The organism is Sphaerisporangium cinnabarinum (genome assembly GCF_055567015.1).
Genome location: NZ_JBVHRG010000005.1, coordinates 1 through 115,343, shown reverse-complemented (window position 1 = coordinate 115,343; position 115,343 = coordinate 1). Strand labels below are relative to the sequence as shown.

86 protein-coding genes (1 of these 86 running past the window's edge) are annotated in these 115,343 nt (G+C 73.4%); 66 read left to right on the top strand and 20 right to left on the bottom strand.

Going from position 1 to position 115,343, the window contains the following annotated elements; translation table 11 throughout:
* The 27 genes from ACZ4MO_RS09245 to nrdF all read left to right on the top strand — a co-directional run.
* Nucleotides 1–1,235: the 3' portion of an MraY family glycosyltransferase gene (locus tag ACZ4MO_RS09245; RefSeq protein ID WP_175009171.1), read on the top strand. 22 nt of this gene lie to the left of the window's left edge; 1,235 of the gene's 1,257 nt are visible here — the last part of the coding sequence; the start codon falls outside the window, past its left edge; the stop codon is at nucleotides 1,233–1,235.
* Complete coding sequence (locus tag ACZ4MO_RS09240; RefSeq protein ID WP_255437269.1) at nucleotides 1,232–1,759, top strand: Cg1360 family ATP-synthase-associated protein; 528 nt, start codon at nucleotides 1,232–1,234, stop codon at nucleotides 1,757–1,759. Before ACZ4MO_RS09245 ends, ACZ4MO_RS09240 begins: the two co-directional genes overlap by 4 nt.
* A gap of 238 nt (nucleotides 1,760–1,997) precedes the next feature.
* The gene (atpB, locus tag ACZ4MO_RS09235) at nucleotides 1,998–2,792 is read left to right on the top strand and encodes a F0F1 ATP synthase subunit A (protein ID WP_021482770.1); all 795 of its coding nucleotides are present in this window, start codon (nucleotides 1,998–2,000) and stop codon (nucleotides 2,790–2,792) included.
* A gap of 104 nt (nucleotides 2,793–2,896) precedes the next feature.
* A complete protein-coding gene (locus tag ACZ4MO_RS09230) occupies nucleotides 2,897–3,127 on the top strand; it encodes an ATP synthase F0 subunit C (RefSeq protein ID WP_021482769.1) in 231 nt (76 codons plus the stop codon).
* Entirely contained in the window at nucleotides 3,127–3,735 is a 609-nt protein-coding gene (locus ACZ4MO_RS09225; protein ID WP_175009172.1) for a F0F1 ATP synthase subunit B, read from the top strand. The genes ACZ4MO_RS09230 and ACZ4MO_RS09225 overlap by 1 nt, the downstream gene beginning before the upstream one ends.
* A complete protein-coding gene (locus ACZ4MO_RS09220) occupies nucleotides 3,735–4,550 on the top strand; it encodes a F0F1 ATP synthase subunit delta (RefSeq protein WP_074807531.1) in 816 nt (271 codons plus the stop codon). The genes ACZ4MO_RS09225 and ACZ4MO_RS09220 overlap by 1 nt, the downstream gene beginning before the upstream one ends.
* A 110-nt stretch (nucleotides 4,551–4,660) precedes the next feature.
* Entirely contained in the window at nucleotides 4,661–6,292 is a 1,632-nt protein-coding gene (atpA, locus tag ACZ4MO_RS09215) for a F0F1 ATP synthase subunit alpha (RefSeq protein WP_034653508.1), read from the top strand.
* A gap of 2 nt (nucleotides 6,293–6,294) precedes the next feature.
* On the top strand, nucleotides 6,295–7,191 hold the full coding sequence (locus ACZ4MO_RS09210) for a F0F1 ATP synthase subunit gamma (RefSeq protein ID WP_074807528.1): 897 nt from the start codon (nucleotides 6,295–6,297) through the stop codon (nucleotides 7,189–7,191).
* Nucleotides 7,192–7,282: 91 nt separating this feature from the next.
* Nucleotides 7,283–8,764 (top strand): F0F1 ATP synthase subunit beta, encoded by a 1,482-nt coding sequence (atpD, locus tag ACZ4MO_RS09205; protein ID WP_175009173.1) that lies wholly within the window; start codon nucleotides 7,283–7,285, stop codon nucleotides 8,762–8,764.
* Nucleotides 8,765–8,896: 132 nt separating this feature from the next.
* Nucleotides 8,897–9,163 (top strand): F0F1 ATP synthase subunit epsilon, encoded by a 267-nt coding sequence (locus ACZ4MO_RS09200; RefSeq protein ID WP_021480887.1) that lies wholly within the window; start codon nucleotides 8,897–8,899, stop codon nucleotides 9,161–9,163.
* Between the two features lie 13 nt (nucleotides 9,164–9,176).
* On the top strand, nucleotides 9,177–9,593 hold the full coding sequence (locus tag ACZ4MO_RS09195; RefSeq protein WP_175009174.1) for a DUF2550 domain-containing protein: 417 nt from the start codon (nucleotides 9,177–9,179) through the stop codon (nucleotides 9,591–9,593).
* 64 nt (nucleotides 9,594–9,657) lie between these two features.
* Entirely contained in the window at nucleotides 9,658–10,353 is a 696-nt protein-coding gene (gene nucS, locus ACZ4MO_RS09190) for an endonuclease NucS (RefSeq protein ID WP_175009175.1), read from the top strand.
* Between the two features lie 218 nt (nucleotides 10,354–10,571).
* Nucleotides 10,572–11,261 carry a TetR family transcriptional regulator gene (locus ACZ4MO_RS09185; RefSeq protein ID WP_175009176.1) on the top strand — a complete coding sequence of 230 codons (690 nt, stop codon included), beginning with the start codon at nucleotides 10,572–10,574 and terminating at the stop codon, nucleotides 11,259–11,261.
* Nucleotides 11,258–12,253, top strand: a complete 996-nt coding sequence (locus ACZ4MO_RS09180) for a YndJ family transporter (RefSeq protein ID WP_186810445.1) — start codon at nucleotides 11,258–11,260, stop codon at nucleotides 12,251–12,253. Before ACZ4MO_RS09185 ends, ACZ4MO_RS09180 begins: the two co-directional genes overlap by 4 nt.
* The gene (locus tag ACZ4MO_RS09175; protein ID WP_175009177.1) at nucleotides 12,250–12,771 is read left to right on the top strand and encodes a DUF1990 family protein; all 522 of its coding nucleotides are present in this window, start codon (nucleotides 12,250–12,252) and stop codon (nucleotides 12,769–12,771) included. The genes ACZ4MO_RS09180 and ACZ4MO_RS09175 overlap by 4 nt, the downstream gene beginning before the upstream one ends.
* A gap of 48 nt (nucleotides 12,772–12,819) precedes the next feature.
* Nucleotides 12,820–14,100 carry an amidohydrolase family protein gene (locus tag ACZ4MO_RS09170; protein WP_175009178.1) on the top strand — a complete coding sequence of 427 codons (1,281 nt, stop codon included), beginning with the start codon at nucleotides 12,820–12,822 and terminating at the stop codon, nucleotides 14,098–14,100.
* Between the two features lie 261 nt (nucleotides 14,101–14,361).
* Complete coding sequence (locus ACZ4MO_RS09165; protein ID WP_499278760.1) at nucleotides 14,362–15,405, top strand: LacI family DNA-binding transcriptional regulator; 1,044 nt, start codon at nucleotides 14,362–14,364, stop codon at nucleotides 15,403–15,405.
* Nucleotides 15,406–15,475: 70 nt separating this feature from the next.
* Nucleotides 15,476–16,777, top strand: coding sequence for an ABC transporter substrate-binding protein (locus tag ACZ4MO_RS09160; protein ID WP_086150758.1), 1,302 nt, complete (start codon nucleotides 15,476–15,478; stop codon nucleotides 16,775–16,777).
* 102 nt (nucleotides 16,778–16,879) lie between these two features.
* The gene (locus ACZ4MO_RS09155) at nucleotides 16,880–17,869 is read left to right on the top strand and encodes a carbohydrate ABC transporter permease (protein ID WP_081599874.1); all 990 of its coding nucleotides are present in this window, start codon (nucleotides 16,880–16,882) and stop codon (nucleotides 17,867–17,869) included.
* Entirely contained in the window at nucleotides 17,869–18,792 is a 924-nt protein-coding gene (locus ACZ4MO_RS09150) for an ABC transporter permease subunit (protein ID WP_175009180.1), read from the top strand. The genes ACZ4MO_RS09155 and ACZ4MO_RS09150 overlap by 1 nt, the downstream gene beginning before the upstream one ends.
* A 57-nt stretch (nucleotides 18,793–18,849) precedes the next feature.
* Nucleotides 18,850–21,147, top strand: a complete 2,298-nt coding sequence (gene yicI / locus ACZ4MO_RS09145; protein WP_175009181.1) for an alpha-xylosidase — start codon at nucleotides 18,850–18,852, stop codon at nucleotides 21,145–21,147.
* Between the two features lie 132 nt (nucleotides 21,148–21,279).
* Nucleotides 21,280–22,770: a GH1 family beta-glucosidase gene (locus tag ACZ4MO_RS09140; RefSeq protein ID WP_255437270.1), complete on the top strand. Its 1,491-nt coding sequence runs from the start codon at nucleotides 21,280–21,282 to the stop codon at nucleotides 22,768–22,770.
* Nucleotides 22,771–23,492: 722 nt separating this feature from the next.
* The gene (nrdH, locus tag ACZ4MO_RS09135) at nucleotides 23,493–23,738 is read left to right on the top strand and encodes a glutaredoxin-like protein NrdH (protein ID WP_074807501.1); all 246 of its coding nucleotides are present in this window, start codon (nucleotides 23,493–23,495) and stop codon (nucleotides 23,736–23,738) included.
* A gap of 80 nt (nucleotides 23,739–23,818) precedes the next feature.
* Nucleotides 23,819–24,250, top strand: coding sequence for a class Ib ribonucleoside-diphosphate reductase assembly flavoprotein NrdI (gene nrdI, locus ACZ4MO_RS09130; RefSeq protein WP_021480850.1), 432 nt, complete (start codon nucleotides 23,819–23,821; stop codon nucleotides 24,248–24,250).
* A complete protein-coding gene (gene nrdE / locus ACZ4MO_RS09125; RefSeq protein ID WP_175009183.1) occupies nucleotides 24,247–26,406 on the top strand; it encodes a class 1b ribonucleoside-diphosphate reductase subunit alpha in 2,160 nt (719 codons plus the stop codon). The genes nrdI and nrdE overlap by 4 nt, the downstream gene beginning before the upstream one ends.
* A gap of 10 nt (nucleotides 26,407–26,416) precedes the next feature.
* On the top strand, nucleotides 26,417–27,226 hold the full coding sequence (locus ACZ4MO_RS09120) for an NUMOD3 domain-containing DNA-binding protein (protein ID WP_499278757.1): 810 nt from the start codon (nucleotides 26,417–26,419) through the stop codon (nucleotides 27,224–27,226).
* On the top strand, nucleotides 27,223–28,203 hold the full coding sequence (gene nrdF, locus ACZ4MO_RS09115; protein WP_021480852.1) for a class 1b ribonucleoside-diphosphate reductase subunit beta: 981 nt from the start codon (nucleotides 27,223–27,225) through the stop codon (nucleotides 28,201–28,203). The genes ACZ4MO_RS09120 and nrdF overlap by 4 nt, the downstream gene beginning before the upstream one ends.
* Nucleotides 28,204–28,330: 127 nt before the next feature.
* Here nrdF and ACZ4MO_RS09110 read toward each other — a convergent pair whose 3' ends face one another.
* Nucleotides 28,331–28,891 carry a phosphoribosyltransferase family protein gene (locus ACZ4MO_RS09110; protein WP_175009185.1) on the bottom strand — a complete coding sequence of 187 codons (561 nt, stop codon included), beginning with the start codon at nucleotides 28,889–28,891 and terminating at the stop codon, nucleotides 28,331–28,333.
* A gap of 103 nt (nucleotides 28,892–28,994) precedes the next feature.
* On the bottom strand, nucleotides 28,995–29,972 hold the full coding sequence (locus ACZ4MO_RS09105) for an FKBP-type peptidyl-prolyl cis-trans isomerase (RefSeq protein ID WP_175009186.1): 978 nt from the start codon (nucleotides 29,970–29,972) through the stop codon (nucleotides 28,995–28,997).
* Between the two features lie 197 nt (nucleotides 29,973–30,169).
* On the opposite strand from ACZ4MO_RS09105, the gene ACZ4MO_RS09100 reads away from it, so the two are divergent.
* The 3 genes from ACZ4MO_RS09100 to ACZ4MO_RS09090 are packed head-to-tail and all read left to right on the top strand — an operon-like array spanning nucleotide 30,170 to nucleotide 32,190.
* A complete protein-coding gene (locus tag ACZ4MO_RS09100; protein WP_074807491.1) occupies nucleotides 30,170–30,475 on the top strand; it encodes an Rv1322 family protein in 306 nt (101 codons plus the stop codon).
* A gap of 19 nt (nucleotides 30,476–30,494) precedes the next feature.
* The gene (locus ACZ4MO_RS09095) at nucleotides 30,495–31,346 is read left to right on the top strand and encodes an alpha/beta hydrolase (RefSeq protein WP_255437271.1); all 852 of its coding nucleotides are present in this window, start codon (nucleotides 30,495–30,497) and stop codon (nucleotides 31,344–31,346) included.
* 55 nt (nucleotides 31,347–31,401) lie between these two features.
* Nucleotides 31,402–32,190: an alpha/beta fold hydrolase gene (locus tag ACZ4MO_RS09090; RefSeq protein ID WP_175009187.1), complete on the top strand. Its 789-nt coding sequence runs from the start codon at nucleotides 31,402–31,404 to the stop codon at nucleotides 32,188–32,190.
* Nucleotides 32,191–32,205: 15 nt separating this feature from the next.
* Here the strand turns inward: ACZ4MO_RS09090 and ACZ4MO_RS09085 are convergent, their stop codons facing one another.
* Nucleotides 32,206–32,655 carry a hypothetical protein gene (locus tag ACZ4MO_RS09085; protein WP_175009188.1) on the bottom strand — a complete coding sequence of 150 codons (450 nt, stop codon included), beginning with the start codon at nucleotides 32,653–32,655 and terminating at the stop codon, nucleotides 32,206–32,208.
* 4 nt (nucleotides 32,656–32,659) lie between these two features.
* Nucleotides 32,660–34,135 carry a coiled-coil domain-containing protein gene (locus ACZ4MO_RS09080; RefSeq protein WP_175009189.1) on the bottom strand — a complete coding sequence of 492 codons (1,476 nt, stop codon included), beginning with the start codon at nucleotides 34,133–34,135 and terminating at the stop codon, nucleotides 32,660–32,662.
* A 364-nt stretch (nucleotides 34,136–34,499) separates the two neighbouring features.
* On the opposite strand from ACZ4MO_RS09080, the gene ACZ4MO_RS09075 reads away from it, so the two are divergent.
* The 3 genes from ACZ4MO_RS09075 to ACZ4MO_RS09065 are packed head-to-tail and all read left to right on the top strand — an operon-like array spanning nucleotide 34,500 to nucleotide 37,704.
* Nucleotides 34,500–35,699 carry a hypothetical protein gene (locus ACZ4MO_RS09075; protein WP_175009190.1) on the top strand — a complete coding sequence of 400 codons (1,200 nt, stop codon included), beginning with the start codon at nucleotides 34,500–34,502 and terminating at the stop codon, nucleotides 35,697–35,699.
* Nucleotides 35,696–36,733 (top strand): DUF8094 domain-containing protein, encoded by a 1,038-nt coding sequence (locus ACZ4MO_RS09070; RefSeq protein ID WP_175009191.1) that lies wholly within the window; start codon nucleotides 35,696–35,698, stop codon nucleotides 36,731–36,733. The genes ACZ4MO_RS09075 and ACZ4MO_RS09070 overlap by 4 nt, the downstream gene beginning before the upstream one ends.
* Nucleotides 36,734–36,753: 20 nt before the next feature.
* On the top strand, nucleotides 36,754–37,704 hold the full coding sequence (locus ACZ4MO_RS09065) for a tetratricopeptide repeat protein (protein ID WP_175009192.1): 951 nt from the start codon (nucleotides 36,754–36,756) through the stop codon (nucleotides 37,702–37,704).
* 287 nt (nucleotides 37,705–37,991) lie between these two features.
* Here ACZ4MO_RS09065 and glgB read toward each other — a convergent pair whose 3' ends face one another.
* The 4 genes from glgB to ACZ4MO_RS09045 form a co-directional block, all read right to left on the bottom strand.
* Nucleotides 37,992–40,223 carry a 1,4-alpha-glucan branching protein GlgB gene (glgB, locus tag ACZ4MO_RS09060; RefSeq protein WP_175009975.1) on the bottom strand — a complete coding sequence of 744 codons (2,232 nt, stop codon included), beginning with the start codon at nucleotides 40,221–40,223 and terminating at the stop codon, nucleotides 37,992–37,994.
* 84 nt (nucleotides 40,224–40,307) lie between these two features.
* Nucleotides 40,308–41,801 carry a maltokinase N-terminal cap-like domain-containing protein gene (locus ACZ4MO_RS09055; protein ID WP_175009974.1) on the bottom strand — a complete coding sequence of 498 codons (1,494 nt, stop codon included), beginning with the start codon at nucleotides 41,799–41,801 and terminating at the stop codon, nucleotides 40,308–40,310.
* 81 nt (nucleotides 41,802–41,882) lie between these two features.
* Nucleotides 41,883–43,604, bottom strand: a complete 1,722-nt coding sequence (treS, locus tag ACZ4MO_RS09050) for a maltose alpha-D-glucosyltransferase (protein WP_255437382.1) — start codon at nucleotides 43,602–43,604, stop codon at nucleotides 41,883–41,885.
* Nucleotides 43,605–43,684: 80 nt separating this feature from the next.
* On the bottom strand, nucleotides 43,685–45,814 hold the full coding sequence (locus ACZ4MO_RS09045; protein WP_186810505.1) for an alpha-1,4-glucan--maltose-1-phosphate maltosyltransferase: 2,130 nt from the start codon (nucleotides 45,812–45,814) through the stop codon (nucleotides 43,685–43,687).
* 162 nt (nucleotides 45,815–45,976) lie between these two features.
* Between ACZ4MO_RS09045 and glgP the strand changes: the two genes are divergently transcribed.
* Both glgP and ACZ4MO_RS09035 read left to right on the top strand, forming a co-directional pair.
* Nucleotides 45,977–48,583 (top strand): alpha-glucan family phosphorylase, encoded by a 2,607-nt coding sequence (gene glgP, locus ACZ4MO_RS09040; protein WP_175009971.1) that lies wholly within the window; start codon nucleotides 45,977–45,979, stop codon nucleotides 48,581–48,583.
* A 434-nt stretch (nucleotides 48,584–49,017) separates the two neighbouring features.
* Entirely contained in the window at nucleotides 49,018–49,971 is a 954-nt protein-coding gene (locus tag ACZ4MO_RS09035; protein WP_186810504.1) for a type IV toxin-antitoxin system AbiEi family antitoxin, read from the top strand.
* A 65-nt stretch (nucleotides 49,972–50,036) separates the two neighbouring features.
* Here ACZ4MO_RS09035 and ACZ4MO_RS09030 read toward each other — a convergent pair whose 3' ends face one another.
* The 3 genes from ACZ4MO_RS09030 to glgX all read right to left on the bottom strand — a co-directional run bounded on the left by ACZ4MO_RS09030 (nucleotide 50,037) and on the right by glgX (nucleotide 55,556).
* On the bottom strand, nucleotides 50,037–51,212 hold the full coding sequence (locus tag ACZ4MO_RS09030; RefSeq protein ID WP_108051087.1) for a hypothetical protein: 1,176 nt from the start codon (nucleotides 51,210–51,212) through the stop codon (nucleotides 50,037–50,039).
* A 20-nt stretch (nucleotides 51,213–51,232) separates the two neighbouring features.
* Complete coding sequence (locus ACZ4MO_RS09025) at nucleotides 51,233–52,987, bottom strand: FAD-binding dehydrogenase (RefSeq protein WP_175009969.1); 1,755 nt, start codon at nucleotides 52,985–52,987, stop codon at nucleotides 51,233–51,235.
* A 157-nt stretch (nucleotides 52,988–53,144) separates the two neighbouring features.
* Nucleotides 53,145–55,556: a glycogen debranching protein GlgX gene (glgX, locus tag ACZ4MO_RS09020; protein WP_255437381.1), complete on the bottom strand. Its 2,412-nt coding sequence runs from the start codon at nucleotides 55,554–55,556 to the stop codon at nucleotides 53,145–53,147.
* A 112-nt stretch (nucleotides 55,557–55,668) separates the two neighbouring features.
* Between glgX and ACZ4MO_RS09015 the strand changes: the two genes are divergently transcribed.
* The 3 genes from ACZ4MO_RS09015 to ACZ4MO_RS09005 all read left to right on the top strand — a co-directional run bounded on the left by ACZ4MO_RS09015 (nucleotide 55,669) and on the right by ACZ4MO_RS09005 (nucleotide 59,764).
* Nucleotides 55,669–56,484, top strand: coding sequence for an electron transfer flavoprotein subunit beta/FixA family protein (locus tag ACZ4MO_RS09015; RefSeq protein WP_175009967.1), 816 nt, complete (start codon nucleotides 55,669–55,671; stop codon nucleotides 56,482–56,484).
* A 13-nt stretch (nucleotides 56,485–56,497) separates the two neighbouring features.
* Entirely contained in the window at nucleotides 56,498–57,505 is a 1,008-nt protein-coding gene (locus ACZ4MO_RS09010; protein WP_175009966.1) for an FAD-binding protein, read from the top strand.
* A gap of 126 nt (nucleotides 57,506–57,631) precedes the next feature.
* Nucleotides 57,632–59,764, top strand: a complete 2,133-nt coding sequence (locus tag ACZ4MO_RS09005) for an alkaline phosphatase PhoX (RefSeq protein ID WP_175009965.1) — start codon at nucleotides 57,632–57,634, stop codon at nucleotides 59,762–59,764.
* 42 nt (nucleotides 59,765–59,806) lie between these two features.
* Here the strand turns inward: ACZ4MO_RS09005 and ACZ4MO_RS09000 are convergent, their stop codons facing one another.
* Entirely contained in the window at nucleotides 59,807–60,853 is a 1,047-nt protein-coding gene (locus ACZ4MO_RS09000; RefSeq protein ID WP_175009964.1) for a phosphotransferase, read from the bottom strand.
* A 289-nt stretch (nucleotides 60,854–61,142) separates the two neighbouring features.
* Between ACZ4MO_RS09000 and ACZ4MO_RS08995 the strand changes: the two genes are divergently transcribed.
* Both ACZ4MO_RS08995 and mnmA read left to right on the top strand, forming a co-directional pair.
* Complete coding sequence (locus ACZ4MO_RS08995; protein ID WP_175009981.1) at nucleotides 61,143–62,375, top strand: aminotransferase class V-fold PLP-dependent enzyme; 1,233 nt, start codon at nucleotides 61,143–61,145, stop codon at nucleotides 62,373–62,375.
* On the top strand, nucleotides 62,372–63,568 hold the full coding sequence (gene mnmA / locus ACZ4MO_RS08990) for a tRNA 2-thiouridine(34) synthase MnmA (protein ID WP_175009963.1): 1,197 nt from the start codon (nucleotides 62,372–62,374) through the stop codon (nucleotides 63,566–63,568). Before ACZ4MO_RS08995 ends, mnmA begins: the two co-directional genes overlap by 4 nt.
* Here the strand turns inward: mnmA and ACZ4MO_RS08985 are convergent.
* Nucleotides 63,541–63,969, bottom strand: a complete 429-nt coding sequence (locus tag ACZ4MO_RS08985) for an ester cyclase (RefSeq protein WP_175009962.1) — start codon at nucleotides 63,967–63,969, stop codon at nucleotides 63,541–63,543. The genes mnmA and ACZ4MO_RS08985 overlap by 28 nt on opposite strands.
* Nucleotides 63,970–64,127: 158 nt before the next feature.
* Here ACZ4MO_RS08985 and ACZ4MO_RS08980 point away from each other — a divergent pair, with 158 nt between their 5' ends.
* The 3 genes from ACZ4MO_RS08980 to ACZ4MO_RS08970 all read left to right on the top strand — a co-directional run bounded on the left by ACZ4MO_RS08980 (nucleotide 64,128) and on the right by ACZ4MO_RS08970 (nucleotide 68,605).
* On the top strand, nucleotides 64,128–65,174 hold the full coding sequence (locus tag ACZ4MO_RS08980; protein ID WP_175009961.1) for a uroporphyrinogen decarboxylase/cobalamine-independent methonine synthase family protein: 1,047 nt from the start codon (nucleotides 64,128–64,130) through the stop codon (nucleotides 65,172–65,174).
* 168 nt (nucleotides 65,175–65,342) lie between these two features.
* Nucleotides 65,343–66,131 carry a beta-phosphoglucomutase family hydrolase gene (locus tag ACZ4MO_RS08975; RefSeq protein WP_114553121.1) on the top strand — a complete coding sequence of 263 codons (789 nt, stop codon included), beginning with the start codon at nucleotides 65,343–65,345 and terminating at the stop codon, nucleotides 66,129–66,131.
* Nucleotides 66,128–68,605, top strand: coding sequence for a glycosyl hydrolase family 65 domain-containing protein (locus ACZ4MO_RS08970; RefSeq protein ID WP_114553122.1), 2,478 nt, complete (start codon nucleotides 66,128–66,130; stop codon nucleotides 68,603–68,605). Before ACZ4MO_RS08975 ends, ACZ4MO_RS08970 begins: the two co-directional genes overlap by 4 nt.
* Nucleotides 68,606–68,698: 93 nt before the next feature.
* On the opposite strand, the gene ACZ4MO_RS08965 is transcribed toward ACZ4MO_RS08970, so the two are convergent.
* Entirely contained in the window at nucleotides 68,699–70,924 is a 2,226-nt protein-coding gene (locus ACZ4MO_RS08965) for a prolyl oligopeptidase family serine peptidase (RefSeq protein ID WP_175009960.1), read from the bottom strand.
* A gap of 206 nt (nucleotides 70,925–71,130) precedes the next feature.
* Between ACZ4MO_RS08965 and adhE the strand changes: the two genes are divergently transcribed.
* The 3 genes from adhE (at nucleotide 71,131) to ACZ4MO_RS08950 (ending at nucleotide 74,786) form a co-directional block, all read left to right on the top strand.
* A complete protein-coding gene (gene adhE, locus ACZ4MO_RS08960) occupies nucleotides 71,131–73,875 on the top strand; it encodes a bifunctional acetaldehyde-CoA/alcohol dehydrogenase (RefSeq protein ID WP_175009959.1) in 2,745 nt (914 codons plus the stop codon).
* A 235-nt stretch (nucleotides 73,876–74,110) separates the two neighbouring features.
* A complete protein-coding gene (locus ACZ4MO_RS08955; protein ID WP_024839235.1) occupies nucleotides 74,111–74,332 on the top strand; it encodes a helix-turn-helix domain-containing protein in 222 nt (73 codons plus the stop codon).
* 64 nt (nucleotides 74,333–74,396) lie between these two features.
* The gene (locus tag ACZ4MO_RS08950) at nucleotides 74,397–74,786 is read left to right on the top strand and encodes a DUF6907 domain-containing protein (protein ID WP_143031151.1); all 390 of its coding nucleotides are present in this window, start codon (nucleotides 74,397–74,399) and stop codon (nucleotides 74,784–74,786) included.
* Nucleotides 74,787–74,793: 7 nt separating this feature from the next.
* Here ACZ4MO_RS08950 and ACZ4MO_RS08945 read toward each other — a convergent pair whose 3' ends face one another.
* Nucleotides 74,794–75,528: a response regulator transcription factor gene (locus tag ACZ4MO_RS08945; RefSeq protein WP_255437380.1), complete on the bottom strand. Its 735-nt coding sequence runs from the start codon at nucleotides 75,526–75,528 to the stop codon at nucleotides 74,794–74,796.
* Entirely contained in the window at nucleotides 75,525–76,748 is a 1,224-nt protein-coding gene (locus ACZ4MO_RS08940) for a histidine kinase (RefSeq protein ID WP_175009958.1), read from the bottom strand. The genes ACZ4MO_RS08945 and ACZ4MO_RS08940 overlap by 4 nt, the downstream gene beginning before the upstream one ends.
* A gap of 195 nt (nucleotides 76,749–76,943) precedes the next feature.
* Between ACZ4MO_RS08940 and ACZ4MO_RS08935 the strand changes: the two genes are divergently transcribed.
* The 3 genes from ACZ4MO_RS08935 to ACZ4MO_RS08925 all read left to right on the top strand — a co-directional run bounded on the left by ACZ4MO_RS08935 (nucleotide 76,944) and on the right by ACZ4MO_RS08925 (nucleotide 81,175).
* The gene (locus ACZ4MO_RS08935; RefSeq protein ID WP_175009957.1) at nucleotides 76,944–77,525 is read left to right on the top strand and encodes a D-alanyl-D-alanine carboxypeptidase family protein; all 582 of its coding nucleotides are present in this window, start codon (nucleotides 76,944–76,946) and stop codon (nucleotides 77,523–77,525) included.
* A gap of 121 nt (nucleotides 77,526–77,646) precedes the next feature.
* On the top strand, nucleotides 77,647–80,034 hold the full coding sequence (gene ligA / locus ACZ4MO_RS08930; protein ID WP_175009979.1) for an NAD-dependent DNA ligase LigA: 2,388 nt from the start codon (nucleotides 77,647–77,649) through the stop codon (nucleotides 80,032–80,034).
* Nucleotides 80,035–80,068: 34 nt separating this feature from the next.
* Nucleotides 80,069–81,175, top strand: coding sequence for a hypothetical protein (locus ACZ4MO_RS08925; protein ID WP_175009956.1), 1,107 nt, complete (start codon nucleotides 80,069–80,071; stop codon nucleotides 81,173–81,175).
* A 4-nt stretch (nucleotides 81,176–81,179) separates the two neighbouring features.
* Here the strand turns inward: ACZ4MO_RS08925 and ACZ4MO_RS08920 are convergent, their stop codons facing one another.
* The 3 genes from ACZ4MO_RS08920 to ACZ4MO_RS08910 form a co-directional block, all read right to left on the bottom strand.
* Nucleotides 81,180–82,079 (bottom strand): dihydrodipicolinate synthase family protein, encoded by a 900-nt coding sequence (locus ACZ4MO_RS08920; protein WP_175009955.1) that lies wholly within the window; start codon nucleotides 82,077–82,079, stop codon nucleotides 81,180–81,182.
* Between the two features lie 10 nt (nucleotides 82,080–82,089).
* Nucleotides 82,090–82,755 (bottom strand): ThuA domain-containing protein, encoded by a 666-nt coding sequence (locus ACZ4MO_RS08915; protein ID WP_175009954.1) that lies wholly within the window; start codon nucleotides 82,753–82,755, stop codon nucleotides 82,090–82,092.
* A 69-nt stretch (nucleotides 82,756–82,824) separates the two neighbouring features.
* The gene (locus ACZ4MO_RS08910; protein ID WP_074807423.1) at nucleotides 82,825–84,006 is read right to left on the bottom strand and encodes an ROK family transcriptional regulator; all 1,182 of its coding nucleotides are present in this window, start codon (nucleotides 84,004–84,006) and stop codon (nucleotides 82,825–82,827) included.
* A gap of 409 nt (nucleotides 84,007–84,415) precedes the next feature.
* On the opposite strand from ACZ4MO_RS08910, the gene ACZ4MO_RS08905 reads away from it, so the two are divergent.
* The 15 genes from ACZ4MO_RS08905 (at nucleotide 84,416) to ACZ4MO_RS08835 (ending at nucleotide 111,255) form a co-directional block, all read left to right on the top strand.
* On the top strand, nucleotides 84,416–85,936 hold the full coding sequence (locus ACZ4MO_RS08905; protein WP_186810503.1) for an ATP-binding cassette domain-containing protein: 1,521 nt from the start codon (nucleotides 84,416–84,418) through the stop codon (nucleotides 85,934–85,936).
* A complete protein-coding gene (locus ACZ4MO_RS08900; RefSeq protein WP_175009953.1) occupies nucleotides 85,933–86,976 on the top strand; it encodes an ABC transporter permease subunit in 1,044 nt (347 codons plus the stop codon). The genes ACZ4MO_RS08905 and ACZ4MO_RS08900 overlap by 4 nt, the downstream gene beginning before the upstream one ends.
* A gap of 105 nt (nucleotides 86,977–87,081) precedes the next feature.
* Nucleotides 87,082–88,149 (top strand): substrate-binding domain-containing protein, encoded by a 1,068-nt coding sequence (locus ACZ4MO_RS08895; RefSeq protein WP_175009952.1) that lies wholly within the window; start codon nucleotides 87,082–87,084, stop codon nucleotides 88,147–88,149.
* Nucleotides 88,150–88,268: 119 nt separating this feature from the next.
* Nucleotides 88,269–89,441 carry a Gfo/Idh/MocA family protein gene (locus tag ACZ4MO_RS08890; RefSeq protein ID WP_499278749.1) on the top strand — a complete coding sequence of 391 codons (1,173 nt, stop codon included), beginning with the start codon at nucleotides 88,269–88,271 and terminating at the stop codon, nucleotides 89,439–89,441.
* Nucleotides 89,442–89,718: 277 nt separating this feature from the next.
* The gene (locus tag ACZ4MO_RS08885; protein WP_175009950.1) at nucleotides 89,719–94,704 is read left to right on the top strand and encodes a ThuA domain-containing protein; all 4,986 of its coding nucleotides are present in this window, start codon (nucleotides 89,719–89,721) and stop codon (nucleotides 94,702–94,704) included.
* 255 nt (nucleotides 94,705–94,959) lie between these two features.
* Nucleotides 94,960–95,757 carry a hypothetical protein gene (locus tag ACZ4MO_RS08880; protein WP_175009949.1) on the top strand — a complete coding sequence of 266 codons (798 nt, stop codon included), beginning with the start codon at nucleotides 94,960–94,962 and terminating at the stop codon, nucleotides 95,755–95,757.
* A 40-nt stretch (nucleotides 95,758–95,797) separates the two neighbouring features.
* Nucleotides 95,798–96,799 (top strand): TIM barrel protein, encoded by a 1,002-nt coding sequence (locus tag ACZ4MO_RS08875; protein ID WP_175009948.1) that lies wholly within the window; start codon nucleotides 95,798–95,800, stop codon nucleotides 96,797–96,799.
* Nucleotides 96,800–97,022: 223 nt separating this feature from the next.
* Nucleotides 97,023–98,270 (top strand): Gfo/Idh/MocA family oxidoreductase, encoded by a 1,248-nt coding sequence (locus ACZ4MO_RS08870; protein ID WP_175009947.1) that lies wholly within the window; start codon nucleotides 97,023–97,025, stop codon nucleotides 98,268–98,270.
* Nucleotides 98,267–99,925, top strand: coding sequence for a sugar ABC transporter ATP-binding protein (locus ACZ4MO_RS08865; RefSeq protein WP_083385120.1), 1,659 nt, complete (start codon nucleotides 98,267–98,269; stop codon nucleotides 99,923–99,925). The genes ACZ4MO_RS08870 and ACZ4MO_RS08865 overlap by 4 nt, the downstream gene beginning before the upstream one ends.
* Nucleotides 99,922–100,968, top strand: a complete 1,047-nt coding sequence (locus ACZ4MO_RS08860; protein ID WP_175009946.1) for an ABC transporter permease subunit — start codon at nucleotides 99,922–99,924, stop codon at nucleotides 100,966–100,968. Before ACZ4MO_RS08865 ends, ACZ4MO_RS08860 begins: the two co-directional genes overlap by 4 nt.
* Nucleotides 100,965–102,047 carry an ABC transporter permease subunit gene (locus ACZ4MO_RS08855; protein WP_175009945.1) on the top strand — a complete coding sequence of 361 codons (1,083 nt, stop codon included), beginning with the start codon at nucleotides 100,965–100,967 and terminating at the stop codon, nucleotides 102,045–102,047. Before ACZ4MO_RS08860 ends, ACZ4MO_RS08855 begins: the two co-directional genes overlap by 4 nt.
* Before the next feature lie 148 nt (nucleotides 102,048–102,195).
* Nucleotides 102,196–103,419 (top strand): substrate-binding domain-containing protein, encoded by a 1,224-nt coding sequence (locus tag ACZ4MO_RS08850; RefSeq protein ID WP_175009944.1) that lies wholly within the window; start codon nucleotides 102,196–102,198, stop codon nucleotides 103,417–103,419.
* 256 nt (nucleotides 103,420–103,675) lie between these two features.
* On the top strand, nucleotides 103,676–104,548 hold the full coding sequence (locus ACZ4MO_RS08845; RefSeq protein ID WP_175009977.1) for a sugar phosphate isomerase/epimerase family protein: 873 nt from the start codon (nucleotides 103,676–103,678) through the stop codon (nucleotides 104,546–104,548).
* A gap of 105 nt (nucleotides 104,549–104,653) precedes the next feature.
* Nucleotides 104,654–110,239: a ThuA domain-containing protein gene (locus tag ACZ4MO_RS08840; protein WP_499278747.1), complete on the top strand. Its 5,586-nt coding sequence runs from the start codon at nucleotides 104,654–104,656 to the stop codon at nucleotides 110,237–110,239.
* A 113-nt stretch (nucleotides 110,240–110,352) separates the two neighbouring features.
* Nucleotides 110,353–111,255 (top strand): hypothetical protein, encoded by a 903-nt coding sequence (locus ACZ4MO_RS08835; protein WP_186810502.1) that lies wholly within the window; start codon nucleotides 110,353–110,355, stop codon nucleotides 111,253–111,255.
* A gap of 162 nt (nucleotides 111,256–111,417) precedes the next feature.
* Here ACZ4MO_RS08835 and ACZ4MO_RS08830 read toward each other — a convergent pair whose 3' ends face one another.
* Nucleotides 111,418–112,056: a GNAT family N-acetyltransferase gene (locus tag ACZ4MO_RS08830; protein WP_175009942.1), complete on the bottom strand. Its 639-nt coding sequence runs from the start codon at nucleotides 112,054–112,056 to the stop codon at nucleotides 111,418–111,420.
* 185 nt (nucleotides 112,057–112,241) lie between these two features.
* On the opposite strand from ACZ4MO_RS08830, the gene ACZ4MO_RS08825 reads away from it, so the two are divergent.
* Both ACZ4MO_RS08825 and ACZ4MO_RS08820 read left to right on the top strand, forming a co-directional pair.
* The gene (locus ACZ4MO_RS08825; protein ID WP_175009941.1) at nucleotides 112,242–113,042 is read left to right on the top strand and encodes a 5-oxoprolinase subunit PxpA; all 801 of its coding nucleotides are present in this window, start codon (nucleotides 112,242–112,244) and stop codon (nucleotides 113,040–113,042) included.
* The gene (locus ACZ4MO_RS08820; protein WP_255437379.1) at nucleotides 113,039–114,832 is read left to right on the top strand and encodes a 5-oxoprolinase subunit B/C family protein; all 1,794 of its coding nucleotides are present in this window, start codon (nucleotides 113,039–113,041) and stop codon (nucleotides 114,830–114,832) included. The genes ACZ4MO_RS08825 and ACZ4MO_RS08820 overlap by 4 nt, the downstream gene beginning before the upstream one ends.
* The last annotated feature ends 511 nt before the right edge of the window (nucleotides 114,833–115,343 follow it).

The window sequence follows — 115,343 nt, the reverse complement described above, 5'->3', positions numbered from 1 at the left end:
TGCTCGTCGCCGCGGCGGTGACGTTCCTCGCGACACCCTTCGCGCGCTGGGTCGCGCTGCGCACGGGCGCCATCACGGCGGTGCGCGACCGCGACGTCCACACGATCCCGACCCCCCGGCTCGGCGGCCTCGCGATGCTGCTGGGGCTGGTCGTGGCGGTCGTCTTCGCGTCGCAGATGCCCTTCCTCGAGAGCGTGTTCGTCGGCGAGGTCGCGGGGCAGATGGTCGCCGACGCGCGGATCTGGGGGATCGTCGGGGCGGCGGCGATCGTCTGCCTCCTCGGCATCGCCGACGACATCTGGGACCTCGACTGGATGACCAAGCTCGCGGGCCAGGTGCTCGCGGCAGGGCTCATGGCGAGCCAGGGCGTCGTGCTGTTCACGCTGCCCATCCCCATCGGGGAGCAGCAGCTCATCTGGTCCTCGCGCCTCCAGCTCGTCGCGACGATCCTCGTGGTCGTGGTGGCGATGAACGCCGTGAACTTCGTGGACGGCCTCGACGGCCTCGCGGCCGGCCTGGTCGCGATCGGGGGCGCCGCGTTCTTCCTCTACTCGTACGTGCTCACGCAGAAGGCGAGCGCCGACGACTACTCGAGCCTCGCGACCCTCGTCATCGCGGCCCTCGTCGGCATCTGCGTCGGGTTCCTGCCGCACAACTTCCACCCCGCCCGGATCTTCATGGGGGACTCGGGCTCGATGGTCCTCGGCCTCGTGTTCTCCGCCGCGGCGATCGTCGTGACGGGCCGGGTCGACACGACCACGCTCTCCGGCGCCCAGCAGATCCCGGCGTTCATCCCGCTCCTCCTGCCGCTCGCGGTGATCCTCCTGCCGCTGCTCGACATGGTCATGGCGGTCGTGCGCCGCGTCGCGCGCGGCAAGTCCCCGTTCCACCCGGACCGCATGCACCTGCACCACCGGATGCTCGCGATCGGGCACTCGCACCGGCGCGCGGTGCTCATCCTCTACGTCTGGACGGCCGTGTTCGCGTTCGCCGCTGTCGCGCTGGTCCAGTGGCACTGGCACGGTGTCGCCGCAGGCCTCGCGGCGGCCGTCGTGGCCGCTGCGCTCCTCACGCTCGGACCCCTGCGCACGCGCGGGCGGTTCCTCGACGACGACGCCGCCGCGTCGGTCGACGTCCCGCCGGTCCTCGCGCCCCCCACCCCCTCCGCGCCCGGGTCGACCGACCCGGCCGCGTCGTCCGCCGTCCCCACCCCGCCGAAGGAAGCCCTGAGATGACGACGAGCCAGCCCGAGCCCGCCCGCCCGGACGACCGACCGGACGCCAGGTCGGAGGGCGCGTCGGACGGTACGGCGACCGGCGGCCCCGTCGAGCAGACGATCGGTGCGCACGGACGCGCGGTGCGCGCGGTGTTCCGGAGCGCGCTGCGCGACGTGCTGGTGCTGCTGGGGGCGCTGACGGTGCTCGGCGTCGCCGTCGGCGCGCTCGTCGCCGGGCTGCCGGGGGTCTGGGGCGCGCTCCTGGGCGTGGGCGTCGCGCTGATCTTCTCCGCGACCACGGTCTGGACGATGCTGCGCACCGTCGACTCGAGCCCGACGACGACGGCGGCGATCGTCATGGCGAGCTGGCTCGGCAAGATGGTGGTGCTCGTCGCGGTCCTCGTCGTCCTGCGTGGCATGGACTTCTACGACCGCTGGGTGTTCGCCGGGGTCCTGCTCGTCGGGGTGATGGGCTCCGCGGCGCTCGACTACCGGGCGGTGAGCAGGGGACGGATCCCCTACGTCGACCCCACGGCGCGCTGACGTACCACCGACGCGCGGTCGACGTACCACGAGGTCGCCGGGCCGGGGGAGAGACCCTCGTCCCGCAGCATGAGCAAAATGTCACAAGCGGCCGGGAACGGCGAGAGCACGCGGATCCATACGTTAGGCTACTGGCGAATCCATGACGGCCAGGTCCGACGGCGTGCCCACCCACGGGTGACGGCTGCCCGGACCACACGACCATTGGGAGTCCACCCTGTCCACGCTTGCGACCCCCGTGCTCCTCGCTGCATCCGAGAGCGAAGGTGGCTTCCACGCGCCGTCCATCGCCGACTTCTTCCCGCCGGCGATCCTCTTCGAGGGCACCATCTTCCAGATCGACCGGATCTGGATCGTCCGGATCGTGGCCACGATCGTCCTCCTCGCGATCTTCGTCGTCGCCGCGCGTCGGGCGCGCCTTGTCCCCGGGCGCTTCCAGAACGCGATCGAGATGATGCTGGACTTCGTCCGGGTCCAGATCGTCGAGGAGATCATGGGCAAGGAGCACGCCAAGCGCTTCGTCCCGATGATCACGACGATCTTCTTCGCGGTCCTCGCCTTCAACCTCACGGGCATCATCCCCGGCCTCAACATGGCGGGGACCGCCCGCATGGGCCTGCCCTTCCTGCTCGCGCTGTGGGTGCTCGTCACCTACTGGGCCGTGGGCATCAAGGCGCACGGCCTCGGCGGCTACCTCAAGAACAGCCTCTTCCCCCCGGGGATCCCGGCGCCGATCTACCTGATCGTCACCCCGATCGAGCTGCTCCAGATCCTCATCATCCGGCCGGCCTCGCTCGCCATCCGTCTCGTCGCCAACATGGTCGCCGGCCACATCATGCTGGTGCTGTGCTTCGCCGCGACGCAGTACTTCGTGTTCGAGGCGGTCCCCGCGATGAAGGCCTTCGGCGTGCTGACGCTCGCCGGCGGGCTGATCTTCACGCTCTTCGAGCTCCTCGTCGCGGCCCTGCAGGCCTACATCTTCGCGCTCCTCGCGTCGGTGTACCTCAACATCGCGCTCGAAGAGGAGCACTGACCCGAGGCCGCACCGCGCGCCCCGACCGACCCTCTCCCACCACGCACCACTCAATGTGACGCCCGGCCGACCGGTCGGGCGCCCAACGGAAGGAACGAGCACACGTGGACGTCACCACCCTCGCCGAGGTCTCCGGCAGCATCAACACGATCGGCTACGGCATCGCCGCGATCGGCCCGGGCATCGGCCTCGGCATCCTCATCGGCAAGACCGTCGAGGGCATGGCCCGCCAGCCTGAGGTCGCCGGCCAGCTGCGCGCCACCATGTTCCTCGGTGTCGCGTTCGTCGAGCTGCTCGCGCTGCTCGGGCTCGTCGCCGGCTTCCTCTTCCAGTGATGACGGCGCTGGCTGACGCCGCGCTGACCCTCGCGGCGGAGACCGGCGAGGAGCCGGCAGGCATCGACCTGTTCCTCCCCGCCGACTACGACATCCTGTGGTCGGCCGTCGTCCTCGTCATCATCGCGGTCGTCTTCTACAAGGCGGTCCTGCCGAAGTTCCAGGCGGTCCTGGACGAGCGCACCGCGAAGATCGAGGGCGGTCTGGCCAAGGCGGAGTCCGCCCAGGCCGAGGCCGCGGCGGCGCTGGCGGAGTACCACCAGCAGCTCCAGGAGGCACGCACCGAGGCGGCGAAGATCCGTGAGGAGGCGCGCGCCGAGGGTTCGGCCATCGTCTCCGACCTGCGGGCCAAGGCGTCCGACGACGCCGCGCGCATCGTCGAGACGGCGCACCGCCAGATCGAGGCCGAGCGCCAGCAGGCCGCGGTCTCGCTGCGCAACGACGTCGGTCTGCTCGCGACGGAGCTCGCCTCCAAGATCGTGGGCGAGTCGCTCGCCGACTCGGCACGCCAGAGCCGCGTCGTCGACCGCTTCCTCGACGAGCTCGAGGCCGCGGGTCCCGCGGCGGCGAGCGCGGCGGGCACCGGTCCCGGCACCGAGGAGCGCTGATGCGCGGAACGAGCGGCGAGTCCCTGACGCAGGCGCGGGACCGGTTCGAGCCGGTCCTGCGCTCGGCGGGCGAGAGCGCGCTCGCGCTCGGCGAGCAGCTCTTCGCGGTCACGGCGGCGCTCGACGAGTCGGCGCCGCTGCGGCGCTCGCTCGCGGACCCGTCGCGCTCCGGTGCGGACAAGGCCGGGCTCGTTACGGCCGTCCTCGCGTCGGGCTTCGACGAGCGCGTCGTCGACCTCATGGCCGGGCTCGTCCGGTCGCGGTGGTCGCGCGAGAGCGACCTCGCGGACGCGACCGAGCGTCTCGGCCTGGAGGCGGTCCTCGCGTCCGCCCAGGCGCGCGGTGCGCTCGAGCAGGTCGAGGACGAGCTCTTCCGGACGTCGCGCGCGCTCGTCGGGCAGCGCGAGGCACGGCAGATCCTCTCCGACGACACGATCGCCCCCGAGCGTCGCGCCGCCTTCGTGCACGCGCTGCTCGGCGGGAAGGCCGACCGTGCGACCGAGGTCCTCGCGGTCCACGCGACGCGCGCGCTGCGCGGGCGCCGGTTCGTCCCGACGCTGGGCTGGATCGGTGAGGTCGCGGCCGAGCGTCGGCAGCGCCTCGTCGCCTCCGTGACGTCGGCGACGGTGCTCACGCAGGCACAGCTCGACCGGCTCTCGACGCTGCTCGAGCGGGCCTACGGGCGCGCCGTGCAGCTCAACGTCACGGTCGACCCCGCCGTGCTCGGCGGGATGCGCGTCCAGGTCGGTGCCGACGTCGTGGACTCCACGGTGCTGTCCCGGCTGGCCGACGCACGCCGACGTCTCGTGAGCTGACGAAGCCCACCCTTCCGACCGACGACCGTCCTGCCGGCCACCGGCCGCACAACCGACAAACGTTCGACCGCACCCGAACCACGAGGTGCGGCCACGACAGGAGAAGAGCAATGGCTGAGCTGACGATCCGGCCGGAGGAGATCCGGGCCGCTCTGGACAGCTTCGTGAAGTCCTACGAGCCCGAGGGCGCCGTGTCCGAGGAGGTGGGCCGGGTCACCCTGGCCGCCGACGGCATCGCCCAGGTCGAGGGTCTCCCGGGCGCGATGGCCAACGAGCTGCTGCGCTTCGAGGACGGGACCCTCGGTCTCGCCCTCAACCTCGACGTCCGCGAGATCGGTGTCGTCGTGCTCGGCGAGTTCACCGGCATCGAGGAGGGGCAGGAGGTCCGTCGCACGGGCGAGGTCCTCTCCGTCCCGGTCGGTGACGGCTACCTCGGTCGCGTCGTCGACCCGCTGGGCAACCCGATCGACGGCCTCGGCGAGGTCGCGACGGAGGGCCGCCGCGCCCTCGAGCTCCAGGCGCCCGGCGTCATGGCGCGCAAGTCGGTCCACGAGCCCCTCCAGACGGGCCTCAAGGCGATCGACTCGATGATCCCGATCGGCCGCGGTCAGCGTCAGCTGATCATCGGTGACCGCCAGACGGGCAAGACGGCGATCGCGATCGACACGATCATCAACCAGAAGGCGAACTGGGAGTCGGGCGACCCGACGAAGCAGGTCCGCTGCATCTACGTCGCCATCGGCCAGAAGGGCTCGACGATCGCGTCGGTCCGCGGCGCCCTCGAGGAGGCCGGCGCGCTCGAGTACACGACGATCGTCGCGGCCCCGGCGTCCGACCCGGCGGGCTTCAAGTACCTCGCCCCGTACACCGGCTCGGCCATCGGCCAGCACTGGATGTACGGCGGCAAGCACGTCCTCATCGTGTTCGACGACCTGTCGAAGCAGGCCGAGGCGTACCGCGCCGTGTCGCTGCTGCTGCGCCGCCCGCCGGGCCGCGAGGCGTACCCCGGTGACGTCTTCTACCTGCACTCCCGCCTCCTCGAGCGTTGCGCGAAGCTCTCGGACGAGCTCGGCGCGGGCTCGATGACGGGTCTGCCGGTCATCGAGACGAAGGCGAACGACGTCTCGGCGTACATCCCGACGAACGTCATCTCCATCACGGACGGGCAGATCTTCCTCCAGTCCGACCTCTTCAACGCGGACCAGCGTCCGGCCGTCGACGTCGGCATCTCGGTGTCCCGCGTCGGTGGTGACGCCCAGGTGAAGGCGATGAAGAAGGTCTCGGGCACGCTGAAGCTCGAGCTCGCGCAGTACCGCTCGCTCGAGGCGTTCGCGATGTTCGCGTCCGACCTCGACGCGGCGTCGCGCGGCCAGCTCCAGCGTGGTGCGGTCCTCATGGAGCTGCTCAAGCAGGGCCAGTACTCGCCGTTCCCGGTCGAGGAGCAGGTCGCGTCGATCTGGGCCGGCACCAAGGGCAAGCTCGACGACGTCCCCGTGGAGGACGTGCGTCGCTTCGAGTCCGAGATGCTCGACCACCTGCGTCGTAACACGGACGTCTTCTCGACGATCGTCGAGACGGGCAAGCTCGAGGACGCGACCGAGGCGCAGCTCTCGGAGGCGGTCGACGCCTTCCGTGCCGGCTTCCTCAAGGGTGACGGCACGCCGCTCGTCGGCGGCGACACCGAGGACGAGACCGAGACGGAGATCGAGCAGGAGCAGATCGTCCGGCAGAAGAGGGCCTGAGCATGGCCGGATCCCAGCGCGTCTACAAGCAGCGGATCAAGTCGACGCAGTCGCTCAAGAAGATGTTCCGCGCGCAGGAGCTCATCGCCGCGTCGCGCATCGGCAAGGCCCGCGACCGCACCGCGGCCGCGGCGCCGTACGCCCGGGCGATCACCCGGGCGGTGTCGGCCGTCGCGACGCACACGACGACGCAGCACCCGCTGACGAGCGAGCGCACGGACACGAACCGTGTCGCGGTGCTCGTCGTCGCGTCCGACCGCGGCATGGCCGGCGCCTACTCGGCGTCGATCATCCGCGAGACGGAGCGCCTCGTGGAGCGGCTCACCACCGAGGGCAAGGAGGTCGCGCTCTACGCGGCCGGCCGTCGGGCGATCCAGTACTACACGTTCCGCGGGCGCGAGCTCGCGGGCACGTGGTCGTACGGCTCGGACGCCCCGAACGCGGAGGTCGCCGGCGAGATCGCCGAGACCCTGCTCGGAGCGTTCCTCGCCCCGGCCGCCGAGGGCGGCGTGAGCGAGCTGCACATCGTCTACACGCAGTTCGTCAACATGGTCACGCAGCGCCCCCGCGTCGTGCGGATGCTCCCGCTCGAGGTCGTCGAGGGCGTCGCCCCCGCCGGCAAGCACGACGTGCTCCCGCTGTACGACTTCGAGCCCTCGCCGGAGGCGGTGCTCGACGCGCTGCTCCCGCGCTACGTGCGCAGCCGGATCTTCAGCTGCCTCCTCGAGGCGGCGGCGTCCGAGCTCGCGGCGCGTCAGCGGGCGATGCACACCGCGACGGACAACGCGGAGGACCTCATCCGCAACTACACGCGGCTCGCGAACCAGGCGCGCCAGGCGGACATCACCCAGGAGATCAGCGAGATCGTCTCGGGTGCCGACGCCCTGGCGGCGTCATGACGGGCCGCGAGGCCCGCGCGGCCAGCACCATCACCGACATCCTGACCGAACCCGCCGGGGACCACTCCGGCACTGCGAAGCGAGGCCAGCAATGACCGCCACCACCGTGGAAGCACAGGTCGAGCACTCCAGCGGTCCCGGCGTGGGCCGAGTCGCTCGTGTGATCGGCCCCGTCGTGGACATCGAGTTCCCGGCGGACGCCATCCCCGACATCTACAACGCGCTGACCGTCGAGATCGACCTGTCGTCGCAGGGCGAGGGCGAGAAGTCCTTCACGCTCACGCTCGAGGTCGCCCAGCACCTGGGCGACTCGCTCATCCGCGCGATCGCCCTCAAGCCGACGGACGGCCTCGTCCGCGGCGCGCAGGTCACCGACACGGGCGCCCCGATCAGCGTCCCCGTCGGCGACGTCACCAAGGGCAAGGTCTTCAACGTCACGGGCGACGTCCTCAACGCCGAGCCCGGCGAGACGATCGAGATCACCGAGCGCTGGCCGATCCACCGCAAGCCCCCGGCGTTCGACCAGCTCGAGTCGAAGACCACGATGTTCGAGACGGGCATCAAGGTCATCGACCTCCTCACCCCGTACGTCCAGGGTGGGAAGATCGGTCTCTTCGGTGGTGCGGGCGTCGGCAAGACGGTCCTCATCCAGGAGATGATCCAGCGCGTCGCGCAGGACCACGGCGGTGTCTCGGTGTTCGCCGGCGTCGGCGAGCGCACGCGTGAGGGCAACGACCTCATCCACGAGATGGAGGACGCGGGCGTCTTCGACAAGACGGCCCTCGTCTTCGGCCAGATGGACGAGCCCCCGGGCACGCGTCTTCGCGTCGCGCTCTCCGCGCTGACCATGGCGGAGTACTTCCGTGACGTGAAGAAGCAGGACGTCCTCCTGTTCATCGACAACATCTTCCGCTTCACGCAGGCGGGTTCCGAGGTGTCGACGCTGCTCGGGCGCATGCCGTCCGCGGTCGGCTACCAGCCGAACCTCGCCGACGAGATGGGTCTGCTCCAGGAGCGCATCACCTCGACGCGTGGTCACTCGATCACGTCGCTCCAGGCGATCTACGTCCCGGCGGACGACTACACCGACCCGGCGCCGGCGACGACGTTCGCGCACCTCGACGCGACGACCGAGCTCTCCCGTGAGATCGCCTCGCGCGGTCTCTACCCCGCGGTGGACCCGCTCGCCTCGACGAGCCGCATCCTCGACCCGCGCTACGTGGGCCAGGAGCACTACGACGTCGCGACGCGCGTGAAGTCGATCCTGCAGCGCAACAAGGAGCTCCAGGACATCATCGCGATCCTCGGTGTGGACGAGCTCTCGGAGGAGGACAAGACGGTCGTCGCGCGTGCGCGCCGCATCCAGCAGTTCCTCTCCCAGAACACCTACATGGCCGAGAAGTTCACCGGCGTCGTGGGCTCGACCGTCCCGCTGAGCGAGACCATCGAGGCGTTCAAGAAGATCGCCGACGGCGAGTTCGACCACATCTCCGAGCAGGCCTTCTACAACATCGGTGGCCTCGAGGACCTCGAGCGCAACTGGGCCCGCATCCAGAAGGAGTACGGCGCCTGACCCGACGCTCGCACGGGGCCGGGCCGCACGGTCCGGCCCCGTGGGCGTCGCTCCCGACCCGGTCCGCCGCACGCGGACCGGGCGTCGTCCCGGACAGCACACCGGGCATGAACCGCCCATGAAGGAGTTCCCGTGGCACAGCTGAACGTCGACCTCGTGGCGGCGGACCGCAAGATCTGGTCGGGCCGCGCGCAGCGGGTCACGGCCCCCGCGGCGGACGGCGAGATCGGCATCCTCGCGGACCACTCGCCGCTGCTCTCCGTGCTGCAGGAGGGCTCGGTACGCATCGCGGGCGAGGGGGAGTCCCTCGAGGTCCGCGTCTCCGGCGGGTTCCTCTCCGTCGACTCGAACCAGGTCACGATCGTCGCGGACTCGGTCGAGTCCGTACCGGCCCGCTGACCTTCGCCCGACCATGACGCCCCTGGCCTGGATCGCGCTCGGACTGCTCGTCCTCGTCCTTGTCGCGATCGGGCTGGGGGCGTGGCGTCTGCGGGCCCTGTCGCACCGCGTCGGCTCGTTCGAGTGCGGCGCGCGACGCGCGGCCGCCCCCGGGGCCCCGTGGGTCGCGGGCATCGCGCACTACGGCGTCGGCCGCATCGACTGGTGGCGCCTGTGGTCGGTCTCGCTCCGGCCGGCCCGCACGTGGTCCCGCTACGACCTCGTCATCGCGGGTCGCGAACCGCTCGCGGGCGGGAGCGCCGACACCTACCTCGTCCGGTGCCGCTACCGCGGCGAGGACTTCGAGCTCACGATGTCGCGGGCCGCCTACGAGGGCCTCGCCTCCTGGCTGGAGGCCGCGCCCCCGGGCCGGCGCGACGTCGTCGTCTGAGGCGTCGCCCGGAGGGCAGACGCCGTGACCGGACCGCCCACCACCGACCCGGAGGACCTGCCTCATGCGTCTCGTCGTCGCCCGCTGCTCCGCCCGCTACACCGGCCGCCTGTCCGCGCACCTGCCGCTCGCGACGCGCGTGCTCATCGTCAAGGCCGACGGGAGCGTGCTGCTGCACTCGGACGGCGGGTCGTACAAGCCGCTGAACTGGATGAGCCCGCCCTGCACGCTCGCGGTGCGCGCGCCCTCCGACGAGGCGCGTGAGCGTGGCGTGACGGAGGTCTGGGCCGTGCAGCACGCGAAGAGCGACGACCGGCTGGAGATCGAGCTGCACGAGGTGCAGCACGACAGCTCGCACGAGCTCGGCATCGACCCGGGGCTCGTCAAGGACGGCGTCGAGGCCCACCTCCAGGAGATGCTGGCCGCGCAGATCGAGCTGCTCGGCTCGGGCCACACCCTCGTGCGCCGCGAGTACCCGACGGCGATCGGCCCCGTCGACATCCTCGCCAAGGACCCGCTCGGCGCGACGGTCGCGGTCGAGATCAAGCGCCGGGGCGACATCGACGGCGTCGAGCAGCTCACGCGCTACCTCGAGCTGCTCAACCGCGACCCGCTGCTCGCGCCCGTGCGCGGCGTGTTCGCCGCGCAGGAGATCAAGCCGCAGGCGCGCGTGCTCGCGACGGACCGCGGCATCGGCTGCCTCGTGCTCGACTACGACGCGATGCGCGGCGTCGACGACGTCGACTCGCGCCTCTTCTGACGCCCGACCCCGACCCGCCGAGCATGCGGTCGTGGTCCGTCCCGGCCCCGGGACGGACCATGACCGCATGCTCGTCTCTCCGGGACCGGCTGCTCGGCGGCTGACGGCGGCCACGTACCACGGGATACGCCGGCGATCCGGACTCTGCGCCGTCCCTGCTCCGCACATGCTGGTGTCGCGTCGTGGTATTTTTTGAACATGTTCAAAAAGAACCCGGCATGAGCGCCACGCCGAAGTCCGAGCGGACCCGCGCGCACCTGCGCGAGGTCGCGATCCGGATGCTGCGCGACGTCGGCTACGAGCGCACGACGATGCGTGCCGTCGCCGCGGAGGCGGGCGTGAGCACGGGGAACGCGTACTACCACTTCCCGTCGAAGGACGCGCTCGTCCAGGAGCTCTACCTCGACGTGCAGCGCGAGCACGCCGTGCTCGCCGCGCCGGTCCTCGCGGCGGGCGGGTCGCTCTCCGACCGGCTGCGCGGCGTGTGGGGCGCGGCGATCGACGCGTTCGCCCCGTTCCACGCGTTCGGCGCGGAGTTCGTCTCGGTCGCGATCCGTCCGGGCTCCGACGCGAGCCCGTTCTCGGCAGCGTCGACCGACGCGCGCGACCTCTCGCGGGACCTCGTCGAGGAGGTCGTGGCGGGGACGTCGTCGCGCGTGCCGGCGTACCTCCGCCCGCGCCTTCCCGAGCTGCTGTGGCTCGCGCAGCTCGGCATCACGCTCTTCTGGGTCTACGACTCGTCGCCCGGGTTCGCGCGCACGCGCCGCCTCGTCGACGGCGGCGCCGCGCTCGTCGGCAGCCTCGTCCGGCTCGCGCGCCTGCCGGTCGCCCGCGGCGTGGTCGACGACGCCCTGCGCCTCGTCCGGGACGTCTCGGCGCCGACCCCGGGCCGCGAGGTGTCGTCGTGAGCCCCGCGGGGGAGGCGGTGGTCGGGCTGCTCGTGGCGCTCGGCGCGGTGGTCGTGCTCCCGCTGGGCCTCCGGCTCCTCGGGCCGCAGGTCGTCCCGGCGCCGCGCAGCGCCGCCTGGCCGCTCGCCGGTGCCGCCGCCGTCGCGAGCCTTCTGCTGCCGCACAGCCGGCTGGCCGTCGTGCTGACGTTGCCCTTCGTGCTCGCGTCCGCCGTCCTGCTCGGGGCGGGCGTCCGTCTGGCGGTGCGGACGCTGCGCCCCGGGACGGGACGATCTCTCCGGCCGCGAGCACGCGCCGTCGCGCCCGGCGGCCGGGGTGAGATCCCGGGCGAGGTACCGCCGCGCGTCGACCTCGCCGCACGGGTGGCGACCGTGACCGCGCTCGTGCTGCCCGCGGTGGGGGCGAGCGCCCTCGTCGCCGAGCGGGCGGAGTGGGGGCTGCTCGGGTTCTCGGGCACCTACCTCGCGCTCACGGTGCCGCACATGCTCTACGCGGGCTTCGGGGCGGCGCTCGTCGCCGGGGCGGTCGCCCGGCTCGCCCCGGACGACCGGCTCGCGACGGCGGGCGCCTGGGGCGTCCCGGCCGGGACGGCGCTCGTGCTCGCCGGGTACCTCGTGGGCGACGTCGCCGAGCTCGTCGGGGCGGTCGTCCTCACCCTCGCGCTGTGGGCGACGGCGGCCGCCGTCGCGCGGTCGCTCGCACGACCGGGCGGACGACCGGCCGCGGCCCGGGTGCTGCTCGGGACGGCGGCCGGCGTCGTGAGCGCGTCGATGGTGCTCGCGCTGTGGTGGGCGGGTGGCGAGGCCCTCGGGTTCGCGCACCCGAGCCTCGACGTCATGGCCGCGACGCACGGGGTCGGGAACGCGCTCGGCTTCGTGCTGTGCGCGGTGCTCGGCGTCCGGCTGCTCGCGCGCGACGGCACGACCCCGGCCCCGGCAGGGGACTCGGACCCGACGAGCCCCCGCCCGGGGGCCGAGAGGAGCACGGCATGACGTTCACCTACCCCGAGGTCGGGGCGACGCGCACGGACCGCTGGCCCACCGGGTACCGGCACCTGCACGTGCGACGCCGCCTCACCGACCGCGCCCGGCCGCCCGAGGACCTCGCGCGGCTCGGCGAGCAGCTCCTCACGTGGCAGGTGCACGCCGCGGCACGCGTACGCCTCGAGACGGACGCCGCGGTCGCCGCCCCGGGCGTGCGGGTCACGACCCTGCTGGGTGTCGGGCGCCTGCGCCTGCACGAGCCGTGCGAGGTCGTGTGGGTCGAGCGCACCGAGGACCGCGTGGGCTTCGCCTACGGGACGCTCCCGGGGCACGCGTTCGTGGGGGAGGAGCGCTTCGCCGTCGAGCGCGACGACGCCGGCGACCTGTGGTGGCGCATCGACGTCTTCAGCCGGCCCGTGCTGTGGTGGGTGCGCCCGTTCTCGTTCGCTGTGCCGACGTTCCAGCGGCTGTTCGCGCTGCACCTCGGGCGCGGTGCGCGGCGGCTCCTCGAGGCGTCCGACGGCTGACCCGAGAGGTTTGCACGCCGGGTGTACGAAGTGCGCCAGAATGGTCTCATGACCGACGCCGACCGCAGCCCCCGTCCCGACCAGCAGCCCGGCACCGCGCGCGTCCTCGCGGGCCGCGTCGTCACTCCGGACGGGGTGCTCGACGACGGCGTCGTGGCCGTCCGCGACGGGCGGGTCGCGTGGGTCGGGCCGCGCGCGGGGGCGGCGGCCGCCGGGTTCCACGACGTCCCCGCGGGGGACGGGGCGACCCTGCTCCCGGGCCTCGTGGACGTGCACGACCACGGCGGCGGCGGATCGAGCTTCCCCGACGCCACGAGCGCGGCCGACGCGCTCGGCGGGGCCCGCGAGCACCTGCGGCACGGCACCACGAGCCTCGTCGCGTCTCTCGTGACCGCGCCCCGTGATGTCCTGCTCGCCCGCGCGGCGACGCTCGCCGACCTCGCGGAGGCGGGCGAGATCGTCGGCATCCACCTCGAGGGCCCGTTCCTCTCCGAGGTGCGGTGCGGCGCGCAGAACCCGCACGACATGCTCGACGGCGACCCGGGCCTCGTCCGGGAGATCGCCGCCGCGGCCCGCGGGTACCTGCGCACCATGACGGTCGCGCCGGAGGTGCCTGGCGTCGTCGGGCCCGGGGGTGTGATCGAGACGCTCGTCGAGGTCGGCGCCGTGCCCTCGATCGGGCACACGGACGCGACCACGGAGCAGACCGAGGCGGCGATCGCGGCGGGCCTCGCGGCCTTCGCTGCCGCGGGCCGGCCGGGCGCGCGGCTGACCGCGACGCACCTGTTCAACGGGATGCGGCCGCTGCACCACCGCGAGCCCGGGCCCGTCGCCGCGTGCCTCGCGGCGGCCGCGCGCGGGGAGATGGTCGTCGAGCTCGTCGCCGACGGCACCCACCTCGCGCACGGCACGATCCGCAGCGTCGTCGAGCTCGTCGGCCCGCACGTCGGGGCGGACGGCGCGGTCGCCGGGCCCGACGCCGTCGCGCTCGTCACGGACGCGATGGCGGCGGCGGGCATGGCGGACGGCTCGTACGAGCTCGGCCCGATGCGCGTCACGGTCGCGCACGGTGTCGCGCGCCTCACCGAGGGCGGCGCGATCGCGGGCGGCACGTACCACCTGCTCGACGTCGTGCGCGAGACGGTCGCGGCGGGCGTGCCGCTCGGGGACGCGGTCCGCGCGGCGTCGTGGACCCCGGCCGGGGTGCTCGGCCTGGACGACCGCGGCGGCCTGGTCGCCGGGCTGCGGGCCGACGTCGTCGTGACGGACCCCGACCTGCGGGTGCGCGAGGTGCTGCGCGCCGGGGAGAGCGTCGACCTCTCGGTCTGACCCATCCGGCGCCCGAGGGGCGCGGGTCGAGCCGCCGGGCAGCAGTGCTGCCGCCCGGCGGCTCGTGCGCGTCCGGACGTCGCCGCAGGTCGGCGCGCCCGCGGAAACGAGAGAGCGTGCTCTCGCACGACGGACTTGACTCCACCCATTTGTTCAACCAATACTCGTAACATCGAAGCGCTTCGACGACGCGTTTCGACGAAGCGCTTCGACGGCCGAGGTGCGGGACCGGACCACAGGGGAGTGGTGAGGATGGCGACGATGCAGGACGTGGCGCGACGCGCGCAGGTCTCGCTGAGCACGGTCTCGTACGCCCTGTCCGGCACGCGTCCGGTCTCCGACGCCACGCGTCGGCGCATCGAGGACGCCATGGCCGAGCTCGGCTACCAGCCCAACGCGATGGCCCGCGGCCTCGCGTCCCGCCGCAGCCACGTGCTGGCCCTCATCTACCCCGCGATGGAGAAGGGCCTCGGCGGCACGGTCGCGGAGTTCGTCTCGTCAGCGGCGGAGACCGCGCGCGAGAACGGCTACCACCTGGTCCTGTGGCCCTTCCGCACGACCCAGGCGCCGGAGGTCCGCGACCTCGTGCGCCAGGGGATGGCGGACGGCGTCCTGCTCATGGAGGTCGCGCTCGACGACGCGCGGGTCGACGTGCTGGACGAGGCCGGCGTCCCGTACACGATGATCGGCCGGACGCGCGACGTCTCCGACCGGCCGTCGGTCGACATCGACTTCGAGCGCACGACGGACGACGCGGTCCAGCACCTCGTCGACCTGGGGCATCGGCACGTGGCGCTCGTCAACCACTCGCAGGCGACGGCGGACGACGGCTACGCGCCGACGTTCCGTGCCGAGGAGGGCTTCGAGGCGGCGATGCGCCGTCGCGGGCTCGAGCCGGTCGCGCTGCGCGTCGACGAGTCGCCGAGCGCCGGCCGCGACGCCGTCGCGACGCTGCTCGCGCGCGAGCCGCGCCTCACAGCGTTCGTCACCATGAACGAGATCGCGACGTTCGGCGTCGTGGCCGAGCTCCAGCAGCGCGGCGTCGCGATCCCCGGCGACATGTCGATCCTGTCGATCGTCACGTCGCCCGGCGTCGGGGAGATGAGCAACCCGCCGCTCACCACCATGCACGCCCCCGGGGCCGAGCTCGGCCGCCTGGGCGTGCAGAAGCTGCTGTCCCTCGTGGACGGCTCCCGTCCGAGCACACCGAACGTGCTCATCCCGTGCGTCCTCGAGCCCGGCAGCAGCGTCGCCCCCGCGGCCGGCCGGGCACCGGACGACGACCCCGAGCCCGCGGCTCGCTGAACACCGACCGGCCGGGCGACGCCCGGCCGCCCTCCGGCCCCCGCCGGAACTCGATGAGGAGGACACGCACATGCTGCGATCCCGGAAGATCTCGCTCGTCGCTGCCGTGGCAGCGCTCCCACTCGCCCTCGGGGCGTGCGGGAGCTCCGGCGGCAGCGGCGGGTCCGACGACCAGACCCTGACGATCTGGCACTACGAGAACGAGGACTCGGCCATGGGCCAGGCCTGGGCCAAGGCGATCGAGATCTTCGAGGAGGAGAACCCGGACGTCGACGTCGTCGTCGAGAAGCAGACGTTCGAGCAGATCCAGAAGAACGCCAAGATCGTCCTCACCGGCGACGACGTGCCGGACGTCATGGAGTACAACAAGGGCAACGCGACCGCCGGCCAGCTCGCCGCGCAGGGCCTGCTGACCCCGCTCACCGACGCGGCGACCGAGCGCGGCTGGGACGAGAAGCTCAGCGGCTCGCTCCAGACGACCGCGACCTACGACGACCAGGGCCTCATGGGCTCGGGCGAGTGGTACGGCGTCCCGAACTACGGCGAGTTCGTGCAGGTCTACTACAACAAGGACATGTTCGCCCAGTACGGGCTCGAGGTGCCGACGACGCTCGAGGAGCTCGAGACCGTCATGCAGGCCTTCAAGGCCCAGGGCGTCACGCCGCTCGCCGAGGCCGGTGCCGAGTACCCGATGGGCCAGCTCTGGTACGAGCTCGTGCTCGCGAACTCGGACCGCGACTTCATCGACCAGTACCAGCTCTTCGACGGCGACCCCGACTTCCACGGTCCCGAGATGACGCAGGCGACCGAGACGCTCGACTCCTGGATCAAGGACGGCTACGTGGCGTCCGACTCCGCGGCGCTCACCGCCGAGGACATGGGTGTCTCGTTCATCAACGGCACCTACCCGATGATGGTCTCCGGCTCGTGGTGGTTCGGCCGCATCGTCGAGGAGATGGACGCCGACTGGGGCCAGTTCAACTTCCCCGGCAACACGCTCCAGGTCGGCTCGTCCGGCAACCTGTGGGTCGTCCCCGCGAACGCGGACTCGCCCGACCTCGCCGAGGAGTTCATCGACGTCACGCTGCGCCCCGAGGTGCAGAACATCCTCGCGGAGAAGGGCGGCCTGCCCGTCGCCGGTGACGCGTCCGTCATCACGGACGAGCGCACGCAGCAGCTCACCGAGAACTTCCAGGCGATCCTCGACGACGACGGCCTCGCGTTCTACCCCGACTGGCCCGTGCCCGGCTACTACGACGTGATCGTCAGCGAGCTCCAGTCGCTCATCAACCAGTCGAAGTCGCCGACCGAGGTGCTCGACGGCCTCGAGTCCGCCTACGTGGACGGCAAGGCGGACCTGCTCGACAGCTGAGCGGAACCGCCCGTCCCGGGCGGCCGGCCGGCACCTGCGTCGGCCGGCCGCCCCGGGCACCACCCGAGCACCGCCCGAGGACCTCCCGCGAAAGAGACCGTCATGACCACCCGCACCGACACCGTGCCCGAGGCCGGGCCCGGACCCGCGCGCGAGGCGTCGCGCGCGACCGCGGCACGCCGCCGTCGTCGCCGGCCCGCCTGGCTCCCGTACCTGCCCTACCTCCTGCCCGGCGCGGTGGCGTTCGTCGTCGTGATCGGCTACCCGTTCGCGATGAACGTCTACTACAGCCTGTTCAAGTGGCGTGGCGGCATGGCGCCGATGCGCTGGTACGGGCTGGGGAACTACGCCGACCTGATGCACGACTCGGCGTTCTGGACCTCGTTCCAGAACTCCATCGCGATGATCCTCGCGATGGTGGTCGTGCCGACCCTCGTCGGCCTCGTGCTCGCCGCCGTGCTGTTCGACTACCTCGGCCGCCGGTTCGGGCCGCGCGTCGCGGCGTTCCTGCGCGCGACGTACTACCTGCCCCAGATCCTCCCGGTCGCCGTGGCCGGCGTGCTGTGGAACTGGATCCTCAACGCCCAGACCGGCGCGCTCAACGTCATGCTGCGCGGGATCGGGGTCGAGAACCCGCCGAACTGGCTGGGCGACACCTCGACCGCGCTGCCGAGCGTCATGCTCGTGCTCATCTGGGTGCAGATCGGCTACCCGGTGGTCATCTTCATGTCCGCGCTCCAGCGCGTGGACCCCGAGCTCTACGAGGCCGCCGAGCTCGACGGCGCCGGCTGGTGGCGGCGCTTCGGGGCCATCACGATCCCGCAGATCCGTCCCGAGACGTTCGTCGTCACGCTCACCTGCACCGTCGCGGCGCTCAAGGTCTTCGGACCGATCTACGTGCTCACGCGCGGCGGCCCCGAGAGCTCCACGCTCGTCCCGAGCTACTACTCGTACCTGAACTTCTTCGACAAGTCGAAGGTCGGCTACGGCGCCGCGGTGGCGACCGTGCTCACCCTCGTCATCATCGTCGTCGCCGTCGTGATCCTCGCGCTGCAGAGCCGCGCCGAGCGTCGTGAGCAGGAGGGCCGCTGATGTCCACCGTCACCACCACCCCCGCGGACGCGGTGGCGCCGGGCGCCGACGCGTCCCGCCCCCGCCGCGCCCTGCGTGCGACGCGGCAGGACGAGCGCTACCGCCGCGGGATCGGCCGCTGGTTCGTGCTCGCCGCGGCGGTCCTGGTCGCGCTCCTCATGCTGTCGCCGTTCGTCATCATGGTGCTCAACGCGTTCAAGTCCCCGGCCGAGTACTCCCAGGACGGGCCGCTGAGCATCCCGAGCGAGCTCTACCTCGACGGCGTCCAGAACTTCTGGACGCGCACGAACTTCCCGCAGAAGCTCTGGAACTCCGTCTTCATCTCGGCACTCGTCGCCGTGTTCGGGACGCTCCTGTCGCTCCTCAGCGCGTACGCGATCGGCGTCGGCCGCATCAAGGGCCGGCTGTGGATCGTCACGCTGTTCCTCGTGGCGAACATGCTGCCGCAGGAGGCGCTCATCTACCCGCTGTTCGACATGGCGCAGAAGGTCGGCCTGTCGAACTCGCAGTGGTCGATCATCATCATCTTCACGGTCATCCAGGCGGCGTTCGGCACCTACCTGCTCTCGTCCGTGCTCGGGACGTTCCCGCCCGCGCTCCTCGAGGCGGCGCAGCTCGACGGCGCCGGCCGCTGGCGCATCCTGTGGCAGGTCGTGTACCCGATCGTCCGGCCGACGCTCGGCGTCCTCATGATCTTCTTCTTCATCTGGACCTGGAACGAGTTCTTCATCCCGCTGGTCATGCTCACGACCAACGACACCCAGACGATCCCCATCGCGCTCGCGTCGCTCCAGGGCGACCGGATGATGGACGCCCCGACGACCAACGCGGGCGCGCTCGTCTCGCTGATCCCCGCGCTGATCTTCTTCCTCATCTTCCAGCGCACCCTCACCCGCGGCGTGACGGCCGGCGCCGTCAAGTGAGGCCCCCGGCCTGACGCCCCGAGACACCGATACGCACCGACGAAGGAAGCACCACCCATGAAGTTCACCGACGGGTACTGGCAGGTCCGACCGGGCATGCACCCGCTCTACGCGGTCGAGGTCGACGACGTCCGCGCGGACGAGGCGGCCGGCACGCTCACCGTGTACGCGCCGACGGCGAAGATCCGCGGCCGGGGCGACACGCTCAACCGCCCGATGCTCACGACGACGTACTCCTCGCCCGCGCCCGGCGTGATCCGCGTGCGCGTCGAGCACCACCAGGGCGCGGTACGCCGCGGCCCGGCGTTCCAGGTGACCGGCGAGCCCGGGTTCCGGCCCGAGGTCGAGGTGCACGACGACGTCGCGGTCCTGCGGTCCAAGGACCTCGCGGTGCGCGTGCACCGGGGCGACCGCTGGCGCGTGGACTTCGAGGCGGACGGCGAGGTCCTCACGTCCTCGCTGCCGAAGTCGGTCGGGCACGTCACGTCGGACGACGGCGGCGCGTGGACGCACGAGCAGCTCGCGCTCGAGCCGGGCGAGCTCGTCTACGGCCTGGGGGAGCGGTTCGGCCCGTTCGTCAAGAACGGCCAGGTGGTGGACATCTGGAACGAGGACGGCGGGACGTCGAGCGAGCAGGCGTACAAGTCCGTGCCGCTCTACCTCACGACCAAGGGCTACGGGGTGTTCGTCGAGCACCCGGAGAAGGTCTCGTTCGAGGTCGCCTCCGAGGTGAACACGCGCGTCCAGTTCTCCGTCGAGGGGCAGTCGCTGGAGTACCTGGTCATCCAGGGCCCCACCCCCAAGGACGTGCTGCGCCGGTACACCGCGCTGACGGGCCGCCCCGCGCGCGTGCCGGCGTGGTCGTTCGGGCTGTGGCTCACGACGTCGTTCACGACGAGCTACGACGAGCAGACCGTGAACGGCTTCATCGACGGCATGGCCGAGCGCGACCTGCCGCTGTCGGTGTTCCACTTCGACTGCTTCTGGATGCGCGAGTACCAGTGGGTCGACTTCGAGTGGGACCCGCGCACGTTCCCCGACCCCGAAGGCATGCTCCGGCGTCTGCACGACCGCGGGCTCAAGGTGTGCGTGTGGATCAACCCGTACGTCGCGCAGCGCTCGCCGCTCTTCGCGGAGGCCGCGGAGCAGGGCTTCCTCGTGAAGCGCGAGGACGGGTCCGTGTGGCAGTGGGACCTGTGGCAGGCCGGCATGGGGCTGGTGGACTTCACCAACCCGGACGCGACGGCGTGGTACGTGGGGAAGCTCGAGGGCCTGCTCGACCAGGGCGTCGACTGCTTCAAGACCGACTTCGGCGAGCGGATCCCCGTCGACGGGATCGCGTGGCACGACGGCTCCGACCCGCGCAAGATGCACAACTACTACGCCCAGCTCTACAACGAGGCCGTCTTCCGGCTGCTCGAGCGCAAGCGCGGCGAGGGCGACGCGGTGCTGTTCGCGCGGTCCGCGACCGCGGGCGGGCAGCAGTTCCCGGTGCACTGGGGCGGCGACTGCGACTCGACGTACGCGTCGATGGCCGAGTCGCTGCGCGGCGGCCTGTCGATGTCGATGTCCGGGTTCGGCTACTGGAGCCACGACATGGGCGGCTTCGAGGGCACGCCCGACCCGGGCGTGTTCAAGCGCTGGACGGCGTTCGGCCTGCTGTCGTCGCACTCGCGCCTGCACGGCTCGGGCTCGGTCCGGGTCCCGTGGGCGTTCGACGACGAGGCCGTCGACGTGACGCGGAAGTTCACGCACCTCAAGCTCTCGCTCATGCCGTACCTCGGGCGGGTGGCCGAGGAGGCGCACACCGACGGCGTGCCGATGATGCGCCCGCTCGTGCTCGAGCTCCCGCACGACCGCGCCGGGTACTCCGCGGACACGCAGTACCTGCTGGGCGACGCGCTCCTCGTCGCGCCGGTGTTCCGCGCGGACGGCCGCGTCGAGTACTACGTGCCGGAGGGCACGTGGACGCGTCTCGTCCAGCCCGACGACGGCGCCGCCCTGAGCGAGACCGTGACCGGCCCGCGCTGGGTCACCGAGACGCACGGGTTCGACTCGCTCCCGGTGCTCGTGCGCCCGGGGACCGTCCTCCCGGTCGGCGCCCGCACCGACCGGCCGGACTACGACTGGGCCGACGGCGTCACGCTGCACGCGTTCGAGCTGCCCGACGGCTACGACGAGCTCGTGGTCGTCCCGCCGTCGGACGGCGCGGCCGGGGCCACGTTCCGCGTGCGCCGGTCGGGTACGACCCTCACCGTCTCGTCCGACGACGCCCCCGCGGCCTGGTCCGTGCGGGCCGGCGCGGCGTCGGCCGAGGCGCACGGCGCGACGAGCGTGACGATCGACCTCGGCTGAGGACGTATCCTGGGCGGACGCACCATGGAAGCGCTCCCATGGTGCGTCCGCCCGGCGTCGGCCCGCGCCGAACCACCGACCCGACCACCGTCTCGGACCGCGTCGTCCGACGACCGACCAGCGAGGACCCTCGTGACCACCGACACCACCGCCCCCGTCGACGTCGACGCCCAGGCCGCGCCTGCGTCGTCGGGCCGCCGCACGTTCCCCACCGACTTCCTCTGGGGCTCCGCCACCGCCGCCTACCAGATCGAGGGCGCCGCCGCCGAGGGCGGACGCACGCCGTCCATCTGGGACACGTACTCCCACACCCCGGGCCGCACGCTCAACGGCGACACCGGCGACGTCGCGGACGACCACTACCACCGGTGGCAGGAGGACGTGCAGCACATCGCCGACCTCGGTCTCGGCGCGTACCGGTTCTCCATCTCGTGGTCGCGCGTGCAGCCGGGCGGCACCGGGCCGCTCAACCCCGAGGGCGTCGCGTTCTACTCGCGCCTCGTCGACGCGCTCCTCGAGAAGGGCGTCAAGCCCGTCGTCACGCTCTACCACTGGGACCTCCCGCAGGAGCTCGAGGACGCCGGCGGCTGGGCCAACCGCGACACGGCGTACGCGTTCGCCGAGTACGCCCGCCACATGGCGCGCGAGCTCGGCGACCGGATCGACACCTGGACGACGCTCAACGAGCCGTGGTGCTCCGCCTACCTCGGCTACGGCTCCGGCGTGCACGCGCCCGGCCGCACCGAGCCGGCCGCGGCGCTCGCGGCCGTGCACCACCTCAACCTCGCGCACGGCCTCGCCGTCCAGGCGATCCGCGACGAGCTCGGCGAGGACGCGAAGACGTCCGTCACGCTCAACCTCCACGTCATCCGGCCCGACGACCCGTCGTCGGCCGCGGACCTCGACGCGGTGCGCAAGATCGACGCGCTCGCCAACCGCGCGTTCCTCGCCCCCATGCTCGACGGCGAGTACCCCGCCGACCTGCTCGCCGACACCGCGCACGTGAGCGACTGGTCGTTCGTGCAGGAGGGCGACCTCGAGACGGTGCGCCAGCCGCTGTCGATCCTCGGCGTCAACTACTACTCGACGGTGCGCGTGCGCCACTTCTCCGGCGAGGGCGAGCGGTCCGAGAACGACGGCCACGGCGCGTCGAGCCACAGCCCGTGGATCGGCGTCGACGACGTGGAGTTCGTCCAGCAGCCCGGCCCGTACACCGCCATGGGCTGGAACATCGAGCCCGCCGGCATGACCGAGCTGCTCGTCTCCGTGGCGAAGACGTACCCGCACCAGCCGATGATGGTCACCGAGAACGGCGCCGCGTTCGCCGACGAGGTCACGGTCGACGCCGACGGGACCGCCCGCGTGCACGACGACCGCCGCGTCGCCTACCTGCACGACCACGTCGACGCCGTGGGCGCCGCGATCGACGCCGGCGCCGACGTGCGCGGGTACTTCGCGTGGTCCCTGCTCGACAACTTCGAGTGGGGCTACGGGTACGAGCGCCGCTTCGGCATCATCCGCGTGGACTACGACACGCTCGAGCGCACGTGGAAGGACTCCGCGCACTGGTACCGCCGGCTCGCGGCGTCGAACGCGCTCCCGACGGTCGACGAGACCGCCTGACGGCGCTGAACGGCGCTGAACGGCGCTGCCCTGCCCGTCGGTGAGGCGGGCGGCGGTTCTGCGAGGGCCCGCCCGGTCGCACCGGGCGGGCCCTCGCGCGTCCAGGAGCCGCCGAGGTAGAGGCCTGGTAGACCGAGGGAGAACCCGGGTGCGCCGAGGGGGCACCGTGGTTGCAGGGCAGCCAGACCGAGGTGACCTTTCTCGCACGCCGCGCGTCGTCGCGCGACACGCCGAGGGAACGCGACACGCCGACGAGTTCCGCGCGCGTAAGGTCCGGATTGCGATGTTTCGGACGACGCCCCGGGAGGGTCGCACGACCGCGGACGCGTGCTCTCGGGGCGGCCTCGCCGGGTCGCACAGGGTGTGGACCGACACCGTCCCCACCCTGTGGACGGCGCGTCGCGGAGCGCAGGAACGAGCCGTTCGGACGCCTTCGGACGGTGGACGACGGGCTGTGGACGACGCCCTCACGAGGCGTGTCAGAGGGTCCTGGGACTATGGATCCATGGCGCTTAGCACACCCGCCAGGGTGAAGTTCCACCACGACATCTAGTGCGGTGGCACGGTCTCGACCACTAGGTATAGTGGTTGCACACCCAGGGGGCCGGAGGCCTTCTGGCGAATCACACAGACGTAGTTCCACCGGTGTCCTTCGAGGTCAGAGAAGTTTCTCCCTCCCCGAGGACCGTCCCGGACGAGAGCGCGAGACGAGGAGCCACCCCATGAGCGTCACGGTCTACAGCAAGCCGGCCTGCGTCCAGTGCGACGCGACGTACCGCGCTCTCGACAAGAAGGGCATCGAGTACTCCGTCGTGGACATCACCCAGGACGCCGAGGCGCTCGAGCTCGTGCGCGGTCTCGGCTACCTGCAGGCGCCCGTGGTCGTGGCCGGGGACGAGCACTGGTCCGGGTTCCGCCCCGACCAGATCACCGCCCTCGCGCAGAAGGTCGCGCCGGTCGTCGCCTGACCGGTCTCCCCGCGGCGCCGCGAGGCGCCCGGACCACGTACGGAAGCAGGCGGAGCAGGGCAGGACGGAGGTGCGTCCCCGTGGGGTCGCTCGTGTACTTCTCCAGCGTCAGCGAGAACACGCACCGGTTCGTCCAGCGGCTCGACCTGCCGGCCCTCGGCATGGACGTCCAGCGCATCCCGCTGCGTCCGACCGAGGGCTTCCTGCGCGTCGAGGAGCCGTACGTGCTCATGGTCCCGACCTACGGGGGCGGCAACGAGGGCGGTGCCGTCCCGCGCCAGGTCGTGAAGTTCCTCAACGACGTGCACAACCGGTCGTTGATCCGCGGCGTCATCGCCGCCGGCAACACCAACTTCGGCGAGGCCTACTGCATCGCCGGCGACATCATCTCCGCGAAGTGCCAGGTGCCCTACCTGTACGCCTTCGAACTCCTGGGAACAGCCGAGGACGCCGCGCGCGTCCGCGACGGATTGGGACGATTTTGGCAACGACAGTCACGGATTCCGGCGTGAGCGTGGCAGGCGGTGGCACGGTCACCGAGGTGCCGCTGGCGAGCACCCAGCTCGACTTCCACGCGCTCAACGCGATGCTCAACCTCTACGGCCCGAACGGCGAGATCCAGTTCGACAAGGACCGTGAGGCCGCGCGGCAGTACTTCCTGCAGCACGTCAACCAGAACACCGTCTTCTTCCACGACCTCGCGGAGAAGCTGGACTACCTCGTCGAGAACAAGTACTACGACCCGGCCGTCCTCGCGAAGTACGACCACGAGTTCGTGAAGTCGCTGTTCGAGTTCGCCTACGCCAAGAAGTTCCGCTTCGAGACGTTCCTCGGCGCCTTCAAGTACTACACGTCGTACACGCTCAAGACGTTCGACGGGAAGCGCTACCTCGAGCGCTTCGAGGACCGCGTCTGCATGGTCGCGCTCGGCCTCGCCGACGGCAACGAGCAGGCCGCGCTGGACATCGTCGAGGAGGTCATCTCGGGCCGCTTCCAGCCCGCGACCCCCACGTTCCTCAACGTCGGCAAGGCGCAGCGCGGCGAGCCCGTGTCCTGCTTCCTGCTGCGCATCGAGGACAACATGGAGTCCATCGCGCGCGGCATCAACTCCGCGCTGCAGCTCTCCAAGCGCGGCGGCGGCGTCGCCCTGCTCCTGTCGAACATCCGCGAGCACGGCGCGCCCATCAAGCACATCGAGAACCAGTCGTCCGGCGTCATCCCCGTGATGAAGCTGCTCGAGGACTCGTTCTCCTACGCGAACCAGCTCGGCGCGCGCCAGGGCGCCGGCGCCGTGTACCTGCACGCGCACCACCCCGACATCATGCGGTTCCTCGACACCAAGCGCGAGAACGCGGACGAGAAGATCCGCATCAAGACGCTGTCGCTCGGCGTCGTGATCCCGGACATCACGTTCGAGCTCGCGAAGAAGAACGAGGACATGTACCTCTTCTCGCCGTACGACGTCGAGCGCGTCTACGGCAAGCCGTTCGCCGACATCTCCGTCACCGAGAAGTACGACGAGATGGTCGACGACTCGCGCATCCGCAAGACGAAGATCAAGGCGCGCGACTTCTTCCAGACGATCGCCGAGCTCCAGTTCGAGTCCGGCTACCCGTACATCATGTTCGAGGACACGGTGAACAAGGCGAACCCGATCAAGGGCCGCATCACCCACTCGAACCTGTGCTCGGAGATCCTCCAGGTCTCGACGCCGTCGACGTTCAACGAGGACCTCTCGTACGACCACGTCGGCCGCGACATCTCCTGCAACCTCGGCTCGCTGAACATCGCCAAGACGATGGACTCGCCCGACTTCGCGAAGACGATCGACACCGCGATCCGCACGCTCACCGCGGTCTCCGACCAGACGAGCATCGAGTCGGTGCCGTCGATCAAGCGTGCCAACGAGTCCGGGCACGCGATCGGCCTCGGCCAGATGAACCTCCACGGCTACCTCGCGCGCGAGCGGATCCACTACGGGTCCGAGGAGGGCATCGACTTCACGAACATCTACTTCTACACGGTCGCCTACCACGCGATCGCGGCGTCGAACCGCCTCGCGATCGAGCGTGGGCGTGCGTTCGGCGGCTTCGAGGACTCGAAGTACGCGACGGGCGAGTACTTCGACAAGTACACCGACCGCGTGTGGGAGCCCGCGACCGAGCGCGTGCGCCGGCTCTTCGCCGACGCCGGCGTGCACATCCCGACCCAGGGCGACTGGGCAGCCCTCAAGGCCTCGGTCATGGAGCACGGGATCTACAACCAGAACCTCCAGGCCGTCCCGCCGACGGGCTCGATCTCCTACATCAACAACTCGACGTCCTCGATCCACCCGGTGCCGTCGAAGATCGAGATCCGCAAGGAGGGCAAGATCGGGCGCGTCTACTACCCGGCGCCCTACCTGACGAACGACAACCTCGAGTACTACGAGGACGCGTACGAGATCGGCTACGAGAAGATCATCGACACGTACGCCGCCGCGACGCAGCACGTCGACCAGGGCCTGAGCCTCACGCTGTTCTTCAAGGACACGGTCACGACGCGCGACGTCAACCGCGCGCAGATCTACGCGTGGCGCAAGGGCATCAAGACGCTCTACTACATCCGCCTCCGCCAGATGGCCCTCGAAGGGACCGAAGTGGAGAACTGCGTCTCCTGCATGCTGTGAGCGACGAACCGTGATCGACGAGATCCTCGCGGTCAGAGTCCCCGCCGGACTCGTGTATGGCATCCGCCTGCGCGAGTCCGACGAGTACCGCTACGTCGGGCTCACGACGAAGGCTGCGTCGCGTCGGCTTCGCCAGCACTTGCGGAACGCGCGCGATGGTCAGCGGACGCCGTTCTGCGACTGGCTTCGCAAGCATGGCGAGCATGACGTCGTGGTCGACGTCCTGGAGACGGCTCTCGGAGACCTGGAGTCGCTCGGTGAGTCTGAGATCGAGTGGATCGAGTTCTTGCGCGCCAGCGGGCATCGGCTGCTGAACGTGTCAGACGGCGGACTCGGTCCGACCGGAGTCGTCTGGACCGCGGAGCAGCGCGAGGCGGCTCGGGTCAGGTCGACAGGACGCAAGGGGGTCAGCCGCCCGGGTGAGCTCAACCCGTTCTTCGGTCACAAGCACTCGGACGAGCAGCGTGCTCTCTGGTCGGAGCAGCGCAAGGGGACGTTTGTCGGGCCGGAGAACCCCAACTACGGGAAGTTCGGGCCGGAGCACCCGAGCTACGGGCACACGATGTCGCCCGAGGCTCGCGCGGCGCTCTCGGCCATGCGGCGCGGTGAGCTGAACCCGAACTACGGTAGGACGGCGAGTGAGGAGACTCGTGCCAAGCGATCGGCCGCCCAGAAGGGTGTGCCCAAGCCGTCGAGCGCGCGAAGTGCTCACACCCGTCATCACACGAACAAGGGCCGCACCAGCCCGACGTGCAAGTTCTGTATCGCTGACGCGGAGCAGCAGTCCCCGCGTCTACCCGAAGGAGAGAATCCGGCATGAGTCCCACCGGGAAGCTCAAGCTCATCGATCGCGTGAGCGCGATCAACTGGAACCGTCTCGAGGACGAGAAGGACCTCGAGGTGTGGGACCGCCTCGTCGGGAACTTCTGGCTGCCCGAGAAGGTGCCGGTGTCGAACGACATCCAGTCGTGGAACACGCTCACCGCGCAGGAGCAGGAGCTCACGATGCGCGTGTTCACCGGCCTGACGCTGCTGGACACGATCCAGGGCACGGTCGGCGCGGTGTCGCTCATCCCCGACGCGATCACGCCGCACGAGGAGGCGGTGTACACCAACATCGCGTTCATGGAGTCGGTGCACGCCAAGAGCTACTCGTCGATCTTCTCGACGCTGTGCTCCACGCGCGAGATCGACGACGCGTTCCGCTGGTCGGAGGAGAACCCGAACCTCCAGCGCAAGGCCGAGATCGTCATGGAGTACTACAAGGGCGACTCGCCGCTCAAGCGCAAGGTCGCGAGCACGCTGCTCGAGTCGTTCCTCTTCTACTCCGGCTTCTACCTGCCGATGTACTGGTCGTCGCGCGCCAAGCTGACGAACACGGCCGACCTCATCCGCCTCATCATCCGCGACGAGGCCGTGCACGGGTACTACATCGGCTACAAGTTCCAGAAGGGCCTCGAGAAGCTCTCCCCGGAGGAGCGCGACGAGCTCAAGGCGTACACGTTCGAGCTGCTCTTCGAGCTCTACGAGAACGAGGTGCAGTACACGGAGGACCTCTACGACGGCGTCGGGCTGACCGAGGACGTCAAGAAGTTCCTGCGGTACAACGCCAACAAGGCGCTCATGAACCTCGGCTACGAGGCGCTCTTCCCCAAGGACGAGACGGACGTCAACCCGGCGATCCTCTCGGCGCTGTCGCCGAACGCCGACGAGAACCACGACTTCTTCTCCGGGTCCGGCTCGTCGTACGTCATCGGCAAGGCGGTCAACACCGAGGACGACGACTGGGACTTCTGATCCCCGCGCGACCCTGATCCACGACGAAGCGGCCGTCCCCCCACGGGGGCGGCCGCTTCGTCGTCGTCGAGCCGGCTCGGTCGTCGAGCCGGCTCGGTCGTCGAGCCGGCTCAGTCGTCCGGGCGGGTCAGTCGTTCGGCCGGGACTGCGCGCCCTCCACGGGCGGGTCGGCCGACCACGGGAACGTGATCCAGAGGTCGGTGTCCTTCCACGAGTAGTCCGGCTGGATGATCGTGCGCGGCTTCGTGTAGAGCACCGCGGAGCGGGCCTCGGCACCGTGGGTGCTGAGCATGTCCATGACCAGGGCGAGCGTCCGGCCGGAGTCGGCGACGTCGTCGACCACGAGCACGTGCGCGCCCGGCAGGTCGGACGTGTCCATGAGGGGCGGGAGCACGCGCGGGTCGGTGAGGGTCTGGCCGATGTCGGTGTAGAACTCGACGTTGAGCGTCCCGACGCCCTTGGTCCCGAGCGCGTACGCGACCGCGCCGCCGGGCAGGAGACCGCCGCGGGCGACCGCGACGACGACCTCCGGGCGGAACCCGCTCGCGACGACCTGCTCGGCGAGCTCGCGCGCGGCGACGCCGAAGGTCTCCCACGTGAGCACCTCGCGCTCGGGCGGGGCGGTCGAGGGGGTGGCGGCGGCGTCGTCGGGCACGGGTGGGACCGAGATCGTGGAGGCGTCCGTCATGCGTCGAGCCTACGACCCGCCCGCGCCGCGTCCCGACACGCCCCCGGACGCGCGGAGGGCCGCACCCCGAGCGGGGTGCGGCCCTCCGTGACGCGGCGGCAGGTCAGTAGGCCGCGAGGATGTCCACGACGAAGACGAGCGTCTCGCCCGCGAGCTCGTTCGTGTTCGTGTCGCTCTTCTCGCCGTAGCCGAGGGCCGGCGGGATGACGAGGAGCACCTGGCTCCCGACGGTCTGGCCGGACAGGCCCTGGGTCCAGCCGGCGACGACGCCGCTCAGCGGGAAGGTGGAGGGCTCGCCGCGGTCCCACGACGAGTCGAACTGCTCGCCGTCGAGCTTCCAGCCCGTGTAGTGCGCGATGACCGTCTGGTCCTCGGTGACCTCCGGGCCGGTGCCCTTGATGAGCGGCTGCACGACGAGCTCGGTCGGCGCGGTGTAGCCCTCGGGGATCTCGATCGACGGCTTGCCCGTGTCGTCGAGCGTGACGACCGGCAGCCCGTCGGCCGGGGTCACGGCCTCGCCCTCGGCGCGGTCCGGCACGTCGGCGGGGTCCGGAGCGACCGGGGCGTCCCGGACCTCGGTGACCTCGGCGACGGTGAGGACAGCGCTGCCGTCCTGCCCCGGTGCGGCGAACAGGAAGCGCGTGCCGACCTTCTTGCCGACCAGCGCCTCGAGCAGCTGGGGGTACACCTGGTCGTCGAGGACGATCTGCTGCGCCGAGTCGTCCTCCCACGTGGAGCCGAGCTTCGACGCGTCCGTGCCGGAGTACGCGGCCTGGTGCAGCGTCACCTCCTGGCCCTTCGCGATCTCGTCGCCGTCGCCGTCCCCGAGCGAGAGCGCGACCGGGCCCGAGACCTCGAGCGGGGCCTCGAACTCGACGGTGGGCTCGCTGCCGGGGTCGCCCGTGACCGTCACGGCCTCGAGCGCCGCGACGTCCTCGGGCGACGACGTCGCGCCGTCGGAGGCGGACGGGCTCGCCGACGTCTCGTCGTCGGAACCGCCGCCCTCCGACGAGCAGCCGGAGAGGACGAGGGCGGCGCCCAGGGTGAGCGCGGCGACGCCGCGCAGGGTGCGGTGCTTCACGAGGAGGGTCCTTCGGGTCGGGGGGACGGCGGGGGCCGTCGGGTCTGGGCCGCACCCGCACGACGGCGGTCGTCGGCGCCCGGGGACGGGCCACCTCGCGGTCGGACGCCGGGTGCAGCACCGGCCCGGACACTCTAGCGGTCGCGGCTGGACGCCCGCTGGGAGGTCCCGGGCGGGTCCGCGGGGGAGAATGGACCATGCCGTCCCGCCGACCGTCCCGCAAGCGACCCTGGGGCGCGGAGCCCGCGCCCCTCGACCTGGACCGCGCCCTCGGCGGCGCGCGCCGCGAGTCGGGAGCCGACGGCGAGTGGCAGGTCCGCACCGTGCGGGGCGGCGCGAAGACGTACCTCTGCCCGGGCTGCCAGCAGGAGATCCCGCCGGGCACCGGGCACGTCGTGGCGTGGCAGGAGGACTCCTTCTTCGGGGCCCAGACGGCGCTCGACCACCGTCGCCACTGGCACACGTCGTGCTGGGAGGCGCGCGGCCGCCGTCGGCCCCGGTAGACGCACTAGGCTCGGGACGATGAGCACCGCACCCGAGACCGCGCCCGACCCCGCCCGAGCCTCGACGGAGCCGACCCCCATCCGGTCGCTCAGCGTCCTGCCCGCGCGGCGCGAGGACGTCGAGCTGCACACCGCGGACGGCCTCACGCTCGTCGGCGAGCTGGCGCTCCCCGCGGACCGCGACCCGGTCGCGACCCTCGTCACGCTGCACCCCCTGCCGACGCACGGCGGGTACATGGACTCGCACGTCTACCGCAAGGCGGCGTGGCGCCTGCCGGCGCTCGCGGACCTCGCCGTGCTGCGGTTCAACACGCGCGGCACGTCGTCCCCGCGCGGGACGAGCGAGGGCGCGTTCGACGGCGGCGAGGCCGAGCGCTTCGATGTCGCGGCGGCGATCGAGTTCGCCGAGTTCCACGACCTCCCGAACCGGTGGCTCGTGGGGTGGTCGTTCGGCACGGAGCTCGCGCTCAAGCACGGCACGGACCCGGCGGTGGAGGGCGCGATCCTCCTCTCGCCCCCGCTGCACCGCGCGACGGACGCGGACCTCGACCGCTGGGACGCGTTCGGCAAGCCCCTCGTGGTCCTCGTGCCCGAGCTCGACGACTACCTGCGGCCCGACGAGGCGCGCCGGCGCTTCGCACGCGTGCGGAACGCCGAGGTGATCGGCGTCGAGGGCGCTAAGCACCTGTGGGTGGGGGAGTCGTCCGTGCGGCGCGTGCTCGACGAGATCGTGGGGCACGTGCGCCCCGAGTTCCCGCTGCCGCTGCCGACCACGTGGGACGGCGAGGCCGGCGCGACCGCGGACCGCGACACGGCCGACTCGGACCAGGCGAGCTACGACGCGAGCCGGTCCGACGGCGTCGTCGACTGACACCGCGTGGCGGCGCGAGGCGTCGCGCGCACCCGACCGACCCCAGGAGGACCACGTGACGACGGCACCGCTCGAGACCTTCACGCTGCGCGAGGGGTACGGGACCCCGCTCGTGCTGCTGCACGGCTTCCCGCTCGACCACCGGATGTGGGCGGACGTCGCGGAGGCCCTGCCGGGCGAGCCCACCGTCGTCGCCGTCGACCTCCCGGGCCTGGGCGCGAGCCCGCTCGGGGACGAGCCGCCGTCGATCGAGGCGGCGGCCGACGCGACCGCCGACGCGCTCGCCGCGGCGGGGATCACGCGCGCGGTCGTCGCGGGCCTGTCGATGGGCGGCTACGTGGCCCTCGCGTTCGCGGAGCGCCGGCCGGAGCTGGTCGCCGGGCTCGGGCTCGTCGACACCAAGTCCACGGCCGACTCCGACGACGCCCGCGCCAACCGGCTGCGCATCGCCGACGAGGCGGCGAGCTCGCAGACCGTCGACGCCGTCCTCGGCATGCCGGGGGTCCTCCTCGGCGAGACGAGCAAGGCCGCACGGCCGCACCTGACGGCCCGGCTCGAGGAGTGGATCCGTGCGCAGCGGCCCGACGGCGTGGCGTGGTCGCAGCGGGCGATGGCGGCCCGCCCCGACCGCACGTCCGTCCTCGCGGGGTTCGCGGGGCCGGTCGCCGTGGTCGTGGGCGAGGAGGACCAGGTCACGCCGGTGGCGGAGGCGGAGCACATGGTCGCCGCGGCGCCGACCGCGCAGCTCGTGCAGGTGACGGGCGCGGGACACATGAGCGCGGTCGAGGACCCCGCCGCGGTGGCCGATGCGCTCGCGGACCTCCTGGCGCGAGCGGCCGTCTGAGCCGCTGACCGCGCGTCAGCGCCCGTCGAGCACGAGCGCGAGCGCGTCGGCGAGGTCGATCGACTCGCCGTCCCGCCCGCCCTTGCCGAGCACGAGCGGCGGGTCGGACGGCTCGACCGCGACGCCCCGCAGGCGCGCGAGCACGCCGCCGGGCACCGAGAGCACGTAGAACTCACCGTCCTCGCCGACGGCGACGCTGCGGTTGCGGCGCAGGTACCACCCGCGCAGCGGGGTGCGGTACGTCGCGATGCCGTCGAACGCGCGGGCGCGGAGCGGCTCGGGAGCGAGACCCCGTGCGCGCGCCCGCCCGACGAAGTCGGCGAGCAGGGCCCGGGCCGCATCGCTCTCGCGGGCGCGCTGCCGGTCGAGCTCGCGCTGCTGGTGCGCGGCGGCCTCGGTCCGCTGCCGACGCCAGTCGTCGGCAGCGGACCCCGAGGGGCCCGACGGGCCCGCGCCGGTCGGCACGGCGTCAGGCCGAGGCGGGGGCGTCGGACTCCGCGCCCGGCTTCGTCTCGGCGGACTTCGCGTCCGTGGGCTTCGCGTCGGCCGCCTTCGCGTCCGCCGACTTCGCCGGGCCGCGCTTCGTCGGCGCCTCGACCGTCCCGACCCGCTGCGCGGACTCCTCGGGGACGACCGGGAACTCGGCCGTCATCAGCGTCGCGGCGCGCGCCTGCTGCGCGGGCGTCCCGGCGGGGACCGCCTTCTTCGCGGGGGCCTTCGTGGCCTCGCCCTCGCTGCCGAGCAGACCGCGGAGCTCGTCGAGGTAGGTGTTGATCGAGTCGTGCTGACGCGTGAGGTCCTCGAGCTGGCGCTGGGCGACGTTGCGCTGCTGCTCGGCCTCGGCCTTGGCGTCGCTCACCGTCTGGTCGGCGAACGCGCGGGCCTCGGCGACGACCTGGTCGGCGTTGCGGCGCGCCGTCGACAGGAGGTCCTTCACGTACGCGTCGGACTCGCTGCGGACCTTCTCCGCCTGCCGGAGCGCGTGGGCGACACGCTTCTCCGCCTCCGCGGCGTGCTCCTCGGCCGTCGAGACGAGCTTCTCCGTCTCCGCCTTGGCGGCGGCGTGGCGCTCGGCGTTCTCGCGCTCCGCCTCCTCGCGGCGACGCACGACCTCGAGCTCGGCGTCCGCGAGGGCGGTGCGGGCCTGGTCGCGCAGCGCCTCCATCTCGGACGTGACGGCGTTCGCCGCCTCGGTCGCCTTGCGCTGCGCCTCGTCCACCTGGCGCTGCGCCTCGCGACGAGCGTTCTCCAGCAGCTCGGCCGACTCGCGCTCGGCGGCCTCGCGCTGTGCCGCCGTCTCCGCCGCCACGCGTGCGCGGAGCTCCGCGGCCTCGCGCTCGGTCGTGACGCGCAGCTCCGTCGTCTCGCGCTCCGCCGTCGCACGCAGCGTGCCGAGCTCGCGCTCGAGCGACGCGCGCCGCTCGCTCTCCTCCGTGGCGAGCGCGCTCTGGATGCGCGCGGCCTCGCGCTCCGCGGAGCCCACGAGCTCCTCCGCGCGGCGCTGGGCGCTGAGCAGCGTGCCCTCGGCCTCGGACGCGCTCGTGGAGCGGATCTCCTCCGACTCCAGGCGCGCGCTGTTGAGCAGCTCGGCGACCTCGTTCTCGGCGCGGGACCGGACCTGGCCGGCGGAGAGCTTCGCGCGCGCCATGATGTCGGCCGCCTGGGCGTTGGCCTGCGACAGGATGTCCGCCGACTGCTCCTCCGCCGAGCGCAGGAGCTGCTCGATGCGGGACCCGAGCCCCGCGTACGACGGCCGGTCCGCCTCGCGGAGCTGGCGCTGGGCGTCGTTGAGCTCGCTCGTGAGCTGCATGGCGCGGGCGTCCGCCGCCTCGACGCGCGCCCGCGCGTCCTCCACGGCCTTCTCCAGCTTGGCGAGCTGGGCCTCGACCTGGACGCGGTCGTACCCGCGCATCGTGATGGGGAAGAGCGTGCGCTCGTCGGACACGTCGATGACCTCCGGTGCTGAGTCGTCGCGGCTTCCGCCGCCGGGCGGCGTCCCCTCCCGGGGAGGGAGGGCGCGGCGGTCGTGCCACGGCCCCGCCGTGCTCCGACCAGGATACGGGGATCACGCTGTCCTGAATACCCGGATTGGTGGGGGTGAGACGATGGTCGCAGTGCTGCGCGCGCCGCCGTCCCCCGCGCGGACGGCGGCCCTTCCCGCCGTCGGGCACGGTGTTCCCTGGGAGCGGTGAGACCGTCGCGGGAGGGGCACGTGAACGGTTCGTGAGGATCCACAGGCGAGGCGTCTCGGTCGATCCACGAGGGGTTTCGCACCTATCCTGGAACGTCGATCGACGAAGGGAACCTCGGTGCTGCAACGAATCATCGCCGCCCTCCTGCTCGTAGGAGGACTGGTCGCCGTCGGCCTCGGTGTCGCGTCCGCCACCGTCTGGCGGGACAGCGACACGGTCGTGGCGACCACGGCGTACACCGGCGACGGCACGGTGCTCGTCACCGCGCCCGGGGTCCTGGACCTCGTCGCCGAGGACGTGACGATCCGCGCGACAGCACCCGGGGAGCAGCAGGTCACCCTCGCGATCGGCCGCGAGGCCGACGTGACCGGGTGGGTCGGCGAGGACCCGCACGGCCTGGTCACCGGCCTGTCCGACTGGGACGCGCTCGCGACGCGCGCCGTCGAGGCACCGGCCGCGGAGGACGAGCCCGCGGAGGGCGAGGCGCCCGCGGACGGCGAGAGCCCGGCCGACGCCGAGACGCCGGCCGACGCCGAGAGCCCGGCCGAGGGTGAGACGCCCGCCGAGGGCGAGACGCCGGCCGAGGGCGACGCGGCCGCGGAGGCCCCCGTCGTCGGCGTCGACCCCGCCGGCTCCGACATGTGGCTGGAAGAGGCGACGGGCGCCGGCTCGGCGAGCCTGCGCTGGTCCGACCAGCCCGGCCGCTGGCAGCTCCTCGCCGCCGGCGTGGGCGAGGGCGCCGTCGCTCCGACCGTCGAGCTGTCGTGGCCGCGCCAGGTCGAGACGCCGTTCCTGTGGCCCGGTGTCATCGGCGGCGCCGTCCTCATCCTCCTCGGTCTCGGCATCGGGGCGGCGAGCCTGCGGCCACGCCGCCGTGGTCCCTCCGGCGGCACCACGACCTCCGCGACCCCCGCGGTCGCGGCGGCCGGCGCGACGGAGGGCACGTCGTCGGACGAGGACGGCACGCCCGACGGCGAGGTGCCGACCGACACGGCCCAGGTGCGCATGCTCACGCGACGTGAGCTGCGCGAGCGCGAGGAGGCCGACCGCCTCGCGCAGCAGCAGGCCCGCGGGCAGAAGCCGCGGCGCGCGTGGCTCACCGGCCAGATCCCGATCGTCGCGCGCGGCGAGCGCCGCCCGCGGACCGCGGCCCAGCCGGCCGTCGACGCGAGCGCGCACCCGACCACGGAGGACAGCGCGACCACGCGCGCCGACGCCTGGCGCCGGGCGTGGGGCTTCACGCCCGGCAGCGGCGAGAGCGCCCCGGCGCCCGCACCCGAGAGCGACCCGGACGAGACGAAGGACAGCACCCGATGACCAGCACCGCCCGCGACACGGCCCGCGCCCGCCGCGCCCGTCGTCACCTCGGCGGGGTGGCCGGGGGACTGGTCGGCGCGCTCCTGCTCGCCGCCTGCTCCGCACCCCTCCCGACGCCCGAGCCCGACCCCACGCAGGACCCGCCGCCGCCCGTCCTCACCGAGGCGCAGGAGACCGCCGTCCTCGACGCGGTCGCCGCGGCGCTCGCTGCCGCGAGCGAGACCAACGACGCGGCGCAGCTCGAGGGCCGTGTCACGGGCCCCGCCCTCGCGATCCGTTCGAGCCAGCTCGCCGTCGCCGCCGCGCGGGGCAACGCCGACCTCGTGACCGAGCTCCCGACGGAGGCGCAGCAGGTCGTCATCCCGACGACGCAGACCTGGCCGCGCACGTCGTTCGCCGTGAGCGTGCAGCCCGAGAACCTGCAGACGCCCCGCCTGTCCGTCCTGGAGCAGGACACGGCGCGCGGCGACTACCAGCTCTGGGCGTGGGTCCGCCTCCTGCCCGGCGTCACCATGCCGAGCTTCGCGGACCCGAGCATCGGGAGCGAGGACGTCGCGCCCGACGACTCGAGCCTGCTCGTCACGCCCACGGACGCCGTCGCGCAGTACGCCGACGTGCTGAACCTGGGCGGGGGATCCGGGTTCGCGGGGTCCTTCGAGGAGGACTCGTTCCGCACGCTGCTCGCCAAGCGCGCGCAGGACTGGACGACGGCGCTCGAGCCCGCCGCCGGCGCCTACGCGCTGACGTTCACGCCCAACCCCGACGAGCCCGTGCGCGCGGTCCGGACCGCGGACGGCGGCGCCCTCGTGGTCGGGGCCATGACCTCGCAGGAGTCGATGACGGCCGAGGAGGGCGCGCAGGTGCCCCCGGACACCGAGTCGATCAAGGCGCTGTACGGGGACAAGGCCCCGACGAACGTGCTGAAGGTCGGGTACGTCGACGTCGTCGCGCTCTACGTGCCGCCGGCGGGATCCGAGGAGAAGATCCGCGTGGTGGGCAACGAGCACGTCGCGACGTCGGTCGCGAACTCCTGACGCTCCGTAGGATTGCGTCCATGAGCGAACCCACCCAGCCCACGTTCGACGTGCGCGGCGCGGTCGACCTGTCCGCGCTGACCAGGCCGCAGTCACCCCCGCCCGGCGAGGAGGGCGGCGCGCCCGCCGCGGGCGGGTACGTCGTCGACGTCACGGACGAGACGTTCGGTCAGCTCGTCCAGGACTCGGCGCAGTACCCGGTCGTCGTGCTCCTGTGGATCCCGACGGACCAGGCGAACGCGCAGCTCGGCACCGACCTCGGCGCGCTGGCCGACGAGTACGCCGGCCGCTTCCTCCTGGCCCGGGTCGATGCCCAGGCGTACCCGCAGATCACGGCCGCGTTCCAGGTCCAGGGCGTGCCGACCGTCGTCGCGATCCTCCAGGGCCAGCCGGTGCCGCTGTTCCAGGGCGCGGCGCCCGTCGAGCAGGTGCGCGCCGTGCTCGACCAGGTGCTCCAGGCGGCCGAGGCGAACGGCGTGACGGGCCGCGCGCCTGCACAGGGCGCCGACGGCGAGCCCGAGCGCCCCGCGGAGCCCGTCGCGGAGCCCGAGCCCGAGCTCCCGCCGCTGCACCAGGAGGCGTACGACGCGATCGAGCGCGACGACCTCGACGCCGCGGTCGCGGCCTACGAGAAGGCGATCAAGCAGGACCCGCGCGACGCGCTCGCCGTCGCGGGGCTCGCGCAGGTCCGCCTCCTCCAGCGCACGCGCGACGCGGACCTCGCGACGGTCCGTGCCGCAGCCGCCGCCGCACCGCAGGACGTCGACGCCCAGCTCGCCATCGCCGACCTCGACATCCTCGGCGGCCACGTCGACGACGCGCTCGGCCGCCTGCTCGACCTCCTGCCCGGCGCCGACGACGACGGCAAGGAGAAGCTCCGCGTGCGGCTCCTCGACTACTTCGAGGTCGTGGGCCCCACCGACCCCCGCGTCGGCAAGGCCCGCCAGCGCCTCGCGATCAGCCTCTACTGACGCACCCGAGCCACGCACGACGGCGGCCGGTCACCTCACGGTGACCGGCCGCCGTCGTGCGGGCGGTCACCGCGAGGTGACCGGCTGGCATGGTGCCGAGGAGGCAGCGCCAAGGGTGAGACGAAGCCGGGTGGGTGGGGCGGTGGCGCCGGGTCGTGGCGGGCCTGGCGGGAACCGCGAGGAACGAGCGGCGGATGGTAGACCCGGCGCCACCGCCCCACCCGCCACCCAGGGCGACCAGACCTCGACCTCGGCGAACCAGACCTCGACCTCGGCGAACCAGGCCTCTACCTCGACGACGGGACGAGGTACAGCGCGCCCAGCGGAGGGACGCGCAGGGCCGCGGAGAACGCGCGTCCCTTCCACGGCACGGGCTCCGCCTCGACCTCGCCGAGGTTGCCGACGCCGGAGCCGCCGTAGACCTCCGCGTCGGTGTTGAGGACCTCCCGCCACGCGCCGCCCGACGGCAGCGCGACGCGGTAGCCCTCGTGCGGCGTCCCGGCGAAGTTCACGACGACCGCGACCTCGCTGCCGTCGCGCCCGCGGCGCACGTAGGCGAGGACGTTGTGGTCGGCGTCGTCGGCGTCGAGCCACTCGAACCCCGCGGGGTCGTGGTCGAGCTCCCACAGGGCCGGGGTCGCGCGGTAGAGCGCGTTGAGGTCGCGCACGGCGCGCTGCACGCCCTGCCGGCCCGGGTCGGCCGCGAGGCCGTCCCAGTCGAGCGACCGGCCCTCGTTCCACTCGGAGTGCTGGCCGATCTCGCTGCCCATGAAGAGGAGCTGCTTGCCGGGGTGCGACCACTGGTAGGCGAGGAACGCGCGGACGCCGGCGCGCTTCTGCCAGTCGTCGCCGGGCATCTTCCCGTACAGCGAGCCCTTGCCGTGCACGACCTCGTCGTGGCTGATGGGGAGCACGAACTGCTCGGAGTACGCGTAGACCATGGAGAACGTGATCTCGTGGTGGTGGTACCGGCGGTTGATCGGCTCCTCGGCGACGTAGCGCAGGGAGTCGTTCATCCAGCCCATGTTCCACTTGAGCCCGAACCCCAGGCCGCCCGCGGAGGTGGGCCGGGTGACGCCCGGCCACGCGGTCGACTCCTCGGCGATCATCATGACCCCGGGCGTGCGCCGGTACGCGGTGGCGTTGGCCTCCTGGAGGAACGCGATGGCCTCGAGGTTCTCGCGCCCGCCGTGCACGTTGGGGTGCCACTGGCCGGGACCGCGCGAGTAGTCGAGGTAGAGCATGGACGCGACGGCGTCGACGCGCAGCGCGTCGACGTGGAACTCCTCGAGCCAGTAGGTCGCGTTGGCGACGAGGAAGTTGCGGACCTCGTTGCGGCCGAAGTCGAAGACGTACGTGCCCCAGTCGGGCTGCTCGCCGCGCAGCGGGTCGGCGTGCTCGTAGCAGGGGGTGCCGTCGAAGCGGGCGAGGGCCCACTCGTCGCGCGGGAAGTGCGCGGGCACCCAGTCGACGACGACGCCGATCCCGGCGGCGTGCAGGCGGTCGACGAGGTAGCGGAAGTCGTCGGGGTGGCCGAAGCGTGACGTCGGGGCGTAGTAGCCCGTGACCTGGTAGCCCCACGACCCGCCGAACGGGTGCTCGGCGACGGGCAGGAGCTCGACGTGGGTGAACCCCTGCTCGACGACGTACGCCGTGAGCTGCTCCGCGAGGTCGCGGTAGGACAGCCCCTGGCGCCACGAGCCGAGGTGCACCTCGTAGATGCTGAGCGGCCGCGTGTGGGGGTCGTGCGCGGCGCGCTCGGCGAGCCACGCGTCGTCCGACCACTCGTACCGGGACTCGACCACGATGCTCGCCGTCGCCGGGGGCACCTCGGCCGCCTTGGCGAGCGGGTCGGCCTTCTGGCGCCACGAGCCGTCGGGCCCGAGGATCTCGTACTTGTAGCGCGCGCCCGCGACGACGCCGGGCACGAAGAGCTCCCACACCCCGGTCGAGCCGAGGGAGCGCATGGGGTGCGTGGGGCCCCAGCCGTTGAAGTCACCGATGACGCGGACCGCGCGCGCGTTCGGCGCCCAGACGGCGAACGCCGTGCCGGTCGTGTCGCCGAGGTCGCTCGGGTAGGTGCGGACGTTCGCCCCGAGCGCGCGCCACAGCTCCTCGTGCCGACCCTCGCGGATCAGGTGCAGGTCGACGTCGCCGAGCGTGGGCAGGAACCGGTAGGGGTCGTCGACGGTCGTGGCCTCGTGCCCGTATCGCGTGCGGACGCGGTAGTCGGGAGCGTGCCGCGTGCCGTCGGCGTCCTGGTGCACCGGCACGACGGCGGCCCACACCCCGTCCTGCTCGTGCGCTGCCGGGTGCTCGCCGTCGGCGGTGACGACGACGACCTCGTCCGCGAGCGGGCGCAGGACGCGGACGACGGCCCGCGCGTCCCTGGCGTCGTCCGCGAGGTGCGGGCCGAGCACGGCGTGCGGGTCGAACGTGCGCCCGCCCGCGGCCGCGGCGAGGGCGTCCGGCGGCACGACGACGGGGGGCGGGGTGGCGGAAGCGGCGGGCCCGGTCATGGGGCAACCTTTCCACGTCCCGCGCGCCCCCACAGGACGGGCTCGCCGGACGGTCCGGTGCGTGCGCCCGGGCGACCGCGCACGTCAGGCGTTGCCCGCGAGGAGCCGGTCCACGGCGGCGAGAGGGATGGGCTCCCAGTCGGGGCGGTTGCGCGACTCGTAGACGACCTCGTAGAGCGCCTTGTCGAGCGTGAGCGCCCGGACGAGCGCCTCCGACGTCGCGTGGTCGACGCCCGCGGTGTCCGCGCGCTCGTACGCGTCGAGGAACGCGGCGCGCGCCTGCACGGCCCACGCGGCGTCGGGCGCGCGCCCGACGGCGGCCGCGTAGTCGAACGAGCGCACGATCCCGGCGACGTCGCGCAGCGCGAGGTCGGGGCGGGTGCGCTCCGCGACCGGCCGCAGCGGCTCGCCCTCGAAGTCGAGCACCTTCCAGCCGAACCGGCGGGCGTGCAGCACCTGCCCGAGGTGGAGGTCGCCGTGGACGGTCTGGAGCCGCGGGAGGGCGTCGGGGACGCGCGTGACGGACGCGAGCCGTGCCGCCGTGCGGTCCCAGAACGCGGCGATCTCGGCCGCGCGCCGGCCGAGCGCGCCCGACGACGCGACGGCCTCGTCCGAGCGGCGCCGCAGGTCGGCGACGAGCCACCGCGCGTCCACGGGGGAGCCCACGTCGAACGCGCGCCGGAGCGCGGCGTGCAGGTCGGCGAGGACCCGTCCGAGGTCGGCGGCGAGGTCGGCGAACGACGACCCCTGCCCGGCGTACGCGCACGCGAGGTCGAAGCCGTCGCGCGCGCCGTCGACGAACTCGCTGAGGATCGCGAGGTGCGCCGAGCGCGGCGCCGTCGGGTCCGGCACGTGGCCCGGGCGGGCCGGGTCGTCCTGCGCGTCCCAGCCCACCTCGAGCCATGCGAGCGGTCGCGGGACGCCCGCCCACCCCTGCGCGGCGAGCGCGCGCGGGATGGTCAGGTCAGGGTTGGGCCCGATCGCGATGGCCCGCAGGACCTTGAGCATCGTCCCGCCGGCGACCCCGGGGAGCAGCACCGAGCTGTTCGACTGCTCGACGCTCAGAGCGCGCCCGCCCGCGAGGTCGACGGGGTCGGCGCTCGCTGCTCCGGTGGCCGGGGTCGTGCCCCACTCGGCCACGGCCAGGAGCGCCGCCCAGCACGCCGGGTGCGCGGCGCCGTCGTGCACGAGCCAGGACGTGCCGGCGGTCGCGCCGCTCCCGGCGTCGTGCACCGTCCCGAGCGGGGCGGCGGGGGCGCGCCCCGGCCCGGCGGGCGTGGCGGGGGTGCCCGCCGGGTCCGCGGCGCCCGTGGTACCCGCCGCCGCGTCGACCGGCTCGAGGACGAGCGGCACCTGCACGACGAGGTCGACGCCGTCCCCGAGCAGCCGCAGCAGGTGGAGGACGACGCGCGGGGCCCGCGCCGGGTCCGGCGCCGCCGGGACGTCGAGCGCGAACGACAGCCACGGCACGTGCTGCACCTCGACGCCCTTGACGGGGTACCACCGGCGCTCCGGCAGCCACGCGTCGAGGAGCGTCATGAGCTCCGAGGAGGGAAGGTCCGTCCGTCGGAGCGTCATGCAGGCCTCCTGGGGCTGGTCGTCGGCAGGTCGTGTCGGGCAGGCACCATCCGACCACGAGGCGCCCGATCTCGCCGTCCGTCAGGCGGTCGTGCCCTCGGGACTCCCGACGACGAGCCAGTAGAAGTCGCGCGAGCCCCACGTCATGACGACGCGCCCGTCGTCCCCGACCGCCGGGAAGCGCGCGCCGCCGAACACGTCGGTGAGCGTCGCGCCCGCGTGCCCCGGCAGGTGCACCGCCGCGGACCGGGCGGTCGCGGAGAGGTTCGCCACGCACAGGACGGTCTCCGTGGGCGTGCGCCGCAGGAACGCGAGGATCGACTCGTTGTCGCACTCGAGCGCCACGAAGTCTCCCGTGCCGAACGCCTTGTGGCGGCGCCGGACCTTGAGCATGCCGTGCACCCAGTGCAGCAGGGACGTCGACTGCTCGAGCTGCGCCTCCACGTTCACGTAGCCGTAGTGGTGGACGAGCGACTGCACGAGCGGCAGGTACACCTTGCCCGGGTCCGCGGTGGAGAACCCGGCGTTGCGGTCCGGCGTCCACTGCATGGGCGTGCGCACGGCGTCGCGGTCGGGCAGCCAGATGTTGTCGCCCATCCCGATCTCGTCGCCGTAGTACAGGCACGGGCTGCCCGGGAGCGAGAGCAGCAGCGCGTGCGCGAGCTCGACCTCCTTGCGCGAGTTGTCGAGCAGGGGCGCCAGCCGACGGCGGATGCCGACGTTGGCGCGCATGCGCGGGTCGGGCGCGTACCACCCGTACATCGACGCGCGCTCCTCCGTCGAGACCATCTCGAGCGTCAGCTCGTCGTGGTTGCGCAGGAACGTGCTCCACTGCGCGCCCGCGGGGATGTCGGGCGTGTCGGCGAGGATCTCGAGGACCTGGTTCGCCCGCTGGTCGCGGATCGCGTAGAAGATGCGCGGCATGACGGGGAAGTGGAAGCACATGTGGCACTCCGGCTCCTCCTCGGTGCCGAAGTAGTCCACGACGTCGCGCGGCCACTGGTTCGCCTCGGCGAGGAGGATGCGGCCCGGGAACTCGGTGTCCACCATGCGCCGCACGCGGCGCAGGAACTCGTGCGTCTGCGGCAGGTTCTCGCAGTTGGTGCCCTCGGCCTCGTAGAGGTACGGCACCGCGTCGAGGCGGAAACCGTCGACCCCTACCTGCAGCCAGAACCGCGCGACGTCGAGCATCGCGTCGGCGACGCGCGGGTTCTCGAAGTTGAGGTCGGGCTGGTGGGAGAAGAACCGGTGCCAGAAGAACTGGCGCCGCACCGGGTCGAACGTCCAGTTGGACGTCTCCGTGTCGACGAAGATGATGCGCGCGTCCTGGTAGCGCGTGTCGTCGTCGCTCCACACGTAGAAGTCGCCGTACGGGCCCTCCGGGTCGGCGCGCGACGCCTGGAACCACGGGTGCTGGTCGCTCGTGTGGTTCATGACGAGGTCGATGACGACGCGCATCCCGCGCGCGTGCGCCTCGCTCACGAGCTCCGCGAAGTCCGACGTCGAGCCGTACTGCGGCGCGATCGCCGTGTAGTCGGACACGTCGTAGCCGCCGTCGCGCAGCGGCGACGGGTAGAACGGCGGCAGCCACAGCGCGTCGATGCCCAGCCACTGGAGGTAGTCGAGGCGGTCGATGAGCCCGCGCAGGTCGCCCGTCCCGCTGCCGTCGGAGTCGGAGAACGCGCGGACGATCACCTCGTAGAACACGGCTGTGCGGTACCAGTCCGGGTCGTCCGACAGCCCCGGGCGCGTCTCGACGGGCGGCGCAGGCTGGCGGCGCGGCGGGAGAGCGGCGACGGGCACGGGTGCGGTGGTCGGGGACACGGGCGCGGGACCGGCGGCGGGTCCCCGGACGGGGACCGGGGCCGCGTCCCGGGGGAGCGTCACGACGCCCTCACGTGGATGACGTGCGCGACCTGGCGCAGCGGTTCGAGGCGCACGTACACGTCCTGGCCCCAGCCGTAGCTCTCGCCGGTCAGCTCGTCGTGCGCGACGAACGACGGCGCCCAGGGGTCCTGGCCGTCCGCGAGCGGGGGGAGGCCGAGGGCCGCGAGGTCCAGGTGCACGTTCGACTCCTGCGGGGAGCGGGGGTCGAGGTTCACCACGACGACGACCGTGTCCGCCTCGCCGGTCGGCGAGTGCTCGGCCGGCAGGTGGCGCGAGAACGCGAGCACCTGGTCGTTCGTCGTCGGGTGCACCGTGAGGTTGCGGAGCTGGCGCAGCGCGGGGTGGTCGCGGCGGATCTCGTTGAGCCGCGTGAGCAGCGTCGAGATCCCGATCTCGTCGGCGAGCGCCCAGTCGCGCGGCTTGTACTCGTACTTCTCGTTGTCGATCTGCTCCTCGACGCCCGGGCGCGGCACGTTCTCGACGAGCTCGTAGCCGGAGTAGATCCCCCACGTGGGCGAGCCGAGGGCGGCGAGCACCGCGCGCACCGCGAAGCCTGCCACGCCGCCGTGCTGGAGGTACGGCGGGAGGATGTCGTGGGTCGTGGGCCAGAAGCTCGGGCGCATGTAGGCGCCGGCCTCGCCCGAGACCTCGGTGAGGTACTCCGCGAGCTCGTCGCGCGTGTTGCGCCAGGTGAAGTACGTGTACGACTGGTGGAACCCGATGCGCGCGAGCGTGTGCATCATCGCGGGCTTGGTGAACGCCTCGGAGAGGAACACGACCTCGGGGTTCGTCGCGCGCACCTCGGCGAGCAGCCACTCCCAGAAGTCGAGCGGCTTGGTGTGCGGGTTGTCGACGCGGAACGCGGTGACGCCGCGGTCGATCCACACGCGCACGACGCGCAGCACCTCGGCGTAGATGCCCTCCGGGTCGTTGTCGAAGTTGAGCGGGTAGATGTCCTGGTACTTCTTCGGCGGGTTCTCGGCGTACGCGATGGAGCCGTCGGCGCGCGTCGTGAACCACTCGGGGTGCTCGGTGACCCAGGGGTGGTCGGGCGAGCACTGGAGCGCGAGGTCGATCGCGACCTCCAGCCCGTGCCGCCGGGCCTCCTTGACGAACGCGCGGAACGTGCGCTCGCTGCCGAGCTCGGGGTGGATCGCGTCGTGGCCGCCGTCCTTCGACCCGATGGCGTACGGGCTGCCCGGGTCGCCGGGGAGCGCGGTGAGGGAGTTGTTGCGGCCCTTGCGGTGCGTCGTCCCGATGGGGTGGACGGGCGTCAGGTAGACGACGTCGAAGCCCATCTCCGCGATCGCGGGCAGACGGCGGGCGGCGGCGGTGAACGTGCCCGAGCGCCAGCGCCCGTCCTTGAGCCGTCGGGCGCCCTCGGAGCGCGGGAACATCTCGTACCACGCGCCCGCGAGCGCGAGCGGGCGCTCGACGCGCAGCGGATAGGTGGCCGACGCCGTGACGTGGTCGCGCAGGGGGGCACGCTCCAGGACGTCGCGCACCTCGGGCGACGTCGCCGCGACGAGCCGCGCCTCGGCGGGGCGGCTCGCGTCGGCGAGCGCGGCGAGCGCGTCGGCGAGCGTGCGGTCGTCTGCGGGGGCCCGGCGGCCGGGAGTGCCGTCGCGCCCGGGGAGGGGGACGGCGTCGGCGAGGACACGCTCGAAGAGCCGCACGCCCTCGGCGAGCATGAGCTCGACGTCGACGCCCGCCGCGACCTTGACCGTCGCGTCGTGCGCCCACGTGCCGTAGGGGTCGCTCCACGCCTCGACGCGCAGCGACCAGTCGCCGACCGCGTCCGGGTGGAGCGTGGCGCGGAACCGGTCGAGCCCGGGGGCGACGTCGACCATGGGCGCCGTGCGCTCGGTGCCGTCGGGCGCGACGAGGACGGCGGTCGCGGCGACGGCGTCGTGGCCCTCCCGGAAGACGGTCGCCTCGATCGGCACCATCTCGCCGACGACGGCCTTGGCGGGCCACCGGCCGCCCTCGACGACGGGCGACACCTCGAGCACGGGGATGCGTCCGACGGGCGCGGCGGGGGCGGGGGCGGGGGCGCCGCCTCGGGGACGAGGGGCACCGGTGGCGCGGGGGCGGTGCGGCGCGAGGGCCGGAGGGGTCGACGTCACACGCACAACGTATCGAGGGGCACGGGGGCCAGGCACGTGGGGGAGGGGTCGGCGCGTCGCGGGCGGGTCTCGCACGTACCCGGGTGAAATTTCATGCAAGCGTTACACACAGGCTGCGGCGCGGGGGTGTGCACCGGCGCCAGGCTGCGTAGTCTCGTCCCCGTGAGAGCCATCCGACGGTTCACCGTCCGCACCCTGCTGCCCGCCGAGCTGCGCGACCTGGACGAGCTCGCGCACAACCTGCGCTGGTCCTGGCACGCGCCCACGCGCGACCTGTTCGCCGGTATCGACCCCGAGACGTGGGCGGCGGTCCACGGCGACCCCGTCGCGCTGCTCGGTGCGCTCGGGCCCGAGCGACTCGCCGAGCTCGCCGCCGACGGCGCGTTCGTCGAGCGCGTGCGTGCCGCGGCGGCCGACCTGCGCCACTACCTCGACGACGCGCTGTGGTACCAGGAGCGTGCCGCGGAGGCGTCGGCGGAGGAGGGTGGCGCTCTCCCGGCCGCGATCGCGTACTTCTCGCCCGAGTTCGGCATCACGTCCGTGCTGCCCCAGTACTCCGGCGGCCTCGGCATCCTCGCCGGCGACCACCTCAAGAGCGCGAGCGACCTCGGCGTGCCGATCGTCGGCGTCGGGCTCCTCTACGGCGCCGGCTACTTCAAGCAGTCGCTCACGCGCGACGGCTGGCAGGTCGAGACGTACCCGCTCCTCGACCCGGACGGCCTGCCGCTCACCCTCCTGCGCGACGACGACGGCACGCCCGCGCGCGTCTCGCTCGCCCTGCCCGGGGGGCGGACGCTCCACGCGCACGTGTGGGTCGCGGCCGTCGGCCGCGTGCCGCTGCTCCTGCTCGACTCGAACGTGCCCGGCAACGACGAGGCCGCGCGCAAGGTGACCGACCGCCTCTACGGCGGCGGCGGCGAGCACCGCCTCCAGCAGGAGCTCCTGCTCGGCGTGGGCGGCGTGCGCGCGCTGCGCCTGTGGTCGCGCCTCACCGGCGCGCCGGAGCCCGAGGTCTACCACACCAACGAGGGCCACGCGGGGTTCCTCGGCGTCGAGCGCATCCGCGAGTTCGTCGAGCAGGGCCTGTCGTTCGACGCGGCGCTCGAGGCCGTGCGCGCCGCGACGGTCTTCACGACGCACACGCCCGTTCCCGCCGGCATCGACCGGTTCGGCCGCGACCTCGTCGCGCAGTACTTCGGCGGCGACATGGCGGTCGACGGCCTGCCCGTCGAGCGCGTCCTCGCCCTCGGTGCCGAGGACTACGACGGCGGCGACCCGACCGTGTTCAACATGGCCGTCATGGGCCTGCGCCTCGGCGGGCGGGCGAACGGCGTCTCGCTCCTGCACGGCGAGGTGTCGCGCGGGATGTTCGAGGGATTGTGGCCGGGCTTCGACGCCCGCGAGGTCCCCATCACCTCGGTGACGAACGGCGTCCACTCGCCCACGTGGGTCGACCCGGCGCTCGCGGCCCTCGAGGCCGAGCGGCTCGGGCTCGACGAGCTCACGGCCGAGCACGCGTCGTCGCGCTGGCTGCGCGGCGACGGGGACGGCGCCGTCGGCGACGGCGAGCTCTGGGCGATCCGGCGCGAGATGCGCGGCCGGCTCGTCGACGAGGCGCGTCGCCGCGTGCGCAAGTCCTGGCGCGAGCGCGGCGCGACCCCGGCGGAGCTGGGCTGGGTGGACGACGTGCTCTCGCCCGACGTCCTCACCATCGGGTTCGCGCGCCGCGTGCCCACGTACAAGCGGCTCACGCTCATGCTGCGCGACCCGGATCGCCTCAAGGCGCTGCTGCTGCACCCCGAGCGCCCGGTCCAGCTCGTCGTGGCGGGCAAGTCGCACCCTGCGGACGACCAGGGCAAGCGGCTCATCCAGCAGCTCGTCCGCTTCACGGACGACCCCGAGGTGCGGCACCGCATCGTCTTCCTGCCGAACTACGACATCGCCATGGCGCAGTCGCTCTACCCGGGCTGCGACGTCTGGCTCAACAACCCGCTGCGCCCGCTGGAGGCGTCCGGGACGTCGGGCATGAAGTCGGCGCTCAACGGCGGCCTCAACCTGTCGATCCTCGACGGGTGGTGGGACGAGTGGTACGACGGCGAGAACGGCTGGGCCATCCCGACCGCCGACGGCGTGGAGGACGCGGACCGTCGCGACGACCTCGAGGCCGCCGCGCTCTACGACCTCGTCGAGCAGCAGGTCGCGCCCCGCTTCTACGACCGCGACGCCGACGGCGTGCCCGGCCGGTGGCTCGAGATGGTGCGGCACACGCTCGCGACGCTCGGCCCCAAGGTCCAGGCGACGCGCATGGTCGGCGAGTACGTCACGCGCCTGTACGCCCCGGCCGCCGCGGCCGGGCGCGCGCTGGCCGCCGACGGGCTCGCACCCGCCCGGGAGCTCGCGCAGTGGAAGCACGCCGTGCGCGACGGCTGGTCGCGCGTGCGCGTGGACCACGTCGACTCGGCCGGCATCGGCGAGGTGCCTCAGGTCGGGGACCGCCTCACGGTCCGCGCGTACGTGTCGCTCGGCGACCTCCGCCCCGAGGACGTCCAGGTGCAGGTCGTGCACGGTCGCGTCAGCGAGGCCGACGTCATCGAGGAGTTCACGGCCGAGCCGCTCGCGCTCGCCGAGACGTACGAGGCCGGCCGCTACGCGTTCGCGGGCGACGTCGTGCTCGACGCGTCCGGACCGTTCGGCTACACCGTCCGCGTCGTCCCGACGCACGACGGCCTCCCGAGCGTCGCCGAGCTGGGCCTCGTCACCAACGCCTGACCCACTCCGCCGAGGTAGAGCCTTGGCCCCACGAGGTAGAAGTGCGGTCGCGCGAGGTAGAAGTGCGGTCGCGCGAGGTAGAGGTGCGGTCACGCGAGGTAGAGGCGTGGTCACGTGATGCGGATGCGTCATACGGTGCGTGAGAGGGCCCGGCCGTCGTCGGCCGGGCCCTCTCGGCGCGTCCGAGCGTGGGTGGTGGTCGACGGGGCGGACCGTCGTACAGGGGCGCCGACCTCGTCGTCCACAGATCTGCCGCGCGCGCCCCGTGAGGGCGCGCTGACCGGCACGCTGGGCCGATGGACGAGACGACGGGCAGCATCCCGACCAGCCACGACCCGAGAGCACAGCGCAGCCTCGGGGCCGATCGAGTCCCGACCCGCCCCGCCGGTCGCTACACGGCGGACACCAACGGGCCTCGGAAGGTTCCGTCTGCTGTGCCCTACGTGCGTCGACGCCGCGCGGAGCTGGCGGCGCGAGCACGCGCTGGTGAGCTCGTGCGGGTGCGGCGCGGTGTCTACCTCCCCTCGGCGCACTCCGCGCCGTCGGAGCGCGAGGAGTGGCTGCTCGGCGAGGTGCGTGGGCTGGTCAGCCGGCTCAGGACACCGTTCTGGGTGAGCCACGACACCGCAGCTCTGCTCTGGGGGTGCTGGACGTGGCGGCTCCCGCCGTTCGCGCACCTGACCCAGCTCGGCCAGCCGAACGTGACGCGAGAGCGCGACGTGGCTGTGCGCCGGCACTGGACCGATCTACCGGTCCGTGACCGCGCGGTCCTCGACGGCGTCCCTGTCACCAGCCTCGAGCGCACCCTCGTCGACTGTGCACGGTCGCTGCCGCTCGAGCGCAGCCTCGTCGTGGTCGACTCCGCGTTGCGCCTGGGTGCGGATCGGGACGTGGTGGAGTCGATCGTCGAGGAGTCGCGCGGCAAGCGCGGCATCGTGCGGGCACGCCGTGCTCTCGAGCTCGCGGACTCGAGGTCGGAGTCGCCGGGCGAGACGCTCGTGCGGCTCGCGGCCGTGCTCGGCGGTCTGCCCGCACCCCGGCCACAGGTACCGGTCGCGACGTCGCGCGGGACGTACGTCGTCGACCTGGCCTGGCTCGACGCCCGTCTGGTGATCGAGTTCGACGGGGCGGTGAAGTACTCCGGCGGGGCGTTCGGGGACCCGGCAGAGGTCCGGCGCGCGCAGGACGCCCGCGAGGCGGCGCTCGTGGCAGCGGGCTGGACGGTCGTGCGCTTCACCTGGGACGACCTGGGCGACCCGGTGGCGGTCGGCTGTCGTCTCGCGGAGTCACGCCGCCTCGCGCTCCGTCGCCGCGCCGACAGCTCGCGGCCCTCCGCGCCGAGGCAGAGCCCTGGTCGGTCGAGGCAGAGCCCCGGTCGGTCGAGGTAGAGGCGCGGTCATGAACCTGGCCTCTACTTCGGCCTACCTGGCCTCTACCTCGGCCGACCTCGGTTCTATCTCGCGGGCGGGGGCGTGGCGAGGAGGTCGAGGTAGCGCGAGCGGGCGCGCACGACGTCGGCGAGCTGGGTCTCGATGCCGTCGACGAACTCCTCGCGGTACACGGCGTCGACCTGCACGGAGATCGCGTAGTAGAGCCCGGTGAACGTCGCGATCGCGACGGAGACGCGCAGCAGCGTCTGGGTCACGACGAGGTCCGCGCCGCCGACGCCGCCCCCGCCGACGAGCGAGAGCGTCCGCTGCCAGGTGCCGCCGTCGACGTCCCACAGCGCCATGACCTCGGGGGTCACCGTGAGCGTGCCGAGCGCCATGAAGAACACGCCCATGCCGAGGCTCACGACGAGGACCTGGAGGAGCTGGCTCGTCGCGATCATCGTCGCGAGGTTCGCCGTCTGGCCACGGCTGAAGCGTGCTGCGTCCTCGTGCCCGGGGTGCCGCGCGGCGGTCTCCGCGAGCGCCTCCCGGGCCTCGGCCGGCGACCGCAGACCGACGAACAGCACGACGAGCAGCGCGAAGAACGCGCCGAGCACGAGGTCGGCGACGCCGTGCGTCCGGTCGAACACCTGCCACACCTCGGCGTTGTAGAAGAGCACGAGGGAGAACACGAGCAGCAGCGGCAGCAGACGCACGAGGCGCAGCAGGGCGGCACCGAGCTCGTCGGTGACGCGCGCGAGCCCCCACCACAACGACGACAGCACGCCGTACCCGACGACGACGCGCACGACCCCGAGCAGCACGAGGTTGCCGACGACGGTGAGCAGGGCGTCGCCCCACTGCCCACCGAACACGACCGGCAGGAGGGCCGGCACGAGCACGAAGAACGCGAGCTCGGGGACGCCGACGGACTGCGGGAGCGTGGACCACGGCCGACCGCGCACCACGTTGAGCCCCGCGTACGCGGCCGCGACGATCGCCGCGGCGCCGAGGAGCGCGAGCGCGTTCGCCCACGCGGGCCAGCCCGACCGCACCGCGCCGGAGAGCTCGGCGAGCAGCACGACGAGCAGGAACGGGGCGGACCGCCCGAACACGTCGCGGTCGAGCGAGTGCCCCTCGACGAGCAGCGGGAGACCGTTGCGGCGGAACAGGCGTTCGCAGGCGGGGACGTCGAGCTGGTCGACCGCCGCGGGGGCGCCCGGCGCGGGGGCCGGGGACGCGTCGTCGGGCACGGTCATGGTCGCCGACCCTACCCGGGTCAGCCGAGGTCGACGGCGACCGCGCGGCCGGCGACACGGCCGGAGTAGAGGCACCCGCCGAGGAACGTCCCCTCGAGCGCGCGGTGGCCGTGCACGCCGCCCCCGCCGAACCCTGCCGCCTCGCCGGCGGCCCAGAGCCCGGGCAGCACGGACCCGTCCGCGCGCAGGACCCGCGCGGAGCCATCCGTCCACAGCCCCCCGAGCGTCTTGCGCGTCAGCACGGAGAGGCGGACGGCGAGCAGCGGCCCGTCCTTCGGGGTCGTCAGCGGCCGCGGCGGCGACACGCGGATGAGCCGGTCGACGCGGTAGCGGCGGGCCATCGCCGTCGCGACGACCTGCGGGTCCTTGCCCAGCCCGGTGCGGACCTGCTCGTCGCGCAGCCGGACGACGCGGGCCAGCGCCGCGGGGTCGACGTGCCCGCGCGAGCCCGGCGTCGCCTCGACGAGCGCGTTCATGCGCGTGGCGAGCTCCTCGGGGGTGTCCGCCCACACGAACTCCGGCGACTGCTCGGCGAAGCGCGCGACCGGCCCGACGGCGCCGGGCAGCACGCGCTGGGCGAGGAGCCGCACGTCCTTGCCGGTGAGGTCGGGGTTCTGCTCCGAGCCGGACAGCGCGAACTCCGACTCCATGATCGCCTTGTTGAGCACGAACCAGGAGTGGTCGTCGCCACGCTCGGTGACGTGCTGGAGGGCGCCGAGGGCGTCGAAGCCGGGGAACAGCGGCGCGGGCAGCCGGTTGCCGTCGGCGTCGAGCCAGAGCGAGCTCGGCCCGGGCAGGATCCGGATGCCGTGGTCCGTCCACACCGGCGAGTGGTTCGCGATCCCCTCCGGGTAGTGCCACATGCGGTCCTCGTGCACGAGTGCCGCACCCGCGTCGGCGGCGACACCGATCATGAGCCCGTCGGTCGAGTCGGGGACGCCGGACAGCATGCGGGCGGGGAGCCGGCCCGCCGTCTGCGGCCAGCGCGAGCGCACGAGCTCGTGGTTCGCGCCGATGCCGCCGGAGGTCACGACGACGGCGCTCGCCGCGATCTCCACCTCCCCGACGACGGCGCGCGACGACGGCGCCCCGCGTTCGGCGTCCGACGGTGCGAGCACCTCCGCGCGCACGCCCGTCACCGCGCCGTCGGTCACGACCAGCGACGTGACCCGGTGCCGGAACCGCACGTCGAGCAGGCCCGCGGCGCGCGCGTCCAGGGCGGCGCGGACGAACGGCTCGAGGACGCCCGGGCCGGTGCCCCACGTGACGTGGAAGCGGGGCACGGAGTTCCCGTGCGCGCCCCCGGCGGACCCGTCGGCGCCCGAGCGCACCGGGTACCCGCCACGCTCCGCCCACTGCACGAGCGGGAACCACCGCACGCCCTTGTCGTGCAGCCAGCCGCGCAACTCGCCGGCGGCGAAGTCCACGAACCCCTGCGCCCACGCGTAGCCGTGCCGGTCGGGGCCCTCGCCGCGGTCCGCGCCGGGCGCGAACTGCGCGGACCCGAGCCAGTCGTCGAACGCGAGCTCGGCGGAGTCCGTGACGCCCATGCGCCGCTGCTCGGGCGAGCCGACGAGGAAGAGCCCGCCGAACGACCACCATGCCTGCCCGCCCAGGCTCGCCGCGGGCTCCTGGTCGAGCAGGACCACCCGGCGGCCCGCCGCCGTGAGCTCGGTCGCCGCGACGAGACCGGAGAGCCCGGCCCCTACGACGACGACCTCGGGGTCCTCGATCGTGGGAGAGCTGGGGGAGGAGTCGACCGCGCTGTCACTCATGCGGGAAGAGTAGAGCACGTGTCCAGACCCGGCGGGCGCGAGCGCCCACGGCTCTGCCTCGCGTGACCGCGCCTCCGCCTCGCGTGACCAGGGCTCTACCTCGCGTGACCAGGGCTCTACCTCGCGTGACCTGGGCTCTTCCTCGGGGACCTCGGCTCTACCTCGCGGGGCCGGGCGTCTGCCTCGGCGGGGTGGGGGAGACATACACGCGCAGGCTCAGCGCCTCGAGCCCGACGACGTCGCCCGGGCGGGCGGCGCTCTCGCCCGCGGCGCGGTCCGGGTCGTCCGGGTGCTCCCAGTCCGAGTCCCACGCGAGCTCCCAGCGCTCGGGCTCGCCGGCCGCGTCGGCCCGCAGACCCGGGAGGGTCACGTCGACCGGGTCGAGCGCCCCGGTGAGCACGACGAGCACGTCGGCGTCGCCGGGCTCCGGGGCGGTCCGCAGCATCTGGAGCGTCCGGACGCCCGGGTCGTGCCACGCCCCGTGGTCCAGCGGTCCGCCGGCGGCATCGAACCACGCCAGGTCGGGCACGGCCGTCGGGCCGGGGCCGTGGCCGCCGTCGGGCGCCGTACCGGCCCCCGTGCCGGCCGCCCCGCCCGCCGCCGTGCCGGCGGCCGCGCCGCCGGAGCCGTCCGGCGCCGCGGGGCGCGGGCGGCCGGTGAAGAACGCGTCGGGGCGCAGCGCGGCGTGCTCGCGCCGCAGGGCGAGGAGGTGGCGGGCGGTCGCGAGCAGGTCCTTGCGCCACGGGGACAGGTCCCACGAGACCCACGACGTCTCGTCGTCCTGCACGTAGGCGTTGTTGTTGCCGCGCTGGGTGCGGCCCATCTCGTCGCCCGCGGTGATCATCGGGGTGCCCGCGGCGAGCACGAGCGTCGCGAGCAGGTTGCGGATCGAGCGGCGGCGGAGCGGGGCGATCTCGACGCCGGGGCCGGCGAGCCCTCGGCCCGTGGTGGCGTCGGGCGCGACCGGGCCCTCGAGCCCGTGGTTCCAGGACCGGTTGTCGTCGGTCCCGTCGCGGTTGTCCTCGCCGTTCGCGAGGTTGTGCTTGTGGTCGTACGCGACGAGGTCGGCGAGCGTGAAGCCGTCGTGCGCGGTCACGTAGCTCACGGACGCGACGGGGCCGCGCACGAGCGGCGGGTCCGAGCGGCCGAACAGGTCGGCCGAGCCCGCGAGGCGCGTCGCGAGGTCCCGCACGCCGTGGCCCGGCCGCCCGTGCGACGCCTCGCGCGCGTCCGCGAGCCAGAACTGGCGGACGGCGTCGCGGAAGCGGTCGTTCCACTCGGCGAGCGGCGGCGGGAACTGCCCGGTGCGCCACCCGCCGGGGCCCACGTCCCAGGGCTCGGCGACGAGCTTGAGCCCGCACAGCACCGGGTCCGTCTGGAGCGCGACGAGGAACGGGTGGTCCGGGTCGAACCCGGTGGGGCCCCGGCCGAGCGTGACGGCGAGGTCGAACCGGAACCCGTCGACCCCGACGACCTCGGCCCAGTACCGCAGCGAGTCGAGCGCCGCCCGCACGACCGCCGGCCGCCGGAAGTCGAGCGAGTTGCCCGTCCCGGTGACGTCCGCGAGACGTGCGGGGGAGCCGCCGTCGTGCAGGTAGTACCCGGCGTTGTCGAGGCCGCGCCACGACAGGTGGTACCCGTCGGCCCCGCCCTCGCACGTGTGGTTGTGCACGACGTCGAGCAGCACCTCGATCCCCGCCTCGTGCAGCAGGTGCACCATGCCGCGCACCTCGTCGAGGACGGCGCCCGGCCCGGCCTCCTGCGCGGCGCGCGTGGCGTACGCGGCGTGGGGCGCGAAGAACCCGAGGGTCGAGTAGCCCCAGTAGTTGGTGCGGCCGCTCGCCAGGAGGTGTGGTTCCGGCACGTTGGCGTGCACCGGGAGCAGCTCGACGCTCGTGACCCCCAGGCTTTGCAGGTGCTCGATCGTCACCGGGTGCGCGACGCCCGCGTACGTGCCGCGCAGGTGCTCGGGCAGCGCCTCCAGACGCTGCGTGAGCCCGCGCACGTGCGCCTCGTAGACCACGGTGTCGCGCCACGGGACGCGCGGGCGGGGAGCGAGCGTCCCGGTCGGCTCGGCGACCACGACGGCGTGAGGCACGAACGGCAGCGAGTCGCGCGGGTCGGGCGGGCCGTACGGGTCGTCGCCGACCTGGCCGCGGATCGCCGGGTCGTCCACGAGTTCGCCGGCGAGGCCCCGGGCGTACGGGTCGACGAGCAGCTTCGCGGGGTTGTGCCGCAGGCCGGCGGCCGGGTCCCACGTCCCGTGGACGCGGAAGCCGTACCGCTGGCCGGCACCGACGCCCGGGACGTGGCCGTGCCACACGCCGTAGGCGGGGCCGGCGAGCGGGACCCGGCGCTCGCGGTAGCGCGCCGGGTCGTGCGCGGGGAGCGCCGCGTCCACCACGTCCACGAGGCACAGCTCGACGGCGGTCGCGTGCGACGCGAGCACGGCGACGTCGACGCCGTCGCCGGCGAGGCGGACCCCGAGCGGTGGGACGAGGGCGTGCCGGTCGACGCTCCCGGGGGCGGTCGGCGGGACGGGTCTCGGGTCGGGCGACGGCTCGTGCACCCGTCCATTGTGGCGGGTGTCACCGGCTCCTCCGGTCGCCCGCCGGTAGGCTTCGGCGGAGCGGGCCGGGTACCTCTCCGGCCGACCGCCCAGCGCACAGGGAGAGCAGCCGATGCGGATCGTCGTCGCCGTGAAGTACGTCCCGGACATCCACGCCGACCGGGGCTTCGAGGACGGCCGCGTGGTGCGCCGGGCCGACGAGGGCACGCTCAACGAGCTCGACGAGAACGCGGTCGAGGCCGCGCTGCGCCTCAAGGAGGCGCTGCCGGAGGAGGAGCGCGAGACCAGCGAGGTGGTCGTGCTCACCGTCGCCGGGCCGGACGCCGACGGCGCCGTGCGCCGCTCCTACCAGCTCGGCGCCGACCGCGGGGTTCGGGTGAGCGACGACGCGATCGCGGGCTCGGACTACTTCGGCACCGCACGCGTCCTCGCCGCCGCGGTGCGCCGCCTCGCCGACGAGGCCCCGGTGGACGTCGTCGTGACGGGCATGGCCGCGCTCGACGGGCTGGGATCCGTCGTCCCGGCGCTCCTGTCGGCCGAGCTCGGGCTGCCGCAGCTCACGCTCGCCGGGAGGCTCGAGGTCGAGGGCGAGCCGGGCGCACGCACCGCCCGCGTCACGCGCGAGCTCGACGGCGTCGAGGAGGTCCTCGAGGCGCCGCTCCCCGCCGTCGTGTCGGTGACCGACCACGCGAACGACCCGCGCATGCCGAACTTCAAGCTCATCATGGCGGCGCGCACGCGCCCCGTGGAGGCGTGGAGCCTCGCCGACCTCGGCGTCGACGCGGCGCTCGTCGGCGACGCGGGCGCCCGCACGCGCGTGCTCGACGCGTCGCCGCGGCCGCCGCGCCCCGACGCGGAGATCGTCGTCGACAAGGGCGAGGGCGGCCGCGCCCTCGCCGAGTTCCTCATCCGCAACGACCTGGTCTGAGAGGCGTCCGCACATGAGCACCCCCGGGGCCCGTACCGTCCTCGTCCTCCTCGACTCCGCAGCCACCGAGCTGCGGTCGCCCGTGCTGGAGCTGATCACCCTCGGCCGCGCGCTGGGGCGCGTGGAGGCCGTCGCGCTCGAGGCGCCGAGCGTCGGCGTCCTCGCCCAGCTCGGCGCGCACGGCGTCGCGCTCGTGCGCCAGGCCGAGCCGTCGTCCGGCGGCGAGGTCGTCACCGGCGACGCGCTGCACCTGACGCCCGTCGTCGCGGAGGTCCTCGCGGCGGCCGCGCGCGCGTCGCACGCCGACGCCGTCCTGCTGACGTCGTCGTTCCCGAACAAGGAGGCCGCGGCGCGCCTCGCGTTCCTCACGGGGGCCGGCCTCGTCGTCGACGCGTCCGCGCTGCACGACGACGGCACCCACCTCGTGGCCGACAAGCGCGTCTTCGCGGGCTCGTGGGACGTGCGCAGCGAGATCCTCACCGACCCGGCGGTGCTGACGCTCCGCGCGAACTCGGTGGTGCCCCAGCCGGCGGACGCCGCCGTCGCGACCGAGGTCGAGGCGCTGCGCGTCGAGCTGACCCCCGCGGCGACCGCGGCGCGCGTCGTGTCCCGCACGGTCGACGCGTCCGCGGGCGCGGGCCGTCCCGCGCTCGGGGAGGCCGCGATCGTCGTGGCCGGGGGCCGTGGCACGAACGGCGACTTCGCCCCCGTGGTCGAGCTCGCCGACGCGCTGGGCGCCGCCGTGGGCGCGACGCGCGACGCGGTCTACGAGGGCTGGCACGACCAGTTCGTCGGGCAGACGGGCGTCACCGTGGCACCGCGCGTGTACATCGGCGCGGGCATCTCCGGCGCCCCGCACCACCGTGGCGGCATGCAGGCGTCGCAGGTGATCGTCGCGGTGAACAACGACCCGGAGTGCCCGCTGTTCGAGATCTCGGACTTCGCGGTCGTGGGCGACCTCGCGGACGTGCTGCCGCAGGCGGCCGAGGTGCTGCGGGAGCACCGCGCGTCGCAGGGCTGACCGCCCGGTCGGCGCCGAGAGTTCACCCGGTGTCCTCCGGGCGGTGACCGGCCGGTCACCGATCGTTCCTAGCGTCGGGCCGACTCCCCGGTGACGGGGAGGCCCCCCGACCCGTGGAGACGACCGATGACGATCACGCCTGCCCCCGAGCATCGCCCCCTGCTCTCCGTCGCGCCGCACGCGCGCGGCAAGCGCAGCCCCGTCACCTGCCGGCTGAAGTGCGCGGACGCGTGCTCGCGCCCGGTCCCCAACGAGAGCGCGAACGAGACGTTCCGCGACGTCGTCGCCGGCGCGCTGTCACGCCGCGCGCTGCTCGGCGGGCTCGCGGTGGGAGCCGCGGCCGTCGTGCTCGGCGCGCAGACGGTCACCGCGCCGTCCGCCGCCGCCCAGGGCGTCGCGGCGCACCGCGGGCACGGCGGTGGCCGCCCGCGGAAGGGGCTCGCGTTCGGCGCGATCTCGCCCCAGCCCGCGGCGCGCGACGCGCTCGTCGTCCCCGACGGGTACCGGTGGCGCCCGGTGATCCGCTGGGGCGACCCGATCCTGCGCGGCGGGGCGCCGTTCGACGTCTCGCGCCAGACCCCGGAGCAGCAGGCACGGCAGTTCGGCTACAACAACGACTACCTCGACATCCTGCCGTTCGAGCGCCAGCACGCCCTCGCCGGCGGCCGCGGCGCGGGCAAGGGACCGGGTCGCGGGACGCGCGGGCTGCTCGTCGCGAACCACGAGTACACGAACCCCGCCATCATGTTCGACGCCTCGTACGACGCCCCGACCCGCCGGGCGATCGAGCGCGCGGCGCACGGGATGTCCGTCGTCGAGGTGCGTCGTCGTCGGACCGGGACGCCGTGGGACTACGTGGCGGACAGCCGGTACAACCGCCGGGTGCACATGACGACCGAGCTCCGCCTCACCGGGCCGGTCGCGGGGTCCGACCTCGTCAGGACCGTCGCCGACCCGTCGGGGACGCGCGTGCTCGGCACGCTCAACAACTGCGCGGGCGGCACCACGCCGTGGGGCACGGTGCTCTCGGGCGAGGAGAACTACAACGGGTACTTCCGCACGTCGGGCACGGGCCACGACGCCCGCTACGGCCTGCGCGACGCCGCGACGGGGTACGGCTGGGAGCTCGACGACCCGCGCTTCGACGCCCGCAACCCCGGGTACGAGAACGAGCCGAACCGGTTCGGCTGGATCGTCGAGATCGACCCGTACGCGCCCGCCGAGCCGCCGGTGAAGCACACCGCGCTCGGCCGGTTCAAGCACGAGGGCGCCAATGTCATCCTGTCGCGCCGCGGGAACGCGGTCGCGTACATGGGCGACGACGAGCGCTTCGACTACGTGTACAAGTTCGTCTCCTCGCGCACGATGCGCCCGGGGAACAGCGAGGGCGCCCGCCGCCACAACAAGACGCTGCTCACCGAGGGCTCGCTGTACGTCGCGCGGTTCCGCGGCGACTCGCCGGCGTCCGAGATCGACGGCTCGGGCGCGGTGCCGTCCGACGGCGCGTTCGACGGCCGCGGCGAGTGGCTGCCGCTCGTCGTCGACGGGCGCAGCGCCGTCCCGGGCATGAGCGTCGAGGAGGTGCTCGTCTACACCCGCGTCGCGGCCGACAAGGTCGGGGCGACGAAGATGGACCGCCCCGAGGACGTCGAGCCCAACCCCGTCACGGGCCGCGTGTACGTCGCGTGCACGAACAACACCTCGCGCGGCCCGGGCGCAGCCGAGGGCGCGACCGAGCCGAACCCCCGCAGCACGAACCGCGACGGGCACGTGGTGGAGATCGTCGAGGACCGCGACGACGCCGCGTCGCTGACGTTCCGCTGGAACCTCCTCCTCGTCGCGGGCGACCCCGCGACGAACTCCTCCACCTACTTCTCGGGCTACCCGAGGGAGAAGGTCTCCCCGATCTCGTGCCCGGACAACCTCGCGTTCGACGCCGAGGGCAACCTGTGGATCTCGACCGACGGCCAGCCGAGCACGATCCAGAAGTGCGACGGCCTGTTCAAGGTCACGCTCGACGGCCGCGAGCGCGGGCGGGTCGAGCAGTTCCTCTCGGTGCCGCGCGGCGCCGAGACGTGCGGGCCGCTCGTCGACTCGGCGGACCGCATGGTCTACGTCGCGGTGCAGCACCCCGGGGAGGACGGGACGTTCGACGCGCAGGTGTCGTCCTTCCCGGACTACCTGACCCCGGGGGCTCCGGTGCCCCCGGGAGCCTTCGCCGGGCCGCGGCCCGCGGTGGTGCAGGTCTGGCAGGACTGACGCCCGGGCCCCGGCGCCACGACGGCGCCGGGGCCTGCGCGCTCAGAGCCCCAGGTGCTCCAGCCACGCGAGGGCCGCGACGCCCTGGGCGCGCTGGAACGGTCGCAGACGGGGGATGGTCGGGATCGCGGGCTGCCGCGCGGAGTGCAGGAAGTACCCGGCGATCCCCGCGACGACGGCACGCAGGTCCGTGGGGTGCACGTCCTGGCCGAGCGGGTGCGCGGCGAACGTCGCGGCCGCCCAGGCGCCCCCCCGCGCGCGTCGTGCCGGGTCGGCGCTCACCGTGACGGGCTCGCACACGTCCCGGACGCCCTGCATGACGACGCTCGGCAGGAGCATCGCCAGGTCGAGCCACGCCGCGCCGCGCGACGCGTACGGCCAGTCCACGAGGTAGACCTTCTCCGGGGTCAGCAGCACGTTGTCGGCGCGCAGGTCGCCGTGCACGAACGACTCGCCCTCGCACGCGACGAGCGCGCCGCGCTCGGCCTCCGCGAGCGCGTCGAGGCGCGCCGCCGCCCAGGGCACGAGCGCTGCCAGGCCGGGGTCCGGGTCGGCCCGCAGGGCGCGCCAGCCGGTGGCCATGCCGGCGAAGTCCGGGCCGGTGGGCGGCAGGCGCATGGCTCGGGCCCCGGGCGCGGACGCGACCCGGACGAGCGCGGCGAGCACGCGGTCGAGCTCGTGCGGGTCCCACGGCGTGCCGGGCGAGCGCCCGTCGACCGCCTCGTACGCGAGCGCGACCCAGTCGCCGTCGCCGTGCCCCCAGGCGAAGCGTGGCGCGGGGACGGCGCGCGGCAGCCGCGTCGCGACCTTCGCCTCGGCGCGGTGCAGGTCGGCGGCCACGGGCTCGTCGGCGGTCCGGGCCGCCTTGACGAAGAGGCGGCTGCCGTCGTCGAGCGTGAGGACGGACGCGAGGCCCGGGCTGAACCCGGCCGGTACCGAGCGCTCGTGCACGACCCTGCCCCCGGCGACGGCCTCCAGCTCGTCGCGCAGCGCGAGCGGCAGGTCGGCCCAGAGCAGGCGTCGACCGCCGGAGGCGACCGGGACGTCCCCGGTGGTCTCGACGGCGGGCGGCGCGACGTCGTCGGGCATCGAGAGGCCACTTCCCCTGTCGGTGGCTGGCGGTCCCGCCCGCGGCACGTTCCCGTCCCGCGGCGACGTGTGGCGCGCGACGGCGGTCCTGCGACCGGGCGAGCGCCCGGCGACGGCCGGGCGTAGATGTCCCACAACCTAGCGCTTTCCACCGGGATGTCCAGCGCCGCCCACCCCTCGGACCGCGAGCGTCGCCCCGCGGTTCGTAGACTGGGTGACCGTGACCCCTGCTCCCGGCCCCGTGACCGGCGTCGGCCCCGGTGCGCCCGGCGGGCCGACCCCCGTCCCCGTGACGGCCTACCTCGACCACGCCGCCACGACGCCGCTGTCCCCGGCGGCGCGCGACGCGTTCGTCGACGAGCTGACCCGCACGGGCAACCCGTCGTCGCTGCACGCCGCGGGCCGCGCCGCGCGGCGCACCGTCGAGGAGGCGCGCGAGTCGGTCGCGGCCGCGCTCGGCGCCCGCCCGAGCGAGGTCGTCTTCACGGCAGGCGGCACCGAGGCCGACAACCTCGCGGTCAAGGGGCTGTTCTGGGGCCGCCGGACCACGGACCCGCGCCGCCGGCGCATCGTGGTGTCCGCCGTCGAGCACCACGCGGTGCTCGACCCCGCGTTCTGGATGGCGGAGCACGCGGGCGCCGAGATCGTCCTGCTGCCCGTGGACGCCGAGGGGCGTGTGGACCTCGACGCCCTGCGCGCCGAGATCGCGGAGCACGCCGACGAGATCGCCCTGATCTCCGTCATGTGGGCGAACAACGAGGTGGGGACGCTGCAGCCCGTGCCGGAGGTCGTGCAGCTCGCGCGTCCGCACGGCATCCCGGTGCACTCCGACGCCGTGCAGGCCGTCGGGCAGGTGCCCGTCGACTTCGCCGCGAGCGGGCTCGACGCGATGACGGTGTCGGGCCACAAGGTCGGCGGGCCCGTCGGGGTCGGCGCGCTCCTCGCGCGGCGCGACGCCCCGCTGACGCCCGTGCTGCACGGCGGGGGCCAGGAGCGCGGCGTGCGCTCCGGGACGCTCGACGCCCCCGCGATCCGCGCGTTCGGCGTCGCGGTCACCGAGGCGGTCGCGCACCGGGCCGAGCGGGCCGCGCACCTCGCCGCGCTGCGCGACGAGCTCGTCGCGGGCGTGCGCGAGCGCGTCCCGGACGCCGTGCTCAGCGGACCCGAGCCCGGCGCGCACGACGGCGTCGTCCGGCTGCCCGGCAACGCGCACTTCACCTTCCCCGGTGCCGAGGGCGACTCCCTGCTCTACCTGCTCGACTCCGCGGGCGTGCAGGCCTCGACCGGGTCGGCGTGCCAGGCCGGCGTGCCGCAGCCGTCGCACGTCCTGCTCGCGATGGGCGTGCCCGAGGCCGACGCGCGGGGCGCGCTCCGCTTCTCGCTCGGCGTCACGTCCACGCGCGACGACGTCGCGCGCCTCCTCGACGCCCTGCCCCGGGCGGTCGAGCGCGCCCGGGCCGCGGGCCTCGCGTCGAGCCCGGCGCGCCCGCGCGTCGCGCGCCGCACGGGCGGTGCCGCGTGAGGGTCCTCGCCGCCATGTCGGGCGGCGTCGACTCGGCCGTCGCCGCGGCGCTCGCGGTCGAGGCCGGGCACGAGGTGGTCGGCGTGCACATGGCGCTCTCGCGCGACCGCGACCAGTTCCGCACCGGCTCGCGCGGGTGCTGCTCGATCGAGGACGCGGGGGACGCGCGGCGTGCCGCCGACGTCCTGGGCATCCCGTACTACGTGTGGGACCTCTCCGAGCGGTTCGAGGACACGGTCGTGGCCGACTTCCTCGCCGAGTACGAGGCCGGGCGCACGCCCAACCCGTGCGTGCGCTGCAACGAGCACATCAAGTTCGAGGCGCTGCTCGACAAGGCGACCGCGCTGGGGTTCGACGCCGTCGCGACGGGCCACTACGCGCGCGTCGAGACGCGGGAGGTCCCCGACGCGTCCGCCCCGGGCGGGACGCGCACGGTCCACGAGCTGCACCGCTCTCCGAACACGGCGAAGGACCAGTCCTACGTCCTCGCGGTCATGGGTCCCGAGCGGCTCGCGCGGGCGGTCTTCCCGCTCGGCGGCTTCGCCTCGAAGGACGAGGTCCGCGCCGAGGCGGCGCGGCGCGGCCTGTCGGTCTCCGCGAAGCCGGACTCCTACGACATCTGCTTCGTCGCCGACGGCGACACCCAGGGCTTCCTGCGCGCGCGCCTGGGCGCGCGGCCGGGGGAGATCGTCGACGCGGACGGCGCGGTGCTCGGCGAGCACGACGGCGCCTACGCCTACACGGTCGGCCAGCGCAAGGGCCTCGGCATCGACCGACCCGCGCCCGACGGCCGCCCGCGGTACGTGCTCGACGTCCAGCCCGCGAGCAACCGGGTGGTCGTCGGACCGGCCGAGCTGCTCAGCGTCGACCGGATCGAGGCGGGGTCCGCCGTCTGGTTCGACGACGCGTGCCCGCCCGCGGGCGAGCCGGCCGACGTCGAGGTGCAGGTCCGGGCGCACGGCGCGCCGGTCCCCGCGCGCGTGCGGAGCGTCCCCGGCGGGTCGATCGAGGTCGAGCTCACGGGCACGCCGCTGCGGGGCGTCGCGGCCGGGCAGTCGCTCGTCGTCTACGCCGGGACGCGCGTGCTCGGGCAGGGCACGGTCGACCGGGCGTACCGGGCCGGCCGCACCGCCCCCGGCCCCGGTACCCCGGGCGCACGGGGCGCTCAGCCGACGCCGACGGCCGCCGGGTGAGCGAGCGCCCGCACGAGCGCCGACTCGTCGCGCACGCACCAGTGCTCGGCCGCGCGCCCCTCGGCGAACCGCAGCACGTGCATCTCGCGCACGCGGAACCGGCGGCCCGTCGGCGCGACGCCGCGGAAGTAGCCCGTGTGCCGGGCGCTGAGCTCGACGTGCAGCGCCACGAGGTCGCCCTCCGCGACCGCGTGCAGCACCTCGACGCGCTGGTCCTCGAACGCGTCCGCGTACCAGTGCATGGTCGCGACGAGGCCCTCGTCGCCCCCGTCGCCGCCCGGTGCGGCGTCGTGGTTGCGGAAGCCCGGCGCGAGCAGCGCCGCGACGGCGTCGGCGTGGTTGCCCGGGATCGCGTGCGTGTGCACGGCGACGGCGACGGCCTTGTTCTCGTGCGTGCCCATGGCGGGGTCCTTCCGCAGGACGGCCGCGCGGCCCCCGGACCCCGGCGGGGTCGCGGCACGGCTCGGTGTTCCGGTGTGCTCCTGGAGAGAGGTGGACGGCACGTGGTTCGTGACGAGGTGCGCGGTCTCCCGCGCGAGGCGGCGCGCGGGGGTGCGGCATGACCGCGGTGAGCGGGCTCGGGCCGTGGCCCGGCGGCGAGGGCACGGACGTCCTCGAGGCCCAGCTCACGGTGCTCGGCGACCTCGCCGACGTGCCGACGGGCGTGCAGGGCGTGCCGTTCCTCGTCCAGCTCCCGGGCCGCGGGCCCGGTGCCGACGCGACGGGCCGCACGACGGCGCTCCTGCCGGGGCTGCCCGTCGAGCTCGGCCCGCACGGCTGGAAGCTCGCCGACCACGGCGGCGCCGACCTGCGGCGGGCGGAGGCGTACCTGCGCGAGGACGTGGAGGCGCTCGCCATCGCGGGCGCCGGGTACGCGGGGCCGCTCGCCGTGACGGTCACCGGTCCGTGGACGCTCGCCGCGGAGGTCTACCTGGCGCGCGGCGACCGCGTCCTGTCCGACCGCGGTGCGGTGCACGAGGTCGTCGAGGCGCTCGCCGCGGGCGTGGCCGAGCACGTCGCGCAGGTGCGCCGGCAGGTCCCGGGCGCGGACGTCGTCGTGCAGGTGGACGAGCCGCTGCTCGCGCAGGTGGGGGCGGGCGTGCTGCCCACGTTCTCGGGGTACTCGCGCCTGCGTGCGGTCCCGGGCCCGGACCTCGTGGACGGGCTGCGCCCGGTGCTCGACGCCGCGCGCGCCGCGTCCGCGTCGACGGTCGTCCACGTGGGCCCCGCCTGGGTGGGCGTCGCGCCGGTCGTCCTCGCGGGCGCCGACGCGGTCGGCCTGACGCTCGGCGCGTGGGACGAGCGGTCGTGGGAGACGGTCGCGCGCGCGGTCGAGCGAGGCGTGCGCCTCTGGGCCGCGCTGCCGCCCGCGAAGGTCTCGCAGTGCGCCGGGCCAGCGCTCGGCGAGCTCGCCGACCTCGTCAGCGTGCCGTGGCGCCGCATCGGGCTCGAGCCGTCCGCGCTCGACGACGTGACGCTCCTCGGCGCGCCGCGGTCCGGCGGCGGCCCCGGTCGCGGGGTCGGCGGCACGCCCGACGAGCACCGCGCGCTGCTCGCGAACCTCGGCCGCGTCGCCGACGTCCTGGCCGAGCGCGCCCACGCCTGAGCGTCGCCCGGACACGCCCTGAGCGCTTTCCGCGCACGGCTCCGGGTGCGTACGCTTGACCTCGCGCGACGGTCACGACGGCGACGTGCGGACGGCCGTCCCGCGGCCTCCGGACGGCGCGGGAACGACCGGGCGCAGACCCTCGTCCCCCCACCGCGAAGGATCTCCATGCCCGTCCTGCGAGCCGTGCTGTTCGACCTCGACGGCGTGCTCACGCCGACCGCCGAGCTCCACATGCGCGCCTGGGAACGGCTGTTCGCGCCCTACTGCGCCGCGCACGGCCTGGCCCCGTACACCGCCGCGGACTACTTCGCGTCGATCGACGGGAAGCCCCGCTACGACGGCGTCGCGACGTTCCTCGCGTCGCGGGGCGTCACGCTGCCACGCGGCGAGGTCACGGACGCGCCGGGGGAGTCCACGGTGTGCGCGCTCGGCAACCGCAAGGACGAGATCGTCAACCGCATGTTCGCCGAGGAGGGCATCGCGCCCTACCCGGGCTCGGTCCGGTTCCTCGACGCCGTGACGGCGGCGGGTGCCGCGGTCGCCGTCGTGTCGTCGTCGCGCAACACGCCCGCCGTCCTCGCGGCGGCCGGGCTCACGCACCGGTTCGCCGTCGTCGTGGACGGGAACGTCGCGGCGCGCGAGCACGTCGCCGGCAAGCCCGCACCGGACACGTACCTGTACGCGGCCCAGCTGCTCGACGTGCCCGCCGGGGAGGCCGTCGTGGTGGAGGACGCGATCTCGGGCGTGCAGGCCGGCGCGGCCGGCGGGTTCGGGCTCGTGCTCGGCGTCGACCGCGGCGTGGGCGCGGACGCGCTGCGCGCGCACGGGGCCGACGTCGTCGTGGCCGACCTCGGTGACCTCGACGCGACGGTCCTCGACCACCCGCGCGCCGCGACCGCCGACGCCGCCCTCCCCGCCGAGACCACCCGTGCCGACGAGGAGGCAGGCGCGTGATCCGCCGCACCGCCGACGAGCGCAGCACCGTCGACCGCCTGCGCTTCCCGGCCGAGCCGTGGCGGCTCGTCGAGTCGCAGTTCTCCGCGGAGGACCTCGGCGTGACCGAGACGCTGTTCGCCGTCGCGAACGGCTACCTCGGCATGCGCGGCAACGTCGAGGAGGGCCGCGAGTCCCACTCGCACGGCACGTTCATCAACGGCTTCCACGAGACGTGGCCCATCCGGCACGCGGAGGAGGCGTACGGCTTCGCGCGCGTCGGGCAGACGATCGTCAACGTCCCGGACGCCAAGGTCATCCGCCTCTACGTGGACGACGAGCCGCTCCTGCTGCCCGTCGCGGACCTCATCGACTACGAGCGCTCGCTCGACCTGCGCGACGGCGTCCTGCGGCGCGAGCTGCTGTGGCGCACGCCGTCGGGCAAGCGCGTGCAGATCCGCTCGCAGCGCATGGTGTCGTTCGTCGAGCGCCACCTCGCCGTCATGACGTTCGAGGTCACGCTCCTCGACGCCGCCGCGCCCGTCGCGATCTCGTCCCAGATCCTCAACCGCCAGGACGGTCAGGACGAGTACCACGTGCGGTCCGCGTCGCTCGGGGAGGGCTTCGACCCGCGCAAGACGAACCAGTTCACGGGGCGCGTCCTGCAGCCGCAGACGCAGTTCGGCGACGACGACCGCCTCGTGCTCTCCTACCGCTGCACCAACTCCGGCATGACGCTCGCGGTCGCGGCCGAGCACGTGCTCGAGACCGAGAACGAGTGGGACGTGCGCACGCTCGCCGACGAGGACCTCGCGAAGCACGTGTTCCGCGTGCAGGCCGAGCCGGGACGGCCGATCCGGCTGACCAAGCTCGTCGCGTACCACACGTCGCGCGGCGTCCCGCCGCGCGAGCTCGTCGACCGCTGCCGGCGCACGCTCGACCGTGCGCGCGAGTCCGGCGTCGAGGCCCAGCTCGCGCTCCAGCGCGAGTGGCTCGACGACTTCTGGGCCCGCTCCGACGTCGAGATCCCCGGCCAGCCGGGCATCCAGCAGGCCGTCCGCTGGAACCTGTTCCAGCTCGCGCAGGCGACCGCGCGGGCCGAGGGCAACGGCGTCCCCGCGAAGGGGCTCACCGGCTCCGGGTACAGCGGGCACTACTTCTGGGACACCGAGATCTACGTCCTGCCGTTCCTCACCTACACGAGCCCGCGGTACGCGCGCAACGCGCTGCGCTTCCGCTACCAGATGCTCGACGCCGCCCGCCGCCGCGCCGCGGAGCTGTCGCAGAAGGGCGCGCTCTTCCCCTGGCGCACGATCAACGGCGAGGAGGCGTCCGCCTACTACGCGGCCGGGACCGCGCAGTACCACATCGACGCCGACGTCAGCTACGCGCTCGTGCAGTACGTGCGCGCGACCGGCGACGAGGACTTCCTGCGCCGCGAGGCCGCGGACATCCTCGTCGAGACCGCGCGCATGTGGGAGGACCTCGGCTTCTGGCGCGCCAACGGCGACGACAACTTCCACATCCACGGCGTCACCGGGCCGGACGAGTACACGACGGTCGTCAACGACAACCTCTTCACGAACGTCATGGCCCGCTTCAACCTGCGGGCCGCGGCGTACGTCGTCGAGCGCATGAAGGCCGACCACCCCGAGGACTACGCGCGCCTCGTGGACCGGCTCTCGCTGGGTGCGTACGAGGCCGCGGAGTGGGTCCGCGCCGCCGACCACATGTCGATCCCGTACGCCGAGAGCATCGGGATCCACCCGCAGGACTCGCACTTCCTCGAGCGCGAGATCTGGGACCTCGCGCACACGCCCGAGGACAAGCGGCCCCTCCTGCTGCACTACCACCCGCTCGTCATCTACCGCTACCAGGTGCTCAAGCAGGCGGACGTCGTGCTCGCGCTGTTCCTCCAGGGGCAGCACTTCAGCCCTGAGGAGAAGCTCGCCGACTTCGAGTACTACGACCCGTTGACCACGGGCGACTCGACGCTGTCCGGCGTCGTGCAGTCGATCGTCGCGGCGGAGGTCGGGTACCACGAGCTCGCGCTCGAGTACTTCGTGTCGTCGATCTACGTCGACCTCGCGAACCTCCACGCCAACGCCGCCGACGGCGTGCACGTCGCGTCCGCGGGCGGCACGTGGTCCGCGCTCGCGTACGGGTTCGGCGGCATGCGCGACTCCGAGGGCGACCTCACGTTCGACCCGCGCCTGCCCCAGGAGTGGGAGTCGCTCACCTTCCGCGTGCAGTGGCGCGGCTCGCGGCTGCGCGTCACCGTGCTGCCCGACGCGATCGAGCTCGACGCCGAGACCGGCGACGGCGCGCAGGTCGTCGTGCGCGGCGAGCAGGTGAAGGTCGTCCCGGGCGAGGTCGCGCGCGTCGCGCTCGACGGCCAGGGACCGGTGAAGCCGGGCCGTCCGAGCCTGCGCGCGCTCTCCGGCAACCGCCGCGAGGACGGCACCCTCATCACCGCGACGGTGCCGCACTCCTGAGGGCCGCCCGCACGTCGCCGAGCAGGTGGTCCTGGCGCGTCCGGCCTCGCCGACGCGCCAGGACCACCTGCTCGGCCCCGCAGGAGCGCCGGGTCAGCCGAGGCGCTCGGCGAGGAAGCGGTAGTGCACCGCGGCCATGTGCGCGGCCTGGGCGTTGTTCGCGGCGCCGCCGTGGCCGCCCTCGATGTTCTCGTAGTACGTGACGTCCTTGCCCTCGCCGAGCATCTTCGCGGCGAGCTTGCGCGCGTGGCCCGGGTGGACGCGGTCGTCCTTCGTCGACGTCGTGAACAGCACGGGCGGGTAGTCGCGCTCGGCGTCGAACAGGTGGTACGGCGAGAACGTGCGGATGAACTCCCACTGCTCGGGGTCGTCCGGGTCGCCGTACTCCGCGGCCCACGACGCCCCGGCGAGGAGCTTCGTGTAGCGGCGCATGTCGAGCAGCGGCACGCCGACGATCACGGCGCCGAACAGCTCGGGGTACTGCGTGAGCATGTTGCCGGCGAGCAGGCCGCCGTTGGAGCGGCCCTCCATGCCGAGGTGCTCGGGCGTGGTGATCCCGCGGGCGACGAGGTCGCGCGCGACGGCGGCGAAGTCCTCGTAGGCGCGGTGGCGGTTCGCCTTGAGCGCGGCCTGGTGCCATGCGGGACCGTACTCGCCGCCGCCGCGGATGTTCGCCACGACGTAGACACCGCCCTGCGCGAGCCACGCACGGCCGAGCGCACCGGAGTACGCGGGCGTGAGCGAGATCTCGAACCCGCCGTACCCGTACAGCAGCGTGGGCGCGGTGCCGGTTCCCGTGTCGCCGTCGCCCGCGACGAGGTCCGCCCGGCCCACGACGAAGTACGGCACGCGCGTGCCGTCGTCGGACGTGGCGAAGTGCTGCGCGACGGTCATGCCGTCGGCGTCGAAGAACGCGGGGTTGGCCTTGACGACCTCGGGCGCGCCCGCGTCGCCGGGGTGCTCGCCGAGCGCCAGGAGCGAGAGCGTCGTCGGCGTGAGGTAGTCGGTCGTGACGAGCCAGAGGTCGTCGGTGTCGACGGGGTCGACCGCACCGACGGCGACCGTGCCCAGCGCGGGCAGGCCCGGGATCTCCGAGCGCACCCACGGCGCGTCCGCGGTCTCCTGCCCGACGACGGCCCCGGCGTCCCCGGGAGCGGCGGCGTCGGGCGGCGTCAGCACGTGCAGCCGGTTCTTCACGTCGTCGAGCACGTTGACGACGAGGTGGTGGCGCGTCCACGTGGCGCCGGCGAGCGACGTCGTCGCGGTGGGCTCGAAGAGCACGGTGAAGCCACGGTCGCCCGCGAGGAAGTCGTCGAACCGGGCCGCGAGGAGCGACCCGGCGCGGTACGTGGTGCCCCCGACCGTCCAGTCGTCGCGCAGCTCGACGAGCAGCCACTCGCGCCGCACGCCGACCTCGGCGGAGTCGGGCACGTCGATCTTCGTCAGGCGCTGCTCGGGCGTGCCGGTGCGCTCGGCGAGGTAGAGCTCGTCGGAGTAGAACGCCTTGGAGCGGTGCACGAAGTCGCGCTCGAACCCGGGCGTGTGCGAGCGCCAGGCGGAGATGTACATGTCCTCGTCGGTGCCCTCGTAGACGGTCACCGCGGTCTCGAGCGGGGCGCCGCGCGTCCAGCGCTTGACCACGCGCGGGTACCCGGACGGCGTGAGCGTGCCCTCGCCGAAGTCGGTGAAGACGTAGACGGTGTCGGCGTCGATCCAGCCGAGCGAGCCCTTGGCCTCGGCGCGGTGGAAGCCGCCGTCCTCCGGCGCGACGAACCGCTTCTCGACGAGGTCGAACTCGCGCGTGACGTCGGCGTCGGAGCCGCCGGGGGAGAGCTCGACGAGCGCGTGCCGCCAGGGCTCGCCCGCGGCGAGCTGCTCCGGCGTCGGGCGCAGGACGTTCGCGCCGTGCCAGACCCACGACTCGCCCTCGGTCGCGGCGAGCGCGTCGAGGTCGAGCACGGTCTCCCACTCCGGGTCGTCGGTGCGGTAGGACTCGAGCGTCGTGCGCCGCCAGACGCCGCGCTCGTGCTGCGCGTCCCGCCAGAAGTTGTAGTACCGGTCGCCGATCTTCGAGACCTCGGGGATCTTGGCGTCGGAGTCGAGCACCTCGCGGACCGCGCGCTCGGTCGCGGCGAACTCGTCGGCGGTCTCGAGCGTGTCGGCGACCTCGGCGTTGCGGGCGCGGACCCAGGCCAGAGCCTCGTCGCCCTCGACCTCCTCGAGCCAGAGGTACGGGTCGTGGGGGGTGCCGTCCGGTCGGTCGGTCGCGGCGCGGCTCCGGGTCGCGGGCGAGGGGCTCGTCGTCTGCTCGGCGGTCATGGTCACCCACCCTACGGCGCGCGGGCGGTGGTGCGGAGGTCACGAGGAGGCGGGGACCTTCGGCCCGCATCGGGGCCGGACCCTTGTGGGGACGGGTCCCTTGTGAAAACCTTCACAAGTAGAGAGACCGCCGAAGGAGCCGGGGCATCCCGGCCCCGGCACACCCGCGGCCGACGCCCGGCGAGGCCGGGCACCGGAGGGGACGCATGAGCGCGAAGAGCGCGAGCACGAAGGCCGAGAACCGCACCGAGGACACCCGCACGACGCACGAGATCGACGTCCTCGTCGAGCGGGCCCGCAAGGCTCTCGACCAGTACATGAGCCTCACGCAGGAGGACGTCGACCGGATCGTCCTCAAGGCGTCGGTCGCCGGCCTGCACCAGCACGGCCACCTCGCGCAGATGGCCGTCGCCGAGACCGGGCGCGGCGTGTTCGAGGACAAGGCGACGAAGAACATCTTCGCGTGCGAGCACGTGCCCAACTCGATGGCCAACCTCAAGACGGTCGGCGTCATCGGTCGCGACGAGCTCACGGGCGTCGTCGAGATCGCCGAGCCCGTGGGCGTGGTCTGCGCCGTGACGCCGGTGACGAACCCGACGTCGACGACCATCTTCAAGTCGCTCATCGCGCTCAAGACGCGCAACCCCGTGGTGTTCGCGTTCCACCCGAGCGCGCAGCGCTCGTCGGTCGAGGCGGCCCGCATCGTGCGCGACGCCGCGGTCGCGGCCGGCGCGCCCGACGACTGCATCCAGTGGGTCGAGCACCCGTCGATCGAGGCGACCAACACGCTCATGCACCACCCGGGCGTCGCGCTCATCCTCGCGACGGGCGGCAACGGCATGGTCCGCGCGGCCTACTCGGCCGGCAAGCCGGCGCTCGGTGTCGGCGCGGGCAACGTCCCGGCCTACGTCGAGAAGAGCGCCGACCTCGGTCGCGCGATCAACGACGTCGTCATGTCGAAGGCGTTCGACAACGGCATGGTCTGCGCGTCGGAGCAGGCGCTCATCCTCGACGACGTGATCTACGACGACGCGATGCGCGAGCTGGCCCGCCTGCACGCCTACCGCGTGACGCCCGCCCAGAAGGCGATGCTCGAGCGCCTCATCTTCGGTGTCGAGGCGAACGGCACGAACTGCGCCGGCGCGAAGCTCAACCCGAAGGTCGTGGGCAAGTCGCCCGTCTGGATCGCGCGCGAGGCCGGGTTCGAGGTCCCCGACGACACGTCGATCATCCTCGCCGAGATCGACGACGTCGGGCCTGACGAGCCGCTGAGCCGCGAGAAGCTCACGCCCGTCCTGGCCGTCCTGCGGGCCCGCGACACCGAGCACGGCGTCCGCCTCGCGGAGCGCATGGTCGAGCTCGACGGCCTGGGCCACTCGGCCGCGATCCACACGTCCGACGAGGAGCTCGTCGAGCGGTACGGGTCGCGCGTCAAGGCCGTGCGCGTGCTGTGGAACAGCCCGACGTCGCTCGGCGGGATCGGTGACATCTACAACGCGCTGCTCCCGTCGCTCACCCTCGGCTGCGGCAGCTACGGCGCGAACTCGGTGTCGAACAACGTGTCGGCGGTCAACCTCATCAACGTCAAGCGGATCGGGCGGCGCAACAACAACATGCAGTGGTTCAAGGTGCCCGCCAAGACGTACTTCGAGCCGAACTCGATCCAGTACCTCGCGCAGATGCGCGACGTGCACCGCGTCACGATCGTCACCGACAAGGTCATGAGCCGCATCGGCGTCGTGGACCGGCTGCTCGACGTCCTCGCCCGCCGCGAGGAGAAGGTCGCGATCCAGATCATCGACGCGGTCGAGCCGGAGCCGAGCGTCGGCACCGTGAACCGCGGCGCGGAGTCGATGCGCGACTTCGAGCCGGACACGATCATCGCGATCGGCGGCGGGTCGCCGATGGACGCCGCCAAGGTCATGTGGCTGCGCTACGAGCACCCGGAGATCGAGTTCTCCGACATGCGCGAGAAGTTCTTCGACGTGCGCAAGCGCGCGTACAAGTTCCCGGAGCTCGGCGGCCGGGCGAAGCTCGTGTGCATCCCGACGTCGTCGGGCACCGGCGCGGAGGTGACGCCGTTCGCGGTCATCACCGACCCGGAGACGGGCTTCAAGTACCCGCTCGCGGACTACGCGCTCACCCCGACCGTCGCGATCGTCGACCCCGTGCTCACGGACACCATGCCGGCGAAGCTCGCGGCCGACTCGGGCTTCGACGCCCTCACGCACGCCACCGAGGCGTTCGTCTCCGTCTACGCGAACGACTTCACCGACGGGCTGTGCCTGCAGGCGATCAAGATGGTCTTCGAGCACATCGAGGACTCGGTCACGCAGGGCGCGGCGGCCCCGAAGGCGCGCGAGAAGATGCACAACGCGGCGACCATCGCGGGCATGGCGTTCGGCTCGGCGATGCTCGGCATCGTGCACGCCATGGCGCACACCGTGGGCTCGACGTTCCACCTCGTGCACGGGCGCACCAACGCGGTGCTCCTGCCGCACGTGATCCGCTACAACGGCCAGGTGCCCACGAAGCTCACGAGCTGGCCCAAGTACGAGCGCTACGTGGCGCCCGAGCGGTTCCAGGAGATCGCGAAGCACCTCGGCCTGCCGGCCTCCACCCCGGAGGAGGGCGTCGAGTCGTACGCGAAGGCGGTCGAGGAGCTGCGCGCCAAGGTGGGCATCGAGGCGACGTTCGCGGCGCAGGGGGTCGACGAGCGGGCCTTCATGAGCCGCCTGGACGACCTCGCGCTCCGGTCGTTCGAGGACCAGTGCGCCCCGGCGAACCCGCGGATGCCGGTCCTGGAGGACATGCGCGACATCCTCGTCGCGGCCTACCGCGGCAGCAGCCGCGAGGTCGTGCGGGGAGAGCGGCTCGCGGCCCACGAGGGCGCGAGCGCGGAGGACGGGCAGGCGGCGACCCCGCCTGCCGAGAGCGTGGCGGCCGGCTGACCCTTCCCGGCCCCACGAAACCCGGAGCCCGACGGCGCGAGTCCCCTTCCGCCGTCGGGCTCCGTCGTGCGACGGGACGGCCTGGCGAGTGACGGGAGAGCCTGACATGTGCTATCTATGAGTAGCACGCGTCACGCGGGCGTCCCTCGCGGAGCGGGGGAGGGGGTCGTTCGAGAACGGGGTGATACTGATAAGTCTGTAGACCGAGGAGTAGCGCTGGGTGACGGTTGCACGCGTGCAAGGAGATCTGCAGCGCGCGCTGGGTGAGAACCTGCGGACCCTCCGGGTCCGCCGCGGGATGAGCCAGGAGGACTTCGCCGAGTTCCTCGGCGTCCACCGGACCTACATGGGCGGGGTCGAGCGCGGCGAGCGCAACCTGACCCTCCGCTCGGTCGAGAAGCTCGCCGAGCGGCTCGACGTCGACCCCGTCTCGCTCCTCCGTCCACCGCCTTCGTAACGGCGCGGTCCGGCGTGTCGGACGCCCCCGGCATCATGGTCCCGTCGCCGGGGAGGTGATCGGCATGACCGACGTGCTCGACAGCACGACAGGGGGATCAGCAGTGTGGGCTTCGCCGCTCGGGAGGCCGTCCTGGCAGGTGGACGACTGCCCGCCGTGGTGCGTGGCCGTCCACGAGGAGGACGACCACCCGCACGACCGCAAGCACCTCGGCCCGGAGCTCACGGTGCCCGCCACGACGCTCGCGGCGCACGCGTCGCCGGACGGCGTGCACCGGGACGAGCGGTCGGCGTCGGAGCTCGTGCTGTCGCTCCACCGCAGGGACGGCTCCCACGACACGTGGGTCTACGTGGGCGACGGCTTCGAGCAGCGCGTCGAGGTGCTGCTCGGCGACATGTGGCGCATCGTCGAGGCGTTCGGGCACGCGGTCGAGGGCCTGCCCCCGGACGCGTGAGCCGGGCTCAGGCCGCGCCGCCCGGCCGCACGAACCCGGCTTCATACGCGAGGATGACGAGCTGCACGCGGTTCGTCAGCCCGACCTTGGTGAGCAGCGACCGCACGTGGCTCTTCACGGTGGCCTCGGTGAGGTGCAGCTCCGCGCCGATCTCCCGGTTCGACAGGCCGCGCGCGACGGCGAGCAGCACCTCGCGCTCGCGCGGGGTCGCCGCGTCGAGCCCGGTGACCGTGGCGGCGGTGGCCGCGGTGTCGGCCGTGGCAAGCGGTGCCTGCCGCGCGAGCTCGACGTAGGTCGAGATGATGCGGCCCGTCACCGCCGGGTCGAGCAGGGAGTCGCCGGCGTGGACGCGGTGCACGGCGTCGACGAGCGACTGCGGGTCGGCGTCCTTGAGGAGGAACCCCGCGGCGCCCGCGCGCAGCGCGCCGTACACGTACTCGTCGTCGTCGAACGTCGTGAGGACGAGCGTGCGCACCGCCGCGAGCTCGGGGTCGGCCACGATGCGCGCGGTCGCCTCGATGCCGTCCAGCCGGGGCATGCGCACGTCCATGAGCAGGACGTCGGGGCGCAGGGCGCGCGCCATGGCGACCGCCGTCTCCCCGTCCCCGGCCTCGCCGACGACCGTGACGTCCGGCTCGTTGTCGAGGATCATGCGCAGGCCCAGCCGGATGGTCGCCTGGTCGTCGACGACGACGACGCGGACCGGGGCGACCGCCGTCGTGCCCGTGCCGGGGGCGTTCACGCGGCCTCCCGCGGGACCCGCGCCTCGACCGTCCAGCCGCCGCGGCCGTCCGGCCCGGCGGCCAGCGCGCCCCCCGCCGCGAGCGCCCGCTCGCGCATGGAGGTCAGGCCGTGACCCTGCCGCCCGTCGGTGCTCGGCAGCGGCGGCCCGGGGTCGTGGACGCGCAGGCGCAGGTCGCCCGCGCGGTCGGTCAGCGTCAGGGTCACGTCGTGGGCGAGGGAGTGCAGCAGCACGTTGGTCAGGGCCTCCTGGGCGATGCGGACGACGGCGAGGCCGGACTCGGTGCTCGTCGTGGGCCACGGGTCGGGGAGCGTGAGGTCGACGGCGCGCCCGGCGTCGCGCAGGCGGCGGGCTGCCGCGCGCAGCTCGTCCGCGGCCCGGTCGCCGTCCGGCGTCGGGGCGAGGGCCGCGGTGCCGCCGTCGGCCTCGGTGCCCCGGCGCAGCACCTGCACCACGGACCGCATCGCGGTGAGCGCCTGCTTGCCCTCGTCGGCGATCCACCCCACGGCCTCGGCCGGTGCGTCCGGGCGGTTCGCGGCGACGCGGTCGGCCGCCTGGGCGCGCACGACGATCGCCGACATGTGGTGCGCGACGACGTCGTGCAGCTCGCGCGCGATCCGCGTGCGCTCGGCGAGCACGGCGCGCTCCGCCAGCTCGGCCTGGAGCGCCTGGAGCTCCGCGTTGCGCTCGCGCAGGCTCTCGGACGTGAGGGCGAGGCGGCGGAAGAAGTACCCGGCGGCGACCGCGACGAGCACGAGGGCGAGCGCGAGGACGACGTCGGAGGGGGAGTTCGCGACCCAGAGCTCCTCGACGAAGAAGGGCTGGGGCGGCAGCACGAGGCCGGGGCGCCCGGCGAGCTGCAGGGCGAACGCGGCGAGGCCGGCGCCGACCGTCGCGAGGATCGGCGGCACCGCCCCGGAGCGCGTGGCCGCGAAGCTCGCGATCATGAGCGGCACGAGCTCGAACGGAGTCTGCATGATCCAGGGGATCGCGAGCGGGTAGAGCGTGACGGTGCCCCAGAACAGCGGGCCGGGCGCGACGCGCCGCAGCGCGAGCGCCAGCACGATCCCCAGCCCGGCGATCCGGTACGAGTCGGGGAAGCGCGGGTACCAGTAGTCGCCGCGCTCCATGACCATGACCACGGTGAACCACGCGGCGCCCGCGACGAGCGCGGTCGCGAGGTCCTGCGCCCACACGGGCAGGCGGGTCGGCTGGGGCACGCGTCCACGGTAGCCGGGGCGCGTCGTGCGCGGCACCGCCCCGGGAGGGAACCCCGCCCGCGCGACCTCCGCCCCAGGGCGGAAGGACGTCGGGCCGGGGGCTGACGCCACGGGCCCGGGTGCACCGCACGGCGGGGGGCGAGGAGCCGCCGTCGGGTCGATGTGGCGAGGGGCGCTGCGGGCGAGCCTCGTGGCATGACCACGACACCCCTGCGTCCCACCCCTCCCACCCGCCACGTCCCGGGCCCCCGCGGCCCGCGGCGCGTCGCCCGCGCCGTGCTCGGCGTCCTCGCCGTCGGCGCGCTCGGCGCCGCCGGCGCGCTCACGTACCTCACCGTGACGACGCACGACGGCGACGCCGTCGCCGACCCGTCGCCCACCCTGCGCCCCCAGACCGCGACCGGGCTGGACCCCGAGCTCGAACGCCGCTTCGACGAGGCGCGGGCCGCCGCCGACGCCGAGGGGGTCGAGCTGACGCTCACCTCGGGGTGGCGGACCGCGGCGGAGCAGGAGCAGCTCGTCGAGGCGGCGCTCGAGCGCTACGGGTCGCCCGAGGAGGCCCACCGGTGGGTGCTCCCGCCCGAGACCTCGGAGCACGTCGCGGGCCTCGCGATCGACGTCGGGCCGACGGACGGTGCGCTGTGGCTCGGCGAGCACGGCCCCCGGTTCGGCCTGTGCCGCACGTACGCGAACGAGATGTGGCACTTCGAGGCCGCGACGGAGCCGGGCGGGACGTGCCCGCCGATGCACGAGGACGCCTCGCACGGCTGGGGGTGAGGGCCCGCCGGGCTGCGGTCCGGGGGCGGCGGATGTGGGCGGTCCGCGCGATGATGTGCGGGTGAGCGAGAGCACCCCCGCGACGTCCGCGCCGACCCCCCCGACCCCGACGGACGAGGACGTGCCCACGGCGTCGTCCGCCGCCGAGCTCGACGAGGCCGGGGCGCAGCGGCGCTGGGCCGAGCTCGTCGCGCAGATCGAGGCCGACCAGCGGGCCTACTACGAGAAGGACCAGCCGGTCTCGTCGGACGCGGAGTACGACGCGCGCATGCACGAGCTCCAGGCGCTGGAGGCCGCGCACCCCGCCCTCCAGACTCCCGAGTCGCCCACGCAGCGCGTGGGCGGCCGGGCCGCGACCGGCTTCGCGACCGTCCAGCACCTCGAGCCCATGCTCTCGCTCGACAACGCGTTCAGCGCCGAGGACCTCGCCGCGTGGGCGGCGCGCGTGCACCGCGACCTCGGCGTGGCCGCGGACGCCGAGGTGGACTACCTGTGCGAGGTCAAGATCGACGGCCTCGCCATCGCGCTGCTCTACGAGAAGGGCCGCCTCGTCCGGGCGGCCACGCGCGGCGACGGGCGCACGGGCGAGGACGTGTCCGCCAACGTGCGGACGATCACCGGGATCCCGCAGCGCCTCGGCGGCGACCCCGCGACGCACCCCGACGTCATCGAGATCCGCGGCGAGGTGTTCATGGGCGTCGCGGACTTCGCCGCGCTCAACGAGAAGCTCGTCGCCGCGGGCCAGGCGCCGTACGCGAACCCGCGCAACACCGCGGCCGGGTCGCTGCGCCAGAAGGACCCGGCCGTCACCGCGAGCCGCAACCTGCGCATGTACGCGCACGGCGTCGGCGCGCTGCAGTGGGAGGCCGGCGAGCACGCCGAGCTCGCGCGGCAGTCGGACGCCTACGCCCTGTTCGAGCAGTGGGGCGTCCCCGTGTCGCCGCACAACCGGGTCGTCCACGGGCTCGACGAGGTCATGGACCGCATCGCCTACTTCGGCGAGCACCGCCACGACATCGAGCACGAGCTCGACGGCATCGTCGTCAAGGTCGACGAGCTCGCGCTCCAGCGGCGGCTCGGCGCCACGAGCCGCGCGCCCCGGTGGGCCATCGCCTACAAGTACCCGCCCGAGGAGGTGAACACGCGGCTCCTCGCGATCCAGGTCGGGGTCGGCCGCACGGGCCGCGCGACCCCGTACGCGGTCATGGATCCGGTCAAGGTCGCGGGCAGCACGGTGCGCCAGGCGACCCTGCACAACCAGGACGTCGTCCGTGCGAAGGGCGTGCGCATCGGCGACATGGTCGTGCTGCGCAAGGCGGGCGACGTGATCCCCGAGATCCTGGGCCCGGTCGCGGCGCTCGCGGACGACGGCTACCCGCGCGAGGACTTCGTCATGCCCGCGGACTGCCCGGAGTGCGGCACACCGCTGCGCCCCATGAAGGAGGGCGACGTCGACCTGCGCTGCCCCAACGCCGAGTCGTGCCCCGCCCAGGTACGTGGCCGGGTCGAGCACATCGGGTCGCGCGGGGGCCTCGACGTCGAGGTGCTCGGCGAGGTGACGGCGGCGGCGCTCACGCAGCCGCTCGAGCCCGCCGAGCCGCCGCTGCGCACGGAGGCCGGGCTGTTCGAGCTGAGCGTCGAGCAGCTCGTCCCGATCCGGGTCGTCGTGCGCGACTCCGAGACCGGGCTGCCGCGCGAGTACGACGGCACCGGCGAGCCGGCCGAGATCACGATGCCGGACGGCTCGACCGCGACCGTGAAGTCCGTGTGGCCGTTCCGGAAGAAGCGCAAGCTGTCGAAGGCCGCGGAGCGCGAGGCGATCGAGGCGGGAGAGCCGCTCTTCGAGGCGTCGACCAACGCGACGAAGCTCGTGGAGGAGCTCGAGCTCGCGAAGACGAAGGACCTCTGGCGCATCCTCGTGAGCCTGAACATCCGGCACGTGGGCCCGGTCGCGGCCCGCGCCCTCGCGGACTGGTTCGGCTCGCTCGACGCGATCCGGGCGGCGTCGCGCGACGAGCTCGCCGCGGTCGAGGGCGTGGGACCCGTGATCGCCGACCAGGTCGTCGAGTGGTTCACCGTCGGCTGGCACGTCGAGATCGTCGATCGCTGGCGGGCGGCCGGGGTGCGCCTCGAGATCCCGGATCACCCCGGCCCCGGCGCGCGCCAGGAGCCGACCGGTCCGCTCGCCGGGCTGACGGTCGTCGTCACGGGGTCGCTCGAGGGATTCAGCCGCGACGGCGCCAAGGAGGCCGTCATCGCGGCGGGCGGCAAGGCGTCGGGGTCGGTCTCCAAGAAGACGGACTACGTCGTCGTCGGGGCGAGCGCCGGCTCCAAGGAGACGAAGGCGCGAGAGCTCGGCCTGCCGATCCTCGACGAGGAGGGCTTCGTCGCGCTCCTCGCCGGGGGGCCCGACGCCGTGGCGGACCGCGTCGGTGCGGGCGCGACGTCGGACGGCACCGACGCCGCCCCGGCCACGGAGGGCGGGGGAGAGCCCGACGCGGACGGCTGAGTCGCGCGTCGTGCCGGGCGCCTACGATGCTCCGGTGCTCGACGCCACCACCGCCCCGTCCCGTACCCTCCCGACCCTGCGCGGCGCCCACCTCGTGGGCTCCGTGAACCTGTCGACCGCGCGCGAGACCTTCCGGGCGGTGGGGGAGCAGCTCGGCGGCCACGTGCGCCGCGTCCCCGACGGGGAGGTCGGCGAGCGGTTCCACTGGATCCTCTTCCAGGGCGAGCGGTTCTCCGCCGTCGACGGCCTCGCCCGCGTCCCGGTGGACCCGGTCGTCGTCGCGGGGTTCGACGTGCGCCCGCACGTCCTCGACGGTTCCGTCGACGCGGCGGACCTGCGGTTCGGCCCGCTCGGCTACGCGGACGCCGCCCTCGCCTCGTACGCCGACTTCGTCGCTCTCCGCGAGGAGGGCGCGCTTCCCGCCGGGACCCGCTTCCAGGTGTGCCTGCCCTCGCCGCTCGCGCCGGTGACGGCGTTCGTCGCGCCCCAGGACCGCGCGGCGGTGCACCCCGTCTACGAGGCCGCGCTCGTCCGCGAGCTCGCGACGATCGTCGCCGCGGTCCCGGCGGAGGACCTCGCGGTCCAGGTCGACCTCGCGACCGAGTTCGCGTTCGTCGAGGGGGCGAACCTCGGTGGCGGGGCGGCGCGCGCGTGGTTCGACGCCGAGGCCGGGGGAGACGAGGACGTCGTCGCGGGGTGCGCGCGCCGGGCCGCGGCGTTCGCGCGGCACGTCCCCGCCGCGGCGGAGCTGGGGTTCCACCTCTGCTACGGCGACGTCGCGGAGAAGCACTTCGTCGAGCCGACGGACACCGCGAACCTCGTGCGCGTCGCGAACGCCCTGCTGGAGCACCTCGACCGGCCGGTCGACTGGGTCCACCTGCCGGTCCCGATCGCGCGCGACGACGCCGCGTACGTCGCGCCGCTGGCGGACCTGCGCCTCGACCCGGCGACCGAGCTCTACCTCGGCCTCCTGCACCACGAGGACGGCGTCGAGGGGGCGCGTCGTCGGCTCGCCGCGGCGGCGGCGGTGCTCGGCGACCGCCCGGTCGGCGTCGCGACGGAGTGCGGCTTCGGCCGCGGCCCGAGCGAGCGCACCACCGGCCTGCTCGACCTGCACGCCGCGGTGCTCGCGGCGGTCTGACGGCTCAGCCCCCGGGCCGCCGGGCGACGACCTCGCGCAGCCGCGCGACGCCGTCGGGCGGGACAGGGAGCGACGGTCCGCGCGGGGGAGCGGTCGGCACGCCGAGCAGGGCGGCGAGGGCGTGGAACCCGCTCACCGGGCGCAGGTCGGCGAGCACGTCGGTGAGGTCGTGCAGCCAGCGGGCGACCCGCGCGTCCGGCACGGTGCCCGTGGTGCGGGCGCGGCGGAGCGCGACGTACTCCGCGGGGACGAGCGCGGCGAGCCCGGTGTGCCAGGCGTCGGCCGGCTCGGCGCCGCGCACGAGCGGGACGTCGCCGCTCAGACCGACGCTCACCCTGAGCCCGTCGGTCGCGGCCCGCAGCTCCGCGACCCGGCCCTGAGGCCGCGCGGGCGTGGACGCCGCGTCCTTGACCGCGACGACGGTCGTCGTGCGGGCGAGACGCGCGAGGGCGCCGGGCGAGAGGTCGTACGCGGTCTGCACGCTGCGGTTGTAGAAGCACACCGGCAGGTCGACGACCGCCGCGACCGCCTCGAACAGCGCGACGACCTCCGCCTCGCCGAGCGGGAGGTAGGAGAACGGCGCGAGGACGAGCCCGTCGGCGCCCGCGTCGCGCGCCGCGCGGGCCCGCGCGAGGACCTCGCGCGTCGCCGCGCCGCTCACCGCGACGTGGACGGGCACCGGCGTGGCGCCCGTCGACCCCGCGGACACGGCCGCGCGCACGACGGCGTCGCGCTCGTCCGGGTCGAACGTGACCCCGGCGCCCGACGACGCGAGCACGACGACGCCGTCGACCCCCGCCGCGGCGGCGTCCCGGACCAGGCGGCCGAGGGCGTCGAGGTCGGGAGCGTCGTCGTCGGTGAGGGGCGTGATCGGGTAGGCGAGGAGGCCGCGGAAGGCGGTCACGCGCGCCGGCTCAGCGGCTCGCCCAGAGGATGCCGCGCTCGACGATCGTGCGGATCGGCGGCACCTCGAGGTCGGCGAGCTGGTGGCCTGCCGCGCACACGAAGATGCGTCCGGCGCCCCAGCGGCGCGTCCACACGGCGGGGGAGACGACGGGCTCGTGCCACGGGTCGCCGTCGCGCGGGAGGATCGTCGTGGTCGCGAGGACGTCGTTGTAGGAGTCGGCGAGCACCCAGTACTGCTCCGAGTGCAAGGAGATCGAGTCGATCCCCGCGACGACGGGGTGGTCCGCGCGCTCGGGCACGATCTCGATCGTGTGGTCCACGAGGTCGTGCGGGTGGGCGGCGAACTGCCCGCCCACCATCTGCAGGTAGTCGGTCGCGAGGCGGAACGAGTCGACGATGCCGCCGTGCCAGCCCGCGAACCCGGTGCCGTTCGCGATGGCGGTGCGCAGCCCGCGCATCTCGTCCGGGAGGATCTCGCCCATCGTCCAGCACTGCACGACGAGGTCCAGGCTCGCCATGAACTCCTCGTCGGCGTACGCCTCGAGCGACCCCTCGAGCGTCACGTCGTAGCCGGACGCCTCGAGGAACGGGATGAACAGCTCGGCGGCCTCCTCGGGTGCGTGCCCGGGCCACCCGCCCCGGACCACGAGCGCTCGACGGTTCCGCTCGGTCATGACTCCTCCTCGTGCTTCGTCACACTCGTCGCGCCCGCGCGCGCGGGCAGCGGCCCCCGTCGACCGCGCTCAGGCGATGAGCGCGTCGATCGCTGCGGGCGAGAGTACGTGATCGACGGCCATGGCGCTCGCACCGAGCACGCCGGCCTGACCTCGTGCCTGCGAGGTGACGATGCGCAGGTGCTGCGTCGCGAGCGGCAGCGACCGCTGGTACACGATCTCGCGGATGCCCGCGATGAGGTGCTCGCCGGCCTCGGCGACGATGCCGCCGATGACGATGAGCGAGGGGTTGAGCAGGCTGACGCACGCCGCGAGGACGGAGCCGATGTCGCGCCCGGCCTGGCGCACGGCCTGGCTCGCGGTGAGGTCGCCGCCGCGCACGAGCGCGACGACGTCGGAGCTGGTGGTGGCGTCGAGGCCCGCGGCGGCGAGGGCGGCGGCGACGGCCTGGCCGCTGGCGACGGCCTCGAGGCAGCCCACGTTCCCGCAGCGGCACGGGACGTCGGCGGCGCTCGGGACCGCGACGTGCCCGATGTCGCCCGCGGCGCCCTGCGCGCCGCGCCGGAGCTCGCCGTCGGCGATGATGCCCGAGCCGATGCCCGTCGCGACCTTGACGAAGAGCATGTCGGTGACGGCGGGCCAGGCCGTGCGGTGCTCGCCGAGCGCCATGATGTTCACGTCGTTGTCGACGAGCACGGAGGCGTCGAACCGCTTCTGCAGGATGCCGGGGACGTCGACGTCGTCCCACGCGGGCATGATCGGCGGGTTGATGGGCCGCCCGGAGGAGTGCTCGACGGGTCCGGGGAGGCCGACGCCGACGCTGACCAGGTCGTCGATGCTGCGCCCGGTGGTCGCGACGAGCTTCTCGCCGGTGTCCGCGACCCACGACAGGACGACGTCGGGGCCGTCCGCGATCGCGAGCGCCGCGTCCGTCTCGGCGAGCACGTTGGACGCGAGGTCCGTGACCGCCAGGCGGGCGTGGGTAGCGCCGAGGTCGACGGCCAGGACGATGCGCGCCTCAGGGCTGAAGGCGAAGGTCACGGGCGGGCGCCCGCCGGTCGAGCTGGCCTCGCCCGCGGGGGCGATGAGGCCGGCCGACATGAGGAGGTCGATCCGGGCGGCGATGGTCGACCGCGCCTGTCCCGTGATCGCTGCGAGGTCCGCACGGGTGCGCGGCTGACCGTCCCGGAGCAGCTGGAACATGTCGCCGGCACCGGTCGGGCGCGGCGCGAACTTCAGCAGTTCCTCCATGGGCACAGTGAATCACGGAGCCTCTCGTCGGTCGTCCGTACCATGCGGACGAGTCATCGGCTTTTGCTTGACGATCGCCAAAAGGTACCCTACTGTCCCCTCCCAAGGCGACATGGACGTCGTCGAAAGGTGTGGAGGTCCGACGACGGTCCTCCGGTCCGGGCGACGACCGCCCCTCGAGCTCCCCCTGGCCCCCGATCGCACGTCGAGCTTCCCGGCATCCCTGCTCGTGCAGGGCCTGCCGGACCCTACCGCCTCTGCCGCAACCCATGACGTGCACCGAGCGGCGGGAGCGTTCCCATCGGGCGCCAAGGGCGCGCACACTTTTGTCGGTCACGGAGTGGTAACAGTGGCAAAAGACGACAACCTTATGATTGACGCTCGTCAAAAGGTTCGCTAGGTTCACCGCATGGTCACCGCAGACCCTCCCCAGCCGCTCCTGCAGATGCAGGGCATCGTCAAGGTCTTCCCCGGGGCTCGTGCGCTCGACGGCGTCGATCTCGAGATCCTCCCGGGCGAGGTCCACTGTCTCCTCGGCCAGAACGGGGCCGGCAAGTCCACGCTCATCAAGGTGCTCGCCGGTGCTCACCAGCCCACCGAGGGCCGGATCCTGCTCGACGGCGAGCCCATCACCATCTCCGACCCCGTGGCGGCGCTGAAGCACGGCGTGGCGACGATGTACCAGGAGCTCGACGTCGTCGACGGCCTGACCGTCGCGGAGAACGTCTACCTCGGGCACGAGCTGTCGACGCTCGGGTTCTCGCAGCGCCGGGAGGCGGTGCGCAAGACGCGCGACCTGCTCCGGCGCCTCGGGCACTCGGAGATCTCGCCGACCAAGGAGGTCGAGCACCTCTCGGCCGCGGGCAAGCAGATCGTCTCCATGGCGCGGGCCCTCTCGCACGACGCGCGGGTCATCATCATGGACGAGCCCTCGGCGGTGCTCGACTCCGAGGAGGTCGCCAACCTCTTCCGCGTGGTCAAGGAGCTCACGCGAGCCGGGGTCGCGGTGGTCTACATCTCCCACCGGCTCGAGGAGATCCGCGAGATCGGCGACCGCATCACGGTCCTCAAGGACGGCCGGACCGTCGCGCAGAACCTCGCGGTGTCCGAGACGCCGACGGCGCAGCTCATCACCCTCATGACGGGGCGCTCCGTCGAGTACGTGTTCCCCGTCACGGACGGCCCGTCGGACGACGCCCCGGTCGTGCTCGACGTGGCGGGCCTCGGCCTGCGCGGCGTGTTCGAGGACGTGTCGCTCCAGGTACGCGCCGGAGAGATCGTCGGTCTCGCCGGGCTCGTGGGCGCGGGCCGCTCGGAGATCATCGAGACGATCTACGGCGCGCGTCGAGCGACCGCGGGCACGGTCACGGTGGACTCCAAGAAGCTCCGCGCCGGTTCCGTGGCCGCCGCGGTGGACGCCGGGATCGGCCTCGCGCCCGAGGAGCGCAAGAGCCAGGGACTGCTGCTCGACGAGCCGGTCTACCGCAACGTCACCCTGTCGACGTTCGCCCGCTTCGCGCGCGGCGGCTTCCTCGACGAGCGGGCCGAGCGGCGCGCCGCCAAGGAGCAGGCGGACTCGCTCGAGCTCCGTCCCGCGGGCGTCGACCGCGCGATCCGCACCCTGTCGGGCGGCAACCAGCAGAAGGCGATGCTCGCCCGCTGGCTCGTCCACGGCTGCCGCGTCCTGCTCCTCGACGAGCCGACGCGCGGCGTCGACGTCGGGGCTCGGGCCGAGATCTACGCGCTCATCCGCCGCCTGGCCGACGAGGGCGCCGCCGTCGTCGTCGTCTCCAGCGAGATCCCCGAGGTCCTGGGTCTCGCCGACCGCGTGCTCGTCGTCTCCGAGGGCCGCGTCGTGCACCAGGGACCCGCAGATTCGATCGACGAGCACGGAGTGCTCGACCTCGTCATGGAAGGAAGTGTCGCGTGAGCGAGCACAAGGTGGGCGACGACAAGGTCGCCGTCGCGCCGAGCGACGAGACCGCTCGGGTGGAGAAGGCGAGCGCGGCCGCCGCACCTCGCAGGAGCGGGCTGCTCAGCGGTCCGGCGGGACGCAACCTCGGCCTCGTGGTCGCGCTGCTGCTCCTGTGCGTCGTGGGCTTCGCGACGGGCGGCGAGCGGTTCGCGAGCGTCAGCAACCTCATGACCATCCTCAGCCTGGGCGCGGTCCTCGGGGTGGTGAGCATCGGCATGACGTTCGTCATCACGACGGGCGGCATCGACCTGTCGGTGGGTTCCGTGCTCGGGCTGGCCTCGGTCTGGGCGACGACGCTGGCGACGCAGTCCTACGGCTGGGCCGTCATGGTGATCTGCGCGCTCGCCGTCGGCGTGGGTGCCGGTCTCATCAACGGCCTCATCATCGCCTACGGCAAAGTCGTGGCGTTCATCGCGACGCTCGCGATGCTGGTCGCCGCGCGAGGGCTCGCCGAGCTCATCGCCCAGAAGCGCACCCAGGTCGTCAAGGACTCCGCGTTCCTCGACCTGTTCAAGGGCAACCTCCTCGGTGTCCCGAAGATCGTCTGGATCTTCGCGATCGTCGCGGTGCTCGGCTGGTTCCTCCTCAACCGCACGACGTTCGGGCGCCGCACGGTGGCCGTCGGCGGCAACCCCGAGGCGGCCCGGCTCGCCGGCATCAAGGTGCAGCGGCACCTCGTGTACGTGTACGCGCTGTCCGGCCTCACCGCCGGCATCGCGGCCATCATGATCCTCGCCCGCACCAGCGCGGGCTCCTCGACCAACGGCACGCTCCTGGAGCTCGACGTGATCGCCGCGGTCGTCGTCGGCGGCACGCTCCTCGCCGGCGGTCGCGGCACGATCGTCGGCACCGTCCTGGGCGTCCTCATCTTCACGACCCTCACGAACGTCTTCATCATCAACAACATCGACAGCTCGGTCCAGGCCATCGCCAAGGGCGTGATCATCGTCGGCGCGGTGCTGCTCCAGCAGCGCCTGGCGCGGCGGACCACGTAGCCGCGCGACCCCGGATACCCGGTCCGACCGCAGCTCCGGACCCCCCGGAGCAGCACCCCCGTCCCCCCGCAGTTCCTCCCGCAGGACAGCATCGAAGGAGATCCCATGTCCGCACGCACCACCCTCCGTCGTCGGTTCGCGATCGCGACCGTCTCCGCCGCGTCGATCGCCCTGATCGCCACGGCCTGCACGTCGAACACCCCGACCAACGAGAACACCGCGGAGGGCGACGGCGGCGGCAGCAGCAACCAGGCCGTCTCCGACAACGACGCCCCCGGCGACCCCATCGTGATCGGCTTCTCGGCGCCCGCCGCCGACCACGGCTGGATGGGCGCCATCACGAGCGCTGCGGAGGCCGAGGCCGAGAAGTACGAGGACGTCGAGCTCCGTGTCGCCGACGGCACGAACGACGTGAACGTCCAGATCAGCCAGATCGAGGGCTTCATCAACGACGGCGTCGACGCGATCGTGCTGCTGCCGTTCGACGGCGCCGCGCTCACCGACGTCGCGACCCAGGCCATGGAGGCCGGTATCCCGGTCATCAACGTCGACCGCGAGTTCTCCAGCCCCTTCGCCGCGCGGGCGACGGTGCTCGGCGACAACTACGGCATGGGTGTCAGCGCGGGCCAGTACATCTGCGAGCAGCTGGGCGACAACCCGGACGCCGTGGTCGCCGAGATCGCCGGCATCGACTCGCTGCCCCTCACGCAGGACCGCAGCCAGGGCTTCGAGGACGCGCTGTCCGACTGCGGCCTCGACGTCGACAACCGCGTCGCCGCGGACTTCACCGTCCAGGGCGGCGAGGCCGCGACGGCCAACCTCCTCCAGGCCGCGCCGCAGATCGACGCCATCTGGAACCACGACGACGACCAGGGCGTCGGCGTGCTCTCCGCGATCGAGAACGCGGGCCGCGACGAGTTCTTCATGGTCGGCGGCGCCGGCTCGGCGAACGTGATGGAGCACATCAAGGCCGGCGACTCGGTCCTGCAGGCGACGGTCGTCTACCCGTCGACCCAGGCCGCGGACGGCATCAAGCTCGCCCGCCTCGTCGCGCACGAGAAGAACCTCAGCGACCTCGCGTCGTCCGGCGTCCCGCGCACGGTCCAGCTCTTCGCGCCCGTCGTGACGAAGGACAACGTCGACCAGTACCTGCCGAGCGCGTTCCAGTCCTGACGGACCCGCTGACACCCGTCGGCACGCAGCAGGAAGCACGCGGACCTCGCCCACGGTCCGCCCGGGTACCGCCCGGCCGGACCGTGGGCGTGCGCCGTGAGGAGCACGGAAGGAACGTCATGGCAGGAAACGACGGCGCGCAGCTCGGCGTCGGCATGGTCGGGTACTCGTTCATGGGGGCAGCGCACTCGCAGGCCTGGCGGACCGCCCCCCGGTTCTTCGACCTCCCCCTCGACCCGCGGATGCGGGTCCTCGGCGGCCGCAACCCGGAGGCGGTCGCCGCCGCCGCGCAGCGGCTCGGCTGGGAGTCCACGGAGACGAGCTGGCAGGCTCTCGTCGGTCGGGACGACGTCGACCTCGTCGACGTGTGCACGCCCGGCGACACCCACGCCGAGATCGCGATCGCCGCGCTCGAGGCCGGCAAGCACGTGCTCTGCGAGAAGCCGCTCGCGAACACCGTCGCCGAGGCGGAGAAGATGGTCGCGGCCGCCGAGGCCGCGGCGCAGCGCGGACAGGTCGCGATGGTGGGCTTCACCTACCGCCGCGTGCCGGCGATCCAGCTCGCGCGCCAGCTCGTGGCCGACGGCCGCATCGGTACCGTGCGGCACGTGCGCGCGCAGTACCTCCAGGACTGGATCGCGGACGAGGACGCGCCCCTGTCGTGGCGGCTGGACAAGACCAAGGCGGGCAGCGGCGCGCTCGGCGACATCGGCGCGCACGTCATCGACCTCGCCCAGTTCATCACCGGCGAGCGGATCACGAGCGTCTCGGGGCTGCTCGAGACGTTCGTCAAGGAGCGTCCGGTCGCGACGGAGTTCGCCGGGCTCTCGGGACAGGGCGGCGCCGAGCGCGGCCCCGTCACCGTGGACGACGCCGCGATCTTCCTCGCGCGGATGTCCGGCGGCGCGATCGGCACGTTCGAGGCGACCCGGTTCGCCTACGGCCGCAAGAACGCGATCCGCCTGGAGATCAACGGGTCGAAGGGCTCGGTCGCGTTCGACTTCGAGGACATGAACGTCCTGCACTACTTCGACGCCGCCGACGACCCGGCCGTCGCGGGCTTCCGCCGCATCGTCGTGACGGAGCCGCAGCACGCGTACGTCGGGCACTGGTGGCCCGCGGGCCACGGCCTCGGCTACGAGCACGCCTTCACGCACCAGGTCGTCGACCTGGTCGAGGGCATCGCCGCCGGGACGCACCCGGCGCCGACCTTCGCGGACGGCCTGGTGGTCCAGCGCGTGCTCGACGCGGTCGAGCGCAGCGCGGCGTCCGGAGGCTGGGTCCAGCCGTAGTATCGAGTCCGGGTCGGCCCGTGGGGCGGAGGCCGACCCGGACACCGGACCGACGGTGTCGGCCGTTGCAGCGCAGCGCGGCCGACCGGAACCGGATCGGAGGAAAGGAGGACGGGCGCGCAACGATGGCGCGCATTTAGTACGACGGGCAATCAAAATTGTCGGTCGAAATCCCGGGACGGCGGCCGGCCGATGGCGGCACCCGGCGGAGCGCAGCACTGATTCCCCATCTCGACGAGGAGACCTTGTGAGAAACGTGCTAGGAGGATCGCTCGCCATGAGGCGGACGGTCGCGGCGGCAGCCGCGGCGGCGATCGCTCTCCCCCTGACCATCGCGACGGCGGTGTCGGCCACGGCGGCCCCCGCCGCCGGGAGCGTCGCTCCGGCGGCTCCGGTCGCCGCCGCCGCCGACACCGCACCGTTCGACGTGCTCGTCTTCAGCAAGACCGCCGGGTTCCGGCACGGGTCGATCCCCGCGGGCATCGCGGCGATCCAGCAGCTCGGCGAGGAGAACGACTTCGAGGTGACCTCGACCGAGGACGCAGGAGCGTTCACGGACGAGAACCTCGCGCAGTACGACGCCGTCGTGTGGCTGTCCACGACGGGCGACGTCCTCAACGACGACCAGCAGGCCGCGTTCGAGCGCTACATCCAGAACGGCGGCGGGTACGCGGGCATCCACGCGGCGTCCGACACCGAGTACGACTGGCCGTGGTACGGCGAGCTGGTCGGCGCGTACTTCAACAGCCACCCGCAGAACCAGGACGCGACCGTCAAGGTCGAGGACCACGCGCACGAGTCGACGGCGCACCTGCCGTCGCGCTGGGACCGGTACGACGAGTGGTACAACTACCGCACCAACCCGCGTGACACCGTGCACGTGCTCGCGAGCCTGGACGAGAAGTCCTACACCGCGGGGTCGGGCGCGATGGGCGCCGACCACCCGATCGCCTGGTGCCAGGCGTACGACGGCGGCCGCTCGTGGTACACCGGCGGCGGCCACACGAACGAGTCCTACGCGGAGCCGGAGTTCCTCCAGCACCTGCTCGGAGGCATCCAGACCGCCGCGGGCGTCGTGCCGTCGGACTGCGCCGCGTCGCAGTCGGACAGCTACGAGGTCGTCTCGCTCGACGAGGAGACGTCCAACCCGATGATGCTCGACGTCGCCCCGGACGGGACGGTCTTCTACGTCGAGCGCGACGGGCGCGTCCGCCTCATCGACCCGGAGAGCAACCAGACCACGACGGCGATGACCCTCGCGGTCACGCAGGCCAACGAGGACGGGCTCACGGGCGTCGTCCTGGACCCGGACTTCGGGGAGAACGGCTGGGTGTACCTCTTCTGGTCGCCGCAGGACGTCGGGACGGACGGGCCGCACAACCGCGTCTCGCGCTTCACGTACGACGAGGCGACCCGGACGATCTCGGCCGCGAGCGAGGAGAAGGTCCTCGTCATCCCGACGCAGCGCGAGACGTGCTGCCACGCGGGTGGTGACATGGTCTTCGACGGCGACGACAACCTCGTGATCGTCACGGGCGACAACACCAACCCGTTCGAGTCGGCCGGCTACGCGCCGCTCGACGAGCGCGCGGGCCGCACGTCGTACGACGCGCAGCGCACGTCGGCGAACACCAACGACCTCCGCGGCAAGGTGCTGCGCATCCACCCGGAGGACGACGGCACGTACACGATCCCCGAGGGGAACATGTTCGCCCCGGGGACGGACAAGACGAAGCCCGAGATCTTCGCGATGGGCTTCCGCAACCCGTTCCGCATCGGCGTGGACCAGAAGACGGGCAACGTGCTCGTCGGCGACTACGGTCCCGACGCGCAGAACGCCAACCCGAGCCGCGGCCCGGGGAACACCGTCGAGTGGAACATCGTCGCGGAGCCGGGCTTCTACGGGTGGCCGTACTGCACCGGTGACAACGCGGCGTACATCGACTACAACTTCGCGACCGGCCAGTCCGGCCAGGCGTTCGACTGCGCCAACGGGCCCGTGAACGACTCGCCGAACAACACCGGCCTCACCCAGCTCCCGCCGGCCGTCGCGGCCGACGTCTGGTACAACTACGCCGGCAACCCGCTCTTCCCCGAGATCGGCGGCGGCGGTGCGCCCATGGGCGGCCCCGTCTACGACTACGACCCGGAGCTCGAGTCGGACGTCAAGTGGCCCGAGTACTGGGACGGCAAGGCGATCTTCGGTGAGTGGAACCAGGGCAAGATGTACTCGTTCCAGCTCGACGGGGAGAACCGCGACGAGCTCGTCGACATCAACCGGATCCTGCCGAAGCACTTCGACCCCGCGGCGGGCTTCTACCGCGCGATGGACTTCGACTTCGGTCCGGACGGCTCGCTCTACGTCATCGACTGGGGCCAGGGCTTCGGCGGCAACAACACGACGTCGGGCATCTACAAGGTCAACTACGTGCAGGGTGACCCGACGCCGATCGCCCGCGCCAGCGCGGACGTGACCAGCGGCGCCGCGCCTCTCACGGTGCAGTTCTCCTCGGAGGGCACCCGCCACCCGGCGGGCGACCCGATCTCGCTGCAGTGGACGTTCGGCGACGGGTCCGACCCGTCGACCGAGGCGAACCCGGTGCACACCTACACGGAGAACGGCAGCTACACCGCGCAGCTCGTGGCGACCGACGCGAACGGTCAGACGGGCTTCGCGAACGTCAGCATCGTCGTCGGGAACCAGGCGCCGAGCGTGACGATCACGTTCCCGGACAACGGTGGCGTGTTCGAGTGGGGCGACCAGGTGCGCTACGTCGTCGAGGTCGAGGACCCCGACGGCGAGGTGGACTGCTCCAACCTCATGATGATGACCGCGCTCGGGCACGACGCCCACGCGCACCCGATGGAGGAGCTGACCGGCTGCGAGGGCGTCATGCAGACGGCCCGCGACGAGGGCCACGGGCTCGAGGCCAACATCTTCTGGGTGCTCGAGGCGTTCTACACCGACGACGGCGGCGAGGTGGGCGTCCCGCTCACGACGAACTCGCTCCAGATCCTGCAGCCGAAGCTGCTCCAGGCCGAGTACTACACCTCGACGGGCCGCCTCGCCGGCTCGACGAGCGGTGGCGACCCGGGCGTCCAGACGGAGCAGACCGGCGACAGCGCGGGCGGCGGCCAGAACATCGGCTTCATCGAGGTCGGCGACTGGTGGGCCTACGAGCCCATGTCGCTCTACAACGTCGAGGGTCTCGGCATGCGCGTCGCGTCGCCCGCGGGCGGCACGGTGTCCGTGCGCTGGGACGCGCCCGACGGTCCGGAGATCGGCCGGGTGACCGTGCCGAACACCGGTGACTGGCAGGCGTACACGATGGCGACGACGGAGATCACCGACGTGCCCGAGGGCACGGGGACGCTCTACTTCGTCAACGTGGCCGGCCAGATGAACGTCAACTGGCTCGAGTTCGACGGCCGCGGCGTCACGGACAACGTGCGCCCGACCATCGACACGTTCGAGGTCACCCCGACAGAGGGCACCGCCCCGCTCGAGGTCACGGCGTCGGTCACGGCGACGGACCCCGAGGACGAGGCCGTGACCTTCGCGTGGGACGCGGGCCTCGGCGACGGGTTCGTCGACGGCACCGACTCGTTCGCGGTCACGTACGACCAGCCGGGCACCTACCGGCTCCAGGTGCGGGCCACCGACGAGCGCGGGGCGTACTCGGTCGAGTACACGACGGTGACCGTCAAGGCGCCCGAGACCGGTCCGGGGCTCTGCCTCTCCGGCCGCTCGGACGACTTCCTCGGCACCGACCTGGACGAGGACCGCTGGACCGTGACGAACCGCGACCAGAACCTCGTCGTGCGCGACGGGCGCCTGGTGGTCCCCACGGCGACGCGGGACTTCTACGGGACGGACAACACCGCCGTGCCGAACCTGGTGCTCCAGGACCTCCCGGACGGACCGTTCACGGCCACCGCCAAGGTGACCCTGCCGGCCCGCCAGCAGTACCAGCAGGCCGGTCTGCTGATCTGGGAGGACCAGGACAACTACGCGAAGATGGTCCTCCAGGGCCGGTCGGCCGCGGCGGACCCGGCGACGCGGATCTTCCAGTTCATCCGTGAGGAGAACGCCCAGCCGAACGAGGTCAACGAGTCCAACTCGGCCGCGCTCGGTGCCGACTACCCCGACACGGTCTACGTGCGGTTCGTCAGCGACGGCGCGAGCCTCCAGGCGGCCTACTCGGCCGACGGCATCGACTTCACGACGATGCCGCAGACCAAGTCGATCGCCGACCTGGAGAACGCGAAGATCGGGCTCGTGGCCCTCAAGGGCAACAACACGACCACCCCGGTCGTCGACGCCGAGTTCGACTGGTTCCACATCACGCCCGACGACACGGCGGCGGCCCCCGGGCCGGACGACGAGTTCGACGGCGACGCCCTCGACACGTGCCGCTGGTCGATCGTCCGCGAGGACCCGACCGGCTACCGCGTGACGGACGGCTCCCTGCAGATCGACACGACGCCCACGGACATCTACGGGACGGACAACCGCCCGGTGCCGAACATCGTGCTGCAGGACCAGCCGGGTGACGAGTGGACGGTCGAGACCGTCGTCGACGGCTCCGCGTTCGACCGTCAGTACCAGCAGGGCGGTCTGATCGTCTACGGCGGCGACGACGACTACGTGAAGCTCGACTACGTGGTCGACAACCAGGCCGGCCAGGCGCGCAACGCCCGGATCGAGCTGCGCAGCGAGGTCGGCGGCGTGGTGCAGAACCCGCAGCCGCAGACGGGGAGCCTCGCCGAGTCGGTGTGGCACCTGCGCCTCACGCGCTCCGGTGACACGTTCACGGGCGCGTACAGCGCGGACGGCGAGACGTGGACCACGTTCGACGAGAGCGTGACCAACGCGCCCGCCGCGGACGCCAAGATCGGTCTCTTCGCCCTCGGGGCGTCGGCCGACACGGGTGCTCCGGCGTCCTTCGGCCACTTCCGGGTGGTCGAGGACGAGACCGAGCCGATCGCCGTGACCATCACCGCGGAGACGCGCTGCATGGCCGGCAAGGTGTTCGTCGCGGTCCGCGCGACGAACGACGACACGGTCCCGCTCGCGATCACGCTCGAGACCCCGTACGGGTCGAAGCAGGTCGCGGACGTCGCGCCCGGTGCGAACGCGTACCAGTCGTTCGCGTCGCGCGCCGTCGCGGTCGACGCGGGCACCGTGACCGTGACCGCCACGGACGCCGAGGGGAGGACGTTCTCCGGGACGGCGGACTACGCGGCCCGGTCCTGCTCCTGACGAGCTCCGGCGGGTCGGTGCGCTGAGCACCGGCCCGCCGGGCACCGCGCTCGGCGCGCGGGCGCTCGGGCGTCCGGGCGGCCCATCGGCCGGGCCGACCGTACGCTGCCCGCACGACGAGCACGACGGGGACCTCCGGGTCTCCGGCCCCGGCGCCCGGGAACGGGCGCTCCGGCCCGGCGCCGGGGCACCCCGGGGGACCGGCGACGACCGCCGCCCCCACCGCACACGGACCCACGACGAGGTGATGACCCGATGTCCCCTACGCACCGCCAGCGCACCAGCCCCCGGCCTCCGGGCGGCACGCGGCTCCTGCTGCGCCGCCGGACGACCGCCCCCGCGCGGCTCCGTGCCCGCGCGCTCCTCACCGCGGCGCTGGGCGTCCTGCTCGGCGGCGCGCTCGCGCTCGTCGGCGCGGCACCGGCCGGCGCCCACGGCGGCGACGTCGTCATCTCGCTCGGCACGGACGGCCAGGGCGGAGTCTCCGCGAACCTCACGTGGAAGGTCGACGGCCACCCCGTCGAGGAGGCGGCCGACGTCTCCGTGACGGGGGAGTCCGCGGCCGGCGAGACCGTCGGCCCCCTCACGCTGCGGTCGGCGTCCGAGGGCGTCGGCTGGTACACGTCCGACCCGGGCGTCCTCGCCGACGGCAACTGGACGCTCACCGCGACGATCACGCACCCCGCCGAGGCCACCGCGACGGCGCAGGTCGACGTCGTGCCGCTGCCGGAGCCCGCCCCGCGCGAGGGCGACGACGCGGCGGCGCAGGAGGACGGCGACGCCGCCGGCGCGGAGGGTGACGCGGCGGGTGCCGACGCGGCCGGCGACGACGCCGCCGCGGGTGACGACGCCGCGGGCGACGGCGCCGCGGAAGAGGGCACCGCCACGGACGAGGGCTCGACGAGCGCGCTCGTGTGGGTCGCCGTCGCCGTGGTCGCCGCGCTGCTGCTCGCCGGGGGCTACGTCGTCGTGCGGCGCCGCGCGCGCGCGTCCGGCGCCGACGAGGCCGCGGGCGACGAGCCCCGCTCCCTGACCAAGACGTCCGCCCGGTGACCCCGGGCACGAACCGAGAACGACCGAAGGAGACACGACCATGGCACGACCGATCACCCTCTTCACCGGGCAGTGGGCCGACCTGCCGTTCGAGGAGGTGGCACGCCTCGCGTCCGGCTGGGGCTACGACGGCCTGGAGATCGCGTGCTGGGGCGACCACCTCGACCCCTGGCGCTGGGACGACGACGAGTACGTCCAGGGCAAGCTCGACCTGCTGGCCAAGTACGACCTCAAGGTCTACGCGATCTCGAACCACCTCAAGGGCCAGGCGGTGTGCGACGACCCGATCGACCAGCGCCACCGCGACATCCTGCCGGACGTCGTGTGGGGCGACGGCGACCCCGAGGGCGTGCGCCAGCGTGCCGCGGAGGAGATGAAGCACACCGCGCGCCTCGCGGCGAAGCTGGGCGTGAAGACCGTCGTGGGCTTCACCGGCTCGGCGATCTGGAAGTACGTCGCGATGTTCCCGCCCGTGTCCCAGGAGGCGATCGACGCCGGGTACCAGGACTTCGCGGACCGCTGGAACCCGATCCTCGACGTGTTCGACGAGGTCGGCGTCCGGTTCGCGCACGAGGTACACCCGAGCGAGATCGCGTACGACTACTGGACGACGGTCCGCACGCTCGAGGCGATCGGGCACCGGGAGGCGTTCGGCCTCAACTGGGACCCGAGCCACATGGTCTGGCAGGACCTCGACCCGGTGAGCTTCCTGTGGGACTTCAAGGACCGCATCTACCACGTGGACTGCAAGGACACGAAGAAGCGCATGCACAACGGCCGCAACGGCCGGATGGGCTCGCACCTGGCCTGGGCCGACCCGCGCCGCGGCTGGGACTTCATCTCCACGGGCCACGGCGACGTGCCGTGGGAGGACGCGTTCCGCATGCTCAACACGATCGGCTACGAGGGTCCGATCTCGGTCGAGTGGGAGGACGCGGGCATGGACCGTCTCGTCGGCGCGCCCGAGGCGCTGGAGTTCGTCAAGAAGTACGCGTTCGACGCGCCCGAGGCGGCCTTCGACGCCGCGTTCTCGACCAAGTAGCACCGCAGTCTCCCCGCCGGTCGGCCGTGCCGACCGGCGGGTGGGGGCAGTCCGACACGCCACCGCCCCCGGTCGTCCGACGGCCGGGGGCGGTGGCGTGCCCGCGTCCGGGACCGGCCGTGTGAGCCTTCACATTTGTTTCGCGGCTTGGGTTATCTAACCGTGACGATCAATGTTCGGCTTTTGCTTGACCCTCGACATAAGTGCCCCTACGTTGTCATCCATGCGAGCCGACGACGTCGCGCAGGACGTGCGTACCCCGGTGCTGGAGCCGGAGACGCCCCTCCCGGGAGCGACCACGCCAGGGGCCTCGACCGCCCGAAGCACCTTCCCCGCCAGCAGCCCCGACGAGCTCGGGCTGCCCGCCGCCGGGTACCGCGCCGGGATCCTCGGCACCGGGTTCATGGGCGGGGTCCATGCCCGGGCCGTGCGCACGGGCGGAGGACGCGTCGTGAGCGTCGCCGCCGCCGACCTCGACATCGCGCGAGCGGCCGCGCCGGGCCTCGGTGCCGAGCGCGCCGTCGCGACGGTCGAGGAGCTGCTCACCGACCCCGAGGTCGACGTGGTGCACGTGTGCACGCCCAACCACCTGCACGTCCCCCTGGCGCGCGCGGCGCTCGCCGCCGGCAAGCACGTGGTGTGCGAGAAGCCGCTCGCGACCGACGTCGCGGGGGCTGTCGAGCTCGCCGGCCTCGCGGCCGCGGCGCGCGACCTGGACGGCCGCGTCGCCGTCGTGCCCTTCACCTACCGCTTCCACCCCATGGTCCGCGAGGCGCGCGAGCGCGTGCGCCGCGGCGAGGTGGGCACCGTCTCGCTCGTGCACGGCTCGTACCTGCAGGACTGGCTCCTGCGCGACTCCGACGACAACTGGCGCGTCGACCCCGCGCTGGGCGGCGCGAGCCGCGCGTTCGGCGACATCGGCTCCCACTTCTGCGACCTGCTGGAGTTCACGACGGGCCAGCGCATCGTGCGTCTCGTCGCGCAGTCGGCCACGGTGAACCCGCAGCGTCGGGGCGCCGACGGCGTCGTGCACGAGGTCGCGACGGAGGACGCCGTGACGCTCCAGTACGCCACGGACGGTGGCGCGCTCGGCTCGGCCGTGATCTCCCAGGTGTCGGCCGGCCGCAAGAACCGGCTCTACCTCGAGATCTCCGGCTCGGAGTCGACCCTGGCGTTCGACCAGGAGCAGCCCGAGACGCTCTGGGAGGGCCGGCGCACCACGTCGCGCCTCCTCGTGCGCGACCCCGAGGCGCTCTCCCCGGCGGCGGCCCGGTACTCGCGCCTCCCCGCGGGCCACGCCCAGGGCTACCAGGACTGCTTCGACGCGCTCGTCGCCGACACCGCCGCGGCCATCGGCGGCAGCGTCCCGGACGGCCTGCCCACGTTCGACGACGGCCTGCGGGCCGCGCGGCTCGCCGACGCCGTGGCCGCGTCGGTGCGGACGGGCGGCTGGGTCGAGGTCGCGTCGTGACCGCGACGACGACGCGCGAGCCGCGGCCTGCCGCGGGGGAGGGCGACGACCGCCCGCTCCTGCGCCTGCGCGGCATCGGCAAGGAGTTCTTCGGCAACTCCGTGCTGCGCGACATCGACCTCGACGTGCGTCCGGGCGAGGTCCACGCGCTCGTCGGCGAGAACGGCGCCGGCAAGTCGACCCTCATGAAGATCATCGCGGGCGTGCACCGCCCGGACGCGGGCACGCTCGAGCTCGACGGTGAGACGACGACGTTCGCCTCGCCCCTCGCCGCGCAGCACGCGGGCGTGTCGACGGTGTTCCAGGAGTTCAACCTCCTGCCCGAGCGGTCCGTCGCCGAGAACGTCTACCTCGGCCGTGAGCCGCGCCGCGCGGGCCTCGTCGACCGGCGGCGCATGCACGCGGACACGACCGCCCTGCTCACCGAGCTCGGGCTGACCGGGCTCGCGTCGTGGACGCGCGTCGGCTCGCTGTCCGTGGCGCAGCAGCAGATCGTCGAGATCGTCAAGGCCGTCTCCTACGACGCGCGCATCATCTCGATGGACGAGCCGACGGCGGCGCTCGCCGACCAGGAGGTCGAGCTCCTCTACGAGCTCGTGCACCGGCTCAAGGAGCGTGGCGTCGCGATCCTCTACGTCTCGCACCGCCTCAAGGAGATCTTCGACCTCTGCGACACCATCACGGTGCTCAAGGACGGCAACCACGTGCTGACGACCCCCACCGCGGACATCGACCCGGACCGGCTCGTGCGCACGATGGTCGGCCGCGACTTCGCGGGGTACTTCCCCGACAAGGACCCGTCGATCGTCCCGGGCGAGGTGCGGCTCGCGCTCGAGGGCGTCGGCAACACCCAGGTCGACGACGTGTCGCTGGAGGTCCGTGCGGGCGAGATCGTCGCGCTCGCCGGGCTGCAGGGCTCGGGGCGCACGGAGATCGCGCACGGCGTCTTCGGCATCGCGGGCTTCACGCGCGGCCGCGTCCTCGTCGGCGGGAAGCCGGTCGACGTGCGCTCGCCGCGCCAGGCGGTCCGCGCCGGTCTCGCGCTCGTGACCGAGGACCGCAAGGCCGAGGGGCTCGCCCTGGGCCAGTCGATCCTCGCCAACGCGCGCCTCGTGCTCGACGCCGTCGTCCCCGGCCAGGCCGACCGACGCGCGAGGCGCATCCCGGGCATCCTCTCCTCGCTCGAGCTCGTCGCGAGCTCGCAGGAGGCCGAGGTCCAGTACCTGTCGGGCGGCAACCAGCAGAAGGTCGTCCTCGCGAAGTGGCTCGTCACGGACCCGCAGGTCATCGTGCTCGACGAGCCCACGCGCGGCATCGACGTGGGCGCCAAGCGCGCGGTCTACGACCTCATGCGCGAGCTCACGGCGAACGGCGTCGCCGTCCTGTTCATCTCGTCCGAGCTCCCCGAGGTGGTCGCCATGGCCGACCGCGTGCTCGTCATGCGCGACGGCCGCCTCGCGGGCGAGCTCCCCGCGGGCAGCGACGAGGAGACCGTCATGGCGCTCGCCACGGGCGCGGGCGAGGACACCTCCGGCGAGCACGTCCAGGTCGACCTCGGCGCCCTCGCCGACGCCGACGACCTCCCGGGCGCGGAGCCCGGGACCGCGCCCCGCAGCGCCCCGCACGCCCCCGACGGCCCGAAGGAGCACCGATGAGCACCGCGGTCGCGACCGCCGCCCCCACCGCGCGCCGCGCGCCCGCGCGCCGCCGCCGGCTGGGGTCGACGGAGATCGTCTACCTCGCCCTCGTCGGGATCCTCGTGATCGCCGGCGTCCTCGTGGCCGTGGGCGGCGGCAACCTGTTCAGCACGGCGAACACGGCGTACATGCTCACGCAGACGAGCCTGCTCGGCTTCGTCGCGATCGGGCAGACGTTCGCCATCCTGTGCCGCTCGCTCGACCTGTCCGTCGGCTACGTGGTCGCGCTCAGCTCGATCGTCGGCGCGACGACGATGGCGGGCGACCCGTCGCGCGTCTGGCTCGGCGTTCTCGCGGCGGTGGGCGTCGCGGCGGTCGTCGGCCTCGTCAACGGGCTCGTCATCGCGAAGCTGCGCGTCAACGCGTTCATCGCGACGCTCGGCGTCGGGCTCATCATCAAGGGCTACCTCGACACGCAGTTCAAGGGCCCGGCGGGGGAGGTGCCCGCCTCGTTCCAGATGTTCGGGTACACGCGCGTCGGGCCGGTCCCGGTCTCGACGATCGTCATGCTGCTCGTCGCGGTCGTGGGTGTCGTGCTCCTGACGCGCACCCGCCCCGGCTACCACATGTTCGCCGTCGGGGGGAACACCGACGTGGCGCGGCTCTCGGGCATCCGCACGGACCGGACCCTGGTCCTCGCGCACGTGCTGTGCTCGGTCTGCGCGGGTATCGCGGGCCTGCTCATCGCCGCGCGCTTCGGCACCGGCAACGCGCTCGTCTACTCCTACGGCCTCGACCTCGACTCGATCGCCGCCGTCGTCCTCGGCGGGACGCTCCTCATGGGCGGCCGCGGCTCGGTCGTCGGGACGGTGGGCGGCGTGCTGATCCTCGCCGTGCTCGACACGGTGTTCAACGTGCTCGACGTCGACCCGTTCTTCAAGGACGTGCTGCGCGGCGTCATCATCATCGCCGCCGTCGCCCTGTACGCCCGGCGCCAGATCGACCCGGCGAGCAGCCGGGCCCGCTTCCGCCCGACCCGCACCGGAGGTGCGTCCGCATGACCACCGACACCACGCGCCGGAGCATCCCGGCGCGCGCGCCGCGGGCCGGCTGGCTCGAGCGCCTCACCGCGGGCGGCAGCTGGACCGTGTTCGCGCTCCTCGTGCTCGTCTTCGTGGCGATCCTCGTGATGAACCCGTCGTTCGGGGAGCCGATGTCGCTCATGGCCTTCGTCAAGAAGGCCGCGCCGCTGATCATCCTCGCGATCGGCCAGTACTTCGTCATCGTCTCCGGCGAGTTCGACCTGTCGGTCGGCTCGCTCGTCGGAGCCCAGGTCGTCATCGCGGCGAAGCTCATGGACGGCGAGGACTCGATGACCTGGCCCGTCATGGCGCTCATGGTCGTCTTCGGCCTCGCGGTCGGGCTGGTCAACGGTCTCGTCACGACGCTGCTCAAGGTGCCGTCGTTCATCACGACGCTCGGCATGATGCTCGTGCTCTACGGCGCGATCCGGCTCTGGACCGGCGGCGCACCCACGGGCGCCCTCACCGACGGCTTCCGACAGTGGGGACGCGGGGGCATCCCCGACAACCCGGGGCAGTTCCAGGTGCCGTACGCGCTGCTCGTCGTCGTCGTGCTCGGCGTGGCCGCGGCCCTGCTCATGCGCCGCCCGTTCGGCCGCACGCTCGTCGCCACGGGGGACAACGACGTCGCGGCGGGCTACGCGGGCGGCTCCGTGTGGTGGGTGCGCACGCGCGCCTTCCTCCTCTCGGGCTTCATGGCGACCGTCGCGGCCGTCCTCATCGGCGGCTACGCGGGCGTCACCGCCCAGGTCGGGCAGGGGCTGGAGTTCATGGCGATCACCGCCGTCGTGCTCGGGGGCGTCGTCCTCGGCGGCGGGCGGGGGACCGTGATCGCCGCGATGGCGGGCGCGCTCACGCTCGAGGCGCTGTTCACCCTCTTCAACCAGCTCAGCCTCCCGTCGACGATCCGCCCCGCCGTGCAGGGCGTGATCATCATCGCGGCCGTCGCCTACGCCGCGCTGCCGCGCCGGTCGCGGCGCCGCTCGTCCACCCCCGACGCCCCGCCGGCGGCGGGCCCGACCCCTGCACCGAAGGAGCCCGCCCCCGCGAACGCCTGAGCCCCGCGCGCCCGGCGACGCCGCCCGCGCGACCACCCCGCGCACGACCCCTGCCGGACCCCCGCGCACGACCGTGCGCCGGCACCCGAGCTGTACCCCTTCCCCGCACGTTGCGGGACGACGACGTCTCACCAAGGAGAAGAAGGACATGCGACGTACACGAGCACTCCTGGCCGGCACGGCGGTGGCCACGCTGTTCCTCGCGGCCGCCTGCACGACCGACACCCCCACCGACACGGGCGGGGAGACCTCGGCCGAGGAGAGCCCCGCGAGCGAGGAGTCCGGCGGCGCCGACTCCGAGTGGTTCGTCCAGGCGGACTACGACCGCCAGCTCGCGCAGCGCGAGGTCGTGCCCGAGGGCCCGGCCGACCAGCCGTGGCTCCAGGCCATCGAGCCGGAGTACGTGGACACGGCCGAGCTCGCGAGCGAGGGCGGCGGCAAGACGCTGTGCTTCTCGAACGCGTCGGTCTCGAACCCGTGGCGCGTGACCGGGTTCATCACGATGCAGCAGCAGGTCGACGTCCTCACCGAGGAGGGCGTGATCGGCGAGTTCCGCGTCTCCGACGCGGCCGACGACGACAACAAGCAGATCTCCGACATCCAGGCGTTCGTCGAGGCCGGCGACTGCGACGCGATCGTCATCTCGCCGTCCACGACGGCGACCCTCACGCCCGCCGTCGAGGCGGCGTGCGAGTCGGGCAAGCCCGTCATCGTGTTCGACCGCGGCGTCAACACCGACTGCATGGTGACGTTCATCCACCCGATCGGCGGCTACGCGTACGGCGCCGACGGCGCGGAGTTCCTCGTCGAGAACCTCGAGCCCGGCTCGAAGGTCCTCGCGCTGCGCATCCTGCCCGGCGTCGACGTGCTCGAGAACCGCTGGGCCGCGGCCGACAAGATCTTCTCCGAGTCGGAGCTCGAGGTCGTGGGTGCCGAGTTCACCGGCGGCGACGGCGCGAAGATCAAGGACATCGTCACGCAGTACCTCCAGCGCGGGGACGTGGACGGCATCTGGATGGATGCCGGCGACGGCGCCGTCGCGGCCGTCGAGGCGTTCGAGGACGCGGGCAAGCCGTACCCCGTCTTCATGGGCGAGGACGAGATGAGCTTCCTGCGCAAGTGGAAGGACACGGACATGACCGCCATCGGCGCCGTCTACTCCAACTTCCAGTGGCGCACGCCGGTCCTCGCGGCGCAGATGATCTGGGCCGGCGAGCAGGTGCCGTCCGAGTGGGTCCTCCCGCAGTCCCCGGTCGTCGCCGAGGACCTCGACGCCTACCTCGAGGCGAACAAGGACATGCCGTCCCTGCACTACGCCAAGTTCGGCGGCGAGGACCTGCCCGGGTTCCCGGAGGCCTGGACCGACCGCTGACGCCAGCACCACCCCGGTCCGGCCGCGCGCCGGACCACCTGGGGCCGCCCGGTCGCCGTCCGACCGGCCGGGCGCCCCGCCCGCCCGCCCGACGGCGCGGCGCACCTCCCGCACGGGGGCGCGCCGCGGCGTCGGGCACGCGGGCGGGACGGCCGAGTGCTCGGACCCGACGAGAGAGAGCGACGTGGCTCTTCCCGGCCCGACCCCCGCGCGCCGCGCGACCGACCTGCTCCCGCCCGACGGCGCGCCCGCCCCGGTGCGCCGGCGCGCGCTCGGCGTCAACACGTGGGTGTGGACGTCGCCCCTGACCGACGACGCGCTGCGCGACATCGCCCCGCGCGTCGCGAGGTGGGGCTTCGACGTGCTCGAGCTGCCCGTCGAGAACCCGGGGGACTGGGACCCGGCGACAGCGGCCGCCGTCCTCGCCGACCACGGTCTCGGCGCGAGCGTCTCGCTCGTCATGGGCGAGGGCCGCGAGCTCGTCGCCACGGACGCCGCGACGGTGCGCGCGACGCAGGACTACCTGCGCCACGTCGTCGACGTCGCGCGCACCGTCGGCGCGCCGGTGATCGGCGGCCCGGCGTACGCGTCGGTCGGGCGCACGTGGCGCCTCGGCCCGGCCGAGCGCGAGGCCGCCTACGAGGAGCTCGCCGAGCACCTCGCCCCGGTCGTGGAGCACGCCATGGCGGCGGGCGTCGTCGTCGGGCTCGAGCCGCTCAACCGCTACGAGACGAGCCTCGTCAACACCGTCGACCAGGGGCTGGAGGTCGTGCGGCGCCTGCCCGCGGCCGGCATCGGCCTCATGCTCGACGTGTACCACATGAACATCGAGGAGACGGACCTGCCCGCCGCGGTGGCACGCGCGGGCGAGCGCATCGCGCACGTCCAGGTGTGCGGCAACGACCGCGGCGCACCCGGCACCGACCACCTCGACTGGCGCGGCCTGCTCGCCGCGCTCGACGCGACCGGCTACGACGGACCGCTCGTCATCGAGTCCTTCACCGCCGAGAACGCGACGATCGCCACGGCCGCCTCGATCTGGCGCCCGCTGGCGCCGACCCAGGACGCCATCGCCGTCGATGGCCTCGCCTACCTGAAGGGACTGATGCCCGAGCCGGAGAGCACGTAGCCGTAGTCGCAGACGACCGCCGGCGCCGGCACGCCGCGGGATGACGACCACCCTGCCCGGACGACGACGTCCGGGCCCGCACGTCATGCCCCTGGAGGCACCACGATGACTGCACGACGCCCACGCAGGGCGAGATCGGTCGCCGCCGCACTGACCGTCGGGGCGCTCGCGTTCACGCTTGCGCCCGTCACGACGGCTGCTGCCGCGGACGACCCCGTCCCCGCGGAGGAAGAGCACAAGGTGCTCATCTTCACCAAGACGACCCAGTTCCGGCACACCGAGGCGATCACGCAGGGCACGCCCGTGCTCGAGGCCGCGTTCGCCGAGGTCGGCATCGAGTCCGACCACACCGAGGACTCCTCGGTGTTCACCGACGACAACCTCGCGCAGTACGACGCCCTGGTCATGTTCCAGACGTCGGGCGACCCGTGGAACGCGGACGAGAAGGCCGCGCTCGAGCGCTACCAGCAGGCGGGCGGCGGCATCGTCGCCATCCACAACGCGACCGACATGCGCGGCAGCTACCAGTGGTGGGACGACATGATCGGGGCGCTCATGCCCGGTCACGCCGCCACGGGCAACAGCCCTGGCCTGCCCGGCACGGTCCGCGTCGAGGACCGCACGCACCCGTCGACCGAGCACCTCTCCCAGCGCTGGACGCGCGCGGACGAGTGGTACAACTTCTCGGCCAACGTCCGCGGCAGCGCGCACGTCCTCGCCACGATGGACGAGACGACGTACGACGCGGGCGGCAACAAGATGGGCTACGACCACCCCATCTCGTGGTGCAAGCCCTACGACGGCGGTCGTGCCTGGATGACGGGCATGGGCCACTTCGGGGCGCACTACACGCAGGAGCCCGACTTCGTGCAGCACGTCGTCGGCGGCGTGCAGTGGGCGGCGGGCCTCGCCGAGGGCGACTGCGGCGGCACCGACTGGGGCTCGTTCGAGAAGGTCGCGCTCGACTCGAACACGAGCGCCCCCTTCGGCATGGACGTCGCACCCGACGGCCGCGTGTTCTACACCGAGCTCGTGCGCGGGCAGGTCCGGGTCTACGACCCGCGGACGCAGAACACGACGACGGCGCTCACCCTCCCGGTGTACTCGGGCGGTGAGGACGGCCTGCTCGGCATCGCGCTCGACAAGGACTTCGCGGAGAACGGGTACCTGTACCAGTACTACTCGCCCGCGAGCTCGAACGACTCCGACCCGGCGAACTTCTTCAACCGCGTCTCGCGGTTCACGGTGTCGTCGGACGGCCCGGGCGCGACCGTGATCGACCCCGCGTCGGAGAAGGTCCTGATGGAGATCCCGGCCGGGCGCCTGCCCGACGAGCCGGGCCACACGGGCGGCGGCCTGCTCGTCGACCACGAGACCGGTGACCTGTACATCGGCGTGGGCGACGACGTGAACCCGCACTCCGAGCCGTCCGGCGGCTACGCGCCGATCTCCGAGCGCGACGGCACGTTCCACGACGCGCGCGCGACGTCCGCGAACACGAACGACCTGCGCGGCAAGGTGCTGCGGGTCCACCCCGAGGACGACGGCACGTACACGATCCCCGAGGGCAACCTCTTCGCCCCGGGCACCGAGAAGACGCTGCCCGAGATCTACGCGATGGGCTTCCGCAACCCGTTCCGGTTCACCATCGACCCGAAGACGGGCTACCTCGGCGTCGCCGACTACTCGCCGGACAACGGCTCGGACAACCCGGCGAACCGCGGCCCCGCCGGCATCGCCGAGTGGAACCTCATCAAGGAGCCGGGCTTCTTCGGCTGGCCGCTGTGCATGGGGAACAACGAGCCGTTCCGCGACGTCGACTACCGCACGAGCCCGGTCACGGTCGGCGGCTTCTTCGACTGCGACGCACCGGTCAACGACTCGGTGAAGAACACCGGCCTCACCGAGCTCCCCGCCGCGCAGCCGGCCGACCTCTGGTACGGCTACCAGCGCTCGTCGGTGCCCGGCGTCATCAACGCCGGCGGCGGCCTCGCGCCCATGGGCGGCCCGTTCTACGAGTACGACCCGGAGCTCGACTCCGACACGAAGTTCCCGTCGTCCTACGACGGCAAGGCCTTCTTCTACGAGTGGGCCCGGAACAAGATGTACACGATCGACCTCAAGGACCCCGAGGCCGCGGCCGGCGTGACCGACGTCGAGAAGGTCAACCCCTTCCTCCCGCAGGAGCAGTTCCTCGCGCCGATCGACTCGAAGTTCGGCCCCGACGGCGCGATGTACGTGCTCGACTGGGGCGGCGGCTTCGGCCGTGACAACCCGAACTCGGGCCTGCACCGCATCGACTACCTGTCGGGCTCGCGCTCGCCGGTGTCGAAGCCGGTCGCGACGCCGGACTCCGGCATCGCGCCGCTCGAGGTGTCGTTCGACGGGACCGGGAGCACCGACCCCGAGGGCGAGGCGCTCACGTACGCGTGGGACTTCGACGGTGACGGCACGACGGACTCGACGTCCGCCGCCCCGAGCCACACCTACACGGAGAACGGCGTCTACGACGCCCGCCTCACGGTGACCGACCCGGCCGGGAAGGTGGGCACGGCGACCGTGCCGATCACGGTCGGCAACACGCGGCCCGAGGTCGACTTCGGCCTGCCGCCCACCGGCTCGTTCTTCACCTTCGGCGACGACATCACGTGGGACGTGGCCGTGACGGACGCCGAGGACTCGCCGGACGGCGAGGCCATCGACGACGAGCAGGTCATCATCCAGCCCGCGCTCGGCCACGACGCGCACGCGCACCCCTCCGAGCCGCTGCACGGCCGGACGGGAACCGTCGCGACGAGCCTCGGCGGCGGCCACGGCGAGGACATGAACGTCTTCTACGTGATCGACGCGCGCTACACCGACCGCGGTGGCGTGGACGACGTCCCGGCCCTCACCGGCTCGGACACCACGCTCATCTTCCCGAAGAAGCGGGAGGCGGAGTTCCACGCCGACTCCGACGGCACCACGACGATCCCGAGCCGGGACGTCGAGGGCGGCGGCTCGGTCATCACGGGGTCGAACGGGGCCTGGGCGTCGTACGACCCGGTGAGCCTGTACGGCGTGCAGGCGCTCACGCTGCGCGTCGCCGCGGCGGCCGAGGGCACGATCGAGCTGCGGCGCGACGCCGCGGACGGCGAGCTCCTCGGCACGGCGCAGATCCCGCAGACGGGCCTCGGCACGTTCACCGACGTGACCGTGGACGTCACCGACCCGATGGAGCCGTTCACGCTCTACGTCGTCTTCCCCGGCGCGGGCGAGCGTCGCCTCAACTTCGTCGAGGCCGACGGCAAGGGAGTCTCCGGCACCACGCGCCCGAAGGTGCGGATCACCGCGCCCGAGGCGGGCGTGCGCCTGGAGCAGGGCGAGATCACGGTCACGGCCGAGGCCGACGACACGGAGAACACGGTCACCGAGGTCGAGTTCTTCGTCGACGGCGAGTCGATCGGGACGGACACCGAGGCGCCGTACGAGGCCACCTGGGAGGTGACGGCGGACAACAACTACGAGCTGACCGCGGTCGCGACCAACGACAAGGGCCTCTACACGCGGTCCCGCGTCGTCGTGACGCAGGTCGGCGACCTCTTCGGGGGCATGAAGACCTTCACCAACGCGAACGGGACGTTCGAGCAGCTCGCCGAGGGCAAGTACCTCATCACGTCGGGCGGCGCGAACATGTGGCAGGGCACCAACGAGTACTCGACCATCTACCGCGAGCAGGGCGCCGACGAGAACTGGTCGGCGACCGTGAGGATCAACAGCCAGGGCAACTCGAACGGGTCCGCCAAGGCCGGGATCATCGTCCGCAACGACGTGACGCAGGTCGGGAGCTCGCCGGGCTACGCGGCCCTGGGCATGCGCCCGAGCGGCGGGTTCGAGTGGCTCCGCGGCAACGCGGCCGGCCAGCTCGCCACGTCGTCCGCCGCGAGCTCGACGAGCTACCCCGCGTGGGTGCGGATCGTGCGCGACGGCGACCTGTACACGGCCTCCTGGAGCAAGGACGGCGAGAACTTCACGCAGATCGGGGAGCCCCAGGCCCTCCCGGGTGCGGCGTCCGTGCAGGACGTGGGGCTCTTCGTCACCGCGCACAGCACGTCGGCCACGAGCGCCGTCGAGTTCCAGGACTTCGTGTTCGACGACGACCCGCAGACCGGGGGACCCGGCGAGGAGACCCCGCCGCAGTGCCTCGCGCAGGCGTCGGACGAGTTCGACGGCGACACCCTCGACCCGCGGTGGACCGTCGTCCGCCAGGCCGACGGCAAGCCGATCACCGTCGCCGACGGCCACGCCGTCCTGCCGGTCGTGCAGGGCGACATCAACGAGGCCGTGACCGGGCCGATCAGCTACCTCGGTCAGGCCGCACCCGCCGGGGCCTGGACGCTCGAGACGAAGCTCGACGTCCCGCTCGCCCGGCACTGGCAGCACGCCGGCCTCCTGGTCCACGTGACCGACGACGAGTACACCAAGCTCGCGTTCACGAAGAACCAGAACGGCAACCGGTTCCTCGAGTTCCAGACCGAGACCGGTGGCGCCCGCACGTGGCACGGCCAGACGAACGTCGCCGGGGACTTCCCGTCGACGATCCACCTGCGCCTCGTCTCGGACGGCTCCGCCATCACGGCCGCGTACTCGGCCGACGGCCAGACGTGGACGGCGCTCGCAGGCTCCGCCCCCGTGAAGCCGGGTGCGACGTTCGGCGTCATGGCCGGCGGCGACACGGCGGCCCCGGACTCGGTCGCCCGGGTCGACTACGTGCGCGTCACGGGCGACGGGTCGGACGACGGCGAGCGCGAGCCGAGCGACGAGTTCGAGGGCGATGCCCTCGACGGCTGCCGCTGGGACGCGGTCGTGCGCTACGACGGGTCGAAGGTCGCCGTCGCCGACGGCGAGCTGCGCATCACGACCCAGCCGGGCGACATCAACGCCGGCGACAACGGCGACCCGCGCAACTTCGTCCTCCAGACGGCACCGGAGGGCGACTGGGTCGTCGAGACGCGCTTCAAGGCGCCGCTCGTGCACCGGTGGCAGCTCGCGGGCCTCATCGCGTACGGCGACGACGACAACTACGTCAAGGCCGACGTGCTCGCGAAGAACGCCCCGGGCGCGGCGCTGAACCTCGGCGCCGAGCTCGTCTCGGAGAAGGGCGGACAGTTCGGCAACGGCGGCAACCGCCAGCTCGAGCTCGCCGACTCGACCGAGTCGGGCTACTGGTACCTGCGGCTCGAGAAGGTGGGCAGCACGTACCAGGGCTGGGTCAGCGACGGCGGGGTGAGCTGGACGCCGCTGGGCGACCCGGTCACGAACGACGCCGCGCTGACCAAGGTCGGCCTCATGGCGATCGGCCCGGAGCAGGAGACGCCGGTCACCGTGGCGTTCGACTGGTTCCGTCTCACGACGGAGTCCGAGCCCGAGCCCACGGTCGACGTCGAGGTCACCGCCTCGGCCCGCTGCCTCGCGGGCAAGGCGTACCTCGCCCTCCGCGCGACGAACGCCGACGAGGCGCCCGTCGCGGTCACCCTGACCTCGCCGTTCGGCTCCAAGGAGTTCGGCGCGGTCGAGGTGGGTGCCAACGCCTACCAGTCGTTCGCGTCGCGCGCGACGTCGTTCGAGGCGGGCACGGCGACGGTCACGGCGACGCTCGGCGACGTCACGACCGAGATCGAGGTGCCGTACGACGCCGTGAGCTGCGGCTGACGGCGGGCCGGTGACGGGCGACCCGCTCCCGTCACCGGCCACCACCTGCGCCGGCCCGGCCCGCGGGCCGGGCCGGCGCAGGTGGCGGGACGACCACAGGACAGGAGCGACAGGTGGCACAGCGCACCTCGGCACGGACGCCGACGACCCGGACCCCGGCGGGAGGAGCCCGGAAGGGCTCCGGCCGCACCGACGGCCCGACGACGACGCCGGCGCGCTCCCGCCCTGCCGACCGGGGCGGTGCCGGCCGCCCCGAACCCCGGCCACCGGCGCGCGTCCGCGCGCGCCGGTGGTTCGTGGGCCTCGACCCCTGGCGCCGCGTCCTGCTCGTCGTCGGCGCGCTCGCACTCGTGGCCGTCGTGGTCGCGGCGGTCGTCGCGCTCACGCGCGGCGGCGCGGCACCGGACGAGGAGGGCTTCGCCGTCGACCCGGCGCGCGTCGCGGAGCTCGAGGCGGCCGAGGAGGCGCGCGACGCCGAGAACCTCGTCGCCTCGATCGACCACGCCCGGTACCTCCAGACCGAGCTCGTCCCCGTCCTGCGCGGCCTCCACGCGGTGCTCCCCGTCGACGGGTCGAGCGCCGTCCCCGCGGACCCGGCGGACGTCACCGCGTGGCGCGCGACGGTGGACGGCCTCGTCGCGGAGACGGAGTCGCTCGCGAGCGGCTCCTCCGAGCACAACATCGTCCGCAACGGCATGCTCACGTCGCTCGAGCTCGTCGGGGACGCGCTCGACGCCGTCGGGCTCGCCGCGAGCGCCGACCCCGCCGCGGCCCCGGACCTGTACGCCCTCGCGGGCGACCTGCGCACGCGCGCGGTCGAGACGTGGGGGCTCGCCGCCGTCCAGCTCGACCTGCGCTCGACCGCCGGCGGCCAGGGCCACGTCCACGTCTTCCTGCCCGTCCACCCCGACGACTCGCTCGACGGCGGCCTCGGCCTCGGCCACGCGGGCGGCGACGAGGGCGGCCACGAGGGCGGCCACGAGGGCGCCGACGGCGAGGACGCGCACGACCACTGAGGCACCGCCGACCGGTCGACGACCGGTCGCCAGCGACCGACCACCGACCGACCAGCGACCGACCGACCACCGAGCAGCCGCGGCCCGCACGGGCCGCCCACCGACCTCCCGGTCGGGCGCCCTCCGGGGTGCAGGCCGAGCCCGACCGGGACCTCCCGTCCGTCAGCGGCGGGGCAGGGCCATGACGACGTCCGCATGGGTCTCCCCGCCGACGACGTACGTCCGGCCGCCCACCACGGCGAACCCGTGCTTGCGGTAGAAGGCCTGGGCGCGCGCGTTGTGGCCGTTCGTGCCGAGCCAGAGGGGGAGCCCGGGCCCGAGCAGCGCCGCGGCCCCCGTCGTCGCGGTCATGAGCATGCTCGCGACGCCCGTGCCCTGCGCGGCGGGGCGCACGTAGACCTTCGACAGCTCCACCGCCTCGCCCGGTCCGACGGCGGCCGCGACGTCCGGGTCGTCGGGGACGCCTCGCGCCAGGAGCGCGTACCCGAGCGGACCGGTCGCGGCCACGGACGACCCGACGCCCGTCGCGGTGCCCGCCGATGCGCCTGCCGACGTGCCTGCCGAGTCGCCGGGCGACGCAACCGACTCGACGAGCAGCAGAGCGTGCGCGGCGCTCGCGGCCCACGCGCGGAACCGGTCGGGCGAGAGCTGTGTCGCGACGTGCTCGGCGATCGCGTCGGGCGACGTGCCCGGCGGGCACGCGAGCGGGAACGTGATCGCGGCCAGGTCCGCGAGGGCGACGGCGTCGGCGGTCGTCGCGCGGCGCACGGCCGTCGTGGCGGTGGTGGTGTCGTCCGGCATGCCAGGAAATCTACGCCCGTGGTCTGCGCGCGGGGCGCGACCGGCCCCGCGGCAGCCCTCCGGCGGGACGTCGCGGTAGGACCTTGCGGTGGCACCGCGGTGGCACCGCGGTGCCACCGCGGTGGCCCGCGCGACCGCCCTCGCCGTCGGGCCCGCCGGGCGCGCGTCCCGGGCATGATGGACGCGTGACGCGCATCGACCTCAACGCCGACCTCGGCGAGGGCTTCGGCCGCTGGACCCTCGGCGACGACCAGGCCCTGCTCGGCCTCGTGACCAGCGCCAACGTCGCGTGCGGCTTCCACGCGGGCGACGCGACGACCATGCGGACCGTGACGCGGGACGCCGCCACGCGCGGGGTGCGGGTGGGCGCGCACGTGAGCTACCGGGACCGGGCGGGCTTCGGACGACGGTTCATGGACGTGGACCCCGGCGAGCTCGCGGACGAGGTGCTCTACCAGCTCGCCGCCCTCGACGGGTTCGCCCGGCTCGCGGGGGACCGCGTGCGCTACGTCAAGCCGCACGGCGCGCTCTACAACGCGATCGTCCACCACGAGGCGCAGGCCCGGGCCGTCGTCGACGCGGTGCGCGCCTACGACCCCACGCTGCCCGTCGTCGGGCTCCCCGGCTCGGCGGTGCTGCGGCTCGCGGACGCCGCGGGCCAGCCCACCGTCCGCGAGGCCTTCGCCGACCGCGGCTACCTCCCCACGGGCGAGCTCGTCCCGCGCGGCCGGCCGGGCGCCGTCGTGCACGACGGCGACGAGGTCGCCCGTCGCGTCGTCCGGCTCGTGACGACCGGCACGGTCGAGGCTGCGGACGGCACGTCGCTGCGCGTCGAGGCGGACTCGGTGTGCGTGCACTCGGACACGCCCGGGGCCGTCGGGCTCCTCGGGGCGCTGCGGACCGCGCTCCAGGAGGCCGGGGTCGTGGTCCGGCCCTTCGTCGACACCGCGCACGGCCGGTCGGCGGGCGCGGGCGCCGTGCCGTGACCGCCGGAGGGTCGCCCGCTCCCCGGCCGCCGGTCCGCGAGACCGCCGCCGTCGGCCCCGCCGCCATCGACGGCATCGACGGCATCGACGGCATCGACGGCGGGGTGACGGTGCACGCGTACGGCGAGGCCGCGCTGCTCGCCGACCTGCACGACCTTGCCGCCGTGCGCGCCCTGCACCAGGCCCTGGGCGACGCGCCGCCCGGCGTGGTCGACGTCGTCCCGGCCGCCCGTACGGTGCTCGTGCGCTGCGCGACGCCCGCGGACGTCCCCGCCGCCCGGGCCTGGCTGCGCGCGGCCACGCGACGGGCGTCGACGACCGGCACGACCGCCCGCGCCGGGGAGGTCGTCGAGATCCCCGTGCGCTACGACGGACCCGACCTGGACGACGTCGCCCGCTGGGCGGGCCTGAGCGTCGAGGAGGTCGTCGCGCGGCACCACGGCCGCGAGTACGAGGCCGCGTTCGGCGGGTTCGCGCCCGGCTTCACCTACCTCTCCGGAGTCGATCCCGCGATCGCCGCCCCGCGCCTGGCCACCCCGCGCACCCGCGTGCCCGCGGGCTCGGTGGCGCTCGCGGGCGGTCTCACCGCCGTCTACCCGGGGGAGTCCCCGGGTGGCTGGCGGCTCCTCGGCCGCACCGACGCGCGGATGTTCGACGTCGACCGCGACCCGCCCGCGCTCGTCGCGCCCGGCGCGCTGGTGCGGTTCGTTCCGGTCCGCGCGGCCGTGGTCGTGGGCAGCGGTGCGGCCGTCGCCCGGGACGGCGGGGCGTCGCACCCGCTCGACGTGAGCGCGGCGGGCGCGGACGGGCCGCACCCCGACGGGCGGGACGCGGAGGAACCGGGCGCAGCCGGGCGCGACGCGGAGGACGCGCAGGACGGGGCCACCACCCCCTCGCCACCGGCCCCGCGCGCCCTGGAGGTGCTCGCGACGGGTCCTCTCGCGCTCGTCGAGGACGCCGGGCGCCCGGGGCTCGCTGCGGTCGGCGTCGGGCCGTCGGGAGCGGCCGACCGCGCGTCGTACGCGCTCGCGAACCGGCTCGTGGGCAACCCGGACGGGGCGGCGGCGATCGAGGTCGCCCTCGGTGGCCTCGCCGTGCGGTTCGCCGGCGGGGCGGTCGTCGCGCTCGCGGGGGCAGCGGTCGCGGCGAGCGTGGACGGCAGCCCGGTCGGCATGCACGCCGCCGTCCGGGTGCCCGACGGCGCGGTCCTCCGCCTCGGCCTGGCGACGCACGGGCTCCGGACGTACGTCGCGGTGCGGGGCGGCCTCCTGCCGCCTGCCGTCCTCGGGTCGCGCTCGCGGGACGTGCTGGCTCGGCTCGGACCGGAACCCCTGCGGCCGGGCGACGTCGTCGGGGTGGGGGACGCGCCGTCGGGCACGTGGCCGTGGGGAGACGTGGCCCCCGTGCGGTTCCCGCCTGGCGCGCCCCGCCCCGGCGAGGGGGCGGGCGCGATCCTCGAGGTGCTGCCCGGGCCGCGGGCCGACTGGTTCCTCCCCGGCGCGGGGCACGCGCTGCGGGCGCTGCGGACCGTGACGCCGGACAGCGACCGCGTGGCGCTGCGACTCGACGGGCAGGCGGTTCCCCGCCGCCCCGGGGAGCTCGCGTCCGAGGGGCTCGTGCGCGGCGCGGTCCAGATCCCGCCCGACGGCCGTCCCGTCGTCTTCCTCGCGGACCGTCCCGTCACCGGCGGGTACCCCGTCATCGGGGTGCTCCGGGAGCGGGACGTCGACCGCGCGGCGCAGCTCCGACCGGGAGACCGGGTGCTCCTGCGCCTCGCCACGAGCGGCTGAGCCTGAGGCACGGGAGGCACGGGGAGCGAGACGGCGACGGCCCGGCGACCCTGGACAGCGAACGACGCGCGGGGGAGCGATGCCTGATGGCGCCGGGTACGGAGCCGAGCCACGAGCGATGACTCCGTGTGGGCCGGGTCACCGGAGAGCGGCTTGACCTCGTCGCGCGGCGCCGCGTAATGTTCTGGATGTCGGCCCGACAGGGAGGAACAGACACCGCCTCGAACGATCGAGGGTGGCTGGTCCCGGGGTCGAAACCCTTCCACTGCATGGCGTAGAGTGTTCTCTGCCCGCGACGAGGAAGACCACGGCGACTGGACCACGGCGAACAGCCGGGGTTGAGGAGCCGGGGAAGACCTGGTAAAGTTGAAGGGTTGCCCCAAGCGAGGTTCTGCCCGGTCGGGTGGTGCTGAGTTGGTGTGTGTCGGTTGTTTGAGAACTCAACAGTGTGCTTGTTAGTCAATGCCAAATTTTTTGTCCCTGTGGCATGGCTGGCCTGGTTGCCCGTCGG

Excerpts from the sequence above, each read along its gene's own strand:
- ACZ4MO_RS09240 (WP_255437269.1), top strand. The coding sequence starts at position 1,232 with ATGACGACGAGCCAGCCCGAGCCCGCCCGCCCGGACGACCGACCGGAC.
- ACZ4MO_RS09015 (WP_175009967.1), top strand. The coding sequence starts at position 55,669 with ATGCGGATCGTCGTCGCCGTGAAGTACGTCCCGGACATCCACGCCGAC.
- adhE (WP_175009959.1), top strand. The coding sequence starts at position 71,131 with ATGAGCGCGAAGAGCGCGAGCACGAAGGCCGAGAACCGCACCGAGGAC.
- ACZ4MO_RS08870 (WP_175009947.1), top strand. The coding sequence starts at position 97,023 with ATGCGAGCCGACGACGTCGCGCAGGACGTGCGTACCCCGGTGCTGGAG.
- ACZ4MO_RS09175 (WP_175009177.1), top strand. The coding sequence starts at position 12,250 with ATGACGTTCACCTACCCCGAGGTCGGGGCGACGCGCACGGACCGCTGG.
- ACZ4MO_RS08985 (WP_175009962.1), bottom strand. The coding sequence starts at position 63,969 with ATGGGCACGCACGAGAACAAGGCCGTCGCCGTCGCCGTGCACACGCAC.
- nrdH (WP_074807501.1), top strand. The coding sequence starts at position 23,493 with ATGAGCGTCACGGTCTACAGCAAGCCGGCCTGCGTCCAGTGCGACGCG.
- glgB (WP_175009975.1), bottom strand. The coding sequence starts at position 40,223 with ATGACCGGGCCCGCCGCTTCCGCCACCCCGCCCCCCGTCGTCGTGCCG.
- ACZ4MO_RS08850 (WP_175009944.1), top strand. The coding sequence starts at position 102,196 with ATGCGACGTACACGAGCACTCCTGGCCGGCACGGCGGTGGCCACGCTG.
- ACZ4MO_RS09055 (WP_175009974.1), bottom strand. The coding sequence starts at position 41,801 with ATGACGCTCCGACGGACGGACCTTCCCTCCTCGGAGCTCATGACGCTC.
- nrdF (WP_021480852.1), top strand. The coding sequence starts at position 27,223 with ATGAGTCCCACCGGGAAGCTCAAGCTCATCGATCGCGTGAGCGCGATC.
- ACZ4MO_RS08885 (WP_175009950.1), top strand. The coding sequence starts at position 89,719 with ATGAGGCGGACGGTCGCGGCGGCAGCCGCGGCGGCGATCGCTCTCCCC.
- ACZ4MO_RS09065 (WP_175009192.1), top strand. The coding sequence starts at position 36,754 with ATGAGCGAACCCACCCAGCCCACGTTCGACGTGCGCGGCGCGGTCGAC.
- ACZ4MO_RS09220 (WP_074807531.1), top strand. The coding sequence starts at position 3,735 with ATGCGCGGAACGAGCGGCGAGTCCCTGACGCAGGCGCGGGACCGGTTC.
- ACZ4MO_RS08975 (WP_114553121.1), top strand. The coding sequence starts at position 65,343 with ATGCCCGTCCTGCGAGCCGTGCTGTTCGACCTCGACGGCGTGCTCACG.
- ACZ4MO_RS08915 (WP_175009954.1), bottom strand. The coding sequence starts at position 82,755 with ATGACCGAGCGGAACCGTCGAGCGCTCGTGGTCCGGGGCGGGTGGCCC.
- ACZ4MO_RS08830 (WP_175009942.1), bottom strand. The coding sequence starts at position 112,056 with ATGCCGGACGACACCACCACCGCCACGACGGCCGTGCGCCGCGCGACG.
- ACZ4MO_RS08895 (WP_175009952.1), top strand. The coding sequence starts at position 87,082 with ATGTCCGCACGCACCACCCTCCGTCGTCGGTTCGCGATCGCGACCGTC.
- ACZ4MO_RS09100 (WP_074807491.1), top strand. The coding sequence starts at position 30,170 with ATGCCGTCCCGCCGACCGTCCCGCAAGCGACCCTGGGGCGCGGAGCCC.
- atpA (WP_034653508.1), top strand. The coding sequence starts at position 4,661 with ATGGCTGAGCTGACGATCCGGCCGGAGGAGATCCGGGCCGCTCTGGAC.
- ACZ4MO_RS09225 (WP_175009172.1), top strand. The coding sequence starts at position 3,127 with ATGACGGCGCTGGCTGACGCCGCGCTGACCCTCGCGGCGGAGACCGGC.
- ACZ4MO_RS09165 (WP_499278760.1), top strand. The coding sequence starts at position 14,362 with ATGCAGGACGTGGCGCGACGCGCGCAGGTCTCGCTGAGCACGGTCTCG.
- ACZ4MO_RS08860 (WP_175009946.1), top strand. The coding sequence starts at position 99,922 with ATGAGCACCGCGGTCGCGACCGCCGCCCCCACCGCGCGCCGCGCGCCC.
- ACZ4MO_RS08980 (WP_175009961.1), top strand. The coding sequence starts at position 64,128 with ATGACCGCGGTGAGCGGGCTCGGGCCGTGGCCCGGCGGCGAGGGCACG.
- ACZ4MO_RS09160 (WP_086150758.1), top strand. The coding sequence starts at position 15,476 with ATGCTGCGATCCCGGAAGATCTCGCTCGTCGCTGCCGTGGCAGCGCTC.
- ACZ4MO_RS08950 (WP_143031151.1), top strand. The coding sequence starts at position 74,397 with ATGACCGACGTGCTCGACAGCACGACAGGGGGATCAGCAGTGTGGGCT.
- ACZ4MO_RS08880 (WP_175009949.1), top strand. The coding sequence starts at position 94,960 with ATGTCCCCTACGCACCGCCAGCGCACCAGCCCCCGGCCTCCGGGCGGC.
- ACZ4MO_RS08890 (WP_499278749.1), top strand. The coding sequence starts at position 88,269 with ATGGCAGGAAACGACGGCGCGCAGCTCGGCGTCGGCATGGTCGGGTAC.
- ACZ4MO_RS09155 (WP_081599874.1), top strand. The coding sequence starts at position 16,880 with ATGACCACCCGCACCGACACCGTGCCCGAGGCCGGGCCCGGACCCGCG.
- ACZ4MO_RS08905 (WP_186810503.1), top strand. The coding sequence starts at position 84,416 with ATGGTCACCGCAGACCCTCCCCAGCCGCTCCTGCAGATGCAGGGCATC.
- ACZ4MO_RS08855 (WP_175009945.1), top strand. The coding sequence starts at position 100,965 with ATGACCACCGACACCACGCGCCGGAGCATCCCGGCGCGCGCGCCGCGG.
- ACZ4MO_RS09170 (WP_175009178.1), top strand. The coding sequence starts at position 12,820 with ATGACCGACGCCGACCGCAGCCCCCGTCCCGACCAGCAGCCCGGCACC.
- nucS (WP_175009175.1), top strand. The coding sequence starts at position 9,658 with ATGCGTCTCGTCGTCGCCCGCTGCTCCGCCCGCTACACCGGCCGCCTG.
- ACZ4MO_RS09070 (WP_175009191.1), top strand. The coding sequence starts at position 35,696 with ATGACCAGCACCGCCCGCGACACGGCCCGCGCCCGCCGCGCCCGTCGT.
- ACZ4MO_RS09030 (WP_108051087.1), bottom strand. The coding sequence starts at position 51,212 with ATGACCGTGCCCGACGACGCGTCCCCGGCCCCCGCGCCGGGCGCCCCC.
- ACZ4MO_RS08935 (WP_175009957.1), top strand. The coding sequence starts at position 76,944 with ATGACCACGACACCCCTGCGTCCCACCCCTCCCACCCGCCACGTCCCG.
- ACZ4MO_RS09185 (WP_175009176.1), top strand. The coding sequence starts at position 10,572 with ATGAGCGCCACGCCGAAGTCCGAGCGGACCCGCGCGCACCTGCGCGAG.
- ACZ4MO_RS08875 (WP_175009948.1), top strand. The coding sequence starts at position 95,798 with ATGGCACGACCGATCACCCTCTTCACCGGGCAGTGGGCCGACCTGCCG.
- ACZ4MO_RS09005 (WP_175009965.1), top strand. The coding sequence starts at position 57,632 with ATGACGATCACGCCTGCCCCCGAGCATCGCCCCCTGCTCTCCGTCGCG.
- ACZ4MO_RS09000 (WP_175009964.1), bottom strand. The coding sequence starts at position 60,853 with ATGCCCGACGACGTCGCGCCGCCCGCCGTCGAGACCACCGGGGACGTC.
- ACZ4MO_RS09010 (WP_175009966.1), top strand. The coding sequence starts at position 56,498 with ATGAGCACCCCCGGGGCCCGTACCGTCCTCGTCCTCCTCGACTCCGCA.
- atpD (WP_175009173.1), top strand. The coding sequence starts at position 7,283 with ATGACCGCCACCACCGTGGAAGCACAGGTCGAGCACTCCAGCGGTCCC.
- ACZ4MO_RS09110 (WP_175009185.1), bottom strand. The coding sequence starts at position 28,891 with ATGACGGACGCCTCCACGATCTCGGTCCCACCCGTGCCCGACGACGCC.
- ACZ4MO_RS09095 (WP_255437271.1), top strand. The coding sequence starts at position 30,495 with ATGAGCACCGCACCCGAGACCGCGCCCGACCCCGCCCGAGCCTCGACG.
- ACZ4MO_RS08910 (WP_074807423.1), bottom strand. The coding sequence starts at position 84,006 with ATGGAGGAACTGCTGAAGTTCGCGCCGCGCCCGACCGGTGCCGGCGAC.
- yicI (WP_175009181.1), top strand. The coding sequence starts at position 18,850 with ATGAAGTTCACCGACGGGTACTGGCAGGTCCGACCGGGCATGCACCCG.
- ACZ4MO_RS09150 (WP_175009180.1), top strand. The coding sequence starts at position 17,869 with ATGTCCACCGTCACCACCACCCCCGCGGACGCGGTGGCGCCGGGCGCC.
- ACZ4MO_RS09210 (WP_074807528.1), top strand. The coding sequence starts at position 6,295 with ATGGCCGGATCCCAGCGCGTCTACAAGCAGCGGATCAAGTCGACGCAG.
- ACZ4MO_RS08965 (WP_175009960.1), bottom strand. The coding sequence starts at position 70,924 with ATGACCGCCGAGCAGACGACGAGCCCCTCGCCCGCGACCCGGAGCCGC.
- ACZ4MO_RS08840 (WP_499278747.1), top strand. The coding sequence starts at position 104,654 with ATGACTGCACGACGCCCACGCAGGGCGAGATCGGTCGCCGCCGCACTG.
- ACZ4MO_RS09195 (WP_175009174.1), top strand. The coding sequence starts at position 9,177 with ATGACGCCCCTGGCCTGGATCGCGCTCGGACTGCTCGTCCTCGTCCTT.
- ACZ4MO_RS09025 (WP_175009969.1), bottom strand. The coding sequence starts at position 52,987 with ATGAGTGACAGCGCGGTCGACTCCTCCCCCAGCTCTCCCACGATCGAG.